Annotated in this window: 92 protein-coding genes (2 of these 92 cut by a window edge); 52 read left to right on the forward strand and 40 right to left on the reverse strand. The window is 63.3% G+C overall.

The window, feature by feature from the left end; genetic code table 11:
• Positions 1-83, forward strand: the final stretch of a protein-coding gene (locus tag AC07UX_RS10405) for a DUF4163 domain-containing protein (RefSeq protein ID WP_495191932.1). 736 nt of this gene lie to the left of the window's left edge; 83 of the gene's 819 nt are visible here — the last part of the coding sequence; its start codon lies beyond the left edge, outside the window; its stop codon occupies positions 81-83.
• Positions 84-188: 105 nt separating this feature from the next.
• Here the strand turns inward: AC07UX_RS10405 and rimO are convergent, their stop codons facing one another.
• The 5 genes from rimO to serS form a co-directional block, all read right to left on the reverse strand.
• Positions 189-1,571 (reverse strand): 30S ribosomal protein S12 methylthiotransferase RimO, encoded by a 1,383-nt coding sequence (rimO, locus tag AC07UX_RS10410; protein ID WP_495192273.1) that lies wholly within the window; start codon positions 1,569-1,571, stop codon positions 189-191.
• 95 nt (positions 1,572-1,666) lie between these two features.
• Positions 1,667-4,492 carry a TonB-dependent receptor domain-containing protein gene (locus AC07UX_RS10415; RefSeq protein WP_495191933.1) on the reverse strand — a complete coding sequence of 942 codons (2,826 nt, stop codon included), beginning with the start codon at positions 4,490-4,492 and terminating at the stop codon, positions 1,667-1,669.
• A 170-nt stretch (positions 4,493-4,662) separates the two neighbouring features.
• Complete coding sequence (locus AC07UX_RS10420) at positions 4,663-5,706, reverse strand: potassium channel family protein (protein WP_495192274.1); 1,044 nt, start codon at positions 5,704-5,706, stop codon at positions 4,663-4,665.
• A gap of 2 nt (positions 5,707-5,708) precedes the next feature.
• The gene (locus tag AC07UX_RS10425; RefSeq protein WP_495191934.1) at positions 5,709-6,752 is read right to left on the reverse strand and encodes a peptidoglycan DD-metalloendopeptidase family protein; all 1,044 of its coding nucleotides are present in this window, start codon (positions 6,750-6,752) and stop codon (positions 5,709-5,711) included.
• Between the two features lie 174 nt (positions 6,753-6,926).
• Positions 6,927-8,204 (reverse strand): serine--tRNA ligase, encoded by a 1,278-nt coding sequence (serS, locus tag AC07UX_RS10430; protein ID WP_495191935.1) that lies wholly within the window; start codon positions 8,202-8,204, stop codon positions 6,927-6,929.
• Between the two features lie 93 nt (positions 8,205-8,297).
• Between serS and AC07UX_RS10435 the strand changes: the two genes are divergently transcribed.
• From AC07UX_RS10435 to AC07UX_RS10450, 4 genes are all read left to right on the forward strand, one after another.
• Positions 8,298-8,735, forward strand: coding sequence for a host attachment family protein (locus tag AC07UX_RS10435; RefSeq protein WP_495191936.1), 438 nt, complete (start codon positions 8,298-8,300; stop codon positions 8,733-8,735).
• Between the two features lie 191 nt (positions 8,736-8,926).
• On the forward strand, positions 8,927-9,886 hold the full coding sequence (locus AC07UX_RS10440; RefSeq protein ID WP_495191937.1) for a hypothetical protein: 960 nt from the start codon (positions 8,927-8,929) through the stop codon (positions 9,884-9,886).
• A gap of 539 nt (positions 9,887-10,425) precedes the next feature.
• Positions 10,426-10,890, forward strand: a complete 465-nt coding sequence (gene dksA / locus AC07UX_RS10445) for an RNA polymerase-binding protein DksA (protein ID WP_495192275.1) — start codon at positions 10,426-10,428, stop codon at positions 10,888-10,890.
• 65 nt (positions 10,891-10,955) lie between these two features.
• Positions 10,956-11,324: a PilZ domain-containing protein gene (locus AC07UX_RS10450; RefSeq protein ID WP_495191938.1), complete on the forward strand. Its 369-nt coding sequence runs from the start codon at positions 10,956-10,958 to the stop codon at positions 11,322-11,324.
• A 169-nt stretch (positions 11,325-11,493) separates the two neighbouring features.
• Here AC07UX_RS10450 and AC07UX_RS10455 read toward each other — a convergent pair whose 3' ends face one another.
• Positions 11,494-11,652 (reverse strand): YdcH family protein, encoded by a 159-nt coding sequence (locus AC07UX_RS10455; protein ID WP_495191939.1) that lies wholly within the window; start codon positions 11,650-11,652, stop codon positions 11,494-11,496.
• A gap of 192 nt (positions 11,653-11,844) precedes the next feature.
• On the opposite strand from AC07UX_RS10455, the gene AC07UX_RS10460 reads away from it, so the two are divergent.
• The 7 genes from AC07UX_RS10460 to AC07UX_RS10490 all read left to right on the forward strand — a co-directional run bounded on the left by AC07UX_RS10460 (position 11,845) and on the right by AC07UX_RS10490 (position 21,843).
• Positions 11,845-12,024: a YdcH family protein gene (locus AC07UX_RS10460; protein ID WP_495192276.1), complete on the forward strand. Its 180-nt coding sequence runs from the start codon at positions 11,845-11,847 to the stop codon at positions 12,022-12,024.
• 108 nt (positions 12,025-12,132) lie between these two features.
• Positions 12,133-12,612, forward strand: coding sequence for a DUF1465 family protein (locus AC07UX_RS10465; RefSeq protein ID WP_495191940.1), 480 nt, complete (start codon positions 12,133-12,135; stop codon positions 12,610-12,612).
• Positions 12,613-12,688: 76 nt separating this feature from the next.
• On the forward strand, positions 12,689-14,800 hold the full coding sequence (locus tag AC07UX_RS10470) for an autotransporter assembly complex protein TamA (RefSeq protein ID WP_495191941.1): 2,112 nt from the start codon (positions 12,689-12,691) through the stop codon (positions 14,798-14,800).
• Entirely contained in the window at positions 14,800-19,002 is a 4,203-nt protein-coding gene (locus AC07UX_RS10475) for a translocation/assembly module TamB domain-containing protein (RefSeq protein ID WP_495191942.1), read from the forward strand. The genes AC07UX_RS10470 and AC07UX_RS10475 overlap by 1 nt, the downstream gene beginning before the upstream one ends.
• 1 nt (position 19,003) lies before the next feature.
• Positions 19,004-20,398, forward strand: a complete 1,395-nt coding sequence (locus tag AC07UX_RS10480) for an L-serine ammonia-lyase (protein ID WP_495191943.1) — start codon at positions 19,004-19,006, stop codon at positions 20,396-20,398.
• A 182-nt stretch (positions 20,399-20,580) separates the two neighbouring features.
• On the forward strand, positions 20,581-21,234 hold the full coding sequence (locus AC07UX_RS10485) for an outer membrane protein (protein WP_495191944.1): 654 nt from the start codon (positions 20,581-20,583) through the stop codon (positions 21,232-21,234).
• Positions 21,235-21,423: 189 nt separating this feature from the next.
• A complete protein-coding gene (locus AC07UX_RS10490; RefSeq protein ID WP_495191945.1) occupies positions 21,424-21,843 on the forward strand; it encodes an acyl-CoA thioesterase in 420 nt (139 codons plus the stop codon).
• Positions 21,844-22,090: 247 nt separating this feature from the next.
• Here AC07UX_RS10490 and pyrF read toward each other — a convergent pair whose 3' ends face one another.
• The 7 genes from pyrF to AC07UX_RS10525 are packed head-to-tail and all read right to left on the reverse strand — an operon-like array spanning position 22,091 to position 28,245.
• On the reverse strand, positions 22,091-22,765 hold the full coding sequence (gene pyrF, locus AC07UX_RS10495; RefSeq protein ID WP_495191946.1) for an orotidine-5'-phosphate decarboxylase: 675 nt from the start codon (positions 22,763-22,765) through the stop codon (positions 22,091-22,093).
• Entirely contained in the window at positions 22,762-23,112 is a 351-nt protein-coding gene (locus AC07UX_RS10500; protein WP_495191947.1) for a lipopolysaccharide assembly protein LapA domain-containing protein, read from the reverse strand. The genes pyrF and AC07UX_RS10500 overlap by 4 nt, the downstream gene beginning before the upstream one ends.
• A 34-nt stretch (positions 23,113-23,146) precedes the next feature.
• Entirely contained in the window at positions 23,147-24,037 is an 891-nt protein-coding gene (locus AC07UX_RS10505) for an aldose 1-epimerase (protein WP_495192277.1), read from the reverse strand.
• Complete coding sequence (locus tag AC07UX_RS10510) at positions 24,034-25,446, reverse strand: sugar porter family MFS transporter (protein ID WP_495191948.1); 1,413 nt, start codon at positions 25,444-25,446, stop codon at positions 24,034-24,036. The genes AC07UX_RS10505 and AC07UX_RS10510 overlap by 4 nt, the downstream gene beginning before the upstream one ends.
• A 36-nt stretch (positions 25,447-25,482) precedes the next feature.
• Complete coding sequence (locus tag AC07UX_RS10515; protein ID WP_495192278.1) at positions 25,483-26,355, reverse strand: SMP-30/gluconolactonase/LRE family protein; 873 nt, start codon at positions 26,353-26,355, stop codon at positions 25,483-25,485.
• A gap of 4 nt (positions 26,356-26,359) precedes the next feature.
• Positions 26,360-27,118: a D-xylose 1-dehydrogenase gene (gene xylB, locus AC07UX_RS10520; RefSeq protein ID WP_495191949.1), complete on the reverse strand. Its 759-nt coding sequence runs from the start codon at positions 27,116-27,118 to the stop codon at positions 26,360-26,362.
• Positions 27,115-28,245, reverse strand: coding sequence for a fumarylacetoacetate hydrolase family protein (locus AC07UX_RS10525; RefSeq protein WP_495192279.1), 1,131 nt, complete (start codon positions 28,243-28,245; stop codon positions 27,115-27,117). The genes xylB and AC07UX_RS10525 overlap by 4 nt, the downstream gene beginning before the upstream one ends.
• 163 nt (positions 28,246-28,408) lie before the next feature.
• Between AC07UX_RS10525 and AC07UX_RS10530 the strand changes: the two genes are divergently transcribed.
• On the forward strand, positions 28,409-28,618 hold the full coding sequence (locus AC07UX_RS10530) for a hypothetical protein (protein ID WP_495191950.1): 210 nt from the start codon (positions 28,409-28,411) through the stop codon (positions 28,616-28,618).
• Between the two features lie 221 nt (positions 28,619-28,839).
• Here AC07UX_RS10530 and AC07UX_RS10535 read toward each other — a convergent pair whose 3' ends face one another.
• Positions 28,840-29,259 carry an EF-hand domain-containing protein gene (locus tag AC07UX_RS10535; RefSeq protein WP_495191951.1) on the reverse strand — a complete coding sequence of 140 codons (420 nt, stop codon included), beginning with the start codon at positions 29,257-29,259 and terminating at the stop codon, positions 28,840-28,842.
• A 281-nt stretch (positions 29,260-29,540) separates the two neighbouring features.
• On the opposite strand from AC07UX_RS10535, the gene purB reads away from it, so the two are divergent.
• On the forward strand, positions 29,541-30,857 hold the full coding sequence (gene purB, locus AC07UX_RS10540) for an adenylosuccinate lyase (RefSeq protein WP_495191952.1): 1,317 nt from the start codon (positions 29,541-29,543) through the stop codon (positions 30,855-30,857).
• Between the two features lie 93 nt (positions 30,858-30,950).
• Here the strand turns inward: purB and AC07UX_RS10545 are convergent, their stop codons facing one another.
• Both AC07UX_RS10545 and AC07UX_RS10550 read right to left on the reverse strand, forming a co-directional pair.
• Positions 30,951-32,024 carry a LacI family DNA-binding transcriptional regulator gene (locus AC07UX_RS10545; protein WP_495191953.1) on the reverse strand — a complete coding sequence of 358 codons (1,074 nt, stop codon included), beginning with the start codon at positions 32,022-32,024 and terminating at the stop codon, positions 30,951-30,953.
• A gap of 73 nt (positions 32,025-32,097) precedes the next feature.
• Entirely contained in the window at positions 32,098-34,221 is a 2,124-nt protein-coding gene (locus tag AC07UX_RS10550; protein ID WP_495192280.1) for an alpha-glucuronidase family glycosyl hydrolase, read from the reverse strand.
• A 175-nt stretch (positions 34,222-34,396) separates the two neighbouring features.
• Here AC07UX_RS10550 and AC07UX_RS10555 point away from each other — a divergent pair, with 175 nt between their 5' ends.
• From AC07UX_RS10555 to AC07UX_RS10590, 8 genes are all read left to right on the forward strand, one after another.
• Positions 34,397-36,772: a glycoside hydrolase family 3 N-terminal domain-containing protein gene (locus AC07UX_RS10555; protein ID WP_495191954.1), complete on the forward strand. Its 2,376-nt coding sequence runs from the start codon at positions 34,397-34,399 to the stop codon at positions 36,770-36,772.
• Positions 36,769-39,144 carry a glycoside hydrolase family 3 N-terminal domain-containing protein gene (locus AC07UX_RS10560; protein WP_495191955.1) on the forward strand — a complete coding sequence of 792 codons (2,376 nt, stop codon included), beginning with the start codon at positions 36,769-36,771 and terminating at the stop codon, positions 39,142-39,144. The genes AC07UX_RS10555 and AC07UX_RS10560 overlap by 4 nt, the downstream gene beginning before the upstream one ends.
• Before the next feature lie 14 nt (positions 39,145-39,158).
• Complete coding sequence (gene manD, locus AC07UX_RS10565; protein ID WP_495191956.1) at positions 39,159-40,370, forward strand: D-mannonate dehydratase ManD; 1,212 nt, start codon at positions 39,159-39,161, stop codon at positions 40,368-40,370.
• A gap of 153 nt (positions 40,371-40,523) precedes the next feature.
• A complete protein-coding gene (locus tag AC07UX_RS10570) occupies positions 40,524-41,822 on the forward strand; it encodes an MFS transporter (RefSeq protein ID WP_495191957.1) in 1,299 nt (432 codons plus the stop codon).
• Positions 41,819-43,234 carry a glucuronate isomerase gene (uxaC, locus tag AC07UX_RS10575; RefSeq protein WP_495191958.1) on the forward strand — a complete coding sequence of 472 codons (1,416 nt, stop codon included), beginning with the start codon at positions 41,819-41,821 and terminating at the stop codon, positions 43,232-43,234. Before AC07UX_RS10570 ends, uxaC begins: the two co-directional genes overlap by 4 nt.
• Positions 43,231-44,697 carry a mannitol dehydrogenase family protein gene (locus AC07UX_RS10580; protein WP_495191959.1) on the forward strand — a complete coding sequence of 489 codons (1,467 nt, stop codon included), beginning with the start codon at positions 43,231-43,233 and terminating at the stop codon, positions 44,695-44,697. The genes uxaC and AC07UX_RS10580 overlap by 4 nt, the downstream gene beginning before the upstream one ends.
• Positions 44,698-44,843: 146 nt before the next feature.
• Positions 44,844-47,717: a TonB-dependent receptor gene (locus AC07UX_RS10585; protein WP_495191960.1), complete on the forward strand. Its 2,874-nt coding sequence runs from the start codon at positions 44,844-44,846 to the stop codon at positions 47,715-47,717.
• A 281-nt stretch (positions 47,718-47,998) separates the two neighbouring features.
• The gene (locus tag AC07UX_RS10590) at positions 47,999-49,225 is read left to right on the forward strand and encodes an SGNH/GDSL hydrolase family protein (RefSeq protein WP_495192281.1); all 1,227 of its coding nucleotides are present in this window, start codon (positions 47,999-48,001) and stop codon (positions 49,223-49,225) included.
• Here the strand turns inward: AC07UX_RS10590 and AC07UX_RS10595 are convergent.
• Positions 49,209-49,700, reverse strand: coding sequence for an Lrp/AsnC family transcriptional regulator (locus AC07UX_RS10595; RefSeq protein ID WP_495191961.1), 492 nt, complete (start codon positions 49,698-49,700; stop codon positions 49,209-49,211). The genes AC07UX_RS10590 and AC07UX_RS10595 overlap by 17 nt on opposite strands.
• A gap of 98 nt (positions 49,701-49,798) precedes the next feature.
• Here AC07UX_RS10595 and putA point away from each other — a divergent pair, with 98 nt between their 5' ends.
• Entirely contained in the window at positions 49,799-53,401 is a 3,603-nt protein-coding gene (putA, locus tag AC07UX_RS10600) for a trifunctional transcriptional regulator/proline dehydrogenase/L-glutamate gamma-semialdehyde dehydrogenase (RefSeq protein ID WP_495191962.1), read from the forward strand.
• Positions 53,402-53,416: 15 nt separating this feature from the next.
• On the opposite strand, the gene AC07UX_RS10605 is transcribed toward putA, so the two are convergent.
• The 5 genes from AC07UX_RS10605 to AC07UX_RS10625 all read right to left on the reverse strand — a co-directional run bounded on the left by AC07UX_RS10605 (position 53,417) and on the right by AC07UX_RS10625 (position 58,652).
• Positions 53,417-53,776: a YciI family protein gene (locus AC07UX_RS10605; RefSeq protein ID WP_495191963.1), complete on the reverse strand. Its 360-nt coding sequence runs from the start codon at positions 53,774-53,776 to the stop codon at positions 53,417-53,419.
• 48 nt (positions 53,777-53,824) lie between these two features.
• On the reverse strand, positions 53,825-54,703 hold the full coding sequence (gene mmsB / locus AC07UX_RS10610) for a 3-hydroxyisobutyrate dehydrogenase (RefSeq protein ID WP_495191964.1): 879 nt from the start codon (positions 54,701-54,703) through the stop codon (positions 53,825-53,827).
• A 50-nt stretch (positions 54,704-54,753) separates the two neighbouring features.
• Complete coding sequence (locus tag AC07UX_RS10615) at positions 54,754-55,881, reverse strand: enoyl-CoA hydratase/isomerase family protein (protein WP_495191965.1); 1,128 nt, start codon at positions 55,879-55,881, stop codon at positions 54,754-54,756.
• A gap of 11 nt (positions 55,882-55,892) precedes the next feature.
• On the reverse strand, positions 55,893-57,035 hold the full coding sequence (locus AC07UX_RS10620) for an acyl-CoA dehydrogenase family protein (RefSeq protein WP_495191966.1): 1,143 nt from the start codon (positions 57,033-57,035) through the stop codon (positions 55,893-55,895).
• Positions 57,036-57,155: 120 nt separating this feature from the next.
• On the reverse strand, positions 57,156-58,652 hold the full coding sequence (locus AC07UX_RS10625; protein ID WP_495191967.1) for a CoA-acylating methylmalonate-semialdehyde dehydrogenase: 1,497 nt from the start codon (positions 58,650-58,652) through the stop codon (positions 57,156-57,158).
• A gap of 101 nt (positions 58,653-58,753) precedes the next feature.
• Here AC07UX_RS10625 and AC07UX_RS10630 point away from each other — a divergent pair, with 101 nt between their 5' ends.
• Positions 58,754-59,629 carry a LysR family transcriptional regulator gene (locus AC07UX_RS10630; protein WP_495191968.1) on the forward strand — a complete coding sequence of 292 codons (876 nt, stop codon included), beginning with the start codon at positions 58,754-58,756 and terminating at the stop codon, positions 59,627-59,629.
• A 3-nt stretch (positions 59,630-59,632) separates the two neighbouring features.
• Here the strand turns inward: AC07UX_RS10630 and AC07UX_RS10635 are convergent, their stop codons facing one another.
• Both AC07UX_RS10635 and AC07UX_RS10640 read right to left on the reverse strand, forming a co-directional pair.
• Entirely contained in the window at positions 59,633-61,894 is a 2,262-nt protein-coding gene (locus AC07UX_RS10635; RefSeq protein WP_495191969.1) for a beta-glucosidase family protein, read from the reverse strand.
• A 117-nt stretch (positions 61,895-62,011) separates the two neighbouring features.
• The gene (locus tag AC07UX_RS10640) at positions 62,012-64,477 is read right to left on the reverse strand and encodes a TonB-dependent receptor (protein WP_495192282.1); all 2,466 of its coding nucleotides are present in this window, start codon (positions 64,475-64,477) and stop codon (positions 62,012-62,014) included.
• Positions 64,478-64,644: 167 nt separating this feature from the next.
• Here AC07UX_RS10640 and AC07UX_RS10645 point away from each other — a divergent pair, with 167 nt between their 5' ends.
• The 3 genes from AC07UX_RS10645 to yaaA are packed head-to-tail and all read left to right on the forward strand — an operon-like array spanning position 64,645 to position 67,697.
• The gene (locus AC07UX_RS10645; protein ID WP_495191970.1) at positions 64,645-65,883 is read left to right on the forward strand and encodes an MFS transporter; all 1,239 of its coding nucleotides are present in this window, start codon (positions 64,645-64,647) and stop codon (positions 65,881-65,883) included.
• Positions 65,880-66,908 carry a LacI family DNA-binding transcriptional regulator gene (locus tag AC07UX_RS10650; protein WP_495191971.1) on the forward strand — a complete coding sequence of 343 codons (1,029 nt, stop codon included), beginning with the start codon at positions 65,880-65,882 and terminating at the stop codon, positions 66,906-66,908. Before AC07UX_RS10645 ends, AC07UX_RS10650 begins: the two co-directional genes overlap by 4 nt.
• A gap of 36 nt (positions 66,909-66,944) precedes the next feature.
• Positions 66,945-67,697, forward strand: a complete 753-nt coding sequence (gene yaaA, locus AC07UX_RS10655) for a peroxide stress protein YaaA (RefSeq protein WP_495191972.1) — start codon at positions 66,945-66,947, stop codon at positions 67,695-67,697.
• A gap of 4 nt (positions 67,698-67,701) precedes the next feature.
• On the opposite strand, the gene AC07UX_RS10660 is transcribed toward yaaA, so the two are convergent.
• The 8 genes from AC07UX_RS10660 to AC07UX_RS10695 all read right to left on the reverse strand — a co-directional run bounded on the left by AC07UX_RS10660 (position 67,702) and on the right by AC07UX_RS10695 (position 77,305).
• Positions 67,702-68,346 carry a DedA family protein gene (locus AC07UX_RS10660; protein WP_495191973.1) on the reverse strand — a complete coding sequence of 215 codons (645 nt, stop codon included), beginning with the start codon at positions 68,344-68,346 and terminating at the stop codon, positions 67,702-67,704.
• Between the two features lie 154 nt (positions 68,347-68,500).
• On the reverse strand, positions 68,501-69,958 hold the full coding sequence (locus AC07UX_RS10665) for a GH1 family beta-glucosidase (RefSeq protein WP_495191974.1): 1,458 nt from the start codon (positions 69,956-69,958) through the stop codon (positions 68,501-68,503).
• 14 nt (positions 69,959-69,972) lie between these two features.
• On the reverse strand, positions 69,973-72,309 hold the full coding sequence (locus tag AC07UX_RS10670; RefSeq protein WP_495191975.1) for a glycoside hydrolase family 31 protein: 2,337 nt from the start codon (positions 72,307-72,309) through the stop codon (positions 69,973-69,975).
• A 23-nt stretch (positions 72,310-72,332) separates the two neighbouring features.
• Positions 72,333-73,958, reverse strand: a complete 1,626-nt coding sequence (locus AC07UX_RS10675; protein WP_495191976.1) for an alpha-L-fucosidase — start codon at positions 73,956-73,958, stop codon at positions 72,333-72,335.
• Entirely contained in the window at positions 73,955-74,755 is an 801-nt protein-coding gene (locus AC07UX_RS10680; RefSeq protein ID WP_495191977.1) for a GDSL-type esterase/lipase family protein, read from the reverse strand. Before AC07UX_RS10680 ends, AC07UX_RS10675 begins: the two co-directional genes overlap by 4 nt.
• 14 nt (positions 74,756-74,769) lie before the next feature.
• Positions 74,770-75,558 carry a GDSL-type esterase/lipase family protein gene (locus AC07UX_RS10685; protein ID WP_495191978.1) on the reverse strand — a complete coding sequence of 263 codons (789 nt, stop codon included), beginning with the start codon at positions 75,556-75,558 and terminating at the stop codon, positions 74,770-74,772.
• Positions 75,555-76,523, reverse strand: coding sequence for an alpha/beta hydrolase (locus AC07UX_RS10690; RefSeq protein WP_495191979.1), 969 nt, complete (start codon positions 76,521-76,523; stop codon positions 75,555-75,557). The genes AC07UX_RS10685 and AC07UX_RS10690 overlap by 4 nt, the downstream gene beginning before the upstream one ends.
• The gene (locus AC07UX_RS10695) at positions 76,520-77,305 is read right to left on the reverse strand and encodes an IclR family transcriptional regulator (RefSeq protein ID WP_495191980.1); all 786 of its coding nucleotides are present in this window, start codon (positions 77,303-77,305) and stop codon (positions 76,520-76,522) included. The genes AC07UX_RS10690 and AC07UX_RS10695 overlap by 4 nt, the downstream gene beginning before the upstream one ends.
• 247 nt (positions 77,306-77,552) lie before the next feature.
• Between AC07UX_RS10695 and AC07UX_RS10700 the strand changes: the two genes are divergently transcribed.
• The 7 genes from AC07UX_RS10700 (at position 77,553) to AC07UX_RS10730 (ending at position 86,817) form a co-directional block, all read left to right on the forward strand.
• Complete coding sequence (locus AC07UX_RS10700) at positions 77,553-80,351, forward strand: TonB-dependent receptor (RefSeq protein WP_495191981.1); 2,799 nt, start codon at positions 77,553-77,555, stop codon at positions 80,349-80,351.
• Between the two features lie 138 nt (positions 80,352-80,489).
• Positions 80,490-81,668: an L-fucose:H+ symporter permease gene (gene fucP, locus AC07UX_RS10705; protein WP_495191982.1), complete on the forward strand. Its 1,179-nt coding sequence runs from the start codon at positions 80,490-80,492 to the stop codon at positions 81,666-81,668.
• Entirely contained in the window at positions 81,665-82,924 is a 1,260-nt protein-coding gene (locus tag AC07UX_RS10710; protein ID WP_495191983.1) for an aldo/keto reductase, read from the forward strand. The genes fucP and AC07UX_RS10710 overlap by 4 nt, the downstream gene beginning before the upstream one ends.
• On the forward strand, positions 82,921-84,123 hold the full coding sequence (locus AC07UX_RS10715) for a UxaA family hydrolase (RefSeq protein ID WP_495191984.1): 1,203 nt from the start codon (positions 82,921-82,923) through the stop codon (positions 84,121-84,123). Before AC07UX_RS10710 ends, AC07UX_RS10715 begins: the two co-directional genes overlap by 4 nt.
• Positions 84,120-84,851 (forward strand): SDR family oxidoreductase, encoded by a 732-nt coding sequence (locus AC07UX_RS10720; RefSeq protein ID WP_495191985.1) that lies wholly within the window; start codon positions 84,120-84,122, stop codon positions 84,849-84,851. Before AC07UX_RS10715 ends, AC07UX_RS10720 begins: the two co-directional genes overlap by 4 nt.
• The gene (locus AC07UX_RS10725; protein WP_495191986.1) at positions 84,851-85,195 is read left to right on the forward strand and encodes an L-rhamnose mutarotase; all 345 of its coding nucleotides are present in this window, start codon (positions 84,851-84,853) and stop codon (positions 85,193-85,195) included. Before AC07UX_RS10720 ends, AC07UX_RS10725 begins: the two co-directional genes overlap by 1 nt.
• Positions 85,196-85,206: 11 nt before the next feature.
• Positions 85,207-86,817, forward strand: coding sequence for a DUF5597 domain-containing protein (locus AC07UX_RS10730; protein WP_495191987.1), 1,611 nt, complete (start codon positions 85,207-85,209; stop codon positions 86,815-86,817).
• A gap of 168 nt (positions 86,818-86,985) precedes the next feature.
• Here AC07UX_RS10730 and AC07UX_RS10735 read toward each other — a convergent pair whose 3' ends face one another.
• From AC07UX_RS10735 to AC07UX_RS10745, 3 genes are read right to left on the reverse strand one after another with little or no spacing between them, the layout of a single operon-like run.
• Positions 86,986-87,978: an SMP-30/gluconolactonase/LRE family protein gene (locus tag AC07UX_RS10735; RefSeq protein WP_495191988.1), complete on the reverse strand. Its 993-nt coding sequence runs from the start codon at positions 87,976-87,978 to the stop codon at positions 86,986-86,988.
• Positions 87,975-89,078 (reverse strand): Gfo/Idh/MocA family protein, encoded by a 1,104-nt coding sequence (locus tag AC07UX_RS10740; RefSeq protein WP_495191989.1) that lies wholly within the window; start codon positions 89,076-89,078, stop codon positions 87,975-87,977. Before AC07UX_RS10740 ends, AC07UX_RS10735 begins: the two co-directional genes overlap by 4 nt.
• A gap of 29 nt (positions 89,079-89,107) precedes the next feature.
• The gene (locus AC07UX_RS10745; RefSeq protein ID WP_495191990.1) at positions 89,108-89,404 is read right to left on the reverse strand and encodes a response regulator transcription factor; all 297 of its coding nucleotides are present in this window, start codon (positions 89,402-89,404) and stop codon (positions 89,108-89,110) included.
• Positions 89,405-89,713: 309 nt separating this feature from the next.
• Here AC07UX_RS10745 and AC07UX_RS10750 point away from each other — a divergent pair, with 309 nt between their 5' ends.
• On the forward strand, positions 89,714-91,060 hold the full coding sequence (locus AC07UX_RS10750; protein ID WP_495191991.1) for a GntT/GntP/DsdX family permease: 1,347 nt from the start codon (positions 89,714-89,716) through the stop codon (positions 91,058-91,060).
• A 13-nt stretch (positions 91,061-91,073) separates the two neighbouring features.
• The gene (locus tag AC07UX_RS10755; RefSeq protein WP_495191992.1) at positions 91,074-91,751 is read left to right on the forward strand and encodes a FadR/GntR family transcriptional regulator; all 678 of its coding nucleotides are present in this window, start codon (positions 91,074-91,076) and stop codon (positions 91,749-91,751) included.
• Between the two features lie 21 nt (positions 91,752-91,772).
• On the opposite strand, the gene AC07UX_RS10760 is transcribed toward AC07UX_RS10755, so the two are convergent.
• A complete protein-coding gene (locus AC07UX_RS10760) occupies positions 91,773-92,252 on the reverse strand; it encodes a gluconokinase (RefSeq protein WP_495192283.1) in 480 nt (159 codons plus the stop codon).
• Positions 92,253-92,477: 225 nt separating this feature from the next.
• Here AC07UX_RS10760 and AC07UX_RS10765 point away from each other — a divergent pair, with 225 nt between their 5' ends.
• Together AC07UX_RS10765 and AC07UX_RS10770 are read left to right on the forward strand one after the other, a co-directional pair.
• Entirely contained in the window at positions 92,478-95,501 is a 3,024-nt protein-coding gene (locus AC07UX_RS10765; RefSeq protein WP_495191993.1) for a glycosyl hydrolase family 28-related protein, read from the forward strand.
• Between the two features lie 137 nt (positions 95,502-95,638).
• On the forward strand, positions 95,639-98,617 hold the full coding sequence (locus AC07UX_RS10770) for a TonB-dependent receptor plug domain-containing protein (RefSeq protein ID WP_495191994.1): 2,979 nt from the start codon (positions 95,639-95,641) through the stop codon (positions 98,615-98,617).
• Positions 98,618-98,705: 88 nt separating this feature from the next.
• On the opposite strand, the gene AC07UX_RS10775 is transcribed toward AC07UX_RS10770, so the two are convergent.
• Entirely contained in the window at positions 98,706-99,854 is a 1,149-nt protein-coding gene (locus tag AC07UX_RS10775) for a Gfo/Idh/MocA family protein (RefSeq protein ID WP_495191995.1), read from the reverse strand.
• A gap of 110 nt (positions 99,855-99,964) precedes the next feature.
• Here AC07UX_RS10775 and AC07UX_RS10780 point away from each other — a divergent pair, with 110 nt between their 5' ends.
• The 10 genes from AC07UX_RS10780 (at position 99,965) to AC07UX_RS10825 (ending at position 108,283) form a co-directional block, all read left to right on the forward strand.
• Positions 99,965-100,333: a c-type cytochrome gene (locus tag AC07UX_RS10780; RefSeq protein WP_495191996.1), complete on the forward strand. Its 369-nt coding sequence runs from the start codon at positions 99,965-99,967 to the stop codon at positions 100,331-100,333.
• Between the two features lie 2 nt (positions 100,334-100,335).
• On the forward strand, positions 100,336-101,379 hold the full coding sequence (locus AC07UX_RS10785; RefSeq protein ID WP_495192284.1) for a sugar phosphate isomerase/epimerase family protein: 1,044 nt from the start codon (positions 100,336-100,338) through the stop codon (positions 101,377-101,379).
• Positions 101,380-101,437: 58 nt separating this feature from the next.
• Positions 101,438-101,872 carry a hypothetical protein gene (locus tag AC07UX_RS10790; RefSeq protein ID WP_495191997.1) on the forward strand — a complete coding sequence of 145 codons (435 nt, stop codon included), beginning with the start codon at positions 101,438-101,440 and terminating at the stop codon, positions 101,870-101,872.
• The gene (locus tag AC07UX_RS10795; protein ID WP_495191998.1) at positions 101,869-102,780 is read left to right on the forward strand and encodes a hydroxypyruvate isomerase family protein; all 912 of its coding nucleotides are present in this window, start codon (positions 101,869-101,871) and stop codon (positions 102,778-102,780) included. Before AC07UX_RS10790 ends, AC07UX_RS10795 begins: the two co-directional genes overlap by 4 nt.
• 19 nt (positions 102,781-102,799) lie before the next feature.
• Positions 102,800-103,636, forward strand: coding sequence for a 3-keto-disaccharide hydrolase (locus AC07UX_RS10800; protein WP_495191999.1), 837 nt, complete (start codon positions 102,800-102,802; stop codon positions 103,634-103,636).
• The gene (locus AC07UX_RS10805; protein ID WP_495192000.1) at positions 103,633-104,193 is read left to right on the forward strand and encodes a gluconate 2-dehydrogenase subunit 3 family protein; all 561 of its coding nucleotides are present in this window, start codon (positions 103,633-103,635) and stop codon (positions 104,191-104,193) included. The genes AC07UX_RS10800 and AC07UX_RS10805 overlap by 4 nt, the downstream gene beginning before the upstream one ends.
• Positions 104,190-105,035, forward strand: a complete 846-nt coding sequence (locus AC07UX_RS10810; protein ID WP_495192001.1) for a sugar phosphate isomerase/epimerase family protein — start codon at positions 104,190-104,192, stop codon at positions 105,033-105,035. The genes AC07UX_RS10805 and AC07UX_RS10810 overlap by 4 nt, the downstream gene beginning before the upstream one ends.
• A 27-nt stretch (positions 105,036-105,062) precedes the next feature.
• Positions 105,063-106,745 (forward strand): GMC oxidoreductase, encoded by a 1,683-nt coding sequence (locus AC07UX_RS10815; protein WP_495192002.1) that lies wholly within the window; start codon positions 105,063-105,065, stop codon positions 106,743-106,745.
• Positions 106,746-106,812: 67 nt separating this feature from the next.
• Positions 106,813-107,877: a LacI family DNA-binding transcriptional regulator gene (locus AC07UX_RS10820; RefSeq protein ID WP_495192003.1), complete on the forward strand. Its 1,065-nt coding sequence runs from the start codon at positions 106,813-106,815 to the stop codon at positions 107,875-107,877.
• A gap of 4 nt (positions 107,878-107,881) precedes the next feature.
• Positions 107,882-108,283, forward strand: a complete 402-nt coding sequence (locus AC07UX_RS10825) for a Dabb family protein (protein WP_495192004.1) — start codon at positions 107,882-107,884, stop codon at positions 108,281-108,283.
• Positions 108,284-108,299: 16 nt separating this feature from the next.
• On the opposite strand, the gene AC07UX_RS10830 is transcribed toward AC07UX_RS10825, so the two are convergent.
• Entirely contained in the window at positions 108,300-110,690 is a 2,391-nt protein-coding gene (locus tag AC07UX_RS10830) for a glycoside hydrolase family 2 TIM barrel-domain containing protein (RefSeq protein WP_495192005.1), read from the reverse strand.
• Between the two features lie 180 nt (positions 110,691-110,870).
• The gene (locus tag AC07UX_RS10835) at positions 110,871-111,710 is read right to left on the reverse strand and encodes a fumarylacetoacetate hydrolase family protein (protein WP_495192006.1); all 840 of its coding nucleotides are present in this window, start codon (positions 111,708-111,710) and stop codon (positions 110,871-110,873) included.
• Between the two features lie 114 nt (positions 111,711-111,824).
• Between AC07UX_RS10835 and AC07UX_RS10840 the strand changes: the two genes are divergently transcribed.
• The gene (locus tag AC07UX_RS10840) at positions 111,825-112,682 is read left to right on the forward strand and encodes an amidohydrolase family protein (protein WP_495192007.1); all 858 of its coding nucleotides are present in this window, start codon (positions 111,825-111,827) and stop codon (positions 112,680-112,682) included.
• A 43-nt stretch (positions 112,683-112,725) separates the two neighbouring features.
• On the opposite strand, the gene AC07UX_RS10845 is transcribed toward AC07UX_RS10840, so the two are convergent.
• Complete coding sequence (locus AC07UX_RS10845; RefSeq protein WP_495192008.1) at positions 112,726-113,196, reverse strand: Lrp/AsnC family transcriptional regulator; 471 nt, start codon at positions 113,194-113,196, stop codon at positions 112,726-112,728.
• A gap of 94 nt (positions 113,197-113,290) precedes the next feature.
• Here AC07UX_RS10845 and phhA point away from each other — a divergent pair, with 94 nt between their 5' ends.
• The 3 genes in view from phhA to hmgA are tightly spaced (at most 16 nt apart) and all read left to right on the forward strand, a layout consistent with a single transcriptional unit that may run on beyond the window.
• Positions 113,291-114,163, forward strand: a complete 873-nt coding sequence (gene phhA, locus AC07UX_RS10850) for a phenylalanine 4-monooxygenase (RefSeq protein WP_495192009.1) — start codon at positions 113,291-113,293, stop codon at positions 114,161-114,163.
• A complete protein-coding gene (hppD, locus tag AC07UX_RS10855) occupies positions 114,160-115,197 on the forward strand; it encodes a 4-hydroxyphenylpyruvate dioxygenase (protein WP_495192010.1) in 1,038 nt (345 codons plus the stop codon). The genes phhA and hppD overlap by 4 nt, the downstream gene beginning before the upstream one ends.
• A 16-nt stretch (positions 115,198-115,213) precedes the next feature.
• Positions 115,214-115,343 carry the start of a homogentisate 1,2-dioxygenase gene (gene hmgA / locus AC07UX_RS10860; protein WP_495192011.1) on the forward strand. Its footprint extends 1,181 nt past the window's final position, so only the first 130 of its 1,311 coding nucleotides appear in the window; its start codon is at positions 115,214-115,216; the stop codon falls past the right edge of the window.

The following is a 115,343-nucleotide window of genomic DNA, read 5'->3' on the forward strand; positions in this document are numbered from 1 at the left end:
GCTATGAGATAAAGCTGCCCGTCGATGCCCCCATGCGCAAGGCGATCAAGACCGAATATCAGGACGGGTTCGTGAAACCCTGATACCGATAGACAGTGATGTGCGCTATGGCTCTGCGTTCCCCGGCCTGCGCCGGGGATCGATACATGTGCGTCAACCCAATCCCATCAAGCAGCGGCGTATAAGGTTTAAGCCGGCACCCCGTACAAATCATGCTCGTCGGCATCTTCGATCAGCACGTCGAACATATCGCCGGCCTTCCGCCCTTCGCCCACGTCGCGCAGGAAGACATTGCCGTCGATTTCCGGCGCGTCGGCCTGGCTGCGGGCCGTGGCGCCGATGCTGCCATCCTCCTCGTCAGGCTCGCCCACTTCGTCCAGGATGACGGGCAGGACGCGGCCGACCTTCGCCTGCAACTTGGCGGCGCTGATCGCTGCGGTCTTTTCCATGATCCGCTGATAGCGTTCCTCCTTGACCTCTTCGGGCACGGCGCCAGGCAGAGCATTGGCGGCAGCCCCCTCGACCGGCTCGAAGCGGAAGGCGCCCACGCGGTCCAGTTGCGCCTCGTCCAGCCAGTCGAGCAGATATTGGAAATCCGCTTCCGTCTCGCCGGGGAAGCCGACGACGAAGCTGGAGCGGATCGCGATGTCCGGGCATATCTCCCGCCATTTGGCGATACGGCTGAGCACCTTGGCTTCGTTGGCCGGGCGCTTCATCGCCTTCAGCACGCTGGGCGCGGCATGCTGGAAGGGGATGTCCAGATAGGGCGTCAACAACCCCTCGGCCATCAACGGGATGACCTGATCGACATGGGGGTAGGGATAGACATAGTGCAGCCGCACCCAGGGCGCCTTGCCTTCGGCCGTACGTAGCTGACCAAGCTCGCGCGCCATGTCGGTCATGTGCGCACGCACTTCGCGGCCCTTCCACATGCGCGGATCGTGGCGCGTATCGACGCCATAGGCCGACGTATCCTGGCTGATGACCAGCAATTCCTTCGTGCCGGCCGCGACCAGCTTTTCCGCCTCGCGCAGGACCGCGTCGATGCGGCGGCTGACCAGATCGCCCCGGATGGATGGGATGATGCAGAAGGAGCAGCGATGGTTGCAGCCCTCCGAAATCTTGAGGTAACTGTAATGGCGCGGCGTCAGCTTCAGGCCCCCTTCGGGGACCAGGTCGACGAAGGCGTTGGGGATGGGTGGCGATGCGTCATGCACCGCATTGACCACCTGCTCATATTGATGCGCGCCGGTCACTGCCAGCACCTGCGGGAATTTCGCGCGGATCACATCCGCCTCGTCGCCCATGCAGCCGGTCACGATGACGCGGCCATTCTCCGCCATCGCCTCGCCGATCGCCTCCAGCGATTCTTCCTTGGCGGAATCGAGGAAGCCGCAGGTGTTTACCAGCACGACGTCGGCGCCGGCATAGTCGGCGGACATCTGATAGCCGTCGGAACGCAGCTTGGTCAGGATACGTTCGGAGTCCACAAGGTTCTTGGGACAGCCGAGCGAAACCATGCCGATTTTCGGCGCGTCTGGGATTTTGGTTGCCATGATCGCCGCGCACATAGGGATTTTTGCGGCAAATGTCACGGGGGCCGCGAAAATGAGCGGGGGCGCACCGTTGTCAGCGCGCCCCCGCGCATTTGAAGCGATTGGATCGCCTACATTTTATAGGTCAGGCGCAGATAGCCGAACTGCCCCGGCACATCATAGCTGGTCGTGTCGAAATTCGCCCCGTCGCAGGTGCCGCACAGCGGCGGGTCTTGGTTGAACAGATTGTTGACGCCGATCGTCAGGCGAGTGCGATGATCCATCCAGTCGGGCGAAAAATAGGCCTGGATGTCGCCATAGAAGGTCGCCTTCATGACGTTGCCGTCGCCTTCGGTCACCTTGCTCAGATAGCGGCCGGTGAAGGAAAGGCCATAGGCTTCGGTCGAATAGTCGAGCGTCGCGTTCGCCTTGAAGTGCGGATAGGCCTGGTCGCTCGACCCGCACCGTTCCGTGCCGGCGCATTTGATCGTCGGGGCGCCCAGATCGGCTGGCGGCTTGATATTATATTTCAGCAGATAGGCGGCATTGATGTTGAGGCCGATCGACCCGTTGCCGACCATCTTCGACCGATAGTTGAGCGTGCCGTCGATCCCGTCCGTCTCGATCGCATTCAGGTTCTGGAGCACGCCGTTGATGCCGGCAACCGCGCCGCTGCCGGTGCGGGTGATGGCGGCGCAGCTGATCGGATCGGCCTCGAACGCGCAGCGTTGCAGCGTCAGCGATGCGGGGACCGAATCGATCGCATTCTTCAACGTGATCGTATAATAATTGACCTCGATGCTGAACTGGCTGGCGAAGCTGTCGCGTGCCCAGGCCGGGCTATAGACGCCGCCCGCCGTCCAGGTCTTGGACGTTTCCGGCTTCAGGCCGGTGAAGCCCTGCGAAAACACGCCCAACTGGCCGCCCTGCGGTTCGGCATAGCTGCCGCTGGCCGGCACGCCATTGGCGATACAATTGGCCCGCACGGTGGCGTTGGTCTGCCACGCGCTGCCCGCCACATTGGTGCAGGGGTCGTTGATCGTCGCGTCGGTGCGCGACCGGCCGGCATAAAGCTCGCCGATGCTGGGCGCGCGCAGGCTTTCGGCATAGCCGCCGCGCAGCAGCAGGTCGCGCGTCGGCTTCCAAAGGCCCGATACTGTGTAGGTCGTGTTGCTGCCAAAGCTGCTGTAATTGGAATGGCGCACCGCCCCGTCCAGTTCCAGCTTCTGGAAGAACGGCGTATCGGCCAGGATCGGGATGCGCAGTTCGCCGTAAAATTCATCGACGTTGAAACCGCCCCGCGCCGGGCTGGTGGGGACATCCGCGCCCAGTCCTGCGGTGATGATCGGGTCGGGCGTGTAGGACGCCTGCTGGTCGCGATGCTCGTAACCGATGGCGAAGCCCACCGGGCCGCCCGGCAGGTCGAACAGATCGCCCGACAGGTTGGCGGTGACGTCCCACAATTCCTGCTCGCTTCTGTCGCGTTGGTCGAACGTCACATAATCCAGCATCGCCTGGGTAATCGACCCGGCCCCGCCGAAGATGTTGAACGGCACGCAGTCGCCGGTGCAGCCCGCCACCGGACCCAGCGCCTGGGCCAGCTTGGCGGCGTTCAGGTTGCCGGTGAATGTCTGGTGCGCATTGTTGGTGCCGTAACTGCCATTGACGTCCCAATACCATTTGCGCTCGCCCACATCGAACGTGCCTTCCAACGTCGCCGCCATGGTCAGCGTATCGACTTCCTGGCTGAAGATACGCGGCCCGCCCTCGACAAAGCGACGGCGGATCGTCGAATAATTGGCTGGCGTGCCGTTCGCGCCCGAAGACAGGGTCACGCCGAACGGATTATAGGGATTGCTGGCATCGACCGAAATGGTGTCGAGCAGATTGCCGTTGCCCGCATCCGGCCCGATGAACAGCGGCAGGAACGCCGCCTGCGTGGTGGATTCGCGATGCTGATAGACCAGTCGCGTGCGCAGGCTGACGGTATCGGAAAATTCGAACTTGCCGTTCAGGAAGGCGCCATAGCGTTCCGACGGGGTCAGCAGATAATTATAGGGCGCGAAATTGAAGGAGTCGGTCGACGAATTATAGGCGCGATAGTCGCTCCTTACCGGCGCACGGCCGATGATAGGGCTGCCCAGCGTCAGGCTTTGCCCCAGCACATCGTACCGGCCATTGGGGGTGGCGCTGGAGCAGCCGCCGTCGGCGCAACTGGTGCCGCCGGCTGCCGGCCATTGCGATATGGAGCGATCGGCGGTGCTGACCCCCTCCTGCTTCACATAATTGCCGCCGACGACGACGGAGACGCGGTCGCCCTGAAAACCATAGCTGGCATTGATGTCATAGGTATGCCCGTCGCCCTTGCGGTACGTGCCGAACTGGGCCGACATGTCGAGGCCCTTTTGCGACTGGCGGGTGATGATGTTGACCACGCCTGCCACCGCGTCCGACCCGTAAAGCGGGGATGCGCCTGATTGCAGCACTTCCACCCGCTCGATCATGCTTTGCGGGATGGTATTCAGGTCGACCGAGGCCGGGATGCCGCCCGCCGCCGATCCGTTGACGTAACGCATGCCATCGACCAGCACGAGCGTGCGCTTTGCACCCAGATAGCGCAGGTCGATTTCGGCCGAACCCGACGATACGCCGGTGCCGTCGGGCGGTCCGCCGATATTGCCGGCATTGTTGGTCTTGGTATTCAGCCCGCCTGCGGCGCTGGGGATGCGTTGCAGCACGTCTGCAATGGAGGTGAGGCCGGTGCGGGCGATCGCTTGTTGATCCACCGTGACGATCGGCTTGTCCTGGTCCAGGGGATCCCTGCGGATGCGTGAGCCGGTAACGATGATCGCAGTGCCATCTTCGGCTTGCGGTTCGATCGATTGGGCGAAGGCGGGAACGGTCCAGGCGACGACGGACAGCATGACGCCACATTGCAAGGCACTTTTAAAGCGCATGTTACACCCCTTTTTCAGCGACCTGTCTGGCACAGGTTCTGACGAAGAGTGTTTGCGCTTTACAACAGTATAGCAATCGGCCCGATGACGGCCACGGGCCGTTGTAGCGCTAATATTGCGAGTTGTTGCTGCTCTGCAACAAATTGCAACGCTTCGTCTCTGCTCAGGCTCTATCCGTCGGAATGCTGCCCGTCGCCCTCCGTGACTTCGATGATGAGGTCGCCCGTCTGGAGCCGCGCCGCGCCCTCCTCCCAGAAGCCGATGGGCCGATCCTCGCGATAGACGCGCAAACCGATCCCGGTCTTGATCGCCGACAGCGGGCCGCCAATCTCCTGCGGCAACACGGCCCGCTCATTCAGTTTGATGCGCCCGCCGGTCGCAGCGAGGTCCGTCATATAATCGGCGATATGCCGGCCGCTGGTGCTGCCTGCGAGCAGAAGGCCCGCGAAACTGACCGGGTTGATAACGGTGGTGGCGCCTGCCTGCCGCGCGGGCAGTTCATTATCCTCGTTCCGCACGACGATGCTGATCGGCAGGCGCGGCGACAGATGCCGGGCGGTCAGGGTAATCAGGATGGACGTATCGTCCCGCCCCGCCGACACGATCATGCTGCGCGCGCGGTGGATGGCGACGTCCTTCAACGTCTTGTCCCGCGTGGAATCGCCGCACAGGATATTGCACCCCTGCGCTTCCGCCAACGCCAGGGCTTCTTCATTGCCGTCTATGACGACAATCTCGCGCGGGTCGGTGCCGCGGGCGAGCAGCTCGTTCACGGCCTCCTGCCCGCTGGTCCCGAAACCGGTGACGATGATGTGATTGTGCAGATCGGCCTGAATACGCGCCATGCGCCACCTGTAGAGGATGTTGCGGAGAAAGAGATTATAGGCCGTGCCAAGGAAGATCAGCCAGACGAACAATCGGATCGGCGTGACGAAGATGGACTCGAACAGGCGCGCTTCCGGCGTCACCGGCACGATGTCGCCATAGCCCACCGTCGTGACCGTCACCGTGGTGAAGTAGAGGACATCGATGAAGCTGATCTGATTGTCGTAATTGTCCTTCAGGCCATCCCGGCCGACCCAGTGGAGCAGCAGCACCAGCCCGATCAGCCCGAACACCAGCCCCACGCGCCAGACCAGATCGACCCACAGCGGCATGGACGACCGCCGACGCAGGAAACCGGCAGTAGCTGACGAGGTGGTCGGCGGATTCATCCTCATGCCGGGGGCAACTGGGGAATCGGGTTCACCGGCACGCGGTCCTTGCGCAATTCGAAATGCAGCTTGGGCTTGCTGGCATAGCCGGTATCACCGGTCAGGCCGATCACCTGCCCTTTCTTCACCTTCTGCCCGCGCACCACGTCCACGCGGCTGGCATGGCCATAAGCGCTGACCCAACTGCCGCCATGGTTGATGAGCACCAGGCCCCCGAACACCGCCACCTTGTCCCCCGCATAGGCGACCACGCCGTCGGCGCTGGCGCGGATCGGCGTGCCCATGGGGGTCGCGATGTCGATGCCATTATTCTTCGCGCCGCTCTCGCCGGGTCCGAAGCGGGACAGGATCGTGCCCCTGACCGGCCAGGCGAAGCTGCTCGCAAAGCGCGCGGGCTGGGCTGCGGGGATATTGGAGGGCAGGGGCTTTGGCGCGCTCGATGCGACGGCTTTGGGCGCATTGTCGGCGGTGGCGGGCTGGCCGCCGGTCAAGACATCGTCGATGTCGATGCGGAAGGCGGCGGCGCGCTGCTCCATATCGGGGGCGCGGGCGGGCGTATTGCCGGGCAGCAGCAGCCTTTGGCCTCGGCGCAGGATATAGGGTTCTTCCAGTCCGTTGACATCGACGATCTGCCGCCAAGGCACGCCATAGGTCGATGCAATGGCGATGCCGGTCTCACCCTCCGCCACCAGATGGTATCGGCCGCCGGGGATTTGCAGTTTTTGGCCGACGCGCACGCCATAGGGCGCGGTCAGTCCATTGGCCCGCGCGATCGCCTCCGATCCCGCGCCCGTGCGGTTGCCGATGCCCCTTAAAGTATCGCCCGGCTGCACGACATAGGTGGATGCAGGGACGTTGCGCGCGCTGGCGACCACCTGCTGCGCGGTCCAGACCGGCTGCGGCTCTGCCAATTCCACGGTGGAGGCATCCGCATCCATGCGCGGCGGCGGCGTGGGGGCGGCACGGTCCGCCTCATTGGGAATACAGGCCGCCAGCAATAGCGGACCAAGCGGCAGGATCAGGAGGGACGGGCGATGCATCGGCATTCGTTTACCGTATCGCGCAATGGTTTCCACTCCTTAACCAACCGCCCCTTTGTTCTTTGGCCAATTGCGGTCGGTTCGCGCCTTTTTGAGAACCTTTGCGCCTTGTTCTCGACAAGCGCGAACCTGCGCATTTACCTGTCCAACGCGCTGTCGCACAGGGGGCAGATTATCCTGTCAGCGCGGGGCCAGCGTGGTGATCCCGCCCATATAAGGCAGCAGCACGGCGGGCACGGCGACGCTACCATCGGCCTGCTGATAATTTTCCAGCACCGCCACCAGCGTCCGCCCCACGGCCAGCCCCGACCCGTTCAGCGTATGCAGGAAGCACGTCTGCTTCTCCCCTTCCGGCTTGTAGCGGGCATTCATCCGCCGCGCCTGAAAATCGCCGCAGTTGGAGACGGAACTGATCTCGCGATAGGTGTTCTGGCTCGGCAGCCAGACTTCCAGATCCCAAGTCTTGCGCGCACCAAAACCCATGTCGCCGGTGCAAAGCAACATCTTGCGGTAAGGCAGATCCAGCGCCTGCAAGATCCCCTCGGCCGCCGCGACCATGCGCTCATGCTCGGCGTCCGAGTCTTCGGGCGTGCAAATGGCGACCAGTTCGACCTTCTCGAACTGGTGCTGGCGGATGAAGCCGCGCGTATCGCGCCCGGCAGACCCGGCTTCGGACCGGAAGCAGGGCGTCAGTGCGGTCAGCCGGATCGGCAGGCTCTCGGTCGGCACGATCTGCTCGGCGACCAGATTGGTGAGCGATACCTCGGCGGTGGGGATCAGCCATCGGCCATCGGTGGTGCGGAACAGATCCTCTGCGAACTTGGGCAACTGGCCGGTGCCGAACAGCGCGTCGTCCTTCACCAGCAGCGGCGGATTGGCTTCCTCATAGCCGTTCGCGCCGCTCTGCGTATCCAGCATATATTGCGCCAATGCCCGGTGCAGGCGCGCCATCTGTCCGCGCAATGCAGTAAAGCGCGCACCGGACAGTTTAGCGCCGCCCTCGAAATCCAGCCCCAGCGCCGGGCCGAAATCGGCATGATCCTGCGGTGCAAAGTCGAAATCGCGCGGCGTGCCCCAGCGGCTCTGCTCGACATTGTCCGCCTCGTCCGCGCCCTGTGGCACATCGTCCCCAGGCAGGTTGGGGATAGCGGCCAGCATCGCGGTCAGCGCGTCGCCGACCTCCTTGTCCTGCGCTTCCAGCGCCGGCGTGCCTTCCTTCAGCGCCGCGACTTCGGCCTTCAGCGCCTCGGCCCTGGCCATGTCCTTGGCCGCCATCGCCTGACCGATCGCCTTGCTCGCTTCATTGCGGCGGGCCTGACCCTGCTGCAATTCGGTCTTGATCGCGCGACTGCGCTCATCGAGCGCAAGGATGTCGGCGGACAGAGGCGCCAGCCCACGACGGGCGAGGCCTGCGTCGAAGGCGGCGGGGTTTTCGCGGATGAAGCGGATGTCGTGCATGGGGCCGTCCTATGCCGCCGTGCGACGAACCGCGCAACCCTGTGCGCCGCCGTCCGTTGGTCCTGCATCGACGAAAAAGCAAAGGAGACGGCGATGCAGATCGATCATGACGCGATGATATTGGTGGCGGACGGCCGCAAGCTGCTCTTTTTCCGCAACAAGGGCGATAGCGCCCATCCTCAGCTGGAGGCGGAAACGGTCGAGGTGCAGGATAATCCGTCGCATCTGGAACAGGCGTCCGACAGGGCCGGTCAGTCGTCCTCCACGGGCACCGCGTCCGGCACGATGGGCGAGAATAATTTCCACGAACTGGAGGAGCAGCGCTTCGCCGCCCACGCCGCCGATCTGTTAAAACGGCGCGCTTTCTCGCAGGATTATGAAAAGCTGATCATCGTGGCCCCGCCATCGGCGCTCGGCGAAATGCGCAAGCATTTGCACAAGGAGGTGCAGGGCCGACTGGTGGGAGAGATCGCCAAGGATCTGACCAACCATCCAGTGATCGAGATAGAGAAGCTGATCGCTGCCAGCTGATCGCCATCGATTGTCCAGACAAAAAAAAGGGCGACCCCGGCAGGCGGGGTCGCCCCTTTTTTTACGCGCCGTCCTGGTGTCAGGCGGCGGCTTGCGCCTTGCGTTCGGCAAAGCGGCGCCGGGCAACGAGTGCCACGGCGGCCGCGCCGAACAGCAGAACCATCGGCGGCGCCGGAACGTCCGTGCCACCGGTGCTGCCACCAGAGCCCCCGCTCGAGCTGCTGGACGACGAGCTGCTACTCGAAGAGGAAGAGGACGAGCCGCTGGAACCGGAGCTGCCGCTGGAGCCGCTCGATCCGCTGCTCCCCGAACTTCCGTTGCTGCCCCCCGTGCTGCCGAAGCTGGACGATCCGCCCGACGACGAGCTGCTGGACGAAGAGGAGCCGGAGGACGACGAGCTGGACGAACCGCCATCGGACGAAGAACCGCCGCTGGAACCCGAACTGCCCGACGATCCGCTGCTGCCGGAGCTTCCGCTGGAGCCGCTCGAACCCGACGAACCGCTGCTACCGCTCGACCCTGACCCGCCGCTCGACGTGCCATGGCCAGGCTTGTCGGGCTTCCCACCGCTCGATCCACCTGAACTGCTCGACGAGGAGCTGGAAGATGAAGACGAGGAGCTGGAACTGGACGAGGAAGAGCTGCTGCTGACGCCTGAAGAAGTCGAGACGTTGCCCGAAGAGGTGGATACGTTGCCGGACGAAGTGGACACATTGCCCGATGAGGTCGATACGCCGCCCGTCGACGTGGAGACGCCACCGGTGGAGGTCGAAACACCGCCCGTCGAGGTCGATACCCCGCCGGTGGTCGAGCTGGTCGAACTGCTGATGCCGCCGGTCGAACTGCTGGTCGACGAAATGACGACCGAGCCGCCACCGCTGCCACCACCGCCGCCGCCGAAGAAGCCACCGATGAAGCCGCCGCCGCCAAAGCCGCCGCCGCCGCCCATCACGATCGGCACGGCGCCACCGCCGCCCGACATCATCGGCATTTCCGCCATGGGCATCGGCGCGGGCAGGGGAATGGGCGCTGGCTGGGTCGTGACGGTCACCACCTGCGGCGCGCTGGCCACGCGGACGGTCTTGACGACCTTGCGCTTTACGGTGCGGACGGCCAGCCGCTTCTTGGGCGCGGCTTTCATGCTTTTATAGCTGTGAACCACGGCAGGGCGCGCATTTTCCGCCACATGGACGGCACCGCCGCCAATGATCGCCCCGCCACAGGTGCAGGCGCATAATTTCGCCAAGGCCATCCGAACCGACATAGGATCTACTCTTTTCTCGTTACCCCCGTACCCTTCGCCGAATCCTCACCCGGCGCCGGGTTCACGGGAACTTCCTATGCGTATAGAACGCAAAATAAAGGGTTAACTGCAATCCCGTTAACCCTCAATATAGGGGGCAAGTCGCAGGAAAAGCTACTGTCTGCTGAAGGTAAATGGTTAACGTCCCACTATGACACGGCCCGCGGGCGATGTCTGAACCCATGTCTCGGGCGCCTCGCCGCAGCTTCGAGGGAATCGGCTCCGATGACAACTGCTGTCATCTATTGGAAAAAATGGCCGAAACCAGTTTCACGACCGTTGATTGCCCGCTTGTGTCGGCCTGCCGCGATGGCTATGAGGCCCGCACAATCAATATTTGGGCGCCCGGAACATCAAGCGCCGGGGCCTTACGAGTCGGAGAGCCAGATGGCATCGGTCCTGAATTCCGATAAAGACGGTGAAAAGCCGCCCAAATCGACTGTGACGCTTCCTGCTGATTATCGGCCTTCGCCGGACGAAGAGTTTATGAATCCGCTGCAACAGGAATATTTCCGCCAGCGTCTCTGGGATTGGAAGAAGCAGATCCTGACCGAAGCGGAAGGCACGCTGGCCGTGCTGCAAAATGAACCGCTTCGCGAACCGGACCTTAACGATCGCGCATCGAGCGAAACCGACTGGTCGATTGAATTGCGCACCCGCGACCGGCAGCGCAAGCTCATCTCCAAGATCGATTCTGCCCTGCGCCGCATCGACGATGGCGAATATGGCTATTGCGAAGTCACCGGCGAACCCATTTCGCTGGGTCGCCTGGAAGCCCGCCCGATCGCGACGATGACGGTCGAAGCGCAGGAACGGCACGAGCGCCAGGAAAAGATCTCGCGCGACGATTAACGGTTTTTCCATCAACCCATGGCTAGAATGGCGTCATTACCGCTTTCTTGACCATGGGTTGCCGCATGAAAGACGAACAGGATATTTCGGACCGCGGACCGGCGCGCGCCTCACCGCGCGACAGCCTGTTCCTGCTGACTACCCTCAGCACGCCCGATGGCGCGCAATTGGGCAAGGCGCGGGTGCGCAATCTGTCCGCCACTGGGTTGATGGCCGATTGCGAGCGTGCCGTGCCCGCCGGCATCCAGATCATCTGCGAATTGCGGGGCGTAGGGCAGGTTACGGGATCTGTTGCCTGGTCGCGTGAAGAAAAGATCGGCGTCGCGTTCGACGAAGCGATCGACCCGCAATCGGTACGCAAGCCTGTTGGCAAGGCGTCTCAAAATATGCCGGACTATCTGCGGACATACCAGGGTGGTTCGCCCCGCCGTTAATCATTCCGTTCTCGAATTTGTAGCCGTTCGAATGATGAATGCCCCGCCCGACTACCGGATGTGGGGCGTTTCCCTTTTTGGGGAACCGTCCATCGACTATCCGTGCGGAGGGAGGGCCAGCGATCTGGGCCGCCCGGCCCTTGCCTCCTTTACGGACTGCCACAGCGCCTTAATGCTGCGCCGACAACTCTTCCTTCAGTCGCAATTTCTGCTTCTTGAGAGAGGCTACCAAAATGGCGTCGGGCATGGGCCGACTCGATTCCGCCTTGATTCGCGCTTCAAGGCCGGCATGCTTGGCTGAAAGTGCTGAGATGTGGCTATTTTCCATGACGTTCTCCTTACGAGGGGTAATGGACGATCAAATAAATCATGATTCGGCCCGCTTGTCTCGTGATGATTCGGGCTTTGCGGCGGGCCGCCTGTAAATTTGCGGTGGTCCGCATGGCCCGCCCGCGTTATCAGGCAGTGTTGAGGGCCATTGACGAAAGGGCAGGGAGGCGCAGTGAGCCGGGAAGACATTATGCGCCGACTGGAATTGCTGCGGGTGGAGCATCGCGATCTCGATAGCGCGATCGCCGCGCTGGTCGATGCCGGTGGTGGCGACCAGATGCAGATTGCGCGGCTCAAGAAGCGCAAGTTGCGTCTGCGGGATGAAATTTCCGCGCTGGAAGATGCGCTGGTTCCCGACATCATCGCTTGACGGTCTTTTTCGGTTAACGCGGCACTAACCGATCATAAATGGGACAAAGACCGGTTCCGGCCCGGCAATGGGCCTGACAAGGTTGCGAAAATATGGCAGCAAAAGGCGATGCAGAACCCCGCTTTTCTTGATCCTGGCCTCCATCGGCGACTGGTGGACGGACTCTATCTCGAAGCCATGGTGATGGCGGACGAAGCGCGTGCCTATTTCGATGGTAGCGCTTCACTGGACGATGGGGTGGATGATCCGCTGCGCCGCGTTTCTTTTGCCTGCGAATCGTTGAAGGTCACGACCCGGCTGATGCACATCATCGCCTGGCTGCTCAGTCAGCGCGCCTGGCAGCGTGGCGAGATCGAGCAGGTCGATCTGACCGATGAGAAATATCGGTTGGGCCGGGCGTCGCATACGGACGCCACTCTCGCCGCCAGTTTCCCCTTCGCTGCCCGCGCGCTAATCGATGCCAGCCAGGAATTATATGAACGTGTCGCTCGCTTGCAGGAGCGGATCGACGCGATGACCAACTCGGCCGCGACCGCGCTGGCCAGCCCGGCGCGCGCGCTATTGGACCGGCTTAATACCGCATTCTGAAAATTGGTCGTAAATGAAGGCGATCACGCACTTCTAGGGCTGGCCTTCGCGCCCGTTTCTGGTCTAGACCGACGCCATGACCGATGGTTTGCGGACCCAACGCCGCTTTTCAGGCTGCCCGCATGCCGCCCGGCTTTTGCTCGCCCCGCTTCTGCTGGCTGCGCCGGCATTGGTGCGCGCGCAGGAAACGACACCATCCGCCACAGCCCAGGCTGATCGAAATGCCGATCAGTCGCCGAGCCAGGCGCTCGATTCCATGCCCGATATTGGCGTGGATTGGCCGGACATGGGCCAGCCCGACAGCATCGCCCCGTTGCCCGATGATCCGGCTGATGTGCAGGCAACGGCCGACCCCGCCACACCTGCCCCATCGGATATGCCCGTACTGGCCCAGCCGTCCGGCGATGCCGATGCGACGACGACTGCGCCGGTGGAAGAGGCGGCCAGCTTTGCCGACGCCAGCGAGGAACGTCGCTACACCGTGCAATTGAGCGGCATCGACGCCATCGCCGATACTCAATTCACCCTGCGCTTCGACGAACTGTCCGTACTGCGTCAGGGACAGGGCAAGCCCGCCAATCTTGCCCAGATCAATCGCCGCATGAAGGAGGATGGCGAACTGCTCGACCGGCTGCTGCGGGCCAAGGGCTATTATGCCGCCCGCATCCGCAGCGCCGTTGCCGCGCCACCACCGGGCAGCGATCGCCTGTCCGTCAGCTTCGACATCGTGCCGGGCACGCAATATCTGCTGGACTCGGTCGATGTTACCGGCCTCATCGAAACCGCCGGGCAGGAAGCGCGGCTGCGCGCAGCCTTTCCGCCCAAGGTCGGCGATCCGGTCGATGCGGACAAGATATTGGCGGGCCGCGACGCGCTCAGCACCGCGCTGGCCGAAAGCGGCTTTCCCTTCGCCCGCGTCGATGAACCGGAAGTGCGGATCGACCATGAGGAGCGCAAGGGCGACCTCGACATCATCGTCGTGCCGGGCGGATTCCGCCGCTTCGGCACGATCCGGACAGACGATAGCAAATTATTTGATGCCCATCATGTGCAGGAAATCGCCCGCTTCGATCCGGGCGATACCTTTATGGCGTCCGATGTCGAAGATTTGCGCCGCGCTATCGTCGCCACCGGCCTCGTTTCCTCCGTCAGCCTGAAACCGGTCGATGCGGGTGATGGTGAGCATGTCGATCTGGACGTCGACATGCGCCCGGCGCCGCTGCGTACGATCGCCGGGGAACTGGGCTATGGCACGGGCGAAGGCTACCGCGCAGAAGTCAGCTGGCAACATCGCAACCTCTTCCCGCCCGAAGGCGCGGTGACGCTGCGCGGCGTGCTCGGTACGCAGGAACAAACCGCCTCCTTCACCTATCGCCGCAACAATTTCCATCGCCGCGACAATGTGCTGACTGGCCTCGTGTCGATCAGCAACATCCGGCGTGACGCTTATGACGCGCGCACCATCAACTTGTCCGGCGCGATCGAGCGGCAGAGCAACATATTGTTCCAGAAGAAATGGGTCTGGCGTTTCGGCGGCGAACTGATCGCGTCGGACGAAGCCGATGCCTTCAGCGGCGGGGCCCGCCGCACCTTCCTGATCGGCGCCGTTCCGGTCAGCCTGACCTATGACGGCAGCGACGACCTGCTCAACCCGTCGAAGGGCTTCCGCCTCGGTGCGCGCGTCAGCCCCGAACTTTCTTTCCAGAACACGACTTTCGGTTACGCCCGCGTGCAGGTGGACGGCAGCGTCTATCAGCCGATGAGCGATCGCGTGGTGGTGGCCGCCCGCGCCCGTTTCGGCACCATCTTTGGATCGACGGTCGAACAGATTGCGCCATCGCGCCGCTTCTATGCGGGCGGCGGCGCGTCGGTGCGCGGCTATGGCTATCAGGCGATCGGGCCGCGCTATGGCGAGGATGACGATCCTGTCGGCGGCAAGAGTCTCGCCGAATTTTCCCTCGAAAGCCGCATCCGTTTCGGCAATTTCGGCGTCGTGCCCTTTGTCGATGCGGGCAATATCTCGACCAGCTTCCTGCCGCGCTTCCGCGACCTGCGCATCGGGGCGGGCATGGGCCTGCGCTATTACAGCAATTTTGGTCCCATTCGCGTCGATGTGGGCACGCCGATCAATCCGCAGTCGGGCGATCCCAAGATCGCCGTCTATGTGTCGCTGGGGCAGGCCTTCTGATGGCCGACAATGCAGCGCCCCCGGTCATGCCACCACCACCGGCACCTGCGCCAGCGCCACGCCGCCGCGCCTGGGACGGCCGCTGGCAACGCTGGCTGGCCGGGCTGCTGCTGACGCTGGTGCTGATCGTCGCGGCGGCGGTGGCGTGGCTGGACACCAGCGGCGGCCACCGCTTCCTCGCTACCCGCATCGCATCCATCAAATCCTCGTCGGGCCTGCGCATCCATGTAGGCGCGATTGAGGGTAGCATCTATCGCAAGGCCGTGCTGCGCGACCTGATCCTGTCCGATCCCAAGGGCAAGTTTCTGGAGGCTCCCCGCGTCGAGCTGGACTGGTGGCCTTTCGCCTGGCTCTCCAACCGGCTGGACATCGACCGGCTGGTGATCCCGCGCGCGACCCTGCACAAATTGCCCAAGCTCAACCCTACCGAGCGGCGCGGGCCGATCCTGCCCGGCTTCGACATTCGGCTGATGCAATTTTCGGTCGGTCAGCTGGATATCGCCCCCGGCGTCACCGGTCGGGTGCAGCGTGCCACCATGTCGGGCGACGCCGACATTCGCGGCGGTCGCGCGATCATCGATCTGTCTGCTCGCACACTGGACGGCAGCGATGCGCTGACCATCGCCCTCGACAGCCGGCCCGACAAGGATCGCTTCGCCCTTGATGTCACCGTGAACGCGCCCAGGACCGGCGTGCTGGCGGCGATGGCGGGCCTGAAACAGGACGCCAACCTGCGCATCGGGGGCAAGGGCAGCTGGAGCCAGTGGGACGGGCGTCTGGCCGCCACGCTTGACGCAGCGCCGGTCGCCGACTTCACGCTTGCCGCCCGCAGCGGCGCCTATTCGGCGCGCGGCACGGTGGAGGGGGACGCGATTGCCGGCAATGGACTGCTCCGCCGCATCGCCGCGCCGCGCCTGACCGTGCGCGCCGACGGGACCATGATCGACCGGGTGATCGATGGACGCCTCTCGCTCCGGTCCGCCGCGCTGGATATGGCCGCTGATGGCGCTATCGACCTGCGCAACAACGCGCTCGACAATATGCGCGTCGATGTGAAACTGGCCCGGCCCGAAGTGTTGATCAAGGCCATGCGCGGCAAGGATATCGCCGCAAGGATTCGGCTGGACGGCGCCTTCACCGCACTCGGCTATGAATATCTGCTCACCGCGCGGCAGATCGCCGTTGGAAAGGCGATCATCAACGACGTCCGGGCAGAGGGCAAGGGCCGCGCCACCGCTAAGGGGCCGGCGCTGATCCCGCTGCGCCTGCGCGCCCGCAGTCTGGACGGGCAGGGTGATCTGGTCGGCGGGATCGTCCGCAATTTCCAGCTGGACGGCGTGTTGCAACTCAACGGGCAGCAGATCGTCAGCAATCCGATGCAATTGCGATCGGACAAGTTGCGTGGCAAGCTGACGGTGATCGCCGACCTGGCGACCGGCCGCTATGATGCGGGCCTGGACGGCCAGATCGTCGGTCTGTTCATCCGGGGGTTCGGGGTCGTCGATTTGACCTCCAAATTGCGCGCCGTGCCGCGCGGCGATGGCGGCTTCGGCCTCAGCGGCAACGCATTGGCAAAGGTACGGCGGCTGGACAATGATTTTCTGCGGACGCTGGGCGGCGGCCTGCCGACCCTGCGCAGCCGGCTGGAACTGATGAAGGATGGTCAGTTCGCTCTGTCCGACATGCGCCTGACCTCACCCCTGCTCAATCTGACGGCGCGGGGCATACGCCATCGTGACGGATCGCTTCATCTGGAGGGCAGTGGCCGGCACGGACGCTACGGGCCGGTCACGCTGACGCTGGACGGCATGATCGAACGGCCAACCGTAGATTTGATGCTCGCCCGGCCGATGGACGCGCTGGGCCTGCGCGATGTGCGGGCGAAGCTGATCCCGGATGCCAACGGGTATAGCTATACCGCCAATGGCGGCTCTACCCTTGGCCCCTTCACCGGCCGGGGCGTGATCCTGCTGCCGCGGGGCGGGCAGGCGGTGGTGCGCGTCGCCAATCTGGCCGTATCGGGCGTTACCGCGAGCGGCGATATCCGTCCGATCGCCGGCGGCCTTGACGGCCAGCTGAGCGTCATGGGGCCGGTCACCGGCTACATAAATTTCAAGCCGGTCGATGCAAACCAGCAGGTGCAGTTGAAACTGACGGCCAGCGATGCCGCCTTCGAAGGACCAACGATCATAGAGGTGCGGCGCGGCACGCTGGACGGCACGATCCTGCTCGATCCGTCTGGCACCACCGTTACTGCCACCGCGCAGGCACGCGGCCTGCGCGTGGGTGGCGTGCTGCTCGGTCGCTTCGCCGCCAACGCTGAACTGGTCGATGGCAAGGGCAAGATACGTGGCAGCCTGTCGGGCCAGCGCGGCCGACTCTTCGACCTTCAGGGCGAGGCGCAGGTCGAACCCGATCGCATTCGCCTGAGCGCCGCCGGCACGATCGACAAGCGGCCCATCCGGCTGACCCGTTCCGCCCTGCTGACGCGGGCGGAGGATGGCTGGCGCCTGTCGCCCGCCACGATCAGCTATGCCGGCGGATCGCTGCAACTGGCTGGAGAACTGGGCGGCGCTTCCACCCATATCGAGGCGCGGATGCAGAAGCTGCCTCTGGCGCTGCTCGATATCGCCTATGACAATCTGGGCCTGGGCGGCATGGCGACCGGGTCGCTCAGCTACGCTCAGCCGCGCGGCGGCCTGCCCACCGGCAAGGCGGAATTGCGCATCCGGGGCCTCTCCCGCTCCGGCCTCTCGCTCAGCAGTCGCCCGGTCGATGTCGGCGTCAACGCGGTGCTGACCGGCGAGCGGCTGGCCACCCGCATGGTCTTCGTCGCCGATGGCAAGACGATCGGCCAGGCGCAGGCGCTGCTCAACCCGCTGGGCAGGGAAGGGGGACTTGCCACCCGTCTCAACAGCGCGCCCTTCTTCGGCCAATTGCGCTTCAACGGCACGGCGGACACGCTCTGGCGCCTGACCGGTGTGGAGATCGTCGATATCGCCGGCATGGTTGGTGTGTCGGCGGACATGCGCGGCACGCTGGGCGCGCCGGTCATCACGGGTAATTTCACTACGGACAATGCCGCCGTCAACAGTCCCGTCACCGGCATGCGGCTGAAGGGCGTCAAGGCGCGGGGCCGCTTTTCCGGCGCGCAACTGGTCATTTCCAGCTTCGCTGCCACCGCGCAAAATGGCGGCACGGTAAACGGCACCGGCCGGTTCACCTTCAACGGCATCGCTGGCGTGGGCATGGACCTGAACCTTCAGGCGGACAATGCCGCGCTGCTGGAGCGGGACGATATCGCCGCGACCGTCACCGGCCCCATCACCCTCAAGTCCGACGGCGTGGGCGGCACGATCGGCGGCGACCTGGTCCTCAACAAGAGCCGCTTCACCATGGGTCGGGCCGCCGCCGTGGCGCAGATCCCCGAACTCAAGGTGGTCGAAGTCAACCGGCGCGGCGACGAGATAGAGCGGCCGCGCACCAACGTCCCCTGGGCGCTGGCGATCAAGGCGCGGGCGCGCAATCGCCTGACCGTCACTGGCCTTGGCCTCGATAGCGAATGGCGCGCGGACCTCGATATCGGCGGCACCGTCACCAACCCGGCCATCGCCGGCCGTGCGCAACTGGTGCGCGGCGGCTATGAATTTGCCGGCCGCCGCTTCGAACTGCGCGAAGGCAATATCCAGTTCGATGGCAAGGTGCCGGTCAACCCGACTTTGGACATCAGCGCCGAAGCCGATGTCAGCGACCTCAGCGCCACGATCCATGTCGGCGGCACGGGCCTGAAACCCGACATCAGCTTCAACAGCGTCCCTGCGCTGCCGCAGGACGAGCTGCTTTCGCGCATCCTGTTCGGCACCTCGATCACCAACCTGTCCGCGCCCGAAGCCTTGCAACTCGCCTCGGCCGTCGGATCGTTGCAGGGCAATGGTGGCCTCGACCCCATCAACGCCGTCCGGAAGGCAGCCGGCCTCGACCGGCTGCGCATCATCGCCGCCGACCCGACGCAGGGGCAAGGTACATCGATCGCGGCAGGCAAATATCTGACCCGCAAAACCTATGTCGAACTGATCACCGACGGTCAGGGCTATAGCGCCACCCGGATGGAATATCAGGTCACACGTTGGCTGTCCCTGCTGGCGGCCATCTCCACCCTCGGGCGCGAAAGCGCCAACGTACGTATTTCCAAGGATTATTGATGTGAGCAAGAGCGCGATCGACGCTGCCACCGCGATCAGCGTGATGGACCTGTTTACCATCGGCATCGGCCCGTCCAGCTCGCATACGGTAGGGCCGATGCGCGCGGCCCTCATGTTCATGGATACGCTGCCCGCCACCCCGACGCGCGTACAATGCGAATTGTTCGGGTCGTTGGCTCTGACGGGCAGGGGCCATGCGACGGACAGCGCCATCCTGCTTGGCCTGTCGGGCTATCGCCCCGAAAGCGTGGATCCCGATGCGATCGGGGCCATCCTGGCGGCGATCCGCACCGACGGCCGTATCCGGGCGGGCAGTGCCCTGAATCACTGGCTGCCGTTCGAGGAAGCGCGCGATCTCTTGTTCCGCATGGGTGATTTTCTGGAAGCGCACAGCAACGGCATGCGCTTCACCGCCTGGCTGGACGGGCGCGAAGATCCGATCGTGCGCGATTATTATTCCATCGGCGGTGGCGCGGTGCTGCCCGGCGTGGTGCCGGTCAGCGATGAGGCGCCGCTCGGCCATAATGTCGTCCAGCCATGGCCCTTCTCGTCCGGAGCGGAAATGCTGGCGCAGGGCGATGTCAGCGGCCTGTCGATCGCAACCCTGGTGCTGCGCAATGAAGGCGCATGGCGCGTGCAGGCCGAAACGGAAGCCTTCCTCGACAATGTCATCGACGCCATGAGCGCCTCGATCGACCGGGGCCTGATGCAGGAGGGGTTGCTGCCCGGCGGCCTCAAGGTCCGCCGCCGCGCCCGCGCCATTCATCAGCGGTTGCGCTTGCAGCAGGACGCCCTTGGCCCCGCGCAGATTTTCGAATGGGTCAGCCTGTTCGCACTCGCGGTGAATGAGGAAAATGCCGCCGGCGGCCGGGTCGTCACTGCCCCCACTAACGGCGCGGCGGGCGTCATCCCGGCGGTGCTGCATTATTATCGCCGCTTCGTCCCCGGTGCCGATCGGGACGGGGAGCGCCGCTTCCTGCTCACGGCGGCGGCGATCGGCTTCCTCTACAAGAAGCGCGCCTCCATCTCCGCTGCTGAAATGGGATGTCAGGGGGAGGTCGGCGTCGCCTGCTCCATGGCTGCGGCCGGCCTCGCCGCAGTTCTGGGCGGCACCAACACGCAGGTCGAAAATGCCGCCGAAATCGGCATGGAGCATAATCTTGGCCTCACCTGCGATCCGATCGGCGGGCTCGTCCAGATCCCCTGTATCGAACGCAACACGATGGGTGCGGTCAAGGCGATCAACGCCGCCTATCTCGCACTTCAGGGTGACGGTCGCCATATCGTCAGCCTGGACGCGGTAATCGAAACCATGCGCCAGACGGGCGAGGATATGGCCAGCCGCTACAAGGAGACATCGCTCGGCGGTCTGGCCGTCAACGTGGTCGAATGTTGACATTCGTTCCGGCAGTTCATCTCCAAATCGGCACGGCCGCACGGCGAATGGAGCCGATTTCGTGACATTAATGGCACAGAATCAAGCGTTTATCTGAGGTTCATGAAACAAAGACGGCCGTTCCGGCTTGAGCGTCTCACCCCCTGAGAGTGGGGAGAGAATGTTTGAACGGAGTATCTGTTATGCGTAAGTTGATGGTCGCAACCCTCTTGGCCGGTGCCACCGTCGCCACGCCCGCCTTGTCGCAGGATGTCGGCTCGACCTTCACCGGCCCGCGTGTCGAAGCTATCCTGGGCTATGACCGCACGGGTGCCGGCAGCGACGTGGACAATGACAATGGCAATGACGATCAGAAGATCGACGGCCTGCTCTACGGCGTCGGCGCCGGCTATGACGTCAACCTCGGCAGCGCGGTCGTCGGCGTGGAAGGCGAATGGACCGATTCGACGGCCAAGAGCAGCCGCCGCGACTATACCGATCAGTTCGGCTTTGGCCGCGTCAAGCAGGGCCGCGACCTTTATGTCGGTGCGCGCGCGGGTATTCTCGCCGATCCCGCGACGCTGGTCTATGTCAAGGGCGGCTATACCAACACGAAGCTGAACGTGCTGGCCGGCAATACCAACGAAAGCACCGACGAGGCCTTCAAGCTGAACGGCTGGCGCATCGGCGCTGGCGTGGAACGGGCGATCAACGCCAACACCTTCGCCAAGGTCGAATATCGCTACTCCAAATATGAAGACGCCAAGCTGCGCTTCGCCGATGGGGCGACGACCAGCGAATTTGGCATCGACACCGACCGTCATCAGGTGGTTGGCAGCGTCGGTTGGCGTTTCTAACGCTAATCAACGACCGTTCGCTTAGAGCATGTCGAGAAGCCGATAGCGCTATGCTGTCCTGCTCCTCGACCTCGCTCAAAACGAACGGTGTTGGCTGGAAAAGGGGCCGGTCTTCGGATCGGCCTCTTTTTCCGTGCATACGCCTGTCCCCTCTATCAGCGCGCATGCAGGCCTGTTATTGACATTCATGTGAGTAACGCGATTCCCCACCGCTTCCCGATCGGCATCGATCCGACCGACATCGACTTCATGGGTCATGTCAACAATGCCAGCTATCTGAAATGGGTGCAGGAGGCTGTGCTTGACCATTGGCGCGCGCTGGCCCCGTCCGAAGCGGTCGCCCAGCATCTCTGGGTCGCGCTCAAGCATGAAATCACCTATCGCAAACCCACCTTCCTGGACGACGACGTGATCGCCACGGTCCTGCTGGAAAAGGTGCAGGGCGCCCGGGCTTTCTACGAAACGGTGATCCGCCGTGGCGAGGAAGTGCTGGCCGAAGTCAAGTCCAGCTGGTGCTGCATCGACGCCAGCAGCCTGCGCCCGGCCCGCCTGACGCGCGACGTGATCGACCGGTTTTTCGCGTCGGACGACAACAGCGAGCGCGGTTGATCCGGAGTTGTTTTTGTCCGCGGTGGGTGAGAAGCGGACGGTTTGCTGTCAGGTCGAATGGCGCCAAAATGCCCTCATGCCAGCGAAGGCTGGCATCTCAGGCATGGATATGTTGCGCTACCCGATAGCACCGGACGGACGCTTTCCTTCTCCCGCCTGAATCCCCCAGCTTCCGCTGCAATGACGACCAACGGGCGAACTGAAACGGCCGCCTTAGGTGCGCCTATGGTTGCTCACGGATGCCCTCCTACAACGTCGCCTCGATCTCCCGCGCCGCCATGTCCGGATTTTCCGCCTGGCTGATCGGGCGGCCGATGACCAGCATCGACGCGCCCCGGTCCAGTGCCTCGCGCGGGGTCACGGCGCGTTTCTGGTCGCCCATCGTGCCGCCGGTGGGACGTACGCCCGGCACCACAAAATAGCCGTCGCTCCACGCCGACTTGGCGATCGCCACTTCCGCGCCCGAACAGACGATACCGTCCAGACCCGCGCTCTGGGCAAGGTCGGCCAGGCGACGGACCTGATCCTCCGCCTTCCCGCTGACGCCGATGTCCAGTAGGTCGCCATCGTCCAGGCTGGTCAGCACGGTCACGGCGACCACCTTGGTATTGATGCCTGCCGCTGCCTTCGCATCCTCCAGCATGGCGCGGCCGCCAGCGGCATGGACGGTCAGCACCGCCGGCTCCAGCATATGCAGCGCCTGCACCGCCTTCGCCACCGTGTTGGGAATGTCGTGCAGCTTGAGGTCGAGGAAGATCGGCAGGCCGAACTTCATCATTTCATGCACGCCATGATGGCCGTTGGCGCAAAAAAATTCGAGACCCAGCTTCAGCCCGCCGACATGATGCCGCACCTGTCCGGCCAGTGTCTGGGCCTTGGTCAGGTCGGGCGTGTCGATGGCGACATAGATGGGGCTGCTCATGCTGGTCCTGTAAAGGTTGGAGGGGGGGTGGGTGTTTCTGCGGCCCCGGTCAGGCCGGGGGCATCGGAAAAAGCGGGCGATGGCGGCGGTGTGGCGGTGGCCGTGGCGACCACCAGCGCGCGCTCCGTGCTGTCGAGCCGGCGCTTCAACCGCCAGCGGGTGGCCCGCGCCATGACCCAGAAGGGCAGGGCGCCGAGCAGGAAAGCCCCGATAAGCAGCACGGGCAACTTGGTTTCCATCACCATGTCGCCCCACAGGCGGACGGTCACGGGCACGTAGTTCGCCATGCAGAAGAAGGCGAGCGCCACGGCGATGACGACCCAAAAGGCTGTCCGCAAAAATTGCATAGGCTTGACCCTCTAGCTGTTAATCGAGGGTAGCTTAGGCGATCGCGGCGGATTTCGGAAGCGTTCGCGCGATTTTGTCGATGGCGATGGTCATGGACAGGCTTGCTTTCTCGCCCGGTGCCAGGATCGGCATGCCGCCCCGGTTGATCGCATCGGGCATGTGACTGACCGGCTCCAGGCAGAAATCGACGCTGTCTGGCGGGCGATAGACATGCAGCCAATCCGCGCCGATGGCCGTCATCGTCAGCCGCAGCCCGTCGCCACGCTGCACAATGGCTGTTCCATCCCAGCCGGTATAGGCATTGTCGACCAGGCTGGTGCCGCGCACGATAGCGGGGCTGGACCAGTCGCCCAGCGTGTCGGCGGGGGCCTGCCCATCGGGCAGCATATCGGGCGTGGACAGCCAAAGGCCCTGCGCACTGAACGTCAGCGTGGTAGCCTTATCGGCCAGGAAATAGGGATGGAAGCCCAGCCCGATCGGCATCGCGACATCGCCGATATTGGTGGCGGACAACGAGATGGACAGCTGCGATGGTGTCAGCGCGACCCTCTGCTCGGCCCGATAGGCGGCCGGCCAATGATCGTTCCAGCCATGTTCGTGGATCAGCCGCGTGGACGAAAGACCTGTCTCACTCGCTGTCCAGCCTGTCTGCCAGCCAAAGCCATGGATGCTGTGCGGATGGTCGCCGAAATTGAGCGGCAGCCGATAATCAGCGCCGTCAAAGGCGAAGCGTCCGTTCGCGATCCGATTGGCGTAGGGCACCAGCGGGAAGCTCGCCATGGCGAGTGGATCGCCGGCCTCCGCCGGCGCGCGCCGCAGCAGATCGACGCCGTCCAGCGACAGCCAGAGCAGCGATCCGCCGACTGCGGGCGACAGGGCGGCTTCCAGCCCTCCCGCCCGCAGGATGATGCTATCGTTGCTCAGCCGACCATATCCTCAAGCTCGCGACCCTTTGTTTCATGCACCATGGCACGCACGAAGAAGAAGCTGATCAGCGCAAAGAAGGCATAGCCGGTATAGGTGACGACCAGTCCCGGCGACACGGCAAGCGCCGGGAAGCTGACGGAAATGGCGGCGTTCGCTATCCACTGGGCAAAGCCGGCGACGGCCAGTCCCGAACCGCGGATCTGGTTCGGGAACATCTCGCCCAGCATCACCCACATGATCGGACCCCAGCTGAGGTTGAAGAAGATCACATAGAGGTTGGCGGCGATGAGCGCCATCAGGCCGTTATGACCAGGCAGCGACACCGCGCCGTCCGCGCCGGTGACGGCGGTGGAAAAGGCATAGGCGACGATCGCCAGCGTCACCGTCATGCCCGCCGATCCGATCAACAGCAACGGCTTGCGGCCGATCCGGTCCACCAACATGATCGTGCCCAGGCATGCGCCGATCGACAATATGCCCGACAGGATATTGATCTGAAGCGCATTATCTTCGGAGAAGCCGACAGCCTCCCACAAGGTCGCACCATAATAGAAGACGACGTTGATGCCGACCAGCTGCTGGAATATGGCGAGGCCAATGCCGGTCCACACGATCGGGCGGATCTTGCCCGTGGTCTTGCTGATGAGGTCGGACAGTTTCGGCCGATGCTGGTCGGCGGCCAGGCTGGCGCGGATGTCGGCCACCTTGCGCGCGGCCTCCTGCGGTCCGAACAGCCGGGTCAGCACGGCCAGCGCCCGGTCGTCATGCCCGCGCGCCACCAGGTAGCGGGGGCTTTCCGGGATGACGAGCAGCGCCAGGAAATAGATGGCGGCCGGGATCGCCTGCAACCAGAACATCCAGCGCCAGGCCGGGAAGTCCAGCCACAGCGGCGCGGTGGACCCACCAGCATAGCGGGCCAACACGAAATTGGCGACGAACGCGCCGGTCAGGCCGGAAATGATCATCACCTGCTGCACCGACGACAAGCGCCCGCGCACATTGGCGGGGGTGACTTCGGAGATATAGACGGGTGAGATGACGCTTGCGGCGCCGACGCCAAGGCCGCCGATGATGCGCGCGATGATGAAGATGGCGGAGGACCCGGCGGCACCGGCGACCAGCGCGCTGACCAGGAACAGGATCGCCGCCAGCATCATCACGCCGCGCCGGCCGATGATGTCGGCCATCCGCCCCGCGCCGAACGCACCGATGGACGACCCCACCAGAATTGCGCCGACATTGATGCCGATGCCCAGCTTGCCGAGGTCGAAGGCTGCTTCCAGACCCTTTTGCGTGCCGTTGATGACGCCGCTGTCATAGCCGAACATGAACCCGCCGATCGTGGCGACAGCCACGATCGCGGCGATAAAGGCCATATTGACCTTTTCCGCGCTCCCCTCATTCATCCGTCTTCATCCTTCCAATTCTTATATCGTTGCGACTTACAATGTTGCGACATAACCCGGCAGCCCGGCCACGCCGGGATCGAAGGCGAAGAGATCGCCTGCCAGAGGCTGCTTTGTCAACGCTGTCATGTCCAGCCCCTTGCGCGCCGTCGTCGCATAGGCCGTGGTGAGCCCGTCGCCGCCAAAGGCGATCTTGGTGATGTTCGCGACGGGGAAGCGCACTTCCCGCATCAACTTGCCATCCGGATCATAGCGGCGCACTGCCCATCCGCCGAACAGCCCGGTCCAGAGGCAGCCTTCCGCGTCCACGGTCGGTCCGTCCGGATAGCCGGCGCCATCCTCGATCTTCGCGAACAGGCTGGTATTGCCGACCGTGCCGTCCTCGTGCAATTCGGTGCGCCAGATGCGCTTGCCCAGCGTATCGGTATGATAAAGCGTTCGGCCATCGGGCGCCACGGCCGGGCCGTTGGTGATCGACACGGCGGGCAAGCCGCTTTCGACGCACGCACCCTTGTGGAAGCGGTAGAAATAGCCGCTATCGGCTTCCTCGGCATCATCCATCGACCCGAACCATAACGCCCCGTCCGGCGCGACGCAGGCGTCATTCTGCCGATTGCCCGGCAGGTGCGTTTCAGGCGCGTGGAGCAGCGTGAAACCGCCCTGCGCAGGATCGAACCGGTGTACGCCGGTTTGCAGGCCCACGGCGAACAGCCCGTCATCGGTGGGCACTATCCAGCCGACCTGACAGGGGGCCGCCCAGCTACGCCCGGCACCGATCGCCGGGTCGTAACGGTGGATGAGTTTCCCCTTGATATCGACGAACCACAGGGCGGCGTCGCGCGCCAACCAGATCGGCCCTTCGCCCAGCGTCGCGCCGACGGACAGCACGCTCTGCGGATCGGCGATCATGATGTCAGCGCCAGCCGGCATCGATGAAATAGTCGTGCGCGGTGCAGTAACGCGCATCGTCCGATGCCAGGAACATCGCCAGCGCGGCGACATCTTCCGGCAGAATGCGGCCGTCCAGGCACTGCGCCGCAACGATTTCCGCCTCGCCTTCGGGCGTGTACCATTTTTCCTGGCGCAGCGTCTTCACATTGCCGGGGATGATGGTGTTGACGCGGATATTGTCACGGCCAAGATCGCGGGCGAGGCTGCGGGTCAGCCCCTCGATCGCCGCCTTGGCGGTCTGGTACAGCGTCAGTTCCGGCAGAGCGAGGTGCCAGCTGATCGACCCGAAATTCAGGATCACGCCCCCGCCAGCGCGTTGCAACGCCGGCACGGCAGCCTGCGCCGCGAAGAAGAGGTGGCGCAGATTGACCGCCATCCGCTCGTCCCAATAGGCGGGCGTCACTTCCGCGATTGTGTGGCGGTCGTCATTGGCGGCGTTGTTGATCAATATGTCGATACCGCCCAACTGCTGCTCGACCGTACCGATCATCGCCTGAACAGCGTCAATGTCGCGCAGGTCCACCGCATGGAAGATCGGCGTGAAGGCGCCGCCGGACAGGCGATCGACCAGCGCTTCGCTCTGCTCCACCGCGATATCGCAAAAGGCGACGTGCGCGCCCTGACCTGCGAATGCCTCGACCAGACCTTCGCCGATCCCGCTGCCGCCACCACTGATAAAGACTCGCTTGCCCTTCAGGCTGGGATAGATGGCGCGGCTCATGCGGTTTCTTTCAGCAGGCCGCGCGCGGCCAGATTGGCGAACAGGGCGGTCAGGCCGAACGTCCAGGGTGCGGCGTCCTTCGACGTCACGACCGTGTTGACCAGCTTGCCGAGGCGCGGGGTCGAAATGGCCACCACGTCGCCGACCTTGTGCGTAAAGCCACGGCCCGGATCGTCTCGATCCTGCACCGGGGCGAAGAGTGTGCCCAGGAACAGCGTGAAGCCATCGGGATATTGATGTTCGGACAAGGTCTGACGCACCAGTTCCAGAGGATCGCGGCTGATCTGGTTCATGCTGCTATGGCCTTCCAGGCGATAGCCTTCCGGTCCCTCGATGGTCAGTTCCAGTTCGGCGTTGCGCACATCGTCGATGGTAAAATCATGATCGAACAGACGGACCAGCGGGCCCAGCGAGCAGGAGGCATTATTGTCCTTCGCCTTGCCCAGCAGCAGCGCGGACCGCCCTTCGAAATCGCGCAGATTGACGTCATTGCCCAGCGTTGCGCCGATAGCGTTCCCAGCGGCATCGACCAGCAGCACGACTTCCGGCTCTGGATTGTTCCAGGTGGAATCCGACCGGATGCCGATCTGCGAGCCCAATCCCACGGTCGACAGCACCGGCGACTTGGTGAAGACTTCGGCGTCCGGGCCGATCGCGACTTCCAGATATTGCGACCAGAGGCCATCCTCGATCAGCGCGGCCTTGAGAGCTGCGGCTTCAGCCGATCCGGGCACTACGGCACGGATGGAGCCACCGACGCGCTCCTCCAGACGGCCGCGAATCTCGGCGGCGGCGCTGGCGTCGCCGCGCGCGCGTTCCTCGATCACGCGCTCGATCGCCGACAGGGCGAAGGTCACGCCGCACGCCTTGACGCATTGCAGATCGACCGGGCTGAGCAGCGGCACGGCCAGCGTATCGAGCGGTCCCAATTCTTCCCCGGTCGAGGCCGCGAGCGGCAGCGCCTCCACCAGTTGCGCAACGGTCGGCGCAACCCGGCTCATGTCATAGGCGATGCCTTTATCGACGAGGATCGGGCTGGGGCCTTGGGCGGTCAGGACACGGCCGACAAACTGGCCTTCGCGCCAATCGGCCGGCAGGCAATCGAGCAAGGAGATTTCCCCCGGCATCATCAACTCCTAAAACAGCGGTTGTAAATTGATAGCGCTACCAACATCGAACGACCAGTGAAGTCAAGAGGTGTTGCGCAAAAGGCGCGTGAGGGAAAAGTCGTAGGGATGCGCGTGTAATGGCTTTTCCGCGCACCTGCTTTGCGGCATAGCTGCAACGACCATGAGCAACACCGAAGACTCCACGCCAGAGACTGGCGCAGCCGCCGCTCCCGCAACACCAGCAGCCGAACCGGCCAAGGACAAGAGCAGGGTAGATCTCGCCACCGCGGCGATCAAGTCGGCCGGCAAGGGCGTATGGGCCGGCGCGGCGGTCGGCATCGGGTCCGCCGCGATCGTCGCGGCGTTGCTTTACACCCGCAAAAAGGGCTGATCGACCGGCGCTTGTCCGGTTCGATCGTCATGCCGAACTCTCTTCAGCATGACGGCGCCTGAATGATCTCCCGGTTTCGTGATCGCCATCGCACAAGCCGGCCATCGCGCAAGTTCAACAAAAAAAGAGGCGGCATGGCCTTCGTACCATGCCGCCTCCCGGTGCGACCCATTCAGGCTCTTTTGTCCCCGCCTTCGTGACAGGGGGGGGTCCATTATGCCTTATGCAGCGCCGCCGCTCAGATAGCTGACCAGTTCGGGCTTGCTGACCGAAATGCTCTTGTCCTTGTCCGCCGTGGTAAAGGCGCCGTTGGCCCAGGCCGTGACTTGCTCAGCGGGCAGGGTCGATCCAGTCGCCTTCATCTCCTGGCTCTTGAGCGCCACCATCCAGCGCGTAAATTCCGGCTGATCGAGTTGCCCGTCCTTGTTGGCATCATAAGCCGGGAATTCGGCATCGACGATCGAGGCGACCGATGCCGCCGGATTGGCAGGCGCGGTTGGGGTTGCAGCTTGTGGCGCTGCCGGAGCGGCAGGTGCGGCCGGCATTGCTTGTGTAGTACCATCCGCCGGGGCAGGCGCCATCTGCGCCATGGCAGGGGCCGTTGCCACCAGCGCGGCGGTCAGTATAAACGTGCGGACCATGGTAATCTCCTGTCACCTTTAAAAGAGTCGAAACAGATCATGTTCGGGTAAATCTCGTTATGCTGGGACAATAATGAACGGGGACTGGCGAATGTTCCTGAACATCCATTCAGACGGGGTCATTCGTCTTGAAAATATACTCGCTTCATCGGTCTTTGTTATCGGCATGATGCAAATATCGCAGGACTTGTCCTTTTCCCTTTCCCGATTTGCCCCGATGGGCCGACGCTGCTAGGCGCGCGGCACGTTTTCCTCCTTTTAAGACGCTAAGGATTCGCGCCATGGTCCCACGCTACGCCCGCCCCGCAATGACCGCCCTCTGGGAGCCGGAGGCCCGCTTCAAAATCTGGTTCGAGATCGAGGCGCATGCGACCGAAAAGCTGGGTGAACTGGGCGTGGTCCCGCCATCGGCGGCCAAGGCGCTTTGGGACTGGTGGGCCACCAACCCCGCGATCGACGTGCCCGCGATTGACGCGATCGAGGCGGTGACCAAGCATGATGTGATCGCTTTCCTGACCTGGGTCGCCGAACAGGTGGGTGACGAAGCCCGCTTCATGCATCAGGGGATGACCAGCTCCGACGTTCTCGACACCTGCCTGGCCGTGCAGCTTGCCCGCGCCGCCGACATACTTATCGAGGATCTCGACAAGCTGCTGGAGGTGATCAAGCGCCGCGCCTTCGAACATAAGCTCACGCCCACCATCGGCCGCAGCCATGGCATCCATGCCGAGCCGGTGACGTTCGGCCTGAAGATGGCCGAAGCCTATGCTGAGTTCAGCCGCTGCAAGACCCGCCTGATCGCCGCGCGCGAAGAAGTCGCCACCTGCGCGATTTCGGGTGCCGTCGGCACCTTCGCCAATATCGACCCGCGCGTCGAGGAACATGTCGCCCAGAAGCTGGGCCTTGCCATCGAGCCGGTATCGACGCAGGTGATCCCGCGCGATCGCCACGCCATGTTCTTTGCCACGCTGGGCGTCATCGCCTCGTCGATCGAGCGTCTCGCGGTCGAGGTCCGTCACCTGCAACGCACCGAAGTGCTGGAGGCCGAGGAATATTTCTCGCCCGGCCAGAAAGGCAGCTCGGCCATGCCGCACAAGCGCAACCCGGTGCTGACCGAAAACCTCACCGGCCTGGCCCGCGTCGTGCGCGCCGCCGTCGTGCCGGCGCTGGAGAATGTCGCGTTGTGGCATGAGCGCGACATCAGCCATTCGTCGGTCGAGCGTTTCTTTGGCCCAGACGCGACCATCACGCTCGATTTCGCGCTGGCACGCCTCACCGGCGTCATCGACAAGCTGCTCATCTATCCTGAGCGGATGATGAAGAATCTCGACAAGATGGGTGGCCTCGTCCACTCGCAGCGCGTTCTGCTGGCCCTGACCCAGGCGGGGGTGAGCCGCGAGGACAGCTATCGCTATGTCCAGCGCAACGCCATGAAGGTGTGGGAATCGGACGGGCAACTGTCGCTGCTTGCGCTGCTCAAGGCGGACGAGGACGTCACCGCCGCGCTCTCAGCGCAGGACATCGAGGACAAGTTCAACCTCGATTATCATTTCAAGCAGGTCGACACGATCTTCGCCCGCGTATTCGGCGAGGCGTAAGCCAACCTCCGTTCGTTCCGAGCGAAGTCGAGAAGCGGCAGCGCTACTATAGCCGGTTCTCGACCTGGCTCGAAGCGAACGGGCCTTTGTGCCTTAACCGCGCCCGCCCAATCGTGGCCGCATCCGGGGTGCGGCGTCCGATTGGCGCCGGATCAGCGCATGGTCCAGCACCAGATGCTCGACCCCCGCGTCGCTGCCGCGCCGCCCCTTCAACTGCCGAACCAGCACCTCCACCGCCGCGCGCGCCATGGCGCTGATCGGCTGGCGGATGGTGGTCAGTTCCGGCCAGATGGTGGTTGCAAGCGACGTGTCGTCGAACCCGCACACGGTCAGGTCGCCCGGCACGTCCAGCCCGGTGCGATGCGCTATCGCCACCGTCGCGGCGGCCATGTCGTCGTTGCTGGCGAAAATGGCGGTCGGCGGATCGATCAGCGACAATATATGTTCGGCAGCGTCCAGCCCCGATCGATAGGTGAAATAACCCTGCGCGATCAGTTCATCCTGCACCGGCAGGCCGGCCTCACCCAGCGCTGCGACATAGCCTTCGAACCGTCTGGCGCTGGCGCTCTGATTGGGGTTGCCCTTGATGAAGCCGATGCGGCTATGGCCCAGCGCGATCAGATGGCGGGTCATTTCATAGGCCGCCAGCCTGTCGTCGATGCTGACGGCGGCCAGTTCACCTGGCGCGCGGCCCGTCGCAACGGCCACGGCGGGGATGCCCGCGGCATCCAGCGCCTTTACCAGTTCCGGCAGGTCGCACAGGGGTGGCGGCAGGATCACGCCGTCGATCCGCCCGCGCTTTAAATGGGCGACGACCGATGCGATCGACGTCTCCTCGTCCCATTTTTCCACGACCAGGTCGACGCTGCTGCGGCTGGCCTGATCCAGGCTGCCGACCAGAAATTCGCTGAGATAGGAGGAGGAGGGGTTGGAATAGAGCAGGCCGATCCGCGTCTCCTCACCGCCCGCCAGCGTGCGCGCGGCGGCGCTGGGCGCATAGTTGAGCGCGGCGATCGCCGCTTCCACCTTCTCCCGTGTGGCCGCGCGCACCACCTGTTCGCCGTTGATGACGCGCGATACCGTCATCGGCGACACACCGGCATGGACGGCGACGTCATTGATGGTGGGCGCATTGCGCTGGCGGCGGGAAGATCGGCTATCGCTCAAGAAGGCACTTTCGCTGGGATGATGTCGCACGTGAAATGGGTGCGACATCATCCGTCATATGCAAAGCGAAAAATCAGTTATGCCCCGGCGCATAGGGGAATTTCAGCGCCTTGTACCAATTCAGATCATGGGCGGGTTCGGCCGATCCGGCGGGTAGGGGGCGTTTCGAAACCGACTGGAAATAGGCGATGCTGGCGTCCCGCCACCACTGCGCTTCGCGATGCTGGATGGTCAGGAACGCTTCCGTCTCGGAAAATCGCTCCGCATCGACATAGGGTTTGAGCGACGCCCATGTCGTCTGCATGTCCGCGACATAGGTCACGCCCCGATCATAATGGTGGACCAGCCCATCCCACAGATTTTCGCCCGATTTCAGGCGATAATTCCACGGCACATGATGGAACCACAGCAGGTCGCGCTCCGGCGTGGTCTTCGCATCGGACAGCCGCTTTGCGAGCGGCGCGGCATATTGGTCGATGGCATCGCTGCCGCTCTTCGTGCGGTCAAAGCCGATGCCGTTCGCATCGGCCTTGTGATAATAGACCGGGTTCCATTCCGGGCGCGCCAGGTCCGACACCCATGGCCCCGGCCCATAATGATGGCCGGTATCCATGACATGGGCCAGACCGAGCGGGGTCATATAATCGACCGCCGCTTCGCGCGACCCCATCATCATCCTGACGACCGGCAGCACCAGCCTGGGATCGGGCGAGAAGGTCATCTCCGCCCATTCCTGCGCGATGGCCTCCGCCGACAGGCTCGTGTCCCAGGCGAGGCGGCCGAACGCATACCAGTCCGCCTGGTTGAAGATCGACCCGCTCCAGTCGCGATCGACGCCGATGTTGGCGACGCCGGCAATGCCGGTCAGCTTGTGCCCCTCCAGCGATCCGTCGATCACCTTCGCCACGGTCGATCCCTTGCCCTTGGCAAAGGTGTCGGCGTCCAGCGTCTCCTCGAACAGCGGGCCGAGATAGGTGAGGTGCGTCGACTGGCCCAGATATTCCTTGGTAATCTGGAATTCCATCATCAGCGGTGTCCTGGGCATCGCGCCGAACAGGGGGTGGAAGGGTTCGCGCGGCTGGAAATCGATCGCGCCATTTTTCACCTGCACGATGACATTGTCGGCGAACTTGCCGTCCAGCGGCTTGAAGTCCGTATAGGCCTGCTTCGCCCGATCGTCGGGATTGTCGTGCGCATAGACGAAGGCGCGCCACATCACGATGCCGCCATGCGGCTTCACCGCTGCGGCCAGCATGTTCGCGCCATCGGCATGGGTGCGGTGATAATCTTGCGGCCCCGGCTGGCCCTCGCTGTTGGCCTTCACCAGGAAACCGCCGAAATCGGGGATCGCCTTGTAGATTTCGTCCGCCTTCGCCTTCCACCATGCAGCGACGGCCGGGTCCAGCGGATCGGCTGTCTTCAGGCCATCCAGTTCCATCGGCGCGGTCCACTTGACCGACAGATAGGCCTTGATCCCATAGGGACGAAACACATCCGCCAGCGCCGCCGCCTTGGCGATATAGGGCGTGGTCAGGCTGTCGGCCTTTGCATTCACATTGTTGAGGACGGTGCCGTTAATGCCGATCGACGCATTGGCTCTGGCATAGTCGGTATAACGCGGCCCCTTCCAGTCGGGCAGCCGCCACCAGTCCCAGATCGACTGCCCGGCATAGCCGCGCTCGACCGTGCCATCGAGGTTGTCCCAATGGTTGAGCAGGCGCAGGCCGATTTTGGGAGCGCTGCGGATATCCAGATTGTCGAGACTCTCCCCGCTCTGGGCCAGACGCAGCCAGTGATAGGCCCCATGGAGCAAGCCCACATCGCTGTTTGCCGCAATGATCGTGACCGTTTTGCCGTTCATGGTGGCTGTGCGAATCGCATAGCCTTCCACGCCCAATCCGTCTGTCTCGACCGGCAAAGCGGGGGTCGATGCCGGCGTCGCCAGCAACAGCGCACCTTGCTGGACCGTGGCTGACAGGGCAGGCGTAGTGCCGGTCATGCCGGCAATGCCACGCTGCAATTCCTGCGTCGCGATGGTGAGGGTGGGGCTGGTCCCTGCCGCCACGATAGCGGTCGCATGCGCCGCCAAAACCGGCGCATGCGCGCTGTCCGCAGGCGCATAACGCAGCCACAGATCATAGCCGTCCTCGGCCTGTGCCACAGGCGCCAGAACCGGCGCCAGCGCGGTACCAGCCATGGCAATCATCCAGCAAAACAGGCGCGCTTTCACGAAAATCCTCTCCCTTGTCCCCGAACGTCAAAGCCCATTGATCGGGCATTGACAAGTCTCTCTTGTCGAAGCAATGGTAACGCTATCAGTTTGATCGCGGCAAGCGGAAAGATTGCCGGGCAATAAAATGGAGAGGGGCATCGTGATCCGTAACCGCAAAATCTTGTGCGCAGCATCGGCGCTGGCGTTCGGCATCGCCCTGCCGATGGCGCCGCTGTGCGCGGCGCCCGCCACGGCATCGACCAGGACCGTTTACAAGGATGCCAGCGCCCCGATCGAGGCGCGTGTTGATGACCTCCTCTCGCGCATGACGCTGGATGAAAAGATCGCCCAGATCACCACTGTCTGGCTCGACAAGGTCAAAATCTTCGATGACCGGCTCCAGCTCGATCCGGCGAAGCTGGCGGCGCAATATCCCAACGGTCTTGGCCATTTCACGCGCCCGTCCGATGCGAAGGGGGCGGTCAGTCCGCGTGTCGCACCGGGACGCGATCCGCGCCAGACGGTCGCACTCGTCAATGCCCTGCAAAAATGGGCGACGACGCAGACGCGGCTCGGCATCCCGATCCTCTTCCATGAAGAAGGGCTGCATGGCTATGCGGCCGTCGGCGCCACCAGCTTCCCCCAGTCGATCGCCATGGCTTCCTCCTTCGACACGGACATGCTGCGCGACGTCAACAGCGTCATCGCCCGCGAAATCCGCTCGCGCGGCGTACCGATGATCCTGTCGCCCGTGGTCGATATCGCCCGCGACCCGCGCTGGGGCCGGATCGAGGAAACCTATGGCGAAGATCCCTATCTGGTCGGCGAAATGGGCGTCGCGGCGGTCGAGGGTCTGCAAGGCGTCGGCCGCGAACGCAATCTGCGCGATGGCAAGGTGTTCGCGACGCTCAAGCATCTGACCGGCCACGGCCAGCCCGAAAGCGGCACCAATGTCGGGCCCGCGCCGGTCAGCGAACGCGAATTGCGCGAGAATTTCTTCCCGCCCTTCGAACAGGTGGTGAAGCGCACCGGCATCGAAGCCGTCATGGCCAGTTACAATGAAATTGACGGCGTCCCCAGCCACGCCAATCGCTGGCTGCTGGAAGGCGTGTTGCGCGAGGAATGGGGTTTCAAGGGCGCGGTCGTCTCCGACTATTCAGCCGTCGACCAGCTGATGAGCATCCATCATATCGCCGCCAGTCTGGAGGAAGCCGCGATCCGCGCGCTCGATGCCGGCGTCGATGCCGACCTGCCCGATGGCCTGTCCTACGCGACGCTGGGCAAGCTGGTGCGCGAAGGCAAGGTGAGCGAGGCGAAGGTGGATCTGGCCGTGCGCCGCATGCTGGACCTCAAATTCCGCGCGGGCCTGTTCGAGCATCCCTATGCCGATGCCGCCGCATCGGAAAAGATCACCAACAATGCGGACGCCCGCGCCCTCGCGCTGAAGGCTGCGCAGCGCTCCATCACCTTGCTCAAGAATGACGGCATGCTGCCGCTCAAGCCCGAAGGCACGATCGCCGTCATCGGCCCCAGCGCAGCCGTCGCGCGTCTGGGCGGCTATTATGGCCAGCCGCCCCATACGGTGTCGATCCTCGACGGGATCAAGGCGAAAGTCGGCAAGCGCGCGAACATCGTCTTTGCGCAGGGCGTGAAGATCACAGAAAATGACGACTGGTGGGAAGACAGCGTCACCAAGTCCGACCCGCAAGAAAATCGCAAGCTGATCGCGCAGGCGGTGGAGGCGGCGAAGAATGTGGACCGCATCGTCCTGACGCTGGGCGACACCGAACAGTCGAGCCGCGAAGGCTGGGCCGACAATCATCTGGGCGATCGTCCGTCGCTCGATCTGGTCGGTGAACAGCAGGAACTGTTCGATGCGCTAAAAGCACTCGGCAAGCCGATCACCGTCGTCCTGATCAACGGTCGTCCGGCGTCGACCGTCAAGGTCAGCGAACAGGCCAATGCCATATTGGAAGGCTGGTATCTGGGCGAGCAGGGCGGCAATGCCGTCGCCGACGTGCTGTTGGGCGATGTGAACCCCGGCGCGAAGCTGCCCGTCACCGTGCCGCGCTCGGTGGGCCAGTTGCCGATGTTCTACAATGCCAAGCCGTCGGCGCGTCGTGGCTATCTGTTCGACACGACCGACCCGCTTTATCCGTTCGGCTTCGGCCTTTCCTACACGACCTTCGACCTGTCGCCGCCGCGTCTGGCCGCGACCAGCATCGGCACGGGCGGCAAAACGACCGTCTCGGTCGATGTCCGCAACAGCGGGGCGCGGGAGGGCGACGAGGTCGTCCAGCTCTATATCCGCGACAAGGTCAGCAGCGTCACCCGCCCGGTCAAGGAATTGAAGGGCTTCCGGCGCGTCACCCTGAAGCCGGGCGAAACCCGCACCGTCACCTTCACGATCAGCCCCGAAAGCCTTCAGATGTGGGATGCGGACATGCACCGCGTCGTCGAGCCGGGCGATTTCGAGATCATGACCGGCAACAGCTCGGTAGCGCTCAAATCCGCCACGCTGACGGTGAAGCCATGAGCGCCCGCCTCGCTCGCCGCCAGGCGCTTGGTTTGCTCGCCTCCACCTCCTTCTTCGCGGCCGCCCCGGCCGTCGCGGCAAAGGCGAAGGGGGCGCTCTACAAGGATGCCTCCGCCCCCATCGACCTGCGCGTCCGCGACCTGCTCGGCCGCATGACGCTGGAGGAAAAGGTCGGCCAGATCATCGCGCTCTGGGCGACCAAGGCGGACATCATGGACGACCTGACCTTTTCGCCGACCAAGGCGAGCAAGGCCTATCCCAACAGTTTCGGCCAGATCACCCGCCCTTCGGATCGTCGCGGTGCGCCCGACGGGTCGCAGCAGGCCGGCGGCGTCGGCGCACGCTGGCGCACGCCGGCCGATACGGTCGCCTTCGTCACCGCCGTCCAGAAATGGGCCACGCAAGAAACCCGCCTCGGCATCCCGGTGCTGTTCCACGAAGAATCCCTCCATGGCTATATGGCGACCGATGCCACCATGTTCCCGATGGCGATCGGCATGGCCGGCGCGTTCGACCGCGACCTGATGCGCGACGTCCAGTCGGTCATCGCCCGCGAAGTCCGTGCGCGCGGCGTCCATCTGGCGCTCTCGCCGGTGGTGGATATCGCCCGCGACCCCCGCTGGGGCCGGATCGAGGAGACGTTCGGCGAAGACCCCTATCTGTGCGGAGAAATGGGCGTCGCGGCGGTGCTGGGCCTGCAAGGCGAGAGCAAGCAGCTCGGCCCGGACAAGGTCATGGCCACGCTCAAGCATATGACCGGCCATGGCCAGCCCCAGAGCGGCGAAAATATAGCGCCCGCGCCGATCAGCCAGCGGGAATTGCGCGAGAATTTCTTCCCGCCCTTCCGTCAGGTGGTGAAGCGCACCGGTATCGCCGCCGTCATGCCATCCTATAATGAAATCGATGGCGTCCCGTCGCACCAGAACAAGTGGCTGCTCGGCGATATCCTGCGCGGCGAATGGCATTTCGACGGCGCGGTGGTCAGCGACTATGGCGCGGTCCACGAACTCGACACCATCCACCATGTCCAGCTCGACCCGGAGGCATCGGCCCGCGCCGCCCTCCGTGCCGGCGTCGATTGCGAGTTGCCCGATGGGATGACCTATCGGACGCTCGTGGAACAGGTCCGCGCGGGCAAGGTGCCCTCCGAAGCGGTCGACATCGCCTGCACGCGCATGTTGACCCTCAAATTCCGCGCGGGCCTGTTCGAAAATCCCTGGCCGCGCAAAGATTATGATGCGCTGACCGGCAATGCCGACGCGCGCGCGCTGGCATTGAAGGCCGCGCACAAGTCGATCGCGTTGCTCAAGAATGACGGCACGCTGCCGCTCGCCCCCGGTGCGCACAAGCGGGTCGCGGTGATCGGTCCCAATGCCGCCATCGCGCGGCTGGGCGGCTATTCCTCCATCCCGCGTCAGGACGTGTCGCTGCTGGAGGGCGTTCAGGCCAAGCTCAAGGGCAAGGCGGAGGTCGTCCATGCCCAGGGCGTCTACATCACCCAGAGCGAGGATCGGTCGGTCGATGAGGTCTATCTGGCCGATCCGGTCAAGAACCGCGCGCTGATCGCCGAGGCGGTCGAGGTGGCGAAGGGGGCGGACATCGTCCTGCTCGCCATCGGCGACACCGAACAGACCAGCCGCGAAGGCTTTGCCACGAACCATCTGGGCGACCGGACCAGCCTCGATCTGGTCGGCGAACAGAATGAACTTTTTGCCGCGATCAAGGCGACCGGCAAGCCCATCGTGGTCTGCGCCATCAACGGTCGTCCGCCCAGCTATCCGGCCGTAGTCGAGGGTGCCAACGCCCTGCTCGAATGCTGGTATCCGGGGCAGGAGGGCGGTATCGCCATGGCCGACATCCTGTTCGGCGACGTCAATCCCGGCGCGAAGCTCCCCGTCACCGTCGCGCGCGATGCGGGGCAGATTCCGATCTTCTACAACCGCAAGCCCAGCGCCCGGCGCGGTTATGTGTTCGAGGATATCTCGCCGCTCTTCCCGTTCGGCTATGGCCTTAGCTACACCCGGTTCGAAATGGGAACGCCAAGACTGTCCGCACCGCGCATCGGCCTGGGCGGCAGCGTCACGGTCGAAGTCGATGTGCGCAATGTGGGGACAAGGGCAGGGGACGAGGTCGTCCAAATCTACGTCCACGACCAAGTCGCCAGCGTCACACGCCCGATCAAGGAATTGAAGGGCTTCGAACGCATCACGCTTGCCCCCAGCGAGACGAAGACCGTGCGCATCCCGCTTGGCCCCGACGCCTTCTCCTTGTGGAATCTCGACATGGAAGAAGTGGTCGAACCCGGCCTGTTCGACATCATGGTCGGGCCGGACAGCCAGAATCTTCAGACCGTCACGCTTGAAATCATCTGAACAGGATCGCCAAAATGCCCAAGATTATTGATGCCAAGGTCATCGTCACCTGTCCCGGCCGCAATTTCGTCACGCTCAAGATCATCACCGAAGACGGGGTCTATGGTCTGGGCGATGCGACCCTCAACGGGCGCGAACTGTCGGTCGCCAGCTATTTGCAGGACCATGTCATCCCCTGCCTGATCGGCCGGGATGCGCACCGGATCGAGGATATTTGGCAATATCTCTACAAGGGTGCCTATTGGCGTCGCGGCCCCGTCACCATGTCGGCCATCGCCGCCGTCGACACCGCGCTCTGGGATATCAAGGGCAAGCTGGCCGGCCTGCCGGTCTATCAGCTGCTGGGCGGCGCCAGCCGGGAAAGCGTCATGGTCTATGGCCATGCCAACGGCACCACGATCGAAGATACGGTCAAGGTCGCGCTGGAATATCAGGCGCAGGGTTACAAGGCGATCCGCATACAGTGCGGCGTGCCGGGCATGGCCAGCACCTATGGCGTCAGCAAGGACAAATATTTCTACGAGCCCGCCGACGCTGACCTGCCGACGGAAAATGTCTGGAACACCAGCAAATATCTCCGCATCGTGCCCGAATTGTTCAAAGCCGCGCGTGAGGCGCTCGGCTGGGACGTGCATCTGCTGCACGACATCCATCACCGCCTGACCCCGATCGAAGCCGGGCGCCTGGGCAAGGATCTGGAACAATATCGCCCCTTCTGGCTGGAGGACGCGACGCCGGCGGAAAATCAGGAGGCCTTCAAGCTGATCCGCCAGCACACCACGACGCCGCTGGCCGTGGGCGAAATCTTCAACTCGATCCACGACTGCCGCGAATTGATCGAAAATCAGCTGATCGATTATATTAGGGCCACCGTGGTCCATGCCGGCGGCATCAGCCACCTGCGCAAGATCGCCAACCTCGCCGATCTCTATCAGGTCCGCACCGGCTGCCACGGTGCCACCGACCTGTCGCCGGTCTGCATGGCGGCCGCGCTGCACTTCGACCTGTCGGTGCCCAATTTCGGCGTGCAGGAATATATGCGTCACACGCCGGAAACCGACGCGGTCTTCCCGCACGCCTATACCTTCGCGGATGGCGCGATGCATCCGGGCGAAGCGCCGGGGCTGGGCGTCGACATCGACGAGGAACTGGCCGCCAAATATGAATATAATCGTGCCTTCCTGCCGGTAAACCGGCTGGAAGACGGCACCATGTTCAACTGGTGATTTGGTGCCTCGCTCGCCCTTGACCGCGTCATCCCCGCAAAGGCGGGGATCCATCTCCCACCCCATCCCCCGCAACGGGGAGAGGTGGACTAGCTGCGGTGCGCTGGCGCGTCCCGCCTGCGCGGGCACGACGAAGCTGATTGGAACAGGGCGATGATGACCATCTCGAACGTCTCCGGCCCACCCAGGCCGTCGGGCAAGGTCCGCTGGATCGTCTGCGGCCTGCTCTTCGCCGCCGTCGTGCTCAGCTATGTCGACAGGCTTGTCCTGCCGACGCTCAAGCCCGACCTTCAGGCTCGCTACGGCTGGAGCGAAAGCGGCTATGCCAGCCTCGCCATCTGGTTTCAGGCGGGCTACGGCATTGCCTATGTGTTTTTCGGCCGGCTGATCGACCGGATCGGCGCGCGGGCGGGCTATGCGCTTGCCGTCACGCTATGGACGATCGGCCACATCGCGCACATCTTCTTCACCTCCACGGCGGGCATGTTGATCGCCCGCATCCCGCTCGCCATCGGGGAGGCAGGAACCTTCCCCGCCGCCATCGCCGCGACCAATGAGTGGTTTCCCAAGAAGGAACGCGCGTTCGCCATCGGCATCTTCAACGCCGGGTCCAATGTCGGCGCGATCCTGACGCCGCTGGTGGTGCCGATCATCGCAGTGACTTTGGGCTGGCGCTGGGCCTTCATCCTGACCGGCCTGCTGACGGTCCTGTGGCTGGCGGCGTGGCTGACCTTCTATCGCCGCCCGCGCGAAAAGAAGAGCCTCAGCCCGCAGGAACTGGCCTGGATCGAAACCGATCCGGTCGAAGAAAAACGCCCGGTCAAATGGGCGACCCTGTTCCGCCATCGTCAGACCTGGGCCTATATGTCGGGCCGTTTCCTGATCGACCCGGTCTGGTGGACCTTTCTCTTCTGGCTGCCTGACTTTTTCAACAAGCAATATGGCGTGAAGATGCTGGACTTCGGACCGCCGCTGATCGCCGTCTATCTGCTGGCGGATGTCGGGTCGGTGGCTGGTGGCTGGGCCTCCTCCCGCTTCATGGGCCGGGGGTGGAGCCTCAACCGCTCGCGCAAGAGCGCCATGTTCCTCGCCGCGCTGTGCGCCGTACCGATCGCCTTTGCCGCCCATGCGCCATCCTTGTGGATCGCGGTCGGCCTGATCGGCCTCGCCTGCGCAGGGCATCAAGGCTTCTCGGCCAATCTCTATGCCCTGCCCGGTGACGTCTTCCCGCGCTGGATGGCCGGATCGGTCGTTGGTCTGGGCGGCCTGTCCGGTGCGGTCGGCGGCATGCTCATGGCCAAATTCGCCGGCCTGATCCTCGAAACCGTCGGCAGCTTCGGCCCGATCTTCGCGGTCGCATCCGTCGCCTATCTGATCGCATTGGCGGTCATCCACCTTCTGCTGCCCCGCTACCAGCCGGTGGTCGCCTTTGCTCCCGGAAATCCCGCATGACCAAGCCTCTGCATTTGCACCCCGACCGCCTGTTCCCGTCCGATCCTGCAACCCGCGCCATCGCCCGCCGCCTCTATGCGAGCGTGAAGGATCTGCCGATCGTGTCGCCGCACGGCCATACCGATCCGCGCTGGTTCGCCTATGACGAACCCTTCGCCAATCCGGCGGAATTGCTGATCGTGCCGGACCATTATGCCTTTCGCATGCTGATGAGCCAGGGCGTGATGCTGGAGGATCTGGGCATCCCGACGGTGGATGGCAGCGCGACGGAAAGCGATCCGCGCGCCATCTGGCGCCGCTTTGCCGAGCGTTATTATCTGTTCCGGGGCACGCCGACCCGGATATGGATGGATTGGGTCTTCGCCGAAGCCTTCGGCATCGACGTGCAGTTGAACGCGGACACCGCCGACCATTATTACGACATTATCGACGCCGCGCTGAAGACCGATGCCTTCCGCCCGCGCGCCTTGTTCGAACGCTATAATATCGAAGTGATCGCTACCACCGAAGGCCCGCTCGATCCGCTCGACCATCACCGCGCCATCCGTGCGTCGGGCTGGGGCGGCAGGGTCGTCACCGCCTACCGCCCCGACCCGGTTCTCGACCCCGACGATCCGCGCTTCATCGCCAATGTCCGGCATTTCTGCGCCATGGCAGGCGAAGACCCCGCCAGTTTCGCCGGCTACCTGCGCGCCCATGAAAAACGCCGCGCCGATTTCCGCGAAGCCGGCGCGACCTCCACCGACCATGGCCACCCGTCCGCCTTCACCGCCAACTTGCCCCGCGACGAGATCGAGGCGCTCTATGCCAAGGTCACGAACGGCCCGGCGACCGCCAAGGAGGCCGAGCTCTTCCGTGGCCATATGCTGACCGAAATGGCGCGCATGTCGATCGCGGACGGCATGGTCATGCAACTCCATCCTGGCGTCCACCGCAGCCATAATGCTGCCGTGCTGGCCCGCTTCGGCCGGGACAAGGGCGGCGATATCCCGACGTCCGGGGAATTCGTGCAGGCGTTGAAACCGCTGCTCGACGCTTATGGCAATGATCCGCGCCTGACGCTGATCCTTTTCACCCTGGACGAGGATGTCTATGCGCGTGAACTGGCGCCGCTTGCCGGCCACTATCCGGCGCTCAAGCTGGGACCGCCATGGTGGTTCCACGACAGCCCGGAAGGCATGCGCCGTTTCCGCGAGCGCACCACCGAAACCGCCGGCTTCTACAATACGGTGGGCTTCAACGACGACACCCGCGCCTTCCTGTCGATTCCGGCACGGCATGACGTCGCTCGCCGCATGGATTGCGCCTGGCTCGCCCAGCTGGTCGCCGAGCATCGGCTGGACGAGGATGAAGCGTTGGAGCTTGCCCGTGCGCTCGCCTACGACCTCGCCAAGGCGGCGTACAAGCTGTGAACTGCCTGTCATCCGCCACGCTGTCGCAATTGCCCGCCGACGTCAGGCTGCCCACTTATGACCGCGCCGCCGTGAAATGCGGCGTCGTCCATATCGGCATCGGCGCCTTCCACCGTGCGCATCAGGCCGTGCTGTTCGACGATGCCCTCGATGCCGGCGACCTGCGCTGGGGCATCGTCGCCGCCTCGCTGCGTTCGCCCGCCGTGCGCGACCAGATGGAACCGCAGGACGGCCTCTACACCATGCTGGTGCGCGACGGCGCAGACGAACAGGCGCGCATCATCGGCGCGGTGCAGAAGGTCATCGTCGCCCCGGAAGAGCCGCCGGCGTTGCTTGCCGCGCTGGCATCGCCGGACACGCACATCGTCACCCTGACCATCACCGAAAAAGGCTATAAGCTCGATCCATCGACCGGCGCCCTGATCGCGGACGATCCGCAACTTGCCGCCGACCTGGCCTCACTGGAAAGTCCGCAGACCGCGCCTGGCTATCTGGTGGCCGCGCTGGCCCTGCGCCGCGCCGCCGGCCTTGCCCCTTTCACCGCCATCAGTTGCGACAACCTCCCCCATAATGGGGCGCGGCTGCGCAATGCCGTGCTGGAACTGGCGCGCCGCCATGATGCCGGACTGGCCGACTGGATCGCAAATCTTGGCGCCTTTCCCGAAACCATGGTCGATCGTATCGTCCCTGCCACCACGCCTGAAGACATCGCTGGGCTCACCACCCGCCTTGGCTTTGAGGATCAGGCGATGGTCAAGACCGAACCCTTCTTCCAATGGGTGATCGAGGATAGGTTTTGCGGCCCGCGCCCGGATTTCGGCGCCGGCGTGCAACTGACACAGGCCGTCGCGCCCTGGGAGGAAGCCAAGCTGCGCCTGCTCAACGGCGCGCATAGCGGCATCGCCTATCTGGGCGGTCTTGCCGCCATCGACCATGTGCATGATGTGCTGGCCTTGCCGGAGGCGCGCACCTTTGTGGAAGCGCTCTGGGACGAGGCGGAAACGACGCTGTCGTCGCCACCCGAACTGGACGTCGCCGCCTATCGTCGCGACCTCATGGCGCGTTTCGACAATCCGACGCTGCGCCATCGCACGCGCCAGATCGCGATGGATGGATCGCAAAAATTGCCCCAGCGCCTGCTTGCGCCCATCGCCGCGCGACTGGCGGCGGGGCAGGGGATCGACGCCCTGTCGCTCGCCGTTGCCGCCTGGATACGCTGGCAGGCGGGGCAGGATGATGAGGGCAATGCGCATCGGGTGGACGACCCGCTCGCTGGACCCATTGCCGCAACCCTTGCCGATGCGCGGACGCCGCAGGATCGCGTCGCCGCCATCCTGGCGTTCGACGCCGTGATTCCACCGGCGCTTGCCACCGACGACCGGTTCCGCATGGCGCTGATCCATTGGCTTGCCCTGCTGGAAGAGCGCGGTGCCCTTGCCGCATTGGCGGCTTTGCGCGGGTGACAGCGTAGTCACCTATACCGTTACCATTGTTGCTATTGAGGTGTCTTGACAAAATAGCCTGCAAGTCTATTGAAGCATTAGTGATAGCGCTACCAGTTTACGCCCACCGGAGAGTCGGGGGCGGCGCTCAGGAGAGGGGTTTGTTCATGTCTTCACGCACCCATTTTATTCGTACCGCGCTGCTCGCCGCGTCCGCCATCGGTTCGCTGAGCTTCGCCCACGCCGCTGCCGCCCAGGCCGACGCCCCGTCCGCAGCGCCGCAGACTGATGCCGCAGCGCCCCAGGATGGCGAAGTCGCCGACATCGTCGTAACCGGTATTCGCGCGTCGTTGCAGAGCGCTACCAATGCCAAGAAGGACGCGGTCGCCTTCGGTGACTCGATCTTCGCCGAAGATATCGGCAAGCTGCCCGCCACCAACCTTGCCGAAACGCTGAACCGCATGCCGGGCGTGCGCCTGCGCCGCGACAATAATGGTGAAGGCACGCAGGTCGCGATCCGTGGCCTTGGCCCCAGCTTCACCCGCGTCCTGCTGAATGGATCGCAAATTCAGGTCGCGTCTGATGGCGGCACCAACGGCGGCAGCGCGAACCGCGAAGTCGATCTGGACTTCTTTCCTTCCGAACTCTTCACCCGCCTCGACCTTGCCAAGAGCCCTTCGCCCTCTACGCTGGAAGGCGGCATCGCCGGCACCGTCAACCTGCGCAACGCGCGCCCCTTCGACAAGGAAGGCACGCATTTCACCGTGGTGGCGCAGGGCCAATATACCAGCCCCAATGACAAGGTCAGCCCGCGCGGCGCGATCGTCGCCAGCCACACCACCGATACGTTCGGCATTCTGGTCGGGGTCGCCGGCGTGAAGACCAAGACACGGATCAAGGGCTTTGAAACGGTCGGCTGGGCCGACGGTAGCCTGGGGGCGGGTGATCCGGGCAACAATAATTTCTCCTGGGCATCGGTCGTGCCGCGCAATGCCGGCCACGGTCTGGTCGCGGGACAACCGGTCGATGTCGTCGCCACGTCGGGCCTGACCCGTTCGCAACTGAGCACCGCGCTTCTGCCGCGTCTGGGCCGCGAAAGCCTGACCGACGGTACCCGTTCGCGCATTTCCGCGCTGGCTGCGCTCGAATGGCGGCCCAGCGACGAACTGCATTTCGCGATCGACGGCCTGTGGGCCAAGTCCACCCGCGATTACAGCAAGGTCAACATGAACTGGCAGGTCCGCAATTCCGGACCGGGCACCGGCGCGACGGCGACCGGTGGCATGATCCCGATCGACCTGACCGTGGACGACAACAATGTCGTGACCAGCGGCACCTTCGCCAACTCGTCCTATTTTCTCGAAGCGAGCCTGTTCAAGCAGACCACAAAGTTCTGGAACGTCAACCCCAGCCTGAGCTGGAAGCCGACCGACCTGTTGACGGTCAATCTGAGCGCCAACTATTCCAAGAGCCGCTTCTTCCGCGAGCAGCCGACCTGGGCGTTCCAGACGACGCCCCAATCGGGCGTGGACGTCTATTATGACAATAGCGGCAAGGGCGACTATCCCTCGATCACCACCAACCTCGACCTTAACGATCCCAACAACGGCAGCTGGCAATGGTATCGCCAGAATGTGCAGCTGGTCCGTCGCAAGACAGAGACAAAGGGCGCGCATCTCGACGTCAGCTATGGCGACGAATTCCTGAACGTAAAGGTCGGCGCCGCCTACGACCGGGCGACCCGCTCGATCCGTGCCTACGACAACAGCATCGCCTATCAGGCCTCGGTCTGCGGCGCGGGCTGTGTCGGCACCAGTGGTTCCATTCTCAACAGCCAGGTAGCGCAATATCTCAAAAGCTCCTCGGCAGCCGGTTTCGTCGTGCCCGATTTCAACGCCATCAAGTCGGCTACCGACTATGAAAGCTATCGGGACTCCGCACCGGAGGCGCGCGGGGCCGTTACCGGCGGCGCGACCGGTGACATGGATGAAAAGGTTTGGGGCGCCTATTTTGAAGTCAACGGCATCACCCAGATCGCCGGCCGCGATCTGCATATAAATGCGGGCATGCGTTATGCGCATACCGACCAGCTCGTCGTGGGTCCCAGCCAGGTTGGCTCGACCATCGTCGATATCTCGTCCAGCTCGACATATGAAAATTTCCTGCCGTCGATCAACCTGACCTATGACGTGGCGGACAATATCAAGCTGCGCGCGTCCGCGTCCCGGACGATGACCCGCCCGGATGCCGGTCAGATCCTCCCCGGCGTCACCTTCTCCGATCCCTCCGCACTGGTCGCGACGGCGGGCAACCCGAATCTGAAGCCCTACACATCGGACAATTACGATATCGGCGGCGAATTCTACACCGGCGGTATCGGCTATGTCGGCGTCTCTGCCTTCGTGAAGAATGTCCAGGGCTTCACGACGACGGTACCGACGCAGGCGACCTTCGGCTCGCTGAACATTCCCTTCGATACGCTTCTGTCGACGCAACAGGACGCTCTGCGAAACCGCGCGACGGAAAATAACGTGGCGATCAGCGACCTGCCGATCACCGTGAACCGCCCGGTCAACCTCTCCGACCTCAAGATCAAGGGTTTGGAAGCGACCTGGGTGCAGCCGCTCGACTTCTTCGTGAAGGGCCTCGGCTTCTCGGCCAACGGCACCTATCTGAAACAGTCTTCATCCTCGGGTCTGGTGGCCGAAGGCGTGTCGAAATATTCCTACAACCTTCAGGGCTTCTACGAAAATCACGGTCTGTCGCTCAGCCTGAACTATGTCTGGAACGGCAAGTCCATCGCGCTGAACGGCCCGCAGAACGGCATCGCCGGCGCGGACCTGAAGGCGGACGCCCGTGGGCAGCTCGACCTGTCGGCCGGCTATGAACTGCCCTTCTTCAACAAGGCGATGCGCCTGACGCTCGATGTCCTCAACATCACGAACGAGCCGATCCGCACTACCTTCGAATATGATAATGCCGCTTACTCGGTCTATTATCCGGGCACGTCGGTTCTGGCCGGTATCCGGGCCAACTTCTGATCCTCCCCAAGGACCAACTGACAGGGCCGGCCGCAACGCCGGCCCTATTTTCTTGGGGCCGTAAAGGGGGCAGAAATCGGGATCTCATGCTTCCAATGTTGGATTTTATCTGATCTATCCGGCTTGCCTCCCGAACGGCCGTCGGCCCTGAATAGGAAGGGACGCTTCGCGAGCGCGTCGGAAGCGCATCGCGAACGCTTCGGCCCCAAACAGGGCAACAACGGTGTGAACTTCGGCCGTCGCTTCGGCGGCGCGCCATCATGGCAAAAGGCAAGATGATGATGCGGCTTTCTCTCCTCCTTGGCCTCCCTTTGGCACTGGTCGCAACGCCGCTCGCCGCCAAGACCTGTTCCCCGACCTGGGTTGCCGGCTGGGCCTCCTCGCAAATGCGTCCCACCGGCGATGCCGCACTGCCCGCCGGCACGCTGCGCGACCGGACGCTGCGCCAGATCGTCCGCCCTTCCGTGTCCGGCGAACGGTTGCGCGTGCGCTTCTCCAATCTTACCGGCACCCAACCGCTGCGCATTGCTGGCGCCAGCATCGCCCGCGCGCTCGGCAGCGCATCGCCCGCCGTCGATCCCGGCACGCTCATCTCGCTTCGCTTCGATGGTGCGCCTGAGGTCATCATTCCTGCCGGTGCCGATTATCTCTCCGACCCGGTATCGCTGCCGGCCAGGGCGCTCGACAACATCGCCATCTCAATTCGCTATGATGGTGAACCGGAACAGACATCCCATCCCGGATCGCGCGCGACATCCTGGCATCTGCCCGGCAATCATCTGACCGCCGAAGCGATGCCCGGCGCAGCCGGTTTCGACCATTGGTTCAATCTCGCCGCTCTGGAGGTGGAGCGGTGCACGCCTACAAAGCTCATCGTCGCGCTGGGCGATTCCATCACCGACGGCAAAGGCTCCACCACCAACGGCAATGATCGCTGGACGGACGTGCTGGCGCAGCGGCTTCAGGCCGATCCGAAGCGTCGCCATGTCGCGATCGTCAATCAGGGCATCGGCGGCAACCGGCTGCTGAACGACGGCCTTGGCCCCAATGCGCTGGCGCGGCTGGATCGCGATGTGCTGGCCCAGCCCGGCGTGACGCACATGATCCTGCTGGAAGGGATCAACGACCTGGGTACCCTGACCCGCGATGCGCCGGTCGGCGCGGCCGAGCATCAGGCCCATGTCGCCCGCATCATCGGCGCCTATCGGCAGATCATCGCCCGCGCCCATGCCAGGGGTATCAAGGTGATCGGCGCGACCGTCATGCCCTTCGTCGGCAACGCCTATTACCACGCCGATGCGCGCAACGAGGCCGACCGGCAGGCGGTCAATACATGGATCAGAAAACCCGGCAGCTTCGACGCATTGGTCGATTTCGACCGCGTCACCCGCGATCCCGTTCGTCCCGACCGGCTGCTCCCGGCCTATGACGACGGCGATGCGCTCCACCCCTCGCCAAAAGGCTATAAGGCGATGGGAGACGCGATCCCGCTCAGCCTTTTCGACTGACCCGCTTGTGCCCCGCCTCCAGCACCGTCTCCATCGCCACGAAGGTCGATGTGCTGGCGACATGGGGCAGGGCGCTGATCTTTTCGCCCAGCACGACCCGATACCGCCGGATATCCGATGTCCGCACTTTGAGGAGATAGTCGAAATTGCTCGCCAGCATATGACATTCCTCGACCTCCGGGATCCGCCGTACCGCCGCGTTGAACGCGCGCAAGGCGGCCTCCCGCGTGTCGGATAATTTCACCTCGGTAAAGGCGATATGGTCCATCCCCAGCTTGGCTGGATCGACGATCGCCCGAAAGCCGCGAATGACGCCGGCCTCCTGCAATCGCTTCAACCGCACCTGGCAGGGCGTCTTGGAAAGGCCGACGAAAGCAGCCAGATCGGTGACGGTCATCCGTCCGTCATCGACCAAAGCGGCTATGATCCGCCGGTCGAACTCGTCCATTTCGACTGTAATTGCCTTGCTATCCATATAATCTGCCTAGCATATGCCATTTAATAAGTCACTTCGACCAATGGATGGCCATTCAAAAGACGGAACGAAAATCTGATCTGGATTATTCTTGCTCCATGACCGACCAGCACCCCTTTGCGCACTTCGCCCCCGCCCTGCGCCAGCCCACTGCGCTGCGCGAGGCGATCACCGCCGCCTATCGCCGCGATGAGGCGCAAGCGCTGGCTCCGCTGATTGCCGCCGCGACCCTGCCGGCGGAAACCAAAACCGCGGTCGCGAACACTGCCCGCACCCTCGTCACCGCCCTGCGCGCCAATCACAAGGGCACCGGCGTCGAAGGGTTGGTGCAGGAATATGCGCTCTCCAGTCAGGAGGGCGTGGCGCTGATGTGTCTGGCCGAAGCGCTGCTACGTATCCCCGATACCGCAACCCGCGACGCGCTGATCCGGGACAAGATTGCCGATGGCGACTGGGGGTCGCATCTGGGCGGCGACAAGTCGCTGTTCGTCAACGCCGCCACCTGGGGTCTGGTCGTGACTGGCAAGCTGGTGGGCAGCGTGGACGATCGCGGCCTGGGCGCCGCGCTCACCCGCCTCGTCGCCCGTGCCGGCGAGCCGGTGATCCGCCGTGGCGTCGACCTTGCCATGCGGATGATGGGCGAACAGTTCGTCACCGGAGAGACGATCAAGGAAGCGCTGAAGCGCGCGAAAATACTGGAGGCGAAGGGTTTCGCCTATAGCTATGACATGCTGGGTGAAGCGGCGACCACGGCCGCCGACGCCAAACGCTATTATGCCGATTATGAGCAGGCGATCCATGCCATCGGCCAGGCATCGGCGGGACGCGGCATCTATGCCGGCCCCGGCATCTCGATCAAGCTGTCGGCACTCCATCCGCGCTATGTTCGTGCGCAGGCCGATCGCGTCATGGCCGAATTGCTCCCAGCCGTGAAGCAATTGGCCATGCTGTCGAAGCGCTACGATATCGGCCTCAATATCGACGCGGAGGAGGCCGACCGGCTCGAACTCTCGCTCGACCTGCTGGAAAGCCTGGCGATCGACTCCGACCTTGCCGGCTGGAACGGCCTTGGCTTCGTGGTGCAGGGCTATGGCAAGCGCTGCCCCTTCGTCATCGACTGGATCATCGACCTCGCCCGCCGCGCCGACCGCCGCATCATGGTGCGTCTCGTCAAGGGCGCTTACTGGGATGCGGAGATCAAGCGGGCGCAGGTCGATGGCCTGACCGACTTCCCGGTCTATACCCGCAAGGTGCATACCGACGTCGCCTATGTCGCTTGCGCACAAAAGCTGCTGGCCGCGCCAGACGCCGTCTTCCCGCAATTTGCGACGCATAATGCCCAGACGCTCGCCACCATCTATCAATTGGCCGGTCCGGACTTTCAGATCGGCAAATATGAATTTCAGTGTCTGCACGGCATGGGCGAGCCGCTCTACGAACAGGTCGTTGGCTCGGCAAAGCTGAACCGTCCCTGCCGCATCTATGCGCCGGTCGGCACGCATGAGACGCTGCTCGCCTATCTGGTCCGCCGGCTGCTGGAAAATGGCGCCAACAGCAGCTTTGTGAACCGCATCGCTGATCCCAACGTCTCGATAGAGGAGATGATCGCCGATCCGGTCGATGTCGTTCTGGCCATGGCCCATCCCGGCCATCGCCACGACCAGATCGCCCTGCCGGCGGATATCTATCCCGAACGTCGCAATTCGGATGGTCTTGATCTCAGCAGTGAAACTACGCTTGCGGCATTGAGCCAGGCCTTGCAGCACAGCGCCACGCTTGCCTGGACCGCTGCACCTGCAAGCGCGGCGGGGGAGGCGCGTCCGGTGTTGAACCCCGCCGATCATCGCGACATCGTCGGCACCGTCTGGGAAGCCTCACCCGAAGACGCACGCGCCGCGACCATCCGTGCCGCCGTCTCTCTCTGGCGCAATAGCGCCGTCGCCGATCGCGCCGCCGCTCTGGATCGCGCCGCTGATGCGATGCAGGCGCGCATGCCGATCCTGCTTGGCCTCATCGTGCGAGAAGCCGGCAAATCGATCCCCAACGCGATTGCCGAAGTGCGTGAGGCGATCGACTTCCTGCGCTATTATGCCGCGCAGGCGCGCACGACCTTCGGTCCAGCGCAGGCCGCACTGGGCCCTGTTACCTGCATCAGCCCGTGGAATTTCCCGCTGGCCATCTTCACCGGACAGGTCGCCGCTGCACTGGTCGCGGGCAATCCTGTTCTGGCCAAGCCGGCAGAAGAAACCCCGCTTATCGCCGCCGAAGCGGTCCGCCTGCTCCATGAGGCCGGCGTGCCCGCCGATGCGCTGCAACTTCTGCCCGGCGATGGCCGGATTGGTGCAGCGCTGGTGGCGGCACCCGAAACCGCCGCCGTCATGTTCACCGGATCGACCGAAGTCGCCCGCCTGATTCAGCGCCAACTGGCCACCCGCCTATCGACGACCGGCCGTCCCATCCCGCTGATCGCCGAAACCGGCGGCCAGAATGCCATGATCGTGGACAGCAGTGCCCTTGCCGAACAGGTGGTGGCCGACGTCATCGCGTCCGCCTTCGACAGCGCGGGTCAACGTTGTTCGGCCCTGCGCATCCTGTGCCTTCAGGAAGATGTCGCCGACCGCACGCTCACCATGCTCAAGGGCGCACTGGCGCAACTCAGCATTGGCCGCACCGACGCGCTGAAGGTGGATATCGGCCCGGTCATCTCGGCCGAAGCGCGCGATGGCATCAACCAGCATATCGACGCCATGACTGCACTGGGCCGAAAGGTTGAACAGAGCCTGCTGCCAGCCGAGGCTGCCCATGGCACCTTCGTCCCGCCGACGATCGTCGAGATCGAATCCATCGCCGACCTCAGCCGCGAAGTGTTCGGTCCGGTCCTGCATGTGCTGCGCTTCAAACGCGATCGGCTGGACACGCTGGTCGATCAGATCAACGCGACCGGCTATGGGCTGACCTTCGGCCTGCATACGCGGCTTGACGAAACCGTCGCCCGCGTGACGGCGCGCGTGAAGGTCGGCAACATCTATGTGAACCGCAACGTCATCGGCGCGATCGTCGGCGTTCAGCCCTTTGGCGGCTGTGGCCTGTCGGGCACCGGTCCCAAGGCGGGCGGGCCGCTATATCTGGGGCGTCTCGTTTCTGTCCCGCCCGTTTTCGCCGCGCGCGTGAGCCATTTGCGCTCGCCGCTCCACGCCTTCGCCGATTGGCTCGATGCGCAAGGGGAAGCGGATCTTGCCGCACATGCGCGCCGCACCGGGGACGCTTCGGCGCTGGGCGTCGAACTGACGCTGCCCGGCCCGGTGGGCGAACGCAATATCTACGGCCTGCATCCGCGTGGCCGCATATTGCTGCACCCCGGCACCCGGCAGGGCCTGTTCCGCCAGATGGCGGCCGTCCTTGCGACCGGCAATCAGGGCGTGGTGCAAGGCATGACCATCCCGCCCGGCCTACCTGCCGAAGTCGCTGCCTGTTTCAGCACGGATGCCACCGGTCATTATGCCGCCGCTCTGGTCGAGGGCGATGCTGCGAAGGTCGCAGCCACCGTGCAATGCGTCGCAGAACTCCCCGGCCCGATCGTATCGGTCCATGCCGACGATCATGGCCATGGCTATTGCCTCGACTGGCTGCTGGAGGAACAGTCGACCTCCGTCAACACCACGGCGGCCGGCGGTAACGCCAGCTTGATGATGATCAGCTGATTATGGAGGCTGGCATCAGCTGAGTTCGTGGAAAGGACGGATTTCGATCTCGCTCGGTCCCGGCATGGGGTTGGGGCATCGCTGCACCCAAGCGATCGCCTCCTCCATGTCCTTGACCTCCCATATCCAAAAGCCGGCGACCAACTGCCGCGGCTCCGGGAAAGGTCCGTGGATGACGCTTCGTTCGGCGTGGGCGAATGCGACGCGCGCGCCGGCGGAAGACGGGGTGAGGCCATCGGCCATGATAAGGATGCCGGCGTCGCGCAATGCGTCGTTGAAACGGCCCATCGCTTCCATCATCGCATCCGTTTCGGGCGACTGCCGATACCCCTTTTCACTATCTTCCGTGGCTTTCACCAGCACCATTACGCGCATTAGCTATCTCTCCGTCTGACCGCAGGCCTAGTGGGACCGGGCCACGGTTCAGCTCAAAAGCTCAATCATGGACGAAAAATCACGCCCACCCTCACCCTTGTTGACCAGCAACTGATACAGGCTTTCTGCCTGTGCGCCCATAGGCACACTGGCATTGACAGACGAGGCGGCCTCCAGAGCCAGCTTGAGATCCTTGAGCATCAGGGCAACGGCAAAACCGCCCTGATAATCCGCATCGGCTGGCGTCTGTGGCCCGACGCCAGGCAGCGGACAATAGCTTGTCATCGACCAGCTTTGCCCGGACGATACGCTGGAAATATCATAGAAGGTTTGCGGGTCCAGGCCGATCTTCTGCGCCATCGCAAAGGCTTCGCACGTCGCCACCATGGTCGCGCCGAGCAGCATATTGTTGCAAATCTTGGCCGCCTGCCCATTGCCCGCGCCGCCGGCGTGAATCACGGCTTTGCCCATGGTCGACAGGATCGGCTTCGCCCTGGCAAAAGCGTCGTCCTGCCCACCGACCATGAAGGTCAGCGTGCCGCCATTGGCAGCAGCGATGCCGCCGGAAACCGGCGCATCGATCATGTCGAACCCCTTGGTCAGCGCAACAGCGATGACCCGGCGGGCCGTCGCGACATCGATGGTCGAGCAGTCGAGCAACAGCGCGCCCGCCTTTGCCGCACCAAACACGGCCTCATTATAGACGGCTTCGACATGCTTGCCGGCTGGCAGCATGGTCACTACGGCGTCGGCACCGGATACCGCATCGGCGGCGCTGACGGACCGAACGGCACCCGCGCCTTCCGCCTTGGTCAGCGCGTCTTCGGACAGGTCGAAGGCGCGCACGGCATAGCCGTTCTTGACTAGGTTGGCGGCCATGCCACCGCCCATATTGCCCAGGCCGATAAAGGCGATTGTCTCAGTCACATCCTGCTCCTTGTAACGATTGTTCGAGGGCAATCCTATGTGCCCATAGTCTATTGGTGCCCGCGCCTTGTCGTCGGTTCCGATCGGGACCATGTCGAATTGCCTGCCCCCAGTAGAGGCGTCCATTCCTCCTCCGACGCAAGTGGCGTGAAAAGACTGTCGATCAGTGCGTCGTCCACGGCTTCCGGCGTGGCGGGGGTCCATCGCGGCGCATTATCCTTGTCGAAGATCACGGCGCGTACGCCTTCGACAAAATCAGGCCGGCGGATGATATGGTGGGCGAGGCGATATTCGTTGCGCATATTGTCGGCAAAATCGGTAAATGCGGCGCCTTCCACCAACTGGCGCAGGGCGACCTTGACCGTCTGCGGCGATTTCGTGGCAAGCACGGCCAACTGCTTTTGTGCCCATTCCGATCCATCGGCGGCCAGCGCGGCCAATATCTCCTCGTAGCGGTCTGATGCGAACAGCTTGTCTATCCTGTTTCGCTGCGCCAACAGGGATGAGTTCGGGGCCGTTTCGTTAGCGCGATCCAGCAGGGCCGACAAAGCGGTCGGATCGGCCACAATCTCGGCCTTGAGCGCGTCCAGCTTGCCGGACCGGATATAATGGGTGGCGATACCGAAGGCTGCGCAATCTGCCCCGTTGATCCGCGATCCCGTCGTCGCCAGCCAGGCACCGATCCGGCCGGGCAGGCGGGGCAGGAACCAGCCGCCACCGACGTCGGGAAACAGGCCGATACCGGTTTCGGGCATGGCAAAAGTCGTTCGCTCGGTCGCCACGCGATAGCGACATGGCAGGGACAGGCCGACGCCGCCACCCATGACGATGCCGTCGATGAAGGCGACGATCGGCTTATCATAAACGAACAGCAGATGGTTCATCCGATACTCGACATGGAAGAACCGCTCGGCTTCTACACAGTCGGTCTTTGCGCTGTTCGCGATCAGCGCGATGTCCCCGCCGGCGCAAAAGCCGCGCGACAATTTGGGGTCGCCATCGGCGGCGGGCAGATGGTCGATCATCACGGCGACCACGGCCGGATCGTCCCGCCATGCCAATAGCGCCAGATTGATCGCCTCGCACATGTCGGGCGTCAGGGCGTGGATCGCCCTGGGACGGTTCAGCCGGATACGGCCCACGCCATTGTCGATGATGGTCAAAACTTGGTCGGTCATGGCCTGCTCCTTCACGCGCGCAGCATGTCGCGGGCGACGATCATGCGCATCACTTGATTGGTGCCCTCCAGGATCGAATGAACGCGCAGGTCGCGCCAGATTCGTTCGATGGGATAGTCCATCAGATAGCCGTAGCCGCCATGTAGTTGCAGCGCGCGATCCACTACAGATGAACCGGTGTCGGTGGCAAAGCGTTTGGCCATGGCCGCAAAGCGCGTCTTGTCAGCTGTATTGTCCGTCACCTTGACGGCAGCGGTGTATAGCAGGGTACGCGCCGCCTCCAATTCCGTCTGCATGTCGGCCAGGGTGAACTGCGTATTCTGGAAATCGGCGATCGACTGGCCGAACTGTTTGCGATCCTTGGTATAGCGCACGGTTTCGTCGATAGCCCGCTGTGCGCCACCCAGCGAACATGCGCCGATGTTGAGCCGGCCACCGTCCAGCCCCATCATCGCAATGCGGAAGCCTTCGCCCTCGCTGCCGACCAGATTTGCGACCGGCACCCGCACCGCGTCGAAATTGACCTGCGCGGTCGGTTGGCTATGCCAGCCCAGCTTGCGCTCCTGCGCGCCGAAGCTCACGCCCTGCATATCCTTTTCGATGACGAGGCAGGAAATGCCCTTCGCCCCGTCCTCACCCGTACGGACCATGACGACATAGACGTCATTCTCGCCGCCACCGGAAATAAACTGCTTCGACCCCGTGACGACATAATGGTCGCCGTCCCGAACAGCCCTGGTCTTAAGTGCCGCAGCATCCGATCCGGCACCCGCCTCGGTCAGGCAATAGCTGGCCATGCGCGTCATCGGCACCAGGTCGGGCAGATATCTGTCCTTCACCGCCTGCGACCCGAACCGGTCGATCATCCATGCGCCCATGTTGTGGATGGAAATGAATGCGCTGGTCGATGGACAACCATAGGCCATGGCTTCCATGATAAGCGCGGATTCGAGCCGACCCAAACCGATTCCGCCGGCCTCTTCCGATACATAGATGCCGCCAAAGCCCAGTTCCGCGGCAGCGCGGATCGTGTCGCGGGGGAAGATATGCTTTTCGTCCCACTCGGCCGCGTGTGGCGTGATGGCGTCAGCGGTGAAACGCTGCGCCATGTCTTGAATGGCACGCTGATCGTCGGTCAGGTCGAATTGAGTCATATGTCGGTCCTAAAAGGTGCGCGTGCGTGCCTAAGAGCTATGCGCGCGCCCGAGTTTAGCCGGCGACCTTCCAGAATCCACCGACATCGTGCGGAGGTGCTGTGCTCCCCGCAAACAGCCTCATCCCATGGTCGGGATAACGAATGCGCTGTCGCCAGTGCCGCCACCGTCCGGCCAGCGCTGCGTGATGGTCTTGACCTTGGTCCAGAATTTCACGCCTTCCATGCCATGCTGGTTGGTGTCGCCGAATGACGAGCGTTTCCAGCCACCGAAGCTGTGATAGGCGACCGGTACCGGGATCGGCACGTTGATGCCGACCATGCCGACATTGACCCGCGCGGCAAATTCGCGGGCGGCATGGCCATTGCGCGTGAAGATGGCGACGCCATTGCCATATTGATGTTCGCTCGGCAGCTTCAGCGCTTCTTCGAAGCTCTCGGCGCGCACAATCTGGAGTACCGGACCGAAAATTTCCTCCTGATATGTGCGCATGGTCGGCTTCACATGATCGAAAAGCGTGGGGCCGACGAAGAAGCCCTCCTCATGCCCCTGAAGCGTGAAGCCGCGACCATCGACAACCAGCTCCGCGCCTTCGTCCACGCCCATCTGGATATAGTTTTCGATCTTCGCCTTGTGCGCGGCGGTGACGACCGGGCCATAATGGGCGTCAGGATCGGTCGAGACGCCGACGCGCAAAGCTGCGATCGCAGGGATCAGCTTTTCGCGCAGCGCGATCGCCGTTTTCTCGCCCACCGGGGTTACGACGGGAAGGGCCATGCAGCGTTCGCCCGCCGACCCGAAGGCGGCGCCGGACAGATCGTTCACCACCTGATCGAGGTCCGCGTCCGGCATGACGATGCCATGATTTTTCGCCCCGCCCATGGCCTGCACGCGCTTGCCGTTGTCGACCCCGCGCTTGTACACATAATGGGCGATATCCGACGACCCGACAAAGCTGATCGCGGAGATATCCGGATGATCGAGAATGGCATCGACCATTTCCTTGTCGCCCTGCACGACCTGAAGAATGCCGTCGGGCAGGCCGGCTTCGCTGAACAGTTCGGCCAGGCGTACGGGCACCGATGGATCGCGCTCGGACGGCTTCATGATGAAGGCATTGCCGGTCGCGATCGCGACGCCCGACATCCATAGCGGGATCATGCCGGGGAAGTTGAAGGGCGTAATGCCCGCACCGATGCCTATCGGCTGGCGGAAGCTATAGACGTCGATGCCTGGCCCCGCCCCTTGGGTATATTCGCCCTTGAGGACATGAGGGATGCCGCAGCAAAATTCGATGACTTCCAGCCCGCGCTGGATGTCGCCCCTGGCATCGGCGATCACCTTGCCATGTTCTGAGCTGAGCAGATGCGCCAGCTCGTCCATATTCTTTTCGACCAGCGCCTTGAAGCTGAACATCACGCGGGCGCGACGCTGCGGGTTTACCGCTGCCCAAGCCGGCTGCGCCGCCTTGGCGGCCTCGACCGCGCGATCCAGCAAGGCTTTGTCCCCCAATGCGACACGCGCCTGCACCGTGCCGTTATTGGGATCGAACACGTCGCTGTAGCGCGCCGCCTTACCATCATGGGCAAAGGCGAGCTTGTGGGAAATGTCGCGCATTGGAACCTCTCGCTAAAATTTGCTCGGATCATGACTTCATGCGATATTGCGCGCAATCAATAAATTTCGCAGACTGTGTCTGCATTTTTGCAGGATTAACAATGTTCGACTGGGACGATCTGCGCATCTTTCTGGCCGTGGCCCGCTTGAAACGCTTGGCACTTGCCGCAAGATCGCTCGGTATGGATCCCACCACCATAACGCGCCGCATGACCCGGTTGGAGCAGGCGCTGGGCACCAAATTGTTCGAGCAATCAGGTGGTGAACGAGTGTTGACCCAGCGCGGCACCGTTTTACTGCGCCATGCCGAAAGCGTGGAAGGTGCGGCGATCGACGCCTTGGTCGATGTGCGCGGCGAACGGCACAGTTTGAGCGGCCATGTGCGCCTGTCCGTTGCGGAAGGCTTCGGTACATGGATATTAGCACCCGGCCTGCGCGATTTTCATGAAGAACATCCGGGTATTCATCTGGATGTGGTGACGGCGTCTGGCTTCCTCAATCCGTCAAAGCGAGAGGCCGACATGGCCGTCATGCTGGCGCGGCCGCAAAGTGGTTATCTGACCGTGCAGCGGCTTGCCGATTATGGCCTGCATCTCTACGCTTCAACGGCCTATGTCGAACGACATGGGCGGCCGCAGGTCCGGTCAGACCTAAGCGGCCACACATTGATCGGCTATGTGCCGGAATTTCTGTTCACCCCGGAACTGGACTATCTGGATGAAGTGGATACCGGACTGGAAGCGACCCTCCGATCCAGCAGCATAGGCATCCAGCGGCGGCTGGTCATCGAAGGCGCCGGTATCGGTGTATTGCCCGATTTCATGGCGGACCAGGACAGCCGGTTGACCCGCATCCTGGCCGACACGGTGGAAATCACGCGCAGTTTCTGGCTGGTGACGCACCGCGACATGACGAAGCTGGCCCGGATGGCTGCCGTGTCCGATCTGCTGCGCCGACAGGTGGCGTCGAACCTCTAGGGGTCAGGGCTTCAGGCTCAAAGGGTCGAGTTTGGCCAAGCCCTTCAACGCCATGTCGCCGGCGTGATGGCCGATGGCCAGTGCATAGCTACCACCATCGAGCCGCCAGCCCGCGCCTTCTTCGAACCGGGCGATCAGGCGCGGATCGACGGTCATCGTCACGCGCCGCGTTTCGCCGGGGGACAGGCTGAGCTTGTGGAACCCGGCCAGCCGCCAGGCGTCGATGCCTGCGCTGCCCTTCGCCTGGACATAAAGTTGCGGCACATCCGCACCGGTCCGGTTGCCGGCATTGGTGACGTCGAAGTTGACCGTGAGCGTGGTGCCGTCCTGCACCTTCAAATTGGCATAGGTGAAGCTGGTGTAGCTCAGGCCGTAGCCGAAGGGGAAAAGCGGCTTTACCCCCTTCATGGCATACCAGCGGTATCCAACCTCCGCGCCTTCGGGATAATCGACCGCAAATGGTGCCACGCCACCGGTCATCCCGTAATTGGCCGTATCGCCGGCCTCTCGCCGCGCATCGGCGGCATGTAGTTCGGCGAGGCCCAATGGCGCGGGGCGTGGCGCTTGATCCGCGCGCGCTGGAAAGGTGATAGGCAGGCGACCCGAAGGTGCCACATCGCCAAAAAGGATGTTCGCTATAGCCTCACCGCCGCGCTGGCCGGGATACCAGGCTTGTAACAGCACGGGCACCTTGGCGATCCAGGGCATTTCAACAGAGCCACCGGTTTCCAGCATGACGACCGTCTTGCGGTTGGCGGTCGCGACCGCGTCGATCAGCGCATCCTGCTTGTCGGGCAGGCGCATATTTTCGGGGTCTTGCGCCTCCGTCTGCCACTGCCAGCCAAAGACGATGGCAAGGTCGGCCTGCCGCGCTGCTTGCGCCGCCGCCTTGGGATCACTGCCGTCGATATAGGTGACGTCGGCCTGCGGCGCGATCGCCTGGATCGCCTTCATTGGCGAAGACGCATGCCACGTCATGCGCGCGAAGGATGCTGCCGCCCCCTTGGTCAGCGGAATTTCGACGGGTGCCCCTCCAACCGAGCGGACCTGCGACGATCCGCCGCCCGACAGCACACCGACATCTGCGTGGCCACCGATCAGGACGATCCGCCGCGCGCTCTTGGCCAGCGGCAGCAGATTGCCCTCGTTCTTGAGCAGGACGATGCCTTCTTCCGCCGCTTTCTGGGCGACATCGGCATGGGCGGCATAATCGATCTGTCGCGGGCTTTCCGGTGCCGGATCATCCATCAGGCCGCTGGCGATCACGCCATGCAGGATGCGCTGCACCATATCGTCCAGCCGCGCCATGGGAATGCGCCCGGCCTTGACCGCCTCCTCGAACGGCTTGCCGAAATGGATGGCATCATCCAGTTCCTGACCCGATTCCTGATCCAGTCCGCCCAGCGCCGCCTTCTCCGTCGAATGGACCGCCCCCCAGTCGGACATGACCCAGCCCTTGTACCCCCAGCCCTTCTTCAGGACCGTGTTGAGCAGCCAGTCATTCTCGCAGGCATAGTCGCCATTCACCCTGTTATAGGCGCACATGACGGACGCCGGGTCGCCGATCTCCGTCGCGATCTGGAAGGCCAGCAGGTCGCTTTCGCGCAACGCTGCCTTGTCGATCCGCGCATCCAGCACGGTGCGCCCGGTTTCCTGGGAATTGAGCGCGAAATGCTTGATGGTCGATACGATATGGTTGTTCTGGACGCCGCGAATATGTTCGCCGGCCATAACGCCCGCCAGCAGCGGGTCTTCGCCCAGATATTCGAAATTGCGCCCGTTCCACGGATCGCGGGTCAGGTTGACACCACCGGCGAGCAGCACATTGAACGTCTTCGCCCGCGCCTCCGCCCCGATCATCGCACCGCCGGCATAGGCTATGGCCGGGTTGAAGGTCGCCGCGGTGGCCAGACTGGCGGGCAGGGCGGTCGCGGTGTCGCCCTTGCGCTGCTCGATCTGGTTGGCGACGCCCAGGCTTGCGTCGCTTTCGCGCAATGTCGGGATGCTGAGGCGCGGGATGCCCGGCACATGCCCGGCCGACGGGATCATCGCGATCGGCTGCGGCGGCTTTGCCATGGGCGGAAAATAGCCATGGACGATCGCCAGCTTCTCCTGCGTGGTCATGGCCGCGACCAGCGCCCTGGCCCGCGCTTCAGTCGACAAAGCACGATTGCTGCCGGCCGTCGTTGCGGGCGGCTGGGCCTGGGTGGTCGGCACATAAGCGCTGCCGAGCAGGAAGATGGCGATCAGGGCGGGGCGCGTCATGGCCGGTCTTTCGTCTGGACGGTGGAAAAGTGGCGGCGGACGCCCATTGGGGGAGGGGTGGCATCCGCCGCCTGAAGGGCGACCGGCTGGGGAAGGAAAGCCGGTCGCTGGGCGCTATCAGAAGTTCGCGCGGGCGCGCACGCCCCAGGTGCGCGGCGGCTGAAGGTTGGACAGGAAGATCGGATCGTAGCGCGGCGCGCCGAACGCGCCGGCCCCGGTACGAATTTTCCCGTTTTCGATATTCTGGACGAAGGCCTCGACCGAATATTTCTCGTCCGGTGCGGTGAAGCGGATCGACGCATCCGACCGGAAATAGGCCTTCTGCCGGTCCCAATCCGTGCCGTTGGTGCCCCGGTTCGGCATATTGTCGGCCGGGTCGTTGGCATTGACGAACGGATTGGCATCGCCGTTGAAATAGCTGAGCCAGCTCTTCGTCTCATAATGGGTGGTGAAGCGCGGGGTGATCCGCGCGCCGCTTGCCATTACGAAATCATGCTCGTAGCTGAGCGTCGCGGAAAAGCGCGGCGCATGGGCCAGTTCATTGCCTTCAAGCTGGGCGATCGAGGACAGCTTGCCGCCATCGTACAGCCGCCCATCGACGCTGGCCAATTCCTCCAGCTTGGTCTTCTGGAGCGTGCCGGAAAATTGCAGACGGTCATTGTCGGTCAGATTGGCGACCATTTCCGCTTCCAGGCCATAGGCCTTGGCACCTTTGGCGTTCTGCGTAATCATCTGGCTGCGAACCACATTACCCTGATCGTCGCGGAAGGTGACGGCCTGGTTCACCTGATAGCCCTTGAAGTCGCTGTAGTAAGCGGCAAGGTTGAGCGTCACGCGGCGGTCCAGGAATCGGGACTTGAGGCCTACTTCATAATTGGTCAGCGTTTCCGGATCGGTCCGGCCGGCATTGTCCTGGATATTGCCCGACTTGAAGCCCGTGCTGATGCTGGCATAGCCCAGCACATCCTGCGCCAGATCCGCATCGACGCGGGCCAGATAGGTCAGCTTGTCCCATTTGCCCTTCACATCGTTGCTGGAGATGGAGAAGCCCGGCAGCAGCACAGCCAATTCCTCTGCCGTGGCGCCCGGATAGGCGCCGAAGATGCCGCCGGTGCAACGACCGCCGGGCAGCTTGTCGGCATCCGAGCAGCCCTCACCCGAATAGGTCACGTTGCGGCCGCCAATGTCCTGCTTCTTGTCGGACGTGTAGCGCAGGCCGCCGGTTAGGCGGATCGCGTCGTTGACGTGCCATACCGCCTGACCGAACACGGCGCGGCTGTCGATCTGACGATTGGCCTGGATGAAGCTGCCGGCCCAGCTGAAGGTGCCGTCGCGATAGCCGTTGCGCTGGTCGATGTCGAAGCGGATGCGGTTCTTTTCATGGCTGTAATAGGCACCCAAAATCCAGTCGATCGCTTGCTCACCCGATGATTTCAGCTGGATCTCATGGCTCTGGAAATCATAGCGCGACGACAGGGTGCGGTTTTCACCGAACGCGCCCAAGGGCAGATCATTGCCGCTGGCATCGACCTGTCCCGTGGGTGGCATGGCGCCACCATCCGCATCGGTCTGCGTCGATCCGCCGATCCGCGACCAGCCGGCGATGTAGCTCAACTGGATGCCGTCGGTCAGGTCGTAATTCATGCTGCTGCGCACCCCGACCGAATAACGGTCGGTGTCGGGCGCGGTGTCGCTCAGCGTCGACCAGCGCTTGGTTCCAGCGCGGGGCGTCTGGAGCAGCCCGATGACCGGCGCGCCATTGTCCAGGAAACCTTCGGCCGACAGATTCCAGCTGAACTTGTCGCTCGGCTGCCAGAGCATCGACACGCGGCCGGACTGCTGGTCGGCCGCATAATATTTCTTGCCGCCGGTCACGAAGGCGGATTTGTTGATGCCGGTCGCGTCGGGCGCCGGCTGGAAATCGGCATAGCCGTCATGCCTGTCGGTGACGAAGGCGACGCGGAAGGCCAGCGTATCGCTGACCGGGATGTTGATCGCACCGCGCACGCCCAGCCGGTCGTAATTGCCGGCGGTGACTTCGACATTGCCTTCAAATTCCCCCAGCTTGGGCTTGGCGGAAATCAGGCTGAGCGCGCCGACCGTGGCGTTGCGGCCAAACAACGTGCCCTGCGGACCGCGCAACACTTCCACGCGCTCCATGTCGTACATCAGTACGGACGCACCCTGCGATCGCGGCGAATAAATGCCATCGACATAGATGGCGACTTCCGGGTCGGCGACTTCGGTATAGGCGCTGTCGTTACCGATGCCGCGCAGCGTCAGCAGCACGGCCGACTGGTCGCCCTGCTGATTGAACTGAAGCGAGGGAACGAAACGCGCAAGGTCGGTGACATCCTTGACCTGCTGCCGGTCCAGCTGCGCCTGACCGAAGGCGGACACGGCGATCGGGGTCGATTGCAGGGTCGTTTCGCGGCGGGTGGCGGTGACGATGATGTCGCCATCATATCTGTTTTCGGGCTGCTGGGCGGCCTGCGGCGCGCTGTTGTCCTGCGCGTAGGCGGGGGCCATCGCCAACGTCATGGTTGCAAGCGCAGTGCTCGCGACGAGCGCAATGCTCTTCATCATCTCTCTCCCTGGACTCACATCATTGTGTGTGCCGCGTATTGACCAAAGGCTGACAACGATGTCAACACGGTTTTTGACATCGATGTCAAGTTCGCGCACATGGAATGTCCTTCGCTTCCCATCCTCGCCCACCTCCTATAAGGATCGACTGTAAAGTCCCTGTGATGGTTATCGCTACGTCAACCTTGCCTGTCCCCGATGGCGATCGGATCGCGACGCGCCTGTTCCAGCTGTCGATCGGCGTATTCTTCATTGGCGGGTTCCTGACATCCTCGATCAGCCTGCTCGTGCCGCAACTCAAACTGATGTTGCACCTCGACTATCGCCAGGCTCTTTTGGTTCAGCTGGCCTTCCACTCCAGCTATTTGCTCTTCGCCCTGCCAATTACGTGGGCGATCGTCCGCGACGGTTATATGCGTGCCATTGCGATGGGGCTGGCGGTGATGACGGCTGGCTGCCTGGCTCTGACCATGGCGCAGAGTGTCCTGTCGTTCGCCATGGTGATGGGCGCGCTGCTGCTTCTTTCGGCGGGGCAGACTTTCCTCCAGATCGCGTCAAATACGGTGGTCGCGGTGATCGGTCCGTCGCGCGGTGCGGCGCGGCGCCTTACCTTGCTGCAAGGCTTCAATTCGCTTGGGACGGTATTGGGACCGCTGATGAGCGCGCCGCTGCTGCTGGCCGAACTGAACGCGGATGCCGTACGCGGCATCGCGCCGACACTCCCTTTTCTGGGCACGGCGCTGGCCACTGCGGTCTTGACCCTGGCCTATATCCGCCATCGCAATTTGCTGGAGCGCGGCGATGTGCAACCCTTTGCCGGGACCAGGAAGATGTTCCAGCTCATCCGCCTGCGCCGTCTGAGGTGGGGAACGGCGGCTATCTTCTTCTATGTGGGAGCGGAGGTTGCGATCGGCGCCCTGTTGCCCACCATATTGATGCGCCCGGACCGGCTAGGGGTGACGCCGGTAGTTGGCGGGCAATTGGTCAGCCTTTATTGGGGCGGGGCCATGGCCGGGCGCTTCATCGGCGCCTGGATAATGACACGCATGGCCGAACATCGGTTGCTGTTGGCCGTCGCGCTGGGGGCCGTGACGCTCACATTGGCGGCCATCATATTGCCCGGCGCGCTGGGCGCCGGCGCCCTCATCGCGGTCGGCCTGTGCAACGCCGTCATGTATCCGACCATCTATGCCCTCGCGCTGCCGGCGGACGATCGGCAGGCGCCGGTCGCATCCATGTGGCTGTGCATGGCTGTGGTGGGCGGCGCGATCATCCCCGTCCTTACCGGCATACTGGCGGATGCGACCGCGCTCCTGCCCGCTCTGATCGTGCCGGCCGCCTGCTACGCCTTTATCGCCCGGTTCGCTGCCCTGTGCGCGGGACCGCAGGAGAACAAGATATGAAGACTGTTACGATCAAGGATGTCGCCGCCCGCGCCGGAGTCTCGCCCAAGACCGTATCACGTGTGATCAATGGGGAGGATCATGTCCGGCCCGAAATACGCGAGGCGGTGCAGCGGGTCGTGGCCGAACTGGACTATCGCCCCAATGCCTTCGCGCGCAGCCTGTCCAGTTCGCGCTCCTATCTGCTAGGCCTGTTCATCGACGATCCCGTGTCCGGCTATGCCGCCGACGTCCAGCATGGCGCGCTGATCCGCTGTCGGGAGCGCAGCTATCATCTGGTTGTGGAGCCCGTCGATCTGAGCCGATCCGGCTGGCAGGATCATGTCCGCGACAGCATCGCCAGCCTCCGACTGGACGGCGCGATCATCGCACCACCGATTTGCGATGCGCCCGAATTGATCGATCTGTTCCGTCAGTCGGCCGTCCCCCATGTGTTGATGGCCCCGTCCGTAGAACCGAAGGATAGCGGCGCGGTACGTATGGACGATCATGGCGCGGCGCGGGAAATGACTGACTATCTGCTCGGTCTTGGCCATCGTCAGATTGCCTTCGTACAGGGACCGGAGAACCATAGCGCCTCCATCCGGCGGGAAGAGGGATTTCGCGCGGCCATGGCGGCAGCGAACATGGCGGTGGACGATCGTTTCGTGCTGCGCGGCGATTTCAGCTTTCGGTCAGGGCTGGAATTGGGCGAGGCTTTGCTGCGTGGCACCGCCCGTCCCAGCGCCATATTCGCCTGCAATGACGACATGGCGCTCGGCCTGCTGATCACTGCGATCAAGCGGGACATGCATGTCCCCGATGATCTTTCGATCGCCGGCTTCGACGACGCGGCATCCTCGCGCGCGGCATGGCCGCAGATCACCACGATCCGCCAGCCCAAGGCCGACATGGCCGCCGCAGCCGTCGATATTCTGGTCGATCCATCCTTCCGCAAGAATATCCCGCATCCCGATGCCCATCTGATGCTGCCCCATGCCTTGGTGGTACGGGGCAGCACCGGGCGTTATAGGTCGGGCGCCTGATTTGACGCACGCGGCCGCTGTCGCTAGGCCGCCGCCATGATCGTCCTGCTGTCTCCTGCCAAAACGCTCGATTTCGAACGCGAACTGCCCTCGCTCTCGGCGACGACACCGCATTTTGCGGAGGAAGCACGCAGCCTTGCCCATTCCGCTGCGAACCTGACGCAGAAGCGGCTGGCCGAACTCATGCATATTTCGCCGCGGCTGGCCAAGCTGAACGCGGACCGGTTCCGGGACTTCCCCGAATTGCCGGAAAGGCCCGCCCTGTTTGCTTTTGCAGGGGACGTCTATACCGGCTTTGAAGTCGATACGCTGGATGAAGCCGGCGTCACTTTCGCGCAGGACCATGTGCGGATATTGTCGGGCCTCTACGGCCTTCTGCGCCCGCTGGACGACATCCGGCCCTATCGATTGGAAATGGGCACGCGCTGGGCGCCGCGTTATAAAAAACTGACCGACTGGTGGGGCGATCGCATCGCCGACCATCTGCGCCAGGAATTGGCGCAGGAAGGGTCGGCAACGATCCTGAACCTCGCCAGCCAGGAATATTTCGCCGCCGTGGACGGCAAGCTGGCGGGCGTGCGCGTGGTCGAGGTCGAATTTCGCGAGCCGGGGCCGAACGGCCCGCGCTTCGTCAGCTTCAATGCGAAGCGCGCGCGCGGCATGATGGCCCGCTGGCTATGCGAGCATCATGTTACCGATGTGGATGCGATGCGCGGTTTCGACAGCGACGGCTATCGCTTCGATCCGCAAGAGAGCGATGACGATCGCTGGCGCTTCACCCGGGCCTGAGATTTTATTGGGTGGATGATTGCTTCAGCTTTGCGCGTGGTTTGCCCGCGATGCGCAGCGCTATCCACCCCGCCAGCATGGGAATGGTGAGAAGACCCACGGCGATAAGCACCAGATGCTCGCTTTGCAGGTCGAACTGCGCCAGTTTTTCGCCCGCAAAATAGCCGGGCAGCAACAGAGCGGGCACCCATAGAAGAGCCGAAACGATATTGGCCGTCTGGAAATGGCGCTGCGGCATTTTCACGACCCCGGCTACGACCGGAACGGTGGATCGAACCGGACCTAGAAACCGCCCGATCAACACCGACATGAAGCCATAGCGCCGAAAGAAAAGCCGCGCTCTGGCGAAGGCCAGCTTGTGCCCCTTCAACCAGCGATGACGATAGATGGCAGGACCTATTCGGCAACCCAGTGCATAGGATGTCCAGTCACCCAGAATAGCGCCCACCACGGCACAAGCGAAGACCGGCGCGGGATCGATGATGCCGGCCCCGATCAATCCGCCGATCGCGATCATGGTCGCGATCGCAGGCACGAACAGGCCGATGACGACCAGCGATTCAAAAAAGGCCAGCAGACCGATGATCGGGCCACTCCATCCAGCATAGCGGGTGACTGCGTCAAGGAGGAGGTCTGATGGGTCGGACATGCTCGATCAGTTCGATGAGAAGGGACGCAGGGTAGCGCCGTCCGATGAGCCTTTGGTTAACAAAGGGCAATGGAGGAAAACCATCTGCCACAACTGGGCCACGGCTCGGATGCGCCGGAAGCGCATGCCGCTTCCGGCGCATCCGTGTCCATGGTCACACCAGCTTGTTGGTGCGCACCAGTTCGCGATACCAGTCGGCGCTCAGCTTGGGCGTGCGCTTCTGGGTCTTGAAGTCGACATGGTGGATGCCGAACAGCTTGGTATAGCCATCCTCCCATTCGAAATTGTCCATCAGGCTCCAGACGAAATAGCCCTTCACCGGGAGGCCTTCGCGCGTCGCGCGCTGGAGGTGGGTCAGGTAATTGCGCAGATACATGACGCGGTCGGTGTCATAAACCTTGCCGTCTTCGGCCACCTTGTCGTCGGCCGAGCAGCCATTTTCGGAAATGTAGAGACCCTTGGGCTTCCAGTTTTCGCTGATGGCGCGCATTCCCCAATAGATGACCTCCGGCGTGACATAGAGCCAGGGCGAGGGCATGCGCGGCGCCTGGCCCGGATGCGGCAGGATCCTGTAGCCCGACGGCGCAGTCTCGTCCGCCCGAACGGTGTTGCCGGTATAGACATTGACCGACAGGAAATCGAGCGGCGCGCCGATCAGCTTCATGTCGCCATCCTTTACCACCGGCGCATCCTTGCCCTGCGCGGTCAGATAGCTGTCGATATAGCGGCCTTCCATGATCGCGGTGAGGAACATGGCGTTCTCTTCGCGCACCGCCTTCTTCACCGCCTCGATATGCTCGGCCGTCTCGATCGCGGGGACATAGATGTTCGGATTGTCGGCAATGCCGACCTGCGTGCCACTCTTGGTTGCCGCGCGGATCGCCTGTAGCCCCAAGCCATGGGCCAGCACGCCATGGTGGCGCACCTGGTTCACCTCCTTCATCGGCAGCTTCAGGCCCGGCGCCTTGCCGCCGGTCATGTAGCTCAAATCGGTGAAGCAGCGCAGTTCGTTGACCGTCATGAAATGCTGCACCCGGTCGCCCAGCTTCCCGGCGGTATAGCCTGCATAATCGGCAAAGGCGTAAGCGGTATCGCGGTTCTGCCAGCCGCCCGGCAGCGCATGGGGCAAATCCCAATGGAACATCGTGACATGCGGGGTGATGCCCGCCGCCAGCAGCCCGTCGACCAGACGGTTATAATAGTCCAGTCCCTTGGCATTGGGCTTGCCCTTGCCGTCGGGGAAGATGCGGGACCAGGCGAGGGAGAAGCGATAGGCCTTGACCCCCAACGCTTTCAGCAACGCGATATCGTCATTATAGCGATGATAACTGTCGCAGGCGACGTCGCCGGTGTCGCCATTGGCGACCTTGCCGGGCGTGTGGGAAAACACGTCCCAGTTGGTCTGCCCTCGCCCATCCGCGTTCACGCCGCCTTCGATCTGGTAGGCAGCGGTGGCGCAGCCCCAGAGGAAGTCGGAGGGGAAGGACTGTGCGCCGTGCGCCCCCGAAGCCGACGCAGCCTGCGCGCGCACGGCACCGCTGCCTGCCAGAGAAGTGCCCAGGGCAGCCGCGCCCAGACCCATGCCCAATTCGCGGCGATTGATACCCGTCATTATACCATAGCTCCTTATTGACTGACGACCTGCACCAGGCCGCTCACAGCCTGGCCGGTGGGCAGCTTCGTCTTGCTCGTCAGCGACTTTGCGGCATCATCCCAGACCAGTTCGGCCTTCATGCCGCCCTTGCGATAGGCGTTGGTGGTGCCGTCATCGTCGTAAAGCGTGAAGCGCGCATCGGCGCCGGGATAGACGCGGATGCTTTCCAGCGCCTGCTTCTCGGCCGTGCTCTTCACCTGCACGCCCATCGGCACGATCGACCCGGCCTTCACGAACAAGGGAATGCGCTCGATCGGTGTGTCGACTTCGATCGTTTGCCCGCCCTCATGTCTTTGATTGGTCCAATAATCATACCAGGCAGTGCCGGCGGGCAGATAGACCGGGCGCTTCGTCTGGCCCTGCTTCGTCACCGGGGCAACAAGGAAGGCGGGGCCGAACATATATTGGTCGCCGATATTCGACACCTTGGGATCGTTCGGGAAGTCCATGAACAGGCCGCGCATGAACGGCGCGCCAGTGTCATAGGTGTGGCGGCCCAGCGCATAGATATAGGGCATCAGCGTATAGCGCAGGCGCAGCCAGTCGGCCAGGATCGGCTCGGCCGCCTTGCCATATTCCCACAGCGCGGTGCCTGGACGTTGGCCATGAATGCGCAGCGTCGGCGTGAATACGCTATATTCGAACCAGCGCACGAACAATTCGGAATAGTCCGCATAATCGGGGCTGGCCGCCGTGGAGCCGGCCGGATCGACCAGAATCGGATTTTCCGCCTTCGGTCCCTTGGGCCACTGCCAACCGCCGATGTCGCTGCCCCAATAAGCAAGGCCCGACGCGGTGAAGTTGAGGCCGGCCGGCACCTGTCGCTCCAGCGCTTCCCAGGTCGACTTGATGTCGGACGACCAGAACAGGCCGCCATTGCGCTGCGCCCCCAGATAGGCGGCGCGGGCCAGGATCATGTTGCGGAAGCCGGGGCGGTCGCGCTCGGACCCTTCGGCAACGCCCGTCGTATGCACCAGCGGGAACAGGTTGTGATAACGGTCGCCCGAACCCTTGGCATAGAAATAGCCATCGGGAACCAGATCCGGCTCCGTCTCGTCCAGCCAGAACCAGTCGAAGCCCTGGGACGCGATATTGTCGCGCAGCTTGCCCCAGAACCACGCCCGCGCTTCCGGGTTGGTGCTGTCGATCAGCGCGCCGGCGCGGTCGGATCGGACAGCCAAGCCATCGACCGGATTGCCGTCCTTGTCCTTCAGGAACCAGCCCTTGGTCGCCAGCATGTCGAAATAGCGCGATTCCCGCTCGAAGCGCGGCCACACGCTGATGATCGAGCGCATCCCCAGTGATTTGAGCGTATCGTTCATGCCTTTGGGATCGGGGAAATAGGTACGGTCGATGTCGAGCTGGCCCATGCGGGTCCAGTAGAACCAGTCGAGCACCATGACATCGAGCGGCAGGTTCCGCTGACGATAGCCATTGGCGATGTCGAGCAGTTCCTGCTGGCTCTCATAGCGCGCCTTGCTCTGAATAAGGCCAAAGCCGGCCTTGGGCGGCAGGGGCGTTTCACCGGTCAGCTTGGCATAACCGGCGTAAAGTTCGTCCGTGGTCTTGCCGGTGATGACGAAGAAGGACACGCGCTCGCCCACCTGGCTTTGCCAATGGGTGCTGCTGTGCAGGCCAGGCTGGATCAGCGTACGCGCCGGATTGTCCCAGACGATGCCATAGCCTTTGTTCGTGACCATGAAGGGGACGCAGACAGTCTCGCCGGCGGGCGCATCATAGTTGTGCGAACAGTCGATCTGCTTGCCGCGCAGATCCATATAGCCTTCCTGATTCTGACCCAGGCCATAATAATGTTCTTCCAGCGGCGCGTCGAAGCTGGCGCCGACCTTGAAGGTCTGCTCGCCATTCACCGTCACGGGCGCCATTTCCCAACCCGTCATCTTGGTGAGGACGGTGCCGCCGGCATCCTTGACCGACAGGCTGACCGGCGGCAGAGACGGCGCGAAATAGCGCTGCATCTGCGTCGGTGCGCCGGGCCATTCCTTCGCATCGATCGTCAGGGTGAGGGCGGAGGAGGTGAAGACGTCTCCGGTAGCGTCGGTACGGTGAGTCCAGCCGGTCGGGTCTGGCTTGGCATTCGGCCCTTCGCCCGGCGCGGCGGACGCCAGCACGGGATCGAGCGCGATCGTGACGCGGACGATATTGGGCGCGTAGGGTTCCACCGCGACGCGGCTGCCATGCCGATCCAGCAGCGCCATCGGTTCGGCCAGCGCGGGCGCCGCCATCGCCAGGATGGACGCACCCAGCGCAACCCCCGCCACCTTTGCCTTAAAGCCTGTTGCGATCATCCCTGTAATTCCTTGTCTGTGCATTAGATGAGGCCGCGTCCGTCGATGCGGATGGCCGGAACGAAATTGCCAGCGTGCGGCATGTCGACATGCAGACCCGCGCCATCCTGACGGAAGGCGAGCGGACCGCCACCGAGCAGCGTCACCTGCCCGATTGTGCCGTCCACGCGGCCGCGCGCCAGTGAGCGGATGGTCGTAGGCCCTTGCGCCCGGCCGAGGAACAAGGCGTAGAGCGCGCCTTTGTTGGTGGTGAAGCGGATATCCTGCGCGGTGAAGGGCTTGGCCTTCTCCTCATTCTGCATCCCTGCGATCAGTTGCGTCGGCCCCTCGCCATAAAGGCGCCAGGGTCGCGATCCGAAGATGGCCTCGCCGCCATGGGTCATCCAACCGGCCATGCCGTCCAGCACCTTCTCCGTCTCGCTGTCGATGGACCCGTCGCCCGGCTGCGGGATGGAGAGCATGAGATTGCCGTTCTTCGACACGACATCGGCCAGCCGCTGGATGACCTCCTCCGCGCTCTTGTAGCTTTTGTCGTGCAAGCGGGCTTCATTGTAGAACCAGTCGCCGATGCAGGTGTCGGTCTGCCAAGGTTCGTCCCACAGATGGTCGGTGAAGCCGCGCTCCACATCCTGCACCATGCCGAACCGGGCATGGGGCTTAAGTTGCTTGCCGGTCAGGACGACGTCGATCTTGCCGTGCCAGTCGATCGACCGGTTGTAATAGTCCGCCGCCGCTTCCAGCCCTACAGGACCGAAGGGCAGTTCATGATCGTCCATATAGACCGTGTCGGGCTTGTATTTCGCGACCAGATCGGTCTGGCGCAGCAGCCAGCGGGTGACATAGGCCGGATCGTCCTTCGGCCCGGTTTCAATCCATTGGCCGTTATTCGCGTCGTGCCACTTGTCCATCGCCTCGATCGTTTCGATGCCGTCAGGCAGCACGGCATGACCGCCGGTGTAGAGTTCCTGCGGGTCGAGGCCTTCCCACCATCTTCCCTTGCCGTCTGCCTTGCGCAGGCGAAAGGCGTCGTAGCGTTCACCCTTCTTCGGACCGACCGGGTCATAACCATAGGCCGGCTGATACCAGTGCCACGCATGGGCGGCATGGTTGGACACGCCGAACTTCATGCCCGCCTTGCGCGCCGCCTTTTCCCAGATGCCGACGATATCCTTTTTCGGGCCGACCCGCAGGCTGTTCCAGGCATGATAGCGGCTGTCGTAACAGTCCAGATTGTCGTGATGGCAGGCGAGCGCCATGAAATATTTCGCGCCCGCCTTTTGGTAGCGAGCCATCAGCGCATCGGGTTCCCACTTGTCGGCGGTCCAGAGATTCTGGATATCCTTCATCCCCGCGACCGACGGATGGCCGTAGGTCTTGAGGTGATGTTCGTACATGGGGTGGCCCTGCATATACATGAAGCGGCCATACCAGTCGCCCTGCGCCGGCACCGATTGCGGCCCCCAGTGCGACCACATGCCCAGCTTCGCGTCGCGGAACCAGTCGGGATAGCGGTAATTGCCGACGAGCGAAGGCCAACTGGCCTGTACCGGCCCGCGCATGGTGCCCATGGGACTGGCGGCCCGCGCCGCGCGGGCTAGACCCAGCGCGGCGGTGCCGGCCAGGAAGGTGCGGCGTCCCAGCATCGTCATTGGATTTCCCTCAAAGCCTTGTCGATGGCCTGTCGCGCCAGCGGGCGCATGATGGCATAGCCTTCCTTGGTCGGATGGACGCCGTCTGTGGACAGGCCCGGCTTCATCGCACCATCGGCCTGCGCCATGGCGCTGTGATAATCGACATAGGTAAAGCCCCGGCTGCGCGCATAGTCGGCCAACCATTTATTGATGGCCGCAATTTGTGGCGCCGGTTTCATCGCCGGGCTCCAGGGAAAGGCGCCGGCGGGCGGGACCGATGCGATGACCACCTTTATGCCATGCGCGTGGGCCAGTTCGGCCATGGACTGGATATTGCCCAGCACCGTTTCCATCGTCGCCGCGCCGGTATTGCCGGCCACGTCGTTGGTCATCGCCATGATGTGGACGACCTGCGGCTTCAGGGCGATCACGTCATTGCGGAAGCGCACCAGCATCTGCGCCGTGGTCTGCCCGCTGATACCCCGATCGACCAGCCCGTCGATGAACATCGACGGGTCGGCATTGATCCAGTTGTCGGTGATGGAATCGCCCATGAAGACGGCACGGACGGGCCTGCCCTCCAGCGCCTTGTTTGCGGCGGCATAGCGACAGAGCTGCCCGAAATCGCGGGTCAGCATGTGGAGATTCCACATCGTCCATCCCGCTTGATCGGTCGGCTTGGGATGGATCGGGCAGGGGTCTGCGACGATGCCGACCGGATCGTCGGCATGGGGATCGCCCGGCACCTTCGTCTCGGCATGGACCATGCCGGCAAGACCCAGCGCACACAAAGCAGCCGTCAGGCGAAACATCATCCTTCTCCCTTGCTTCATTTTTGTCTTAGCACTTGTTCGATCGCCCGCTGCGCGATCGGCGCCATCACGGCATAGCCATTATCCAGCGGGTGGACGCCGTCGCGCGTATAGGCGGCCGTCATCAGCCCGTTTCGATCCACCAGCGCGGCGTGATAATCGGCAAAGCCATAGCCGCGCTGCGCACAGAAGGCGCGCAGCCAGCCGTTGAGCTGTACCAGCTGCGCTGGTTTGCGCTCCTTGACGACGTCTTTCGCGGCCTCGGTATAATCGTTCACCGGCAGGATCGAGCCGAACACGACCCTGATATGATGGGCATCAGCCAGGTCGGCCATGGACTCCCAATTGGCCTCGATCTGCTCTGGCCTTTCCTGTTGCAGGAAGCCCTGCACATCGTTGATCCCCGCCAGGATCACCACGACCGCCGGTTTGAGCGCTACGACATCCTGATGAAACCGCAGCAGCATCTGCGCCGTCACCTGGCTGCCGATACCGCGATTAATGTAGGGCTTGCCGGGGAAGCTTCCCGCCAGGTTCCAGCGGTCGGTAATGGAATCGCCCAGAAACACCACGCGCTGTTCGTCCTGTTTCGGCGTGGGCAGCGCGGCATTGGCGGGCGCATAGAGATAGCGTTCGCCAAAATCCTGCATCAGGCTGGGGATCAGCGTTGCCCGGAACGGGCCAAGCCATGGCCCCCAATCCTTGTCCGTTACGTTGCGCCGTTCGGGCGAACTTTGATACGCATCGGGCGCAGCCAGCGCGCCGCTGGCGCTCAATGTCAGCAGCAGGGCGATCAGGCGTCTCATGCCGGGATCAGCGCATGCTTCGCAGCGAAAGTCGCGAACAAATCGGGCCAGGCGGCCGCCTGCATCTTTTTAGGCAGGCGCGTGCCGAATCCATGGCCGCCATCCTCGAAGATATGGAGCGCAGCCGGGCGTTTGGCGGCCTCCATCGCCTGGAGCAGGGCGATGCTGTTGGCGGGCGGAACCAGCCCGTCGTCGGTCGCATGGACCAGGAAGAGGGGCGGGGTGTCGGCATCGACGCGCAATTCGACGGAGCGATGGCGCCGCCTGTCCGCGCTGGCGCCTTCGCCCAGCAGATTGTCACGCGACCCGCCATGGGTGAAGGGCGCGTCCAAACTGACCACCGGATAGAGCAGGGCGGCCAGATCGGGCCGGGCGGACTCCCGGTCGGCGGCATCGACGGGATCATAGACCGCCTCATCATGCCGGGTCGCCAGTGATCCTGCCAGATGCCCGCCGGCGGAAAATCCGAGCACGCCGATCCGGTCCTTTGCGACAGCGAGTTGGACAGCTTTTGCGCGGATCAACCGCATGGCACGCTGTGCATCCTGCAACGGGACATCCTCGCGCCGCGCCCAGCCTTCTCCCGGCAAACGGTAGAGCAGGATGAAGGCGGTGATGCCGCGCGCGTTCAGCCAGTCAGCCTGGCTGGTCCCTTCATTGTCGTAGGACAGGAAGCCATAGCCACCGCCCGGCACCACCAGGATGGCCGCGCCATTGGGGCGGGCCGGACGACGCACGACTAGAACAGGCCGCTCTATGCCCGTCACCCAGCGATCCGGTCTGCCGCCCGGCTTGGCCTGATCTACGATCTTGCGGATGATGCGCGCGCCGGTGCCACCCGGCGGCGTGCCGGGCCACAGGTCGATGATCTCGTCACTGGCCGTGACCTGAGCGCCGGTGAGGTCGGGTAAAGCGGCCATTCCGGCAGCGGCCATCAGTGCAGTGCGGCGATCGATCATGCTCATAGCCCGCCGTCCATGTCGCGCGGGGGCAGGACCGCGATCGGCAACATGGCGTCACCTATCGCGGCGGCGGCATCCCGCACGAGCTGCGTGCAGGTCTCGGTCGTCGCGCGATTGGCGGCGCCATCGACAAAGGGCATGGTCAGCGCCGCGCGCGCGACGCCCCCGACCAGGATCGGGGCGGACAGATCCGTGATGCCGGTCAGCATCGGGCTGGGCGCAAAGGCGCCGCCCGCCGCAACGGTGGCGTCCAACCGCCCGGTCAGTTCAACCTCGTCCAGCGTGTCGCCGGTGGCGCGAATGTCCCCCAGCATCGCGGCGCGCGCATCGGGCGACTGGAAAGCCAGCAGGATGCGCCCCGAATTGGAGCGATGCAGCGGCCGGCGATAGCCCACGCGCACGGCAAAGCCCGACAGGCCGGGCGCCTCGATCGCGATGATGACAACCATTTCCGCGCCCGAAGCGACCGCAAGATGGCAGCTCTGCCCCGCCTTGCGTGCCAAGTCCTGCATTACTGGCAGGGCGGTCGAAGCAAGGTCGCGGATCGGTGGCTGGCTCATGCCCAGGGCAAAGAGCCGGTTGGTCAGGCGATAACCCTCTTCGGCCCGGCCGATATAGCCATGCTCCTCCAGCACCTGAAGCATGCGGAAAATTTCGCTGACTGATCGACCTAAGGCGGTCGATATGTCAGACATGTTCAGGGGTTCACTGGCGCCAGCAAGAAGTTCAAGGATTTCCAGACCCTTGGTCAGGGCAGGCGCTTGGTAACGTGCTTTGCCAGTCATCTGGTTTCCCCTCCCTTTTTCGACGATCCCTTGGCGATGATCGTGCCGTGCCGGTCCAGGCCTTCTATGATAAATCCACCTATGAAATCAATTTTTATATTTCATAATCACAAATGTGGGAGTAATGGGGCGTGGTCTTGTTACCGCTCCCAACAGCGGACCGGGACATGAAAGGGAAATATTCCGGCCGTTTGCCGCCGCGAATCACATTAGCGCTCCGGACAGGAGCCAGGGAGAGGAAGGGTTCATGACCAAGATGATTCACATGCCGCGTCGCGCTGCGCTGCTGGCCGGCATTTCCATCGCCAGTGTCGCGCTGAGCGCCGCCGCGCATGCGCAGGATGCTGCCGCGCCGCAGGCGGCCGCCACCGACGAAGGCGACATCGTCGTCACCGGCGTGCGCGCCAGCCTGTCGAGCGCGCAGGCGATCAAGCGCAACAGCGACGTCATCGTCGATTCCATCGTTGCCGAAGACATCGGCAAACTGCCCGACCGCAACGTGGCCGAAGCGCTTCAGCGCATTACCGGTATCCAGATCGAACGCAGCTATGGCGAAGGCAGCGCGGTCGCCATCCGTGGCCTCAGCCAGGTTCGTACCGAAATCAACGGCCGCGACGTTTTCACCGCCAACGGTGGTCGTACGCTGAGCCTGGAGGATGTGCCATCCGAACTGCTCGCCGGCGTCGATGTCTATAAGAATCCTTCAGCTGACCTGATTGAAGGCGGCATCGGCGGGCTCATCAACCTGCGCACTCGTAAGCCCTTCGATTTCGACGGGTTCAAGGCATCTGCCAGCGCCAGCGTCAACTATTACGACCTGTACGGCAAGTCGAAGCCGCAGGCGAACCTGCTGCTGTCGAACCGTTGGGACACGGGCATCGGCGAAATCGGCATCCTGGTCGATCTGGCCTATCAGAAGACGGCTTTCCGTCAGGACCAGATCAGCAGCCAACCTTTCTTCCTGCTCGACGAGTCGCTCAATGCGAATGGCCAGCCCAATAACGCCACCGACTATGCCACAGCGCAGGGTCTGGGCCGTCTGGGCAAGCCGACCTATCTGCCCCATGGCGTCGGCATCGGACAGTATCTGGGCGATCGTCGCCGTATAGGCGCCGATGTCGCGGTCCAGTGGAAGCCCAGCGACACGTTGCTCGTCACCGCCGAATATGTGCGGTCGGACTATAAGTTCCAATATGGAGACTACAGCTTCTTCGCTTATACGGGCACCAACCCGATCATGCCCGATTATAGCGCGCCCTTCACCTTCGACGATGCCGGCAATTTCCGCAGCGGTACTTTCGCCAATGTGCCGATCGATTCCAACACCAGCCTGGAACGGCGCAAGTCTGTTACCAACGACTTTTCGCTGAACCTCAAATGGAACCCCACCAGCAACCTGACCGTCACGGCCGACGGCCAGTATATTCGTGGCACCACCAGTGGTCAGCGTTCGATCGTCATCCTCCATTCCAACGCCGAACGCCTGCATCAGGTGGTGGGCAACGTAGTGCCGACGATGGAAATCCTGCCGGACAATGATGCCACCAACGGCAACGGTTCGGTCACGGACATCGCCAATTACGCCCCGTTGGGCGGGGGCTATCTGGACCATATCGAACATTCGGTAGGCAAGGAATATGCCGGTCGTCTGGACGCCGAATACCGCTTCGATGCCGGGATCCTGCGTTCGCTGTCGGCTGGTGTACGCTATACCGACCGTTCTGCCGTCACCGACAGCAGCACCTATGCCTATTATGGCACCAGCGCGCTTGCCGACGATCTGTATGAAGTGCGTAAGTTCCGGGGCGACCTCTATCGTGGTTTCCAGGGGGTGCCTGAAGGCGCGGTGTTCTTTGATCGCAACCTCGTGCTCGATTATGACGCCACTCGTCAGGCGCTGGCTCCCTATGTGGACGCATCGCAGCGCGATGCGCTGCTCACCGGCGTCCAATATGCGCCAACCAGCGATCGCAACACGCAAGGTGAAAAGACCTACACAGCTTATGGTGTAGCAAAGTTCGACTTTGCCGATGCCGGCTTCCCGCTGGACGGCAATATCGGTGTGCGCGTCATCAAGACGGAGGTATCGACCGACGGCTTCAGCACCGAAACGCCGAAAATTCAGCTTCCCAATGGTCAATTTGCCAACGGACCAATCCGTTACGTGCCGATCGGCGTTGACAGCAGCTATACCAAGGCGCTGCCGAGCATCAACCTGCGCTATCACTTCACCGACCAGCTCCAATTGCGTCTGGCCGCGTCGAAGGGGCTGACCCGTCCCGACTTCTCGCAGCTCAATCCGAACATCAACATCGTGGAGTTGAACACGGGCAACGGCATTCAGACCGCTAGTTCGGGCAACCCCTATCTGAAGCCGCTGGAAGCCACGCAATTCGATGCGTCGCTCGAATGGTATTTCTCTCGCACCGGTTCGCTCTACGCCGCCGGTTTCTACAAGAAAGTTGACGGCTTCATCGCCAACATCGCGACTGATGAAGTCTATGATTTCGGCAACGGCCCCTTCACCGTGTCGGTAAGCCGTCCGCTCAATGGCGACAATGGCAAGATCAAAGGCGTGGAAGTCGGCGGCAACACCTTCTTCGACTTCCTGCCGGGCGTCTGGTCGGGCTTCGGCGTGCAGGCCAACTTTACCTATGTCGACAGCAAGGCGCCCAGCCCTGCCGCCACGGACAACGAGGGTAATGCGCTGATCGTACCGCTCGAAAAGCTATCAAAATACAGCTACAATCTGATGGGCTTCTATGACAAAGGGCCGATCTCGGCGCGCATCGCCTATAACTGGCGCAGCAAATATGTCGTGACCACGCGCGGTAACGGCAGCGGCGAACTGCCGATCTTCAACGCTGCGCGGGGCCAAGTGGATGCGTCGCTGACCTACACAGTCAACGAGAATTTCGCGCTGACCGTCGATGGCGTGAACCTGACCGATACCGAGAACAAGACCTATTACGGCATCCCCAGCCGTCCGCAGTCCTCGGTTCTGAACGACCGCCGCGTTAGCATCACCGCCCGTCTGACCTATTGATCGGTCATGCGGACGTTTCTAGCGTCCCTCCCCTGGCAGACCGGACCGCATAGTGGCCGGTCTGCCATTTTGGGAAAGAGAGAGGATTGTCTGATGCACGGGCAGGGAAGCAGCATCGAACGGAGCAGCCGAGCGGCGATGGTCCTGACCACAGGCCTGTTCTTTCTGTGGGGTGTGGCGAACAATCTGAACGATGTGCTGATCGCGCATTTTCGGCATGTCTTTTCCCTGTCGGATTTCCAGTCCGGTCTGGTGCAATCGGCTTTCTATCTTGGCTATTTCTGTTTCGCCGTGCCCGCGGCGCTGGCGGCCGAGCGACTGGGTTACAAGGTTACGGTCATCATCGGCCTGCTGTTGTTTGGCGGCGGGGCGCTGCTGTTCCTGCCGGCCTCGGTTCAGCTTAGCTATGGCTTCTTCCTCTTTGCCCTGTTTGTCATAGCCAGCGGCCTTGCTTTTCTGGAAACCGCTGCCAACCCGATGGTGGCGGTGATGGGGCCGTCGGAAAGTTCGGCGCAGCGACTCAATCTGGCGCAGGCGTTCAATCCGCTGGGGTCGATCACGGGCGTGGCGCTGGGCGCGACGCTGATCCTGTCCGATGCGCCGGTGGAGGGTGCGGCGGGGGCGGCGGCCGTGCAACTGCCCTATCTTGCCATTGCGCTGGTCGTGCTGGGCTGGGCGGCTATATTGGCCTTTACCCGTTTCCCGGGCGCCGCGACTCATGCGGAGGGCGGTAACGGGCCGATCTTCGCGGGCTATGGCGCGCTTTTGCGGCGGCCGCGCTATCTGGCCGGCGTGGGTGCGCAATTTTTCTATGTCGGCGCGCAAGTCGGCATATGGAGCTACCTCATCCGCTATGCGGAAAGCGTTGTGCCGGGCATCGGCGCGCAGAAGGCGGCATGGTTGCTGACCTTGTCGCTGGCGCTCTTCATGATCGGTCGTTTTGCTGGTGCGGCGTTGCTGGCGCGCTTTGATGGCGCGCGGTTGATGGCGCTGTTTGCCGGTATCAATATCGCCTTGTCGCTGGTCGCGATCGGCGGTGGCATAGTCGGCCTCGTCGCGCTGGTCGCGACCAGCTTCTTCATGTCGATCATGTATCCGACCATCTTTGCCCTGTCGTTGCGCGACCTTGGCCCGCTGACCAAGGCAGGCGCATCGATGATCGTGATGGCGATTATCGGCGGTGCGGTGCTGACCATGGCGATGGGGCTGCTGTCCGATCTCGCCGGCACGATACGCACGGCGATGCTGGTGCCGGCGCTCTGTTTCGCGGTCGTCGCCCTCTATGCGCGGGCGGCGCGAGGGGAGGGGCGGACATGATCCCCAATCTGGGTATGGGCACGGCGCCGATCGGCAATCTCTATCGCGTCGTGGGTGACGCAGAGGCCTGCGCCACTCTGGATGCCGCCTGGGATGCGGGCATCCGCTATTACGACACGGCGCCGCATTATGGCTTTGGCCTGGCCGAACGGCGGCTGGGCGCGATGCTGGCGGTGCGCGATGCTGCGGGCGAAGCGATCGTCTCCACCAAGGTCGGGCGCCTGTTGCAGCCGACCGAGGCGGCGGGCGAGCGGCATGGCTTTGTGGACGCCGATCCCTATGAGCCCGTCTTCGACTTTGGACATGACGCGGTGCTACGTTCTTTCGATGGCAGTTGCGCGCGCCTGCGGCGCGACCGTATCGACCTGTTGCTGGCACATGATCTGGGCCGGCTGACCCATGGCGACGCGCATGCCGATCATCTGCGGGCCTTCCTCGACGGCGGCTATCGCGCGATGCGCGACCTGCGCGACGCAGGTGCCATCGGGGCAATCGGCATCGGCGTCAATGAAGTCGCGGTCTGCGACGAACTGCTCGATCATGTCGAGCTGGACATGATCCTTCTCGCCGGCCGCTACACATTGCTGGATCGCAGCGCCGAACGGTTGTTGGCGCGCTGTGCCGGGTTGGGCGTGCAGGTCATTGTCGGTGGCCCCTATAATAGCGGTATATTGGCGCGTGACCTTGGTGGACCGCTGCATTTCGACTATGCCGCACCCAGCGACGCGATCCTTGGCAAGGCACGGCGATTGTCGCAGGCCTGCGCGGACGCCGGCGTTTCGCTGCCCGCCGCCGCATTGCAATTTCCCTTGCGCCATCCAGCGGTGGTCAGTGTCATCCCCGGCCTGGTGGGGCCGGATCAGGTGGCGGACACGATGGCTCGCCTCTCTGCCGCCTTACCGGATCCGATCTGGCCAGCGCTCGACGTTGTGTTGAAAGACCCCTCCATGTTGCAGGACGACGCACGGATGATCCTGCTGCATCCGCACGACAATGTCCTCATCTGCGTCCGCCCGATTGCGGCCGGCGACATATTGCCAGCTTCCGGCGGCACCATTCCTGCGCGTGAAGGCATCGCCATCGGTCACAAAGTCGCGCGTGGGGTGCTGCATGCAGGGGACAAGGTCATCAAATATGGCGCGCCGATCGGGTCGATGATCGCCGACGCGGCTACCGGCGATTGGGTCCATATGCACAATATGAAAAGCGACTATATCAGCAGCCATACCCGCACGGCGCTGGAGGAGGGGGCATGATCCGCGCTTGGCAGAGGCAGGATGGACGCAAGGGCATCCGCAATTTCGTGGCGGTCGCCTATCTGGTCGAATGCGCGCATCATGTCGCGCGGCGGATCGTGGACAAGGCGGACGATCCCGATGTCCAGCTGATCGGCTTTCCCGGCTGCTATCCCAACGCCTATGCCGCCAAGGTGATGGAGGCGATCGCCACCCATCCCAATGTCGGCGGGCTGGTGATCGTGTCGCTGGGCTGCGAGAGCTTCAATCGCGAGCGGCTGCTGGCCGTGACGCGGGAGAGCGGCCGCCCCGCCGAACTGCTGGTGATCCAGGAGGCTGGCGGCACGGCAGCGACGATCGCGGCGGGGCAGGAAGCGGTGGAGCGAGTGCGAGCCGCCATCGCCGATGTGCCGCGCGCCGCCATGGGCGTCGAGGAACTGGTCGTGGGCACTATATGCGGCGGGTCGGACGGGACAAGCGGCATCACCGCCAATCCGGCTGTGGGTCGCGCGTTCGACCGGCTGGTGGCGGATGGCGCGGCCTGCATCTTTGAAGAGACAGGCGAACTGGTCGGCTGCGAAACCATCATGGCCGACCGCGCCCGCACGCCCGAACTCGCCGTCGCGATCGAGCAATGCGTGCAAAAGGCGGAACGCTATTACACCATCATGGGCTTTGGCAGTTTCGCGCCGGGCAATGCCGAAGGCGGCCTGACCACGCAGGAGGAAAAGTCGATGGGGGCCTATAGCAAGTCCGGCTCCTCCATCATCGATGGCATCTTGAAGCCGGGTGATCTGCCGCCCACGGGTGGCCTCTATCTGCTCGACGTGGTGCCCGATGGCGAACCGCGCTTCGGCTTCCCCAACATCTCCGACAATGCCGAGATCGTCGAACTGATCGCCTGCGGCGCGCATCTGACGCTCTTCACCACCGGGCGCGGATCGGTGGTGGGATCGGCGATTTCGCCGGTCATCAAGATCTGCGCCAATCCCGACACTGGCCGCCGCCTGGCTGCCGACATGGACGTCAATGCCGGCCGCATCCTGGAAGGGGAAGCGACGCTCGAACAGGTCGGTACGGAAATCTACGACAAGGTGCTCGCCGTCGCGGCGGGGACGCGCAGCATTTCAGAATCCCTTGGCCATCAGGAGTTTATTTTGACCTACAAGGCTTTCGATCCCATCGGTCCTGACTGCTTGCCCACGAAAGCGCGCGCATGAGCGGGCGGCTTGAGGGCAAGGTTGCGCTCATCACGGCGGCCGCGCGCGGCATCGGCCGGGCCACGGCCCAGCGTTTCGTGGCGGAGGGCGCGCGCGTGATCGCGACCGACCGCGATTTCGACGCGCTCGAAGGGCTGGAAGGCTGCGAATTGCGCGCGCTCGACGCGACTGACGGCGTGGCGGTGCGGGCGTTGGCGGCGGAGGTCGGCCCGATCGACATCCTCGCCAATATCGCGGGCGTGGTCCACGCAGGCAACATATTGGAATGCAGCCAGGACGATTGGGATTTCGCCCTCTCGCTCAACATGACCGCCATGTATCACACCATCCGCGCCTTCCTGCCCGCCATGGTGGAGAAGGGTGCCGGGGCGATCGTGAACATGTCTTCCATCGCGAGCTCGGTGAAGGGCATCCCCAACCGCTTCGCCTATGGCGCCAGCAAGGCCGGCGTGATCGGCCTGACCAAGGCGGTGGCCGCCGATTTCGTGGGGCAAGGGGTGCGCTGCAACTGCATCTGCCCCGGCACGATCGACACGCCCTCGCTGCAACAGCGGCTGCATGACACCGGCGATTATGAAGCGGCGCAGGCCGCCTTCGTTGCACGCCAGCCGATGGGGCGGCTTGGCCGCGCGGAGGAGATTGCAAATCTCGTCCTCTATCTCGCCAGCGACGAGGCCGCGTTCACCACCGGCGCGGTGCATGTGATCGACGGCGGCTGGGTCAACTGATGCGGCATGTCCTGCTGATCGATCTGGCCGACGATGCCGATGCCATCGCCCAATATGAGGCCTGGCATGCGTCGGGCGCGCTGCCTCCGGCGATCGGCGCCAGCATCCGGGCGGCCGACATCAGCGCGATGGACATCTACCGCAGCGGCAACCGCCTGGTCATGCTGATGGAAACCGGCCCCGGTTTCGACCCTGTAGCCAAGGCGGCGGCGGATGCGGCCGATCCGGCTGTGCAGACATGGGAAGCGCAGATGGATGCCGTTCAGCGCCCGCTCCCCTGGGCCGCGTCCGATGCCAAATGGACGCTCGCGACCCGTATCTTCTCCCTCGACGAACAGCCCTGAAAGGCCCTTTGATGACCCTTGCCCGGCTCCTGCTCGCCGCCACCCTCCTGTCGTCCACTACAGCTGTCTTCGCGCAGGGCGACACGCCGCATATCGAAACGCGCAACGGCAAGCACGCCCTGATCGTGGACGGCGCGCCCTTCCTGATGCTGGGCGGACAGGTCAACAACAGCAGCAACTATGCCGCTCCGCTGGAAAAGGTCTGGGCGACGCTCGACCGGATCGGGGCCAACACGGTCGAGGTCCCGATCGCCTGGGAGCAACTGGAGCCCAAGGAAGGGACGTTCGACTTTAGCTTCGTCCAGACCCTGCTCGACGAAGCGCGCAGGCATGACAAGCGGATCGTCCTGCTGTGGTTCGGCGCATGGAAGAATACGGGTCTGGCCTATACGCCCGACTGGGTGAAACTCGACAATCGCCGCTTCCCGCGGATGAAGACGAAGGAGGGCAAGGATCATGGCGTCCTGTCGCCCCATGGCGCCGCGACGCTGGAGGCGGACAAGCGCGCCTTCCTGAAGCTGATGACCTATATCCGTGATCATGATAGCCAGAATAGTGTCATCATGGTGCAGCCGGAAAATGAGGTCGGCAGCTACAAGAACCCACGCGATTATGCGCCCGCTGCGCAGAAATTGTTCGACGGTCCGGTGCCGGCCGTGCTGACGAAGGCGTTGAAGAAGCCGGGCGGCACCTGGGCCAGCGTCTTTGGCGATCAGGCCGACCGCACGTTCAACACATGGCATACCGCCCGCTATATCGAAGAACTGGCAAAAGCCGGCAAGGCGATCAAGCCGCTACCCATGTATGTCAACGCCTCGCTCGGCGATCCTTTCGCCAAACCCGATCCGATGGCGTTGTCGAGCGGTGGGCCGCAGGGCGACGTCATTGATATCTGGAAGGCCGCAGCGCCCTCGCTCGATCTCGCCGCGCCCGATATCTACGACCGGGCCAGCCGCAACGTGTTCAAGCATCTCGACCTCTATACCCGGCCGGACAATGCGCTGATGGTGCCGGAAATCGGCAATGCGGCCGAATATGCCCGTTATTTCTGGGCGGCGTTGGGCCGCGGGGCCATCGGCTTCGCACCCTTCGGCATGGATGCCACCGGCTATTATAATTATCCGCTGGGCGCCAAGAGCTTGGACGACAAGACCTTGGACGCCTTCGCCAGCAAATATCGCACCGTGGCGTCTGCCCCCTGGGCCAAGATCGCTTTCGACCACCCCGTCTGGGGCACTGCGAAGCCCGATGATGGCGCGCCGGTCAGCACGACGATGGGTGACTGGACCATCACGGCCAGCTTTGGCCAGTGGCAGTTCGGCCAGCGCGAATGGTTCCCCAAGGCCGACCTGCCCGCATGGGCGACCGAGCCGACCGGCGGCGTGCTGGTCGCCCAGCTATCGGCCAATGAGTTCCTCTTCACCGGCGATCATGTTCGCGTCGCCTTCGATGCCAAGCCGGGCAGCGCACCCGGCGGCATGATCGTCAAGGTGGAGGAAGGCCATTTCGACAAGGGCGGCTGGACCATGGATCGCATCTGGAATGGCGACCAGACCGATTATGGTTTGAACCTGATCGACCAGCCGGTCTGGATCAAGGTGACGATGGGCCGGTATAAGTGAAGCGGACCATGCCTATTTTGTAGAAATGAGAGGACAGCACGTCCGCGCAAGCGGCAACGAAGCTGAATCATACCGCCCTTCGTCCGGGCCGCCATGGGTTTGCCGTGCCGGTAACGAGCAGTCATTCCGCTCCAGCCATTCGCTTCGATGGAACGGAGCCGTGCACCGCTAAACCCGCAACGATATCCTTGCCAGCCTGTCCGACGATGTCAGGAACAGGCTGGCGCCGCCCTTGCCGAAACAGATGTTGGCGACCGCCTTGCCGGTGCCGATCAGACCGATCGGTTCGCCTTGCGGGGTGCAAATATGGACGCCGCCCGGCCCGGTAGCAAAGACATGGCCATGCGGACCAACCTTAATCCCGTCGGGCAAGCCCGGCTGACCCTGCGCCAATGCCGCGCTGAAATCGTGAAACAGCCGCTGCCCGGTCGGGCGTCCATCCGTACCGATGGCATAGGCTCGAACTTCCGGCTGCTTCTCGTCCGACAGCGCCAGATAGAGCGTCCGCCCATCCGGCGCCATCGCAACGCCATTGGGGCGACGATGGCTGTCGTCGATCAGCGTCACCCTGCCGTCCGGGGCAAGCATATAGAGGCCGTTATGCGGCAATTCGCGCAGGGCGGACTCATCCCCATCGGTAAAACCATAAGGCGGGTCGGTAAAATAGATGATGCCCGACGGTGCGATGCACAGGTCGTTGGGGCTGTTGAAACGCTTGCCATCGAACCGGTCGGCCAGGATCGTTCGCTTGCGAGTCCGAAGGTCGATGCGCATGATCGCCCGCGTACCGCTGTCTGCGGCGATCAGCGCGCCGTTCCTGTCGATGGTCAGGCCGTTCAGCCCGGCTTCGCGTACCCCCGCCGGGATTGCGCCCTGAAAGCCTGCGGGCGACAGGAATGGCTTTGCACCTTCGTCCGGACGCCAGCGATAGACGATGTTCGCGGGCGGATCGCTGAACAGCAGATAGTCGCCCTGTGGCACCCACACCGGCCCTTCGGCCCAGCGGAAACCCTCGGCCAGACATGCGACCGTTGCAGATGGGGGAATGATCGCGTCCAGCCGGGGGTCCAGCCGCTTGATGAAGCCGGTCGGGACAGGGGCTGCCATCGCCGCGACCGGCAGGCTCGCCAGACCCGCCAGCAATGTCCGCCGCGCGATCATGCGCCAATCCTTACGCTGCGGCCCTCGGCGGCGCTGCGGTAGATCGCCTCGATCACGCGCAGGTCGGCCAGTCCTTCTTCGCCCGCCACGACCGGCGTCGCGCCGCTGATGATGCACTCGGCCATATGGTCCAACTGTCCGGCAAACTGGGTCTTGCCCGTGGCGGGCAGGGTGCGGGGCGCCGTGACGCCATCCTTGCGGATGGTCATAACCTGCCCGGAATAGGATGTCGCGGGTTCCATCTCGATCCAGCCCTGCGTGCCGCTCACCCGATAGGCATTGTGGGACGAACTGTAGCTGGACACGCAACTGGCGACGATGCCCGATGGAAAGCGTAGCAGGAAATTGATCTTGTCCTCCACCGTGCGGAAGCGCGGATCGGTTTTGTCGGTGGATTCGATCGCGCTTACCGCCACCGGTTCCTCCCCTGCCAGATAGCGCGCGGCATTCAGGCTGTAGATGCCGATGTCCATCATCGATCCTCCGCCCGACAGGGACCGGTCGAGCCGCCACTGGTCCGGTCTGATCGGAAAGCCATGATCGGCGGTGATGATCTGCGTTCGACCGACATGCGCCGAGCGGGCGAGGTCGATCGCCAGCCGATTATATGGCTCGAACCGTGAGCGGTAGCCGATCATCAGCTTGGTCCCCGCCTTCTTGCAGGCGGCGATCATCGCCTCACATTCCGCCACCGATACGGCCATCGGCTTTTCGCACATCACATGCTTGCCGGCCTGCGCGGCGCGGATGCTATATTCGGCGTGCAGGCTGTTGGGCAGCACGATATAGACTACGTCGATATCCGGATTGTCGCGAATGCGGTCGAAGTCGGCATAGCTGTAGCGATGCGTTTTGGGGATGCCGTAATCCGCGCCATATGTGTCCAGCTTGGCGGGTGTCCCGCTGACCAGCGCAACCAGACGGGCATGGTCGCATGCCGCGAAATTGGGCATGATCTGGCGCGTGGCGTATGAGCCCAGCCCGACGATGGCATAGCCGATCTTGCGCGTCGGCATCGTCGCCGCGCGCGCATGCAGGCCGGTCAGCATCATGCCTGCGCCAAGGCCCGCCAATATCGCGCGACGGGAACCGTCCGTCATCCCATCCTCCCGGCCATGTAAGGGATCGTTCAGTCGCCTATGCGGACCAGGGCCGGGCGCAGCCAGCCCAGATTGCGGGCAGCGATCGCGGCCTGGGTCCGGTTGCGGACATTGAGCTTGCGCATCAGTGCGGTCATATGGACCTTCACCGTGGCCTCCGCCATGCCCAGCTCATAGGCGATCTGCTTGTTGAGCAGGCCTGAGTGAACGCAGCGCAGCACTTTCATCTGCGTCGGGGTCAGGCGAGGCGGCTCGGCCACCCTATGGTCGATACGTCCATATTCCTGCTGATCGAGACTATCGTGCAAATTCATTGCGAAGTGCATCCGTCCTCTCCCTGTTCGGTCCGACAAAGATGCGCCAGCTTTTTTGGCCTGCTGGCTGCGTCGGACTCGGTAACGCTAACAATAATAGAATCAGTCAGACAGCTTCAAGCTAAAAATGGCAATTATTTACGAAACATCTAGGATGGAGCCAAATATCCTCTATAATCTGTCTAACAGATTTTAAACCGCATGAGCGGAATCGCTGGATTTCAGCGAATTTTTGAAGGGGGAGAGGATGGCGCTATCATCATGTCATGCGGCTGCGGCTGCCGATTTGCTTTGCCGCTCCGGTCTTAAGGCGCAGGCGCGATGACCCCGGCGGATTATCGGCTGGTCCTGGCTGCGGTCGTCGGCATCGCCCTGTCCATCACCCTCATCATCCGGGGTCGCCTCCATCCCTTCGTCGGTCTGCTCTGCGGCGCATTCACGGTCGGGCTGCTCGCGGGCCTGCCGATGGAGGAAACGGCCAAGGCGGTCGAGAAAGGCGCGGGCGCCATATTGGGCGGCACTGGCCTGGTCGTCGCGCTGGGCCTTGGCCTTGGCGCGATGTTGCAATTGTCGGATGGGGCAGGCGGCCTGGCGCGTGCCGCGCTGCGGCTGTCAGGCGTGCGTGGCGCACCCTGGGCCAGCCTCTTCACCGCGATCGTCATCGGTCTGCCGCTTTTCTTCGAAACCGGCCTCGTCCTGCTGCTGCCGATCGTAGCCTCGGCGGCGGCGGCGCTGCCCGCCGGGCAAAATGGCGACACCGCCAAATTGCGGCTGATGCTGCCTGCGCTGTCGGGCCTGTCAGTGGTCCATGCGCTGGTGCCGCCGCATCCGGGACCGTTGCTCGCGGTCAACGCGCTGGGCGCCAATCTTGGCCTGACTCTCCTCTATGGCCTCATCATCGGCATCCCGACGGCCATCATCGCCGGCCCGGTGCTGGCGCGCTTCACGGCGCCCGGCGTCAAGCTCAACCCGCCCTTGCTCGATCCCGTCAAGATCGACGTCGCAACGCCTTCGGTCGGCCGCACGCTGACCGCCGTGCTGCTGCCGGTGGTGCTGATCGCCGCCGGTCAGGCGGTCGCGCTGCTGCCGTCCGGAATGGCTGCCCATTTCCATTGGCTCGCCTGGGTCAGTGATCCCGTCGTCGCCCTGCTGGTCGCGGTGCTGGTCGCGCTGCCCCTGCTGTTCGGGCGCCGCATCACCGACCGCACCATCCAGAACGCGATCTGGACCGAAGCGATGACGCCTGCGGGCGGCATCATCCTGGCGATCGGCGCGGGTGGTGCGCTCAAGCAGGTGCTGGTCACGGCCGGCCTGTCCGACATGCTGGTGCGCATCGCACAAGGCGGGGCGATTTCCCCGATCCTGCTGGCCTGGGGCGTGTCGGTCTGCATCCGCCTGGCCACCGGATCGGCGACGGTGGCGACCATCACCACGGCCGGCGTCATGCAGGGGCTGGTTGCGGCGTCGGGCGTGGAGCCGGAATGGATGGTCCTTGCCATCGGCGCCGGTTCGCTCTTCTTCTCGCATGTGAACGATCCGGGCTTCTGGCTGGTGAAGAGCTATCTGGGCACCGACATGCCCGGCACTTTCCGCACCTGGTCGATCATGGAGACGGTGGTGGCGATCGTCGGCCTGCTATTGGTGCTTGTCGCCAGCAGCCTCTTCTGACTAGGCGGACAATATGAGCCAGGCGCGTCTTTCCGATCATGTCTATGCGCAGATCGTCGATATCATAAAGTCGGACGATCTGGAGGTCGGCGCGCGCCTGCCCGCCGAGGCGCGGCTGGCGGAGATGTTCGGCGTATCGCGCGCGATCGTGCGGGAAGCGTTGATGCGGCTGGCGTCTGACGGCATTACCGAGGCGCGACGCGGCGCAGGCTCCTTCGTCAAGAGCCGCCCGTCCGATCGACTGTCCATGTTCATGCCGTCCACCGAATTGCCGACGACATTGGGCAGCTATGAAGTGCGTTTCGTGCTGGAAACGGAGGCGGCGCGTCTTGCCGCAACCCGCCGCACCGTACAGGAAATGGCTTATGTAGAGGAGGGGATGGAGATGCTCCGCACCGCCCTCCTCTCCAGCGAACCCGCTCATGTCGAGGATATGGAACTGCATCGCCGCATTGCCGAAGCGACGGGCAACCCAGCTTTCCTGATCGCCTTCGACGCGCTGCATGGTGATGTGGACAAGATCATGCGCGCTGGCGTCGATATCAGCCGGTCCCGACCGCCCGACGTCATCGCCACGATGCTGCGCGAACATGAGCAGATCGTCGCGGCCATCCGCGCCCAAGACCCCGAAGGCGCGGCGCTCGCCATGCGCTGGCATCTGTGGGAGGGGCGTCGGCGCCTGATGCCCTGATTTCGGGACGGTGCGGCGCGGTCAGCGGAGCCAGGCCATCACCCTGTCTCGCAATGCTTCCGGCGTGACATCGGTGGTCAATATCATTGTGCGCGCATCAGCGTCCGGCCGTTCCAATGTCGCAATCTGGCTGTCCAGCAGGGTGGCAGGCATATAATGTCCCGGACGGTTGCCCAGCCGCGCCAGCAATTTTTCCCGACTATTATCCAGCATCACGAACCGCACATGGGCGCCGATCGTGGATCGCAACCGGCTGCGATAGCTTTCCCGCAACGCGGAGCAGGCCGCGACCGCCGCGCCATATGTCTCACTCGCTGTCGCCGTCGCATGGCCCAGCCGGTCAAGCCAGGGCCAGCGATCCTCATCCGTCAGCGGCTGTCCCCCGCGCATCTTGGCGATGGCTTGTGGAGAATGGAAATTGTCGCCCTCCAGAAACGGGCAAGCCATGGCGTCGGCCAGCAACGCGCCCAGCGTCGATTTCCCAGAGCCGCTGACCCCCATGACGATGACGGCCAGAGATGGCGATCGGTCGGGCACGGCTGATGGGGATAATGATGGCGGCACGGGGGCGTCCCTTGCAGGCGAACGAGGCCGGTGGGCATCGGGGTGACATGCTTGCCTATAAGGGGGCGGGCGGGGGGCTGGAAACTACGACCTTTGTCGCAAGTGCCAAAACCTGCCCCGGCTTCTAGCCCTCCACGCACGATAATATTTGGAGAGGCGGCTATGATCCGACGCACCATGATCGCGGCTTTGCTGGCAGCGACGACCCTGACGGCCCCGGCCTGGGCCGCTGGCCCGTCCGTCTTCCCGACCGCACCCGACGAACCCCATGCCGTCACGGTCAGGGCGAAGGGTGATGGCAAGGCGGATGACAGCGCAGCGATCCAGCAGGCGTTAGATCAGGCCCGCGACAAGACCGGCCATGGCATCGTCTTCCTGCCATCGGGCACCTATCGCATCACCCGTTCGTTGATCGTGCCGGCGGGGGTGCGTGTCTATGGCGTCGGCCCGACCCGACCGGTCATCCTGCTGGGCGCCAACACGCCGGGCTTTCAGCAGGGCGTATCGACCATGGTCATCTTCGCAGGCGGCGATCAGTATCAGGTCGGCAAGGTGCCGGTCCCGGTCCCGACCGTGGTGCCGCGCGACAAAATCGTTCGCGACGCCAATTCGGGCACCTTTTATTCCTCGATGAGCAATGTCGATATAGAGATTGGCGCGGGCAATCCCGCGGCGGCCGGCGTACGGTTCCGCATGGCGCAACATGCGTTCCTCAGCCATATGGACTTCCGCCTCGGCACGGCCTTTGCCGGCGTCTATCAGGCCGGTAACGTCATCGAAAATGTTCATTTCCAGGGCGGTCGCTATGGCATCGTCACGGAAAAGACTTCGCCCGCCTGGCAGTTCACCCTGCTTGATTCCACGTTCGACGGCCAGCGGGACGCCGCGATCCGCGAGCATGAAGTCGACCTGACCCTGGTCAATGTCACGATACGCAACACGCCCGTCGGGATAGAGATCGACCGCGGCTATGGCGACAGCCTCTGGGGAAAGGATGTGCGCTTCGAAAATATATCGAAGGCGGGCGTCATCATCTCGAACGAGAAGAATGTCTTCACCCAGATCGGCTTCGAAAATGCTCTTGTCGTAAACAGCCCGGTCTTCGCCCGCTTTCGCGACAGCGGCAAGACGGTAGGTGGCAAGGGCAAGGCGTATAAGGTCGCTCATTTCTCCTACGGCCTCGCCATCCCGGATCTGGGCCATACCGGCGACTATAAGGTCGAAGCCGATATCCGGTCCTTGCCTGCGATGCCCGCGCCGCGCGAAGCCGCCATCCGCGACCTGCCGCCGATGGCGGAATGGACCAATATTCGATCGCTAGGCGCGATGGGCGATGGCAAGGCCGACGATACCGCCGCGATCCAGAAGGCGATCGACAGCCACCGCATCCTCTATTTCCCGACCGGTTTCTACAAGGTGACGAACAAGCTGACGCTGCGCCCGGACAGCGTGCTGATCGGCCTGCATCCGGCCATCACCCAGCTCTACATTCCCGACGCCAATCCCGCCCATGCCGGCCTGGGGGCGGTATTGCCGATCCTGGAAAGTCCCAAAGGCGGGGACAATGTTCTTTCGGGCCTTGGTCTCTTCACCGGCCGCATCAATCCGCGCGCGTCCGCGCTGCTGTGGCGATCGGGCGAGAAGAGCCTGGTCGAGGATGTGAAGATCATGGGTGGCGGCGGCACGCCGACGGCCGATGGCAAGATGCTGGGTGCGCTGCGGGTCAATACCGGCGATCCGGTTACCGACGGCCGCCTGGACGCGCAATATCCCAGCATCTGGGTGACGGACGGGGGCGGCGGCACCTTTGCCGACGTGTGGAGTCCCAACAGCTTCGCGCAATCGGGCCTGCACATCACCAACACAAGCACGCCCGGCCATGTCTATGAAATGTCGGTCGAACATCATGCGCGCAACGAAATCGTGCTCGACAATGTGCAGAATTGGGAGTTTCTGGCGCCGCAGACCGAGCAGGAGGTCGATGACGGGCCGGATGCCATTTCGCTCGACATCCGCAATTCGAAGAATCTGCTGTTCGCCAACTATCACGGCTATCGCGTGACGCGCACCTATGCGCCCGAAAAGAGTGCGGTGAAGCTCACCAACTCCAGCGACATCCGGTTCCGCAACGTCCACATCAACGCAGAGAGCGGCTTTGCCACCTGCGACGATGAAGGATGCGGCACCTTCCTGCGCGCCAGCAAATATCCGTTCGACAATGCGATCGAGGATGTAAGCCGCAAACAGGTCGTGCGGGAGCGGGAATTTGCCAGCCTGGACATCGGCGCGGCTGATCGCAAGATCCCTGTCGCGGCGCCCGGCAGCGCCGGGGTGGAGAAGCTGGAGGACGGCTTCTGGTCGATATCCGGCGCGGCTGTGGATGCGAAGGGCACGCTTTATTTCATCGACCGCCGCTTCCAGCGCATCCATCGCTGGAGCGAGGCCAAGGGGCTGGAAATCGTGCGCGACAATGCGCTCGACCCGGTCAATCTGGCGATCGACAGGTCGGGTCATTTGCTGGTCCTATCGTCGCTGGGCGCAAAAGGCGGCGTCTATTCGCTCGACCCGGACGGGCCGAAGGATCAGATGACGCTGATCCAGCCGACCCCGGTCCACACGGGCGGCGCGGTAAAGACGCTGCTGCCGGTCAACTGGTGGAATAATGGCGAGTTTCGGGATCAACTGGATCATAAGACCTATGAATTCACCACACTCGCCGAGATGTTCGCGCGCGATGTCGGTACGCCCAAGGCAAAGGAATATCTGTCCCCCGACGGCAGCCTGTCGCTGCCCGCCTTCCGCACATGGCAACAGGGTCCGATAGACCATACGGGCTGGCGATGGTCGGACAGCCTGAATGCACATGGCTTCGTTGGCGGGAAGCCGGGCGAGCGCCTGTTCGTCACCAATGGATCGGAAAATGTGACCTATAGCGGCACCGTGGGCGCTGGCGGCACGCTCACCGACCTCAAGCCCTTTGCCAATCGCGGGGGTGAAAGCGTCGCGGTCGATGGTCAGGGCCGCGTCTATGTTGCCAATGGACAGGTCTTTATCTATGGCCAAGACGGCAGGGAAACAGGGCGGATCGACGTGCCCGACCGTCCCTTGCAGATTCTGTTCGGCGGACCGGACAAGCGGACGCTCTTCATCCTGACGCATCACGCGCTCTATGCGGCAAAGCCCTGAAATCCGGGCTTGGCCAGGCATCTACGACCTATGTCTTAAGTGCGGCCGGCCCGGTGCACGGATAGGCTTTGCATAATCGCCCGCCATGGGCGGCACCGGCTCCGGGAGGGTGGCCGGATATAAAAGGGGAAGGATCAATGACAGTGACGATCGCAATCCATCGGCAACTGGCCGGCGTCAGCCTGGCGGCGGTGGCGACCATGGCGCTGGCTGGTCTGGCACAAGCCCAGACGGCAGCTGCGCCGCAGCCCGCCAGCATCGCCGCCCAGGACCAGACCGACGGCGCAGCGCCCCGCACCGCCGACATCATCGTCACCGGATCGCGCATCACCACCAGCGGCTTCAACGCACCCACGCCAACGACCGTGATCGGCGAAGAGCAGATCGCCAACAATGCGCAGCCCAACATCTTCAACACCATTGCCCAATTGCCCTCGCTTCAGGGATCGACGGGGGCAGCGACCGGTACCTTCAGCACCTCCAGCGGTCAGCAGGGCCTCAGCTCCTTCTCGCTCCGCGGCCTCGGCCCGATCCGCACTCTCACGCTGCTCGATGGCCAGCGCGTCGTCGGCGCGAACGTGACCGGCGTGCCGGACATCAGCATGTTCCCGCAACTGTTGGTGAAGCGCGTCGATGTCGTGACCGGCGGCGCTTCGGCTTCTTATGGTTCGGACGCCGTCGGCGGCGTCGTCAATTTCATCACGGACACGCATTTCGAAGGGTTCAAGGGCAATCTCCTGGGCAGCATCACCAAATATGGCGATGATGAAACCGCGCTGGTACAGGCGGCCTACGGCAAATCCTTCATGGACGATCGTCTGCATGTGGTGTTGAGCGGCGAATATGATCATGAAGGGGGCGTCGGCGCCGGCGATTTCGGCACGGACCTGGCCGGCAGCCGCAACTGGTATCGAGCCACGACCTTGATGAATACCGGCAACGTCAGCAACGGCCTGCCGCAGTTCAACTATCGCGACTATGCGCAGCCCTACCAATATGCCCGCTACGGCCTCATCAACAACGGCCCTTTGCAGGGCATCGCCTTCGCCCCGGATGGCACGCCCTATAATTTCAACTATGGTTCGAACGGTGTCCCGACCGGTACCGGCGCTGTCACCAACTGCTATCGCGGGAACAGCTTCTGCGAAGGCGGCGATCTGACGGGTGCGCCGGGTTCGGGTGCCTCTCTAAAGTCGAAACTGGAGCGCATCAACGGCTATGGCCGGATCGGCTTCGACTTCGCTCCGGATAATGAAGCCTATGTCACCGTGAACGTGGCGCAGGTGAAAACCAACAACCAGCCCAGTCCCGGCTATGGCCGTGCCAGCCTGACCGTCCAGTGCGCCAATCCCTACCTGCCCCAATCGGTGCGCACTGCCTGCGGGACGGCCGGCATCACCGCCTTTGGCTTCGGGTCGAGCAACGCCTCCTTCCCCGATCCGCAAGTCTATACCGATCGCAAGCAATATCGCTTCGTTGGCGGGTTGAAGGGCAAATTCGAGCTGGGCGGTACCGACTGGAATTACGACGCCTATTATGAACATGGCATCACCATTTCGGACATTCGGGTCCGCGATATCGTGTTGCAGAACCGCTATGTCGCCGCGACCAACGCGATTACGCTCAATGGCGCGATCGTCTGTGCCGATCCGGTGGCACGCGCCAACGGATGCCAGCCGATCAATATCTTCGGCAATTTCGCACCTTCCGCGTCGGCGCTCGCCTATGTCGCGCCGCATGAAAATGGCCCGTTCCAGCATACCAAGCTCACGCAGGACGTCGCCAGCCTGAACTTTTCGGGCAACCCCTTCGATCTGTGGGCAGGGCCGGTATCGGTCGCCTTCGGTGGCGAGTATCGCCGCGAATTTTACCGCGTGAATGCAGACCCTTATGGGGCGGGCGTATCGCCGCTCAGCCCGAACAGCGAAGCTTACCCCGCCGATCCGCTGTTGAATTCCACATTGGGCAGCAACTGGGCGGCCGGCAACTACAAAAATGGTCGTGGCAAATATGAGGTCTATGAAGGCTATGTCGAGGTGGACCTTCCCATCTTCGACAGCGCGTCATTGGGTCGGGCCAATCTGAACGCGGCGGGTCGCGGTACCCATTACAGCACGTCCGGCACCGTCTGGACCTGGAAGGTCGGCGGCACCTGGGACACGCCGATCAGCGGCCTGCGGTTGCGGGCCGTCACCTCGCGCGATGTGCGTGCCCCCAACCTGTCGGAACTGTTCGCCGCGCCCACGGTCACGACGCTGCCGAATTTCGCCAATCCATTTACCAATCCGCCATCTGCCGTCCAGATATTCCAGAACACCATAGGCAACCCCAATCTCAGGCCGGAAGTCGCCCGGAATACGGAACTGGGCGTGGTGTTGGCCCGTCCGCAATGGCTACCTGGCCTCAGCCTGTCGTTCGACTATTACAATATCAAATTGAGTGGCGTGGTGTCGTCGCTGTCGGCGGACCAGATCGTTCGCTTTTGCGCGGACGGCAATCAGGCCTTTTGCGGTGGCTTCCAGCTGGACGGGGCGCAAGGAACTAACTTCGTCAATGTTCAGCCGTTCAATCTGGCGTCCTGGAAAACCAGCGGCTTCGATATCGAGGCCAGCTATCAATGGCAGCAACCGCTCGGCCTGCCGGGCAGCTTCACCGTGCGTGCGCTGGGCACCCATATCCAGAAATTCATCGTCAGCGCGGGGATCGCGGGCGTCGATCCGGTCGATCAGGCGGGCGCCAACAACGGTAACACGCCCGACTGGAAATGGCTGGCGGTTCAGACCTATGACAGTGGCCGCCTGACCCTGACGGTGCAGGAACGCTGGTTCAGCGACGGCACCTTCGGCAATCAATATGTCGTTTGCCAATCGTCATGCCCGGTATCGACCGGCAATCACCCGACGATCGATCGCAACAAGATGAAGGGCGCCTTCTACGTGGATGTCGGTGCCACCTTCAAGCTCAACGAGCAGCTGAGTATTTATGGCAAGGTCGATAATCTGTTCGACAAGGATCCGGTCGCTTCGCCCCAGACCAATACCGGCCTGGACGTCAACCCGGCGCTATATGATACGCTGGGCCGCATCTATCGCGCAGGCGTTCGCTTCAACTTCTGATCGCACCTGTTATCCCCCAAACTCGTCCCGGTCCTGCACGGCCGGGACGTTTCTTTTCGACAGTGGCGGGCGGCAGCGGCGATCGGGTTCAGCTATGCGAAACCATGCTCCATTTCTGGTTGGACGCGGCGTTGGCGATCACGGTTTCCACAAAGGTCATGGTGCGCAGTCCGGCCTCGATCGACGGGAACCCGTCCGTGGTTTCCCGTGTGCCCGTCCGGATGCGGGTTGCGAACAGACGATAGAGATTGGCGAACGCCTCTATATAGCCTTCGGGATGCCCGGCCGGCGTGCGCAGGCGCGGCAGGGTGGATGGGGCAAGGCCCGGCCCGCCAGCGCGCACCAGTTCCGTCGGTCGATCCAGCCAGCGCAGGGTCAGCGTATTCGGCTCCATCTGCGACCATTCCAGACCGCCCTTTTCACCATGAATACGCAGCTTCAGTCCGTTTTCATCACCGGCTGCAATCTGGCTGGCCTTGAGCGTACCCCGCGCGCCATTGTCCAGACGCAGCAATATGCTGACATCATCGTCCAGCCGCCGACCCTCTACATGGGTGGTCAGGTCGGCGCACAGTTCGCGCACCGCCAGGCCCGAAACATGCTCGGCCAGGTGAAAGGCATGGGTGCCGATATCGCCCAGGCAACCGCCAAGGCCCGCGCGCGCAGGATCGGTGCGCCATTCGGCCTGTTTGTTCCCGTCGCGGTCGATCGGCTGGCTCAGCCAACCCTGCGAATATTCGACCTGGACCAGCCGGATTTTCCCGAAATCGCCGCGCGCCACCCGCGCCCGCGCTTCTTCGACCAGGGGATAGCCGCTATAGGTAAAGGCCAGGCCGAACTGGCGGCCGGACCGCGCGGCGGCTTGTGCGATCTGCCGGGCTTCCGCCGAACTGAGCGCCATCGGCTTTTCGCAGAACACATGAAAGCCTGCATCCAGAGCCGCGATGGCCATCGGCGCATGCAGATGGTTAGGCGTCACGATCGACACGGCGTCGATACGGCGGTCGTCGGGCAACGCCGCTTCGGCGGCCAGCAGCGCATCGAGCGAACCATAAACCCGCGCATCCTCGATGCCCAGCGCGGCGCCCGATCGTTGGTTGCGTTCAGGATCGCTGCTGAATGCGCCGGCCACCAGCTGCCAGTCACCGTCCAATGCGGCGGCTGCGCGGTGGATCGCGCCGATGAACGCGCCTTCGCCACCGCCCACCATGGCCAATTGCAAAGCCCGTGCCGTCATCTCTCCCCTCCTTCATTTCCGATCAAAGATAGCGCCATCATTCTTGGCCTTGATCTGTCATGATTTACCGGTAAATGAATAGCAAGAATAAAGGAAATGGAGAGTCGAGGATGCGCAGGGTAGCAAACCTCAAACGGGTTCTGGTCGCCATCATGGCGATGGGCATCACCACATCGGCCAGTGCGCAGACCGCACCGCCGGCATTTGGCGCGTGCCGCGCCTGCCATAATGTTCAGAAAGACGGGAAAAGCGGGATCGGTCCCAATCTCAACGGGGTCGCGGGTCGTCCGGCGGCATCGCTGCCCGGCTTTACCTATTCGGCCGCGCTCAAGGCGTCGAAGTTGCGCTGGGACGATCAGAGCCTGGACGCATTTCTGGCCGCGCCGATGAAGAAAGTACCCGGCACCCGCATGCCGATCGGCACGCCCGATCCGGCCAAACGCGCAGCTATCATCACCTATTTGAAGAGTCTGAAATGACCATGCGAGGCCCTGCCATCTTTCTTGCCCAGTTCATGGGGGATGCGGCTCCCTTCGATACGCTGGACAATGCGGCGCGCTGGATGGCGGCGGCGGGTTACAAGGGTGTTCAGGTCCCCAGCAACGATCCGCGCTGCATGGATCTGGCGCTGGCTGCGGACAGTCAGGATTATTGCGATGACCTGGCTGGACGCTGCCGCGAGGCAGGCGTCGAGATTACCGAATTATCGACCCATTTGCAGGGCCAGCTGGTTGCGGTCCATCCGGCCTATGACGCGGCTTTCGACAATTTTGCGCCGCCGCAATTGCGCGGCAAACCCGCAGAGCGGCAGGCCTGGGCCGTCGACCAGTTGAAAATGGCGGCCAAGGCGAGCCGGCGCCTGGGCCTCAAGGCGCATGCGACCTTCTCCGGCGCCTTCGCCTGGCCCTTCGTCTATCCCTGGCCGCAGCGCCCGGCGGGCCTGGTGGAGGAAGCCTTTGCAGAGCTGGGTCGTCGCTGGCGCCCGATCCTGGATGCGTTCGAGGAAGAGGGCGTGGACCTGTGCTACGAATTGCATCCGGGTGAGGATCTGCACGATGGCCTGACCTTCGAGCGGTTCCTGGAGTCCGTCGGCGGCCATGCGCGCGCCAACATCCTTTATGATCCCAGCCATTTCGTGTTGCAGGCGATGGACTATCTTCAGTTCGTCGACATTTATCACGACCGCATAAAGATGTTCCATGTCAAGGATGCGGAATTCAATCCGACCGGCAAGGCCGGCGTCTATGGCGGCTATGCCGACTGGGTGGATCGTCCCGGTCGCTTCCGCTCATTGGGTGACGGACAGGTCGATTTTACCGGCATCTTCTCGCGCCTGACCCAATATGGCTATGATGGTTGGGCCGTGCTGGAATGGGAATGCTGCCTGAAACATCCGGAAGACGGCGCACGTGAAGGCGCGCCTTTCATCGAGGCGCATATGATACGCCGGCCCGAACGCGCCTTCGACGATTTTGCCGGAGGCGGCGATCCTGCCAACAACAAGCGGTGGTTGGGACTGGCCTGACGGCGACGCATAAACCCCAATAATAACATCATATGGGGCGAAGGGTAGAGGAGCGGGCATGACAGGCATAAACCGGCAGAGGCTATCTGGGCTGAGCGTATTGGCGCTTTTTACCGTGTCGATGAGCGCTTCCCTGCGCGCCGCGATAGCGAACAGCCTGAAGGCGGAATGGATCGACCCGATCGCACCGATCGCGGCGAGTGAGATGATCGGCGTTGCGCTCGGATCGGCCGGGGCGCTGGCCAGCTTTTTCGTCCTGCCGCGCCTGGGTGAAATGTTCGAACAGGCAAAGGTGGAAATTGCCGGTGGGTCCGAAGCGTTCACCCGCCTGACCGGCGAAGCTCTGCGGACGGTCGAGGACGCCGCTGCATCGCAGTCCTTTGCCTGGCTGACCTTCGTGCCGCTGATCCTGCTCGTCGTATTCGGCGGCGTCTGGTTGGCGGAACGACGTGCCGGTCGCCGATCGGCGCATATGGCGGAGGGCGCGGCATGAGCCTGTCCCGCCGCGCGATGATTGCCGCCGGCCTGGCGACCGCAGTGACCCCCCCCATCGCCGCGGCCGGAAAGGGCGGCTCCAACGCCGCCCATTTCTCGCTGGCATACGCGCCGCATGAAGGCAGCTTTGCCAGCCGGGGCGGCCTGATGGAACAGATCGCCTATGCCGCCGATCAGGGTTTCCGTGCGTGGGAAGATAATGAAGCCCGCGCCCGCCCGGTCGAACAGCAGGCGGCGATGGCAAAGGCGCTCGCGCAGCGTGGCATGACCATGGGCGTATTCGTCGCCTCCATGCCCAAATGGGCCGATTTCCGTCCGCTGCTGGGCAGCAACGACGATGCCGAGCGCGACGCCTTCCTGGCCGACGTCCGCTCTTCGGTGGAGGTCGCCAAACGCCTCAACGCCAGGCATATGACCGTCGTCACCGGCTTCATGGATCGCAAGCTGCCGCAGGATATTCAGACCGCCCGCATCATCGACTGCATGCGCCGCGCCGGCGATATCGTGGCGCCCCATGGCCTTGTGCTGGTGATGGAACCGCTCAACACCCGGACGAACCATCCCGGCATCTTCATGCAGTCGATCGCGCAGGGCTATGCCGTCGCGCGCGGCGCGAACAGCCCCGGCGTCAAGATTTTGGCGGATATCTATCATGAGCAGATCCAGTCGGGGAACCTGATCCCGACGCTCGACACGTGCTGGGCGGAGATCGGCTATATCCAGTTCGGCGACAATCCCGGGCGCAAGGAGCCGGGCACGGGCGAGATCAACTATGCCAATATCGTACGCTGGCTGCGTGGCCGCAATTACGCAGGCGTGATCGGCATGGAACATGGCAATTCGCAGGCTGGCCGCGAAGGCGAGGATCGCTTGATCGCCGCCTATCGCGCCATCGACAAAGCATAGGACAGGAGGAGGCGAGAGGATGAAACGCATTCCTATCGGCATGGCAATGGCGGTCGGCCTGATGGCCGGCACATGGGTTCATGCGCAGGACAAGCCCGGAAAGCTGGGGTTCAAGGACACGCCGATCCTGCCGGGCGGTACCTGGCATGTGCATGATCCCGATCGCCCTGCGCCCACGGTCGTCACCCCGGCAGCGCAACCGGGTGGCGCGCCGTCCGACGCGATCATCCTGTTCGATGGCACGTCGCTCGATGCCTGGCGTAGCGAGCGCAAGCCATGGCCGATGGCGAAGGGTGTGATGACCATCCCGTCCCGCGCGGAAAGCGGCGGCGAAAATGCCTTGATATCGAAGCAGGAATTCGGCGACGTCCAGCTGCATCTGGAGTTCCGCTCTCCCAATCCGCCGACCAAAAGTTCGCAGGATCGAGGCAATAGCGGCATCTGGTTCATGCAGCGCTATGAGGTGCAGATCCTCGACAGCTATCAGAACCCGACCTATGCCGATGGAACGGTCGGCGCAGTCTATGCGTGGAAGCCGCCGCTGGCGAACCCGTCGCGCAAGCCCGGCGAATGGCAAAGCTATGACATCGTCTTCGAACGGCCCCGCTTCGCCGCGGACGGCAGCGTCACGCGCCCGGCCTATGTCACCGTCCTGCTGAACGGCGTGCTGGTACAGAATCATCAGGCGATGCTGGGTACCACCGCCTGGCGCAAGATCGCGCAATATCAGGCGCATGGCGACAAGGCGCCGATCCAGCTTCAGGATCATGACTCGCCGGTGTCGTTCCGCAACATATGGGTCCGGCCATTGCCGCAGGATGCCATCGCACAGGATTTGAAAGGGGCAGGACAATGATGGATCGCAGACAGGCTCTGGCCGGCGTACTCGCCCTGTTCGGCGCGCAGGTTTTCGCGCCGCTCGCCCGCGCCGCTGGTCTCGCCCCGGCCGGTATGATCAGTGAGGGCGCACCCAGCATCCAGGTCTTTACGCCGGACCAGCGCGCACTGATGACGGCGCTGAGCGAACGCATCCTGCCCACCACCGACACGCCCGGCGCGATCGCGGCGGGCGTGCCCGCCTATATCGAAAAGCTGCTGGCCGACTGGGCGCTGCCGGAGGATCAGGCGCCGATCCTGTCGGGCCTTGCGGAAATCGATTCCCGCAGCCGGCAGGATTATAAAATACCCGCCGTCGATACCAAGCCGGAGCAACAGGATGCGCTGCTGACGCTGGCGATGAACGATGCGATCCCCAACGGCATCGAATTTTTCGAAGCGTTCCGGCAGCTGGTCATCACCGGCTATTATACGTCGGAAATCGGCATGACGCAGGAACGCGAATATCTGCCCGTGCCCGGCGAATATAATGGCGCCTTCCCTTATGCTCAGGTCAACAAGGTCTATTCCGCATGATCATGAACCGTCGTTCCATCCTGTTGGGCGCTGGCGGCCTCGCCGCTTTCGCCGGCCAGACTGTCCTTCCCGGCGGTGCGCAGGCCGCGCAGATCCGCAAGGTCGGCCTGCAACTCTATACCGTGCGCGAGCTTTTCTCCGCCGATCCGGTCGCCACGCTGGAGCAGGTCGCGAAGGTCGGCTATCGCGAGGTGGAATTTGGCGGTGGCGGCTATGACGCCATGGACCATAAGCTGCTGCGCAGGACGATGGATCGCCTCGGCCTGACCAGCCCGTCCCTCCATATCGGCTATGACGCGCTGCTCGACAATTTCGATGCCAGCGTCGCCATGGCAAAGACGCTGGGCGCGGACACGGTCATCCTGCCCTATATGGTGGACAAGCATCGCAATGCGGCGGCGTGGGACGCGGCGCTCGTCAACATCAACCGTTTCGGCGCGCAGTTGAAGGCGGCCGGCCTCGCCTTTGCCTATCATAATCACGACTTTGAATTTACCGTGAAGCCCGACGGCGTCAGCCTGTTCGACCGGCTGGTCAAGGCGTGCGACCCCGCATTGGTGAAGATCGAACTGGATCTCTATTGGGCGGTCCATGCCGGGGAGGATGTGCCGGCGCTCATCAGGCGCCTTGCCGGCCGCATCTACGCCTATCATGTGAAGGACATGCGCCCCGATCGCAGCATGACGGCGGTGGGCGCTGGGACGATCGACTTTGCCAGCCTGTTCAAACTGAACGCGCTCGCCGGGGTGCGGCATTTCTATGTCGAAAATGACCAATGCCCCGCGCCCTATATTCCGGACATCACCAAAAGCTTCCAAACCCTGCGCGGCCTGCGCTTCTAACACCTTCATCCTTGGGAGAGGATCATCATGGCTTCGACGGACAGGTTCGATGCGATCGTCATCGGTACGGGCATCAGCGGTGGCTGGGCCGCCAAGGAATTGACGGAAAAGGGGCTGCGCGTCCTGATGCTGGATCGCGGCCATATGGTCGAACATGGCGAAGGCTATACCTATGACGGTCGACCGGCCTATGATGTGCCGGCGCGCAACATCATGCCCGACGCCCTGCGGGAGAGCGACTATTTCATCGCCAAACATGGCTATGTGCAACCCAGCAACCAGGCATTCTACAATAATGATCGCCTCAACCCCTATGATTATGGGGAAGGCAGCAAATTCTACTGGATCCGTCCCGGCGCCGTTGGCGGCAAGTCGCTGATCTGGGGCCGGTGGAGCTTCCGCTGGAGCACCGCCGATTTCGAGGCGAACAAGCAGGAGGGGATCGGTGGCGCCTGGCCGATCAGCTATGACGATCTCGTGCCCTGGTACGATTATGTCGAAAAATATGCCGGCGTATCGGGTTCGCGCGAAAATCTGCCCTATCTGCCGGACAGCCAGTTCCAGCCGCCCATGCCGATGAATATTGCGGAAAAATGGATGAAGCAGCGGCTGGAAAGCGAATTTCCCGGCCGCAAGCTGATCAACGCCCGCCTGTCCAACATGACCGAAGACAAACCGGAACAGGGCCGCACCAAATGCCAGGTCCGCAACCAGTGCGGCAATGGCTGTTCCTTCGGCGCCTATTTCTCGACCCAGGCGGTGACGTTGCCGGCGGCGCGCGCCACCGGGCGGCTGACGCTGCGGTCCGACGCGGTCGTCACCAACCTCGAATATGATCCGGCCACCAGGAAGGTGACGGGGGTCCGCTTCGTCGATACCAAGACGGGGCAGGCTGAAACGGTGACCGCAAAGCTGGTCTTCCTCAACGCCTCGACCCTGGGCTCGGTGCAGATCCTCATGAACTCCCGTCAGCCGGACGGGACCCGTAGCCATTTCGATTCCAGCGGCACGCTTGGCCGTTATGTCATGGATCACATCTTCCGCGTCGGCGTGAGGGGCGACATTCCCGGCATGGAGGAATTCATCGAATTCGGTCGCCGTCCCGGCGGCGTCTATGTCCCGCGCTTCCGCAACAATGGCCAGGATGGCGACGTCGGTTTCAAGCGTGGCTACGGCTTTCAGGGTGCCGCCTATCGCGAACCGTCCAGGCCGGTCGGCTTCGGCGCGTCAATGAAGGAGGGCATGCGTCGTTATAGCGGCTGGAAGTTCCAGATGGGTGCGTTCGGCGAATGCCTGCCCTATGAGGATAACCATGTCGCGCTGAACCCGGACAAGACAGACCGGTTCGGCGTCCCGCTGATGCGGTTCAACGTCACCTTCCGCGAAAATGAGCAACGGATGATGATCGACGCCCGCGAACAGGGTGAAAAGATGCTGCGCGCCGCCGGCCTCAAAAATGTCGAAAGCAGCGTCAAGGAGCATGTGCCGGGCGATGCCATCCACGAAATGGGTGGCGCGCGCATGGGCGACGATCCCCGCGCGTCGGTGCTCAACAAATGGAGCCAGGCGCATGATGCGTCCAACCTGTTCGTCACCGACGGCGCACAGATGGCGTCGATCAGCTGCGTCAATCCCTCGCTCACCTTCATGGCGTTGACGGCGCGGGCCGTGGATCATGCGATCAAGGGGCTGAAGGCCGGTACGGTGTGAACGATATCCTGTCCCTTTCGCCTCTATGACGCGATCGACCAGGCGCTATGAAGGGGGGCGAGGGGGCATGGATGTGACGGCAAGACGACGACAAAGGGGTGTGACCATCCGCGCGGTAGCGGAACGGGCCGGCGTGTCCGCCATGACCGTGTCCAACGTCGTCAACGGTGTCGGGCGCGCGGGCGCGGCGACGATCGAGGCGGTGCAGGCGGCGATCGTCGAGCTGGGCTATGTTCCCAATCTTGCCGCCCGCCGCCTGGCCAAGGCACGGGCGACGACCGTGGGCCTGATCTACGACCGGCGCACCCCTTTTCTAGACGCCGTGCTGCTCGGCTCGCTGCGGGCGACCAATGCCCATGGGCTGCAACTCATCCTGCGCGATGGCGAGGATGTTGCCCGCGAAGGTGCCGAACGGATTGCGCAGGATCTGGTACGCAGCGGAGCGGACGCGCTGTTGCTCGTCCCGCCCTTTGCCGAACAGTTGAGCGGTTCGACCGCTCTTGCCTCGTTGGGCGTACCGTTGGCGGCGATCGCGACCGGCACGGCCATGGCCGACGTCACCACCGTCCGCATCGACAATCGGGCGGCTATGCTCTCCATCACGCAACATGTGATCGCCGGCGGGCATCGACGGATCGCCTATATCGCCGGTCCCGATCCCTATAGCGTCGTGGCCGCCCGACTGGACGGGTTCCGCGCAGCTCTTGCCCGGCACGGCTTGCCCGAAGATGCGGCGTTGATCGTCCAGCATGGTGATTTCGACTATGTGTCCGGCATTGCAGCCGGGCAGTCGCTGTTGTCCAACCCGGATCGGCCGACGGCCATCATATGCAGCAGCGACGATCTGGCGGCCGGCGTCGTCGCGCATGCCCACGCTATCGGTCTGTGCCTGCCACGCGACCTGAGCGTGACGGGCTTTGACGATACGATATTGGCCTCGCGCATCTTCCCGCCGCTGACCGTAGTGGGTCAGCCCGTTGAGGATATGGCGTTTCGCGCGACTCAATGCCTGATCGTGGCGCTGGGCAAGGGGCCGGAGCATAGGCACATCAGCGACGAATTGTTCGACCATGTGATTGTCGAGCGCCAATCCGTGGCCGCGGCACGCGAACATGAATCCATGAAGGAGTGAGGCAATGAAGGCCAGCAGAAGGGAATGGGCAGCCATGGTGGCATTGGGTGGCGCAGGCATGGCGTTGACGCCGGCAAAGGCGGCGGAGCCGCCGCAACTGGTGCATCATGTCTTCTTCTGGCTGAAGCGGCCCGGCTCGTCGGCGGACCGCGACCGTCTGATCGCGGGCCTGCGCACCTTGCGCGATATTCCCGTCATTCGCCGGATGGAGATCGGCCTGCCCGCCAGCACCGAAAAGCGCGACGTGGTCGATTCCAGCTATGACGTGTCGGAACTCATGTTCTTCGACAATGCGCAGGACCAGAAGACCTATCAGGATCATCCGATCCATCAGGCCTTCGTAAAATCCTGCGAAGGGTTGTGGCAGAAAGTGGTGGTTTACGACATGGCGGCCGTACCGGGCTAAAGCCTGTCGCAGCCTATTATCGGGTTGCGTCCAGATCGACGGAGCCGGCCTTCAGACCATCGGCCGTAGCAGTGACGGTAAAGCGACCCTTGCCTGCCCCGCGTACCAGCGCGACCGCCAGTCCATCCAGCGCGGCACGATCGGGCGACGGGAAGGGCGTGTGATCGACGGAGGAACCATTGTCGGTCGCAATCAATTGCCCTGCGCCCTTTACGGCAAAATGCAGCCGATGGCTGGCCGATGGCACGGTAACGCCATTGCCGTCCACGACGCGCGCGCGAACATAGACCATATCGTCGAATGTGGAGCCGACGGCGGATGCGTCCGGCGTCAGTGCGATGCGCACCGGCTTGCCCGCGGTCCGCAGGCTGTCGGACACAGTTTCACGACCAGGGTCGCGGCAAGTGGCGCGGATCTCACCCGGCGCATAGCGCACCGCCCAGCGGCGCGGCGAGGCGTCCTGATTGATTGGCAAGGTGCCGAGCGATCGGCCATTCAGGAACGCCTCGACCTTCTGGCAATTGCTGTAAACCTCGATCGTCTCGTCATGCGGGCTGCGGTCCTGCGGTGTCCAGTCGTCGAACAGCGCGACTTTGGGCTTGGGCGTCGCCACCGCGATCATGGTCGGCAGGACGGGCTGGTTCGGCCCGCCCGCGCCATCGGTCGATGGGCCGGCCGCCGCCGGGTCGGCATTGCGCACGACATGCAGCACCGGCTTGTCCGACCACCAGCTTTCCCGCTCCATACCGCTGATCTTCTGTCGGCCCGTCCTGTCGAGCAGTCCCGCCGGACTCTGGATATTGGGCCAGCCTGACCGGTTCGCCTCACCCAGATAATCGATGCCGGTCCACAGGAACATGCCGGAAAAGGCCGCATAGTCGCGCACCGGCACCCAATTGCTGCGGTTATGGGCATTTTCGGTGCCGATGATGCTGCGTTTCGGATTTTGTTTACTGGCGGCGATCAGTTCATTTTCGCGATAATTCTGCCCGACGACATCCAGCATGTCGGCCAGACCATTGTCATAATCCTTGGTCACGTTCGGGCGGAACAACGCCATCGTCACCGGACGCGAAGGATCGGCCGCATGGACGATGTCGAGGATGCTGCCCAACGCGGCCTTGGCCTGCACCGGATAGGCCGTGTCGTGGATCTCGTTTCCGGCGCTCCACAAGATGATGCTGGGATGGTTGCGGTCGCGCCGTACCATGTCCAGCGTGTCGCGCTTGTGCCAGTCTCCGAAGAAAAGGTGATAATCTTCGGGCGTCTTGGCGACATTCCACTGGTCGAACAGTTCGTCCATCACGACCAGCCCCAGTTCGTCTGTCAGGTCGAGAAATTCGGGACTGGGCACATTATGGGCGGTGCGGATCGCGTTGACGCCCTGCGCCTTCAGCGCAGCCAGGCGCTGGCGCCACAGGGCGATCGGCACGGCAGCCCCCACCGCGCCGCCATCATGATGCAGGGCCACGCCCTTCAGCTTGACGTTGCGGCCGTTCAACCAGAAGCCGGTCGCCGGATCGAACCGGGCTTCGCGTACGCCGAAACGGACATCCTCATTGTCGAGCAACGCGCCATCATCCGCCAGCACGCGAAACGAGGCGCGATATTGCGCCGGATCGCTCATGTCCCAACGGCGGGGGCGGGGCAGGGCGACCTCTACCGGAACGATCGTCGTGCGACCGGCCGCCACGCTGGTGGCCGTCGTCACGGTGCGTGCGACTTCATGCCCGTCGGGATCAGTCAGGATCAGTTCGACCTTTACCGTCGCAGCGTCGCCGCTATCATTCTGCACCTCTGCGATGGCCGCGATGGTCGCCTGGCTATCGCGGATGGCCGTCGTTCGCACATAGGCGCCGCCCTGCGATAGGTGCACATCTCCAGTCTCGATCAACCGAACATGACGATAGATGCCCGATCCCGTGTACCATCGCGATGAAGGCGCGGCCGACGTGTCCGCACGTACCGCAATCACATTGCGGCCATCGGCACGCAGATGCCGGGTCAGGTCGTAACGCTGGCTGACATAACCCATCGGGCGATAGCCGATATGGTGGCCGTTCACCCAGACGCCGCTCCGCTCCATGATGCCGTCAAATTCGATATAATAGCGCCGCCCCGGCTTGGGCGTCAGGGTCAGTGTCTTGCGATACCAGGCGACCCCGCTCGGCAGAAATCCGTTCTCCCCCGCAGCCTTGGCATTGGGATCGAACGGCCCGGCAATGGCCCAATCATGGGGCACGCTGACCACTTGCCAGGACGCATCGTCCAGCGTTGCCGTCTCCGCGCCTTCCGGATCGGCCTGAATGAAGCGCCATCCGTCGGGCAGCGGCGTTACGGTGCGCGGCGTCGCATGGGCAGCGCCTATCGACGCCAAAACCGTCGCCAGCGTGCAGACTATCCTCATCCCGCGCCGTGTGCGCACAGCCATCTCCTCTGTTGCCGACCAGCCTTATCGACCTGCGTGCATGGCTACAGATTATGCCACTATTTGCAATATGGTTTCAACATGCGGATTAACATGCGAGATGGAGGATCACGCCGGCGATCAGCCCCTGACGGACAGTGAATGCCGGCGCGCATATAATCACACGAAGGAATGCGTCTGCTCGCCCAGCTTTTCGATGCCAAGGCTGACGACATCGCCGGCCTTCAAATACCAGGGTTCGGGCTTCTGACCCAGACCCACGCCCGGAGGCGTGCCGGTGGTGATGATGTCGCCGGGCAACAACGTCATGAACTGGCTGACATAGGCCACAATCTGCGCGACGGTGAAGATCATCGTTTTGGTACTGCCGTCCTGCTTGCGCTCTCCGTTGACGTCCAGCCACATGGACAGCGCCTGCGGATCGCCCACTTCGTCTGCGGTGACGAGCCACGGACCGACCGGGCCGAAGGTCGGGAAGCCCTTGCCCTTGTCCCATGTCGCGCCGCGCTCGGTCTGCCATGCGCGCTCGGACACATCGTCCACAACGCAATAGCCCGCGACATGCGAGAGGGCGTCGGCTTCGCTGACATTATTGACGGTGCTGCCGATAATGACGCCCAATTCGACTTCCCAGTCGGTCTTTTGCGATCCCGCCGGAATCGTGACCGGATCGTTCGGGCCCTGGATACAGCTGACCCATTTGTTGAATACGACCGGTTCCGCCGGAATCGGCAGGTTCGATTCGGCGGCATGATCGGCATAGTTGAGGCCGATGGCGACGAACTGGCGCGTCCCGGCGACGGGCGGACCATAACGGACCGGACCTTCGATCAGTGGCAGGCTCGCCGGGTCGATGGATGCCAGCCGCGCGAGGCCCTCGGCACTGATCGCCGCGGCATCGATATCCGCGACATGGGCGGAAAGATCGCGGATATGGCCGTCAGCATCGACCAAGGCAGGGCGTTCCCGGCCGGCATCCCCGATACGGCATAATTTCATATCTGACGTCCTTCCTGATAATTTTGACAAACGAGCGTAAATGATTGCGCTACCATCCTTGCCATGCCCTATATGCACGGAGTGGCGCAAGATAAGCTGGCAGGAGAGTGAGATATGGATGAGCATCGCCCGGCACGGCCGCGCATCCTGGATTCGCATCATCATTATTGGCGCATAGGGGGGCCGGGACAAGCCTGGCCCGACGCCAGCTTGCCGCTGATCCACCGCGACTTCCTGCCGGCCGACCTGCGCCTGGCGACGGACGGGCTGGACCTGACAGGCACCGTGCTGGTGCAATCGCAGCCCGACGATCGCGATACCGACTGGATGCTGGATCTGGTCGCGGAAGACCCATCGGTCCTGGCGGTTGTCGGCTGGGTTGCGCTGGACGAGGCTGGCGCGCCCGCACGGATCGCTCAGTTGGCACGCCATCCCAAATGCGTCGGCCTGCGCCCGATGTTGCAGGCGATGGAGGATAGCGCGTGGATATTGCGCGACGCCTGCGTCCCGGCGATCGCCGCGATGATCGCGCATGGACTGCGCTTCGATGCCTTGATCCAGCCCCGCCATTTGCCCGCGATCGGCCAGCTTGCGGCACGCTGGCCGGACCTGCCGATCGTGATCGACCATGGCGCCAAGCCCTTCGCAGCCGAAGGACGGCTCGATCCCTGGCGCGAAGATATCGCTGCGCTCGCCCGCTTCCCGAACATCTGGTGCAAATTGTCGGGCCTGCGCTGCGAACAGGCGCCGGGGCAATCGCCCGATGCGCTGGCCCCCTATATCGCCCATATCATGGCGCATTTCGGCGATCGTACGATGTGGGGAAGTGATTGGCCGGTCCTGCTGCAAATGGGCGACCGGTACAGCGATTGGATCGATGACGCGCTTGCGCTCGCGGGCGATCTCGACACCGCTGGCCTTGCTCGCCTGTTCGAAGGGGCTGCGCGCGCATTTTACGGCCTCGCAGGCTGAAAAGATCGAACGGTCCAGACCGCAATCTTCTCCGATACGCATCCTATAAAGGGATGGCCGTCGTATATTTCGTCATCGACAAGGCGAAATGCGACGCCGCGCCCGCGACCGAGGGATGGCCTAGCAGCGTCTGCATCAGGAAGCGGTTGTAATCCTCCACATCAGCCACGACCACCCGGATCAGATAGTCCCATTCCCCGGACATGGAAAAACATTCGACAATCTCCGGCCGACCATCGACGAAATGTTCGAAGGCGGCGCGGGCTTCGCGGGCGTGGCTGCGCATGCGGATGTTGCACAGCACATTGACGCCGCGCCCGACCTGCGCCGGGTCGACCAGCCGAACGGTTCGGGTCAATATGCCCGCCGTCTCCAGCGCCTTGATCCGACGCCAGCAGGACGCACTGGACGCGCCGACCCGCTCGGCCAGATCCTGATGGCTGAGGCCGGCATCGGCCTGGAGCGCCGAAAGGATACGCCGGTCCACCTCGTCAATCTGACCATCTTGTTTCACATTTCACCTATATATGATCAATAATAATCGTTTATAGACGTAAATTCGGCAAGAATGAAACGTAATTTCCGGTTTTGCATGGCATGATGAGTCTATGGCGCAAACACAAATGATCGCCCCACTGGGCGCTGGAGAGGATTGGACCATCCCGCAGGACTGGGCGGCCTATACCGCGCAGGACCATGCGATGTGGGATCGCCTCTTCGTGCGCCAGACGCAGATGCTGGCCCGCCGCGCGGTGCCCGAATTTCTGGAGGGGCTGGACATATTGCGGATGACCCGGCCGGGCATCCCCGACTTTGCCGAACTGTCCGACCGGCTGATGCAGCGGACCGGGTGGCAGGTGGTTGCGGTGCCGGGGCTGGTGCCCGACCGGCTGTTCTTCGAGCATCTGGCCAATCGCCGTTTCGTCGCCGGCCGCTTCATCCGCAAGCCCGAACAGATCGACTATCTGGAGGAGCCGGACGTCTTTCACGACGTCTTCGGCCATGTGCCGCTGCTCGCCAACCCGGTCTTCGCCGATTATATGCAGGCCTATGGGGAAGGGGGCCTGCGTGCCCATGCGCTGGGGTCGATCGAACGGCTGGCGCGGCTCTATTGGTACACCGTCGAATTCGGCCTGATCCGGCAGGATGATGGGCTGAAACTCTATGGCGCGGGCATCGTCTCCTCCCATGGCGAATCCGAATTTGCGCTGGATGATCCGTCGCCCAATCGCCTCGGCTTCGACCTCAACCGGCTGATGCGCACCCGCTATCGCATCGACGATTATCAGCAGAGCTATTTTGTCATCGACAGTTTCGAGCAGCTTTTGCGGGTGACTGCGGAGACCGATTTCGCGCCGCTCTATGCGCAACTGGACGGCCTGCCCGATCTCGACACTGACATCATATTGCCGAGCGACCGCGTCTTTACCTGCGGAAGTCAGGCCTATGCGAACAAGAAAAAGGAAGAGGACGCCCTATGACCACCGACACCAATCCGCTGGGCCTCAACGGCTTCGAATTCGTCGAATTCACCTCGCCCGATCCCGAAGCGATGGCGGCGCAGTTCGAACAGTTGGGCTTCGTCGCCAGCCACCGCCACCCGCGCAAGAATATTACCCGCTATCGGCAGGGGCGGATCAACCTGATGCTGAACCGCGACGATGCCGGGCGCGTGGCGGAATTTCGCGGCGTCCATGGCCCCTCGGCCAGCGCGATGGCCTTTCGCGTCGCCGACCCCAAAGCCGCGCTCGCATGGGCGCTGGCCAATGGCGGCAAGGCCACGGCGGAGGACGACATGGTGATCGAAGGCATCGGCGGCGCCTATCTCTATTTCATGCCTGCGACAGGCGATCCCTATGCCGACTGGGCCGAATTTCCCGGCTGGCAGGAGAAAGCCGCCGAAAACAGCGTCGGCCTCGACCTGCTCGACCATCTGACCCACAATGTCCGGCGTGGACAGATGCGGGTATGGAGCGAATTCTACCGCACTCTCTTCGGTTTCGAAGAGCAGAAATTCTTTGATATCAAGGGGAAGGCGACGGGCCTGACCAGTCAGGCGATGATCGCGCCGGACAAGGCGATCCGTATCCCGCTCAACGAAAGCCAGGACGACAAGAGCCAGATCGAGGAGTTCATCCGCGACTATCATGGCGAGGGTATCCAGCATCTGGCGCTGACCACCGACAATATTTACGATACGGTCGAAAAATTGCGGGCGCGCGGCGTACGGCTCCAGGACACGATCGAGACCTATTATGAACTGGTCGACAAGCGCGTGCCGGGCCATGCCGAGGATCTGGCGCGCCTCAGGAAGAACCGCATCCTGATCGACGGCGATGTCGAGGAGGAAGGCATATTGCTGCAAATCTTTACCGAAAATATGTTCGGTCCCATCTTCTTCGAAATCATTCAGCGCAAGGGCAATGAGGGCTTTGGCAACGGCAATTTCCAGGCCCTGTTCGAAAGCATAGAGCTGGACCAGATCCGGCGGGGCGTCATCAGCGTCGATGCATGAGGTGAGGATGAAGCAGATGACCGAACCGTCGATGCTGACCGGCTTCGGCAACCATCATGCGAGCGAGGCGGTGGCCGGCGCGCTGCCGGTCGGGCGCAATTCGCCGCAGCGCGTGCCCTATGGCCTGTATGCCGAACAACTGTCCG

This window comes from Sphingobium sp. GW821-FHT02B05, assembly GCF_059421905.1.

What these genes read in the sequence shown, in the direction of transcription:
- AC07UX_RS10830 (WP_495192005.1), bottom strand. Translation starts at nt 110,690, where the DNA reads ATGAGGATAGTCTGCACGCTGGCGACGGTTTTGGCGTCGATAGGCGCT.
- AC07UX_RS10675 (WP_495191976.1), bottom strand. Translation starts at nt 73,958, where the DNA reads ATGACGATGCTGGGACGCCGCACCTTCCTGGCCGGCACCGCCGCGCTG.
- AC07UX_RS10665 (WP_495191974.1), bottom strand. Translation starts at nt 69,958, where the DNA reads ATGACGGGTATCAATCGCCGCGAATTGGGCATGGGTCTGGGCGCGGCT.
- AC07UX_RS10660 (WP_495191973.1), bottom strand. Translation starts at nt 68,346, where the DNA reads ATGTCCGACCCATCAGACCTCCTCCTTGACGCAGTCACCCGCTATGCT.
- AC07UX_RS10805 (WP_495192000.1), top strand. Translation starts at nt 103,633, where the DNA reads ATGATGGATCGCAGACAGGCTCTGGCCGGCGTACTCGCCCTGTTCGGC.
- AC07UX_RS10535 (WP_495191951.1), bottom strand. Translation starts at nt 29,259, where the DNA reads ATGGTCCGCACGTTTATACTGACCGCCGCGCTGGTGGCAACGGCCCCT.
- AC07UX_RS10765 (WP_495191993.1), top strand. Translation starts at nt 92,478, where the DNA reads ATGATCCGACGCACCATGATCGCGGCTTTGCTGGCAGCGACGACCCTG.
- fucP (WP_495191982.1), top strand. Translation starts at nt 80,490, where the DNA reads ATGGTCCTGACCACAGGCCTGTTCTTTCTGTGGGGTGTGGCGAACAAT.
- manD (WP_495191956.1), top strand. Translation starts at nt 39,159, where the DNA reads ATGCCCAAGATTATTGATGCCAAGGTCATCGTCACCTGTCCCGGCCGC.
- AC07UX_RS10450 (WP_495191938.1), top strand. Translation starts at nt 10,956, where the DNA reads ATGAAAGACGAACAGGATATTTCGGACCGCGGACCGGCGCGCGCCTCA.
- AC07UX_RS10625 (WP_495191967.1), bottom strand. Translation starts at nt 58,652, where the DNA reads ATGCGCGACATTTCCCACAAGCTCGCCTTTGCCCATGATGGTAAGGCG.
- AC07UX_RS10500 (WP_495191947.1), bottom strand. Translation starts at nt 23,112, where the DNA reads ATGCAATTTTTGCGGACAGCCTTTTGGGTCGTCATCGCCGTGGCGCTC.
- AC07UX_RS10455 (WP_495191939.1), bottom strand. Translation starts at nt 11,652, where the DNA reads ATGGAAAATAGCCACATCTCAGCACTTTCAGCCAAGCATGCCGGCCTT.
- rimO (WP_495192273.1), bottom strand. Translation starts at nt 1,571, where the DNA reads ATGTGCGCGGCGATCATGGCAACCAAAATCCCAGACGCGCCGAAAATC.
- AC07UX_RS10560 (WP_495191955.1), top strand. Translation starts at nt 36,769, where the DNA reads ATGAGCGCCCGCCTCGCTCGCCGCCAGGCGCTTGGTTTGCTCGCCTCC.
- AC07UX_RS10745 (WP_495191990.1), bottom strand. Translation starts at nt 89,404, where the DNA reads ATGCACTTCGCAATGAATTTGCACGATAGTCTCGATCAGCAGGAATAT.
- pyrF (WP_495191946.1), bottom strand. Translation starts at nt 22,765, where the DNA reads ATGAGCAGCCCCATCTATGTCGCCATCGACACGCCCGACCTGACCAAG.
- AC07UX_RS10670 (WP_495191975.1), bottom strand. Translation starts at nt 72,309, where the DNA reads ATGATCGCAACAGGCTTTAAGGCAAAGGTGGCGGGGGTTGCGCTGGGT.
- AC07UX_RS10640 (WP_495192282.1), bottom strand. Translation starts at nt 64,477, where the DNA reads ATGAAGAGCATTGCGCTCGTCGCGAGCACTGCGCTTGCAACCATGACG.
- AC07UX_RS10680 (WP_495191977.1), bottom strand. Translation starts at nt 74,755, where the DNA reads ATGATGTTTCGCCTGACGGCTGCTTTGTGTGCGCTGGGTCTTGCCGGC.
- AC07UX_RS10470 (WP_495191941.1), top strand. Translation starts at nt 12,689, where the DNA reads ATGACCGATGGTTTGCGGACCCAACGCCGCTTTTCAGGCTGCCCGCAT.
- AC07UX_RS10750 (WP_495191991.1), top strand. Translation starts at nt 89,714, where the DNA reads ATGACCCCGGCGGATTATCGGCTGGTCCTGGCTGCGGTCGTCGGCATC.
- AC07UX_RS10810 (WP_495192001.1), top strand. Translation starts at nt 104,190, where the DNA reads ATGATCATGAACCGTCGTTCCATCCTGTTGGGCGCTGGCGGCCTCGCC.
- AC07UX_RS10435 (WP_495191936.1), top strand. Translation starts at nt 8,298, where the DNA reads ATGCAGATCGATCATGACGCGATGATATTGGTGGCGGACGGCCGCAAG.
- AC07UX_RS10840 (WP_495192007.1), top strand. Translation starts at nt 111,825, where the DNA reads ATGGATGAGCATCGCCCGGCACGGCCGCGCATCCTGGATTCGCATCAT.
- AC07UX_RS10415 (WP_495191933.1), bottom strand. Translation starts at nt 4,492, where the DNA reads ATGCGCTTTAAAAGTGCCTTGCAATGTGGCGTCATGCTGTCCGTCGTC.
- AC07UX_RS10755 (WP_495191992.1), top strand. Translation starts at nt 91,074, where the DNA reads ATGAGCCAGGCGCGTCTTTCCGATCATGTCTATGCGCAGATCGTCGAT.
- AC07UX_RS10780 (WP_495191996.1), top strand. Translation starts at nt 99,965, where the DNA reads ATGCGCAGGGTAGCAAACCTCAAACGGGTTCTGGTCGCCATCATGGCG.
- serS (WP_495191935.1), bottom strand. Translation starts at nt 8,204, where the DNA reads ATGCACGACATCCGCTTCATCCGCGAAAACCCCGCCGCCTTCGACGCA.
- yaaA (WP_495191972.1), top strand. Translation starts at nt 66,945, where the DNA reads ATGATCGTCCTGCTGTCTCCTGCCAAAACGCTCGATTTCGAACGCGAA.
- AC07UX_RS10730 (WP_495191987.1), top strand. Translation starts at nt 85,207, where the DNA reads ATGACCCTTGCCCGGCTCCTGCTCGCCGCCACCCTCCTGTCGTCCACT.
- AC07UX_RS10590 (WP_495192281.1), top strand. Translation starts at nt 47,999, where the DNA reads ATGCGGCTTTCTCTCCTCCTTGGCCTCCCTTTGGCACTGGTCGCAACG.
- purB (WP_495191952.1), top strand. Translation starts at nt 29,541, where the DNA reads ATGGTCCCACGCTACGCCCGCCCCGCAATGACCGCCCTCTGGGAGCCG.
- AC07UX_RS10800 (WP_495191999.1), top strand. Translation starts at nt 102,800, where the DNA reads ATGAAACGCATTCCTATCGGCATGGCAATGGCGGTCGGCCTGATGGCC.
- AC07UX_RS10530 (WP_495191950.1), top strand. Translation starts at nt 28,409, where the DNA reads ATGAGCAACACCGAAGACTCCACGCCAGAGACTGGCGCAGCCGCCGCT.
- AC07UX_RS10510 (WP_495191948.1), bottom strand. Translation starts at nt 25,446, where the DNA reads ATGAATGAGGGGAGCGCGGAAAAGGTCAATATGGCCTTTATCGCCGCG.
- putA (WP_495191962.1), top strand. Translation starts at nt 49,799, where the DNA reads ATGACCGACCAGCACCCCTTTGCGCACTTCGCCCCCGCCCTGCGCCAG.
- AC07UX_RS10570 (WP_495191957.1), top strand. Translation starts at nt 40,524, where the DNA reads ATGATGACCATCTCGAACGTCTCCGGCCCACCCAGGCCGTCGGGCAAG.
- AC07UX_RS10700 (WP_495191981.1), top strand. Translation starts at nt 77,553, where the DNA reads ATGACCAAGATGATTCACATGCCGCGTCGCGCTGCGCTGCTGGCCGGC.
- AC07UX_RS10835 (WP_495192006.1), bottom strand. Translation starts at nt 111,710, where the DNA reads ATGAAATTATGCCGTATCGGGGATGCCGGCCGGGAACGCCCTGCCTTG.
- AC07UX_RS10620 (WP_495191966.1), bottom strand. Translation starts at nt 57,035, where the DNA reads ATGACTCAATTCGACCTGACCGACGATCAGCGTGCCATTCAAGACATG.
- xylB (WP_495191949.1), bottom strand. Translation starts at nt 27,118, where the DNA reads ATGAGCCGCGCCATCTATCCCAGCCTGAAGGGCAAGCGAGTCTTTATC.
- AC07UX_RS10720 (WP_495191985.1), top strand. Translation starts at nt 84,120, where the DNA reads ATGAGCGGGCGGCTTGAGGGCAAGGTTGCGCTCATCACGGCGGCCGCG.
- AC07UX_RS10790 (WP_495191997.1), top strand. Translation starts at nt 101,438, where the DNA reads ATGACAGGCATAAACCGGCAGAGGCTATCTGGGCTGAGCGTATTGGCG.
- AC07UX_RS10485 (WP_495191944.1), top strand. Translation starts at nt 20,581, where the DNA reads ATGCGTAAGTTGATGGTCGCAACCCTCTTGGCCGGTGCCACCGTCGCC.
- AC07UX_RS10465 (WP_495191940.1), top strand. Translation starts at nt 12,133, where the DNA reads ATGCAGAACCCCGCTTTTCTTGATCCTGGCCTCCATCGGCGACTGGTG.
- AC07UX_RS10605 (WP_495191963.1), bottom strand. Translation starts at nt 53,776, where the DNA reads ATGCGCGTAATGGTGCTGGTGAAAGCCACGGAAGATAGTGAAAAGGGG.
- AC07UX_RS10645 (WP_495191970.1), top strand. Translation starts at nt 64,645, where the DNA reads ATGGTTATCGCTACGTCAACCTTGCCTGTCCCCGATGGCGATCGGATC.
- AC07UX_RS10770 (WP_495191994.1), top strand. Translation starts at nt 95,639, where the DNA reads ATGACAGTGACGATCGCAATCCATCGGCAACTGGCCGGCGTCAGCCTG.
- hppD (WP_495192010.1), top strand. Translation starts at nt 114,160, where the DNA reads ATGACCACCGACACCAATCCGCTGGGCCTCAACGGCTTCGAATTCGTC.
- AC07UX_RS10795 (WP_495191998.1), top strand. Translation starts at nt 101,869, where the DNA reads ATGAGCCTGTCCCGCCGCGCGATGATTGCCGCCGGCCTGGCGACCGCA.
- AC07UX_RS10475 (WP_495191942.1), top strand. Translation starts at nt 14,800, where the DNA reads ATGGCCGACAATGCAGCGCCCCCGGTCATGCCACCACCACCGGCACCT.
- AC07UX_RS10695 (WP_495191980.1), bottom strand. Translation starts at nt 77,305, where the DNA reads ATGACTGGCAAAGCACGTTACCAAGCGCCTGCCCTGACCAAGGGTCTG.
- AC07UX_RS10420 (WP_495192274.1), bottom strand. Translation starts at nt 5,706, where the DNA reads ATGAATCCGCCGACCACCTCGTCAGCTACTGCCGGTTTCCTGCGTCGG.
- AC07UX_RS10760 (WP_495192283.1), bottom strand. Translation starts at nt 92,252, where the DNA reads ATGGGGGTCAGCGGCTCTGGGAAATCGACGCTGGGCGCGTTGCTGGCC.
- AC07UX_RS10740 (WP_495191989.1), bottom strand. Translation starts at nt 89,078, where the DNA reads ATGACGGACGGTTCCCGTCGCGCGATATTGGCGGGCCTTGGCGCAGGC.
- AC07UX_RS10650 (WP_495191971.1), top strand. Translation starts at nt 65,880, where the DNA reads ATGAAGACTGTTACGATCAAGGATGTCGCCGCCCGCGCCGGAGTCTCG.
- AC07UX_RS10685 (WP_495191978.1), bottom strand. Translation starts at nt 75,558, where the DNA reads ATGAGACGCCTGATCGCCCTGCTGCTGACATTGAGCGCCAGCGGCGCG.
- AC07UX_RS10735 (WP_495191988.1), bottom strand. Translation starts at nt 87,978, where the DNA reads ATGATCGCGCGGCGGACATTGCTGGCGGGTCTGGCGAGCCTGCCGGTC.
- AC07UX_RS10550 (WP_495192280.1), bottom strand. Translation starts at nt 34,221, where the DNA reads ATGGCTGGTACCGCGCTGGCGCCGGTTCTGGCGCCTGTGGCACAGGCC.
- AC07UX_RS10425 (WP_495191934.1), bottom strand. Translation starts at nt 6,752, where the DNA reads ATGCCGATGCATCGCCCGTCCCTCCTGATCCTGCCGCTTGGTCCGCTA.
- AC07UX_RS10595 (WP_495191961.1), bottom strand. Translation starts at nt 49,700, where the DNA reads ATGGATAGCAAGGCAATTACAGTCGAAATGGACGAGTTCGACCGGCGG.
- AC07UX_RS10775 (WP_495191995.1), bottom strand. Translation starts at nt 99,854, where the DNA reads ATGACGGCACGGGCTTTGCAATTGGCCATGGTGGGCGGTGGCGAAGGC.
- dksA (WP_495192275.1), top strand. Translation starts at nt 10,426, where the DNA reads ATGGCATCGGTCCTGAATTCCGATAAAGACGGTGAAAAGCCGCCCAAA.
- AC07UX_RS10690 (WP_495191979.1), bottom strand. Translation starts at nt 76,523, where the DNA reads ATGAGCATGATCGATCGCCGCACTGCACTGATGGCCGCTGCCGGAATG.
- AC07UX_RS10715 (WP_495191984.1), top strand. Translation starts at nt 82,921, where the DNA reads ATGATCCGCGCTTGGCAGAGGCAGGATGGACGCAAGGGCATCCGCAAT.
- AC07UX_RS10460 (WP_495192276.1), top strand. Translation starts at nt 11,845, where the DNA reads ATGCGCCGACTGGAATTGCTGCGGGTGGAGCATCGCGATCTCGATAGC.
- AC07UX_RS10725 (WP_495191986.1), top strand. Translation starts at nt 84,851, where the DNA reads ATGCGGCATGTCCTGCTGATCGATCTGGCCGACGATGCCGATGCCATC.
- AC07UX_RS10525 (WP_495192279.1), bottom strand. Translation starts at nt 28,245, where the DNA reads ATGCCGGGGGAAATCTCCTTGCTCGATTGCCTGCCGGCCGATTGGCGC.
- AC07UX_RS10815 (WP_495192002.1), top strand. Translation starts at nt 105,063, where the DNA reads ATGGCTTCGACGGACAGGTTCGATGCGATCGTCATCGGTACGGGCATC.
- AC07UX_RS10585 (WP_495191960.1), top strand. Translation starts at nt 44,844, where the DNA reads ATGTCTTCACGCACCCATTTTATTCGTACCGCGCTGCTCGCCGCGTCC.
- AC07UX_RS10820 (WP_495192003.1), top strand. Translation starts at nt 106,813, where the DNA reads ATGGATGTGACGGCAAGACGACGACAAAGGGGTGTGACCATCCGCGCG.
- AC07UX_RS10785 (WP_495192284.1), top strand. Translation starts at nt 100,336, where the DNA reads ATGCGAGGCCCTGCCATCTTTCTTGCCCAGTTCATGGGGGATGCGGCT.
- phhA (WP_495192009.1), top strand. Translation starts at nt 113,291, where the DNA reads ATGGCGCAAACACAAATGATCGCCCCACTGGGCGCTGGAGAGGATTGG.
- AC07UX_RS10710 (WP_495191983.1), top strand. Translation starts at nt 81,665, where the DNA reads ATGATCCCCAATCTGGGTATGGGCACGGCGCCGATCGGCAATCTCTAT.
- uxaC (WP_495191958.1), top strand. Translation starts at nt 41,819, where the DNA reads ATGACCAAGCCTCTGCATTTGCACCCCGACCGCCTGTTCCCGTCCGAT.
- AC07UX_RS10515 (WP_495192278.1), bottom strand. Translation starts at nt 26,355, where the DNA reads ATGATCGCCGATCCGCAGAGCGTGCTGTCCGTCGGCGCGACGCTGGGC.
- AC07UX_RS10630 (WP_495191968.1), top strand. Translation starts at nt 58,754, where the DNA reads ATGTTCGACTGGGACGATCTGCGCATCTTTCTGGCCGTGGCCCGCTTG.
- AC07UX_RS10825 (WP_495192004.1), top strand. Translation starts at nt 107,882, where the DNA reads ATGAAGGCCAGCAGAAGGGAATGGGCAGCCATGGTGGCATTGGGTGGC.
- AC07UX_RS10635 (WP_495191969.1), bottom strand. Translation starts at nt 61,894, where the DNA reads ATGACGCGCCCCGCCCTGATCGCCATCTTCCTGCTCGGCAGCGCTTAT.
- AC07UX_RS10615 (WP_495191965.1), bottom strand. Translation starts at nt 55,881, where the DNA reads ATGACCGACCAAGTTTTGACCATCATCGACAATGGCGTGGGCCGTATC.